The organism is Pseudonocardia tropica (genome assembly GCF_040105315.1).
Lineage (GTDB): Bacteria > Actinomycetota > Actinomycetes > Mycobacteriales > Pseudonocardiaceae > Pseudonocardia > Pseudonocardia alni.
The window spans coordinates 171,816-287,158 of the sequence record NZ_JBEDNP010000007.1 but is presented as its reverse complement, the minus strand read 5'-3'; the positions used below and the strand labels follow the sequence as shown (position 1 = coordinate 287,158).

The 115,343-nt window shown below is 75.3% G+C and carries 95 protein-coding genes, 2 pseudogenes and 3 riboswitches (1 of these 100 only partly in view); of the genes and pseudogenes, 45 read left to right on the top strand and 52 right to left on the bottom strand.

The genetic code is table 11. The features are described from left to right. Window positions 1–1,002, top strand: partial view of an alpha-amylase family protein gene (locus WHI96_RS14390; RefSeq protein ID WP_345653478.1) — the end only. It extends 1,002 nt beyond the left edge of the window; the window shows 1,002 of its 2,004 coding nt (coding positions 1,003–2,004); its start codon lies beyond the left edge, outside the window; its stop codon occupies window positions 1,000–1,002. A gap of 9 nt (window positions 1,003–1,011) precedes the next feature. Here WHI96_RS14390 and WHI96_RS14385 read toward each other — a convergent pair whose 3' ends face one another. From WHI96_RS14385 to WHI96_RS14370, 4 genes are all read right to left on the bottom strand, one after another. Further along, window positions 1,012–2,118 carry a hypothetical protein gene (locus tag WHI96_RS14385; protein WP_345653481.1) on the bottom strand — a complete coding sequence of 369 codons (1,107 nt, stop codon included), beginning with the start codon at window positions 2,116–2,118 and terminating at the stop codon, window positions 1,012–1,014. A gap of 120 nt (window positions 2,119–2,238) precedes the next feature. Further along, window positions 2,239–3,213: an NAD-dependent epimerase/dehydratase family protein gene (locus WHI96_RS14380; RefSeq protein WP_345653483.1), complete on the bottom strand. Its 975-nt coding sequence runs from the start codon at window positions 3,211–3,213 to the stop codon at window positions 2,239–2,241. Window positions 3,214–3,230: 17 nt separating this feature from the next. Next, window positions 3,231–5,024, bottom strand: coding sequence for a choline/carnitine O-acyltransferase (locus WHI96_RS14375; RefSeq protein WP_345653809.1), 1,794 nt, complete (start codon window positions 5,022–5,024; stop codon window positions 3,231–3,233). Continuing rightward, window positions 5,021–5,890 carry a HalD/BesD family halogenase gene (locus tag WHI96_RS14370; protein WP_345653486.1) on the bottom strand — a complete coding sequence of 290 codons (870 nt, stop codon included), beginning with the start codon at window positions 5,888–5,890 and terminating at the stop codon, window positions 5,021–5,023. Before WHI96_RS14370 ends, WHI96_RS14375 begins: the two co-directional genes overlap by 4 nt. A gap of 201 nt (window positions 5,891–6,091) precedes the next feature. Between WHI96_RS14370 and tatA the strand changes: the two genes are divergently transcribed. After that, the gene (gene tatA, locus WHI96_RS14365) at window positions 6,092–6,364 is read left to right on the top strand and encodes a Sec-independent protein translocase subunit TatA (protein WP_345653489.1); all 273 of its coding nucleotides are present in this window, start codon (window positions 6,092–6,094) and stop codon (window positions 6,362–6,364) included. Between the two features lie 20 nt (window positions 6,365–6,384). Then, window positions 6,385–7,125: an SDR family oxidoreductase gene (locus tag WHI96_RS14360; RefSeq protein ID WP_345653492.1), complete on the top strand. Its 741-nt coding sequence runs from the start codon at window positions 6,385–6,387 to the stop codon at window positions 7,123–7,125. A gap of 142 nt (window positions 7,126–7,267) precedes the next feature. On the opposite strand, the gene WHI96_RS14355 is transcribed toward WHI96_RS14360, so the two are convergent. Continuing rightward, on the bottom strand, window positions 7,268–7,576 hold the full coding sequence (locus WHI96_RS14355; RefSeq protein WP_226354063.1) for a hypothetical protein: 309 nt from the start codon (window positions 7,574–7,576) through the stop codon (window positions 7,268–7,270). A 325-nt stretch (window positions 7,577–7,901) separates the two neighbouring features. Between WHI96_RS14355 and ectA the strand changes: the two genes are divergently transcribed. The 4 genes from ectA to thpD all read left to right on the top strand — a co-directional run bounded on the left by ectA (window position 7,902) and on the right by thpD (window position 11,213). Next, window positions 7,902–8,504 carry a diaminobutyrate acetyltransferase gene (ectA, locus tag WHI96_RS14350; RefSeq protein WP_345653497.1) on the top strand — a complete coding sequence of 201 codons (603 nt, stop codon included), beginning with the start codon at window positions 7,902–7,904 and terminating at the stop codon, window positions 8,502–8,504. Further along, window positions 8,501–9,754: a diaminobutyrate--2-oxoglutarate transaminase gene (gene ectB / locus WHI96_RS14345; protein ID WP_345653500.1), complete on the top strand. Its 1,254-nt coding sequence runs from the start codon at window positions 8,501–8,503 to the stop codon at window positions 9,752–9,754. Before ectA ends, ectB begins: the two co-directional genes overlap by 4 nt. A gap of 9 nt (window positions 9,755–9,763) precedes the next feature. Then, a complete protein-coding gene (locus tag WHI96_RS14340) occupies window positions 9,764–10,159 on the top strand; it encodes an ectoine synthase (protein ID WP_345653503.1) in 396 nt (131 codons plus the stop codon). Between the two features lie 127 nt (window positions 10,160–10,286). After that, window positions 10,287–11,213 (top strand): ectoine hydroxylase, encoded by a 927-nt coding sequence (gene thpD, locus WHI96_RS14335; protein WP_345653506.1) that lies wholly within the window; start codon window positions 10,287–10,289, stop codon window positions 11,211–11,213. A gap of 9 nt (window positions 11,214–11,222) precedes the next feature. On the opposite strand, the gene WHI96_RS14330 is transcribed toward thpD, so the two are convergent. Then, on the bottom strand, window positions 11,223–12,011 hold the full coding sequence (locus WHI96_RS14330; protein ID WP_345653510.1) for an SGNH/GDSL hydrolase family protein: 789 nt from the start codon (window positions 12,009–12,011) through the stop codon (window positions 11,223–11,225). 154 nt (window positions 12,012–12,165) lie between these two features. Between WHI96_RS14330 and WHI96_RS14325 the strand changes: the two genes are divergently transcribed. Next, a complete protein-coding gene (locus WHI96_RS14325; RefSeq protein WP_345653513.1) occupies window positions 12,166–12,834 on the top strand; it encodes a DUF3159 domain-containing protein in 669 nt (222 codons plus the stop codon). Window positions 12,835–12,992: 158 nt separating this feature from the next. Continuing rightward, complete coding sequence (locus tag WHI96_RS14320) at window positions 12,993–14,312, top strand: hypothetical protein (protein ID WP_349302389.1); 1,320 nt, start codon at window positions 12,993–12,995, stop codon at window positions 14,310–14,312. A gap of 116 nt (window positions 14,313–14,428) precedes the next feature. On the opposite strand, the gene thiE is transcribed toward WHI96_RS14320, so the two are convergent. Further along, window positions 14,429–15,130, bottom strand: a complete 702-nt coding sequence (gene thiE / locus WHI96_RS14315) for a thiamine phosphate synthase (protein WP_425571726.1) — start codon at window positions 15,128–15,130, stop codon at window positions 14,429–14,431. A gap of 30 nt (window positions 15,131–15,160) precedes the next feature. Next, window positions 15,161–15,269, top strand: a riboswitch (TPP riboswitch). Here thiE and thiO point away from each other — a divergent pair. From thiO to WHI96_RS14300, 3 genes are all read left to right on the top strand, one after another. Beyond that, complete coding sequence (gene thiO / locus WHI96_RS14310) at window positions 15,267–16,439, top strand: glycine oxidase ThiO (protein ID WP_345653521.1); 1,173 nt, start codon at window positions 15,267–15,269, stop codon at window positions 16,437–16,439. It overlaps the preceding riboswitch by 3 nt. Continuing rightward, window positions 16,439–16,639 (top strand): sulfur carrier protein ThiS, encoded by a 201-nt coding sequence (gene thiS, locus WHI96_RS14305; protein WP_345653524.1) that lies wholly within the window; start codon window positions 16,439–16,441, stop codon window positions 16,637–16,639. The genes thiO and thiS overlap by 1 nt, the downstream gene beginning before the upstream one ends. A 2-nt stretch (window positions 16,640–16,641) precedes the next feature. Continuing rightward, the gene (locus tag WHI96_RS14300) at window positions 16,642–17,412 is read left to right on the top strand and encodes a thiazole synthase (RefSeq protein WP_345653527.1); all 771 of its coding nucleotides are present in this window, start codon (window positions 16,642–16,644) and stop codon (window positions 17,410–17,412) included. Between the two features lie 251 nt (window positions 17,413–17,663). Here the strand turns inward: WHI96_RS14300 and WHI96_RS14295 are convergent, their stop codons facing one another. The 7 genes from WHI96_RS14295 to WHI96_RS14265 form a co-directional block, all read right to left on the bottom strand. Next, window positions 17,664–18,269, bottom strand: coding sequence for a hypothetical protein (locus WHI96_RS14295; RefSeq protein ID WP_345653530.1), 606 nt, complete (start codon window positions 18,267–18,269; stop codon window positions 17,664–17,666). A gap of 33 nt (window positions 18,270–18,302) precedes the next feature. Next, window positions 18,303–19,232 carry a MadR family response regulator transcription factor gene (locus tag WHI96_RS14290; protein ID WP_345653533.1) on the bottom strand — a complete coding sequence of 310 codons (930 nt, stop codon included), beginning with the start codon at window positions 19,230–19,232 and terminating at the stop codon, window positions 18,303–18,305. Further along, entirely contained in the window at window positions 19,229–20,611 is a 1,383-nt protein-coding gene (locus tag WHI96_RS14285) for a MadS family sensor histidine kinase (RefSeq protein WP_345653536.1), read from the bottom strand. The genes WHI96_RS14290 and WHI96_RS14285 overlap by 4 nt, the downstream gene beginning before the upstream one ends. Before the next feature lie 22 nt (window positions 20,612–20,633). Beyond that, window positions 20,634–21,953: an iron-containing alcohol dehydrogenase gene (locus tag WHI96_RS14280; protein WP_345653539.1), complete on the bottom strand. Its 1,320-nt coding sequence runs from the start codon at window positions 21,951–21,953 to the stop codon at window positions 20,634–20,636. A gap of 192 nt (window positions 21,954–22,145) precedes the next feature. Beyond that, entirely contained in the window at window positions 22,146–23,276 is a 1,131-nt protein-coding gene (locus WHI96_RS14275; protein WP_345653542.1) for an XdhC family protein, read from the bottom strand. Next, window positions 23,269–24,447: a vWA domain-containing protein gene (locus WHI96_RS14270; protein WP_345653545.1), complete on the bottom strand. Its 1,179-nt coding sequence runs from the start codon at window positions 24,445–24,447 to the stop codon at window positions 23,269–23,271. Before WHI96_RS14270 ends, WHI96_RS14275 begins: the two co-directional genes overlap by 8 nt. Window positions 24,448–24,458: 11 nt before the next feature. Next, entirely contained in the window at window positions 24,459–25,352 is an 894-nt protein-coding gene (locus WHI96_RS14265) for an AAA family ATPase (protein ID WP_345653548.1), read from the bottom strand. Between the two features lie 542 nt (window positions 25,353–25,894). Between WHI96_RS14265 and WHI96_RS14260 the strand changes: the two genes are divergently transcribed. Then, window positions 25,895–26,461 carry a transglycosylase family protein gene (locus tag WHI96_RS14260; protein ID WP_345653551.1) on the top strand — a complete coding sequence of 189 codons (567 nt, stop codon included), beginning with the start codon at window positions 25,895–25,897 and terminating at the stop codon, window positions 26,459–26,461. Window positions 26,462–26,617: 156 nt separating this feature from the next. Here WHI96_RS14260 and WHI96_RS14255 read toward each other — a convergent pair whose 3' ends face one another. The 3 genes from WHI96_RS14255 to moaC are packed head-to-tail and all read right to left on the bottom strand — an operon-like array spanning window position 26,618 to window position 28,052. After that, complete coding sequence (locus tag WHI96_RS14255; RefSeq protein WP_345653554.1) at window positions 26,618–27,067, bottom strand: molybdenum cofactor biosynthesis protein MoaE; 450 nt, start codon at window positions 27,065–27,067, stop codon at window positions 26,618–26,620. Next, a complete protein-coding gene (locus tag WHI96_RS14250; protein WP_345653557.1) occupies window positions 27,064–27,546 on the bottom strand; it encodes a MogA/MoaB family molybdenum cofactor biosynthesis protein in 483 nt (160 codons plus the stop codon). Before WHI96_RS14250 ends, WHI96_RS14255 begins: the two co-directional genes overlap by 4 nt. Next, complete coding sequence (gene moaC / locus WHI96_RS14245; protein ID WP_083474373.1) at window positions 27,543–28,052, bottom strand: cyclic pyranopterin monophosphate synthase MoaC; 510 nt, start codon at window positions 28,050–28,052, stop codon at window positions 27,543–27,545. Before moaC ends, WHI96_RS14250 begins: the two co-directional genes overlap by 4 nt. Before the next feature lie 455 nt (window positions 28,053–28,507). Here moaC and WHI96_RS14240 point away from each other — a divergent pair, with 455 nt between their 5' ends. After that, window positions 28,508–29,113 (top strand): LysM peptidoglycan-binding domain-containing protein, encoded by a 606-nt coding sequence (locus tag WHI96_RS14240; RefSeq protein ID WP_345653562.1) that lies wholly within the window; start codon window positions 28,508–28,510, stop codon window positions 29,111–29,113. A 75-nt stretch (window positions 29,114–29,188) separates the two neighbouring features. Here the strand turns inward: WHI96_RS14240 and WHI96_RS14235 are convergent, their stop codons facing one another. Together WHI96_RS14235 and WHI96_RS14230 are read right to left on the bottom strand one after the other, a co-directional pair. Then, on the bottom strand, window positions 29,189–29,791 hold the full coding sequence (locus WHI96_RS14235; RefSeq protein ID WP_345653565.1) for a nucleotidyltransferase family protein: 603 nt from the start codon (window positions 29,789–29,791) through the stop codon (window positions 29,189–29,191). A 2-nt stretch (window positions 29,792–29,793) separates the two neighbouring features. Continuing rightward, complete coding sequence (locus tag WHI96_RS14230; protein WP_020623622.1) at window positions 29,794–29,976, bottom strand: hypothetical protein; 183 nt, start codon at window positions 29,974–29,976, stop codon at window positions 29,794–29,796. A gap of 126 nt (window positions 29,977–30,102) precedes the next feature. On the opposite strand from WHI96_RS14230, the gene WHI96_RS14225 reads away from it, so the two are divergent. Then, window positions 30,103–32,421 (top strand): helicase-associated domain-containing protein, encoded by a 2,319-nt coding sequence (locus WHI96_RS14225; RefSeq protein ID WP_345653570.1) that lies wholly within the window; start codon window positions 30,103–30,105, stop codon window positions 32,419–32,421. Window positions 32,422–32,456: 35 nt separating this feature from the next. Here WHI96_RS14225 and WHI96_RS14220 read toward each other — a convergent pair whose 3' ends face one another. The 4 genes from WHI96_RS14220 to WHI96_RS14205 form a co-directional block, all read right to left on the bottom strand. Further along, window positions 32,457–33,074, bottom strand: a complete 618-nt coding sequence (locus WHI96_RS14220; RefSeq protein WP_425571723.1) for a GTP-binding protein — start codon at window positions 33,072–33,074, stop codon at window positions 32,457–32,459. Then, window positions 33,055–33,759 (bottom strand): DUF742 domain-containing protein, encoded by a 705-nt coding sequence (locus WHI96_RS14215; RefSeq protein ID WP_345653573.1) that lies wholly within the window; start codon window positions 33,757–33,759, stop codon window positions 33,055–33,057. The genes WHI96_RS14220 and WHI96_RS14215 overlap by 20 nt, the downstream gene beginning before the upstream one ends. A gap of 77 nt (window positions 33,760–33,836) precedes the next feature. Beyond that, window positions 33,837–34,265 (bottom strand): roadblock/LC7 domain-containing protein, encoded by a 429-nt coding sequence (locus WHI96_RS14210; protein ID WP_020623626.1) that lies wholly within the window; start codon window positions 34,263–34,265, stop codon window positions 33,837–33,839. After that, window positions 34,262–38,719: a nitrate- and nitrite sensing domain-containing protein gene (locus WHI96_RS14205; protein WP_345653577.1), complete on the bottom strand. Its 4,458-nt coding sequence runs from the start codon at window positions 38,717–38,719 to the stop codon at window positions 34,262–34,264. The genes WHI96_RS14210 and WHI96_RS14205 overlap by 4 nt, the downstream gene beginning before the upstream one ends. 363 nt (window positions 38,720–39,082) lie before the next feature. Between WHI96_RS14205 and WHI96_RS14200 the strand changes: the two genes are divergently transcribed. From WHI96_RS14200 to WHI96_RS14190, 3 genes are all read left to right on the top strand, one after another. Then, a complete protein-coding gene (locus WHI96_RS14200) occupies window positions 39,083–40,744 on the top strand; it encodes a DNA repair helicase XPB (protein WP_345653579.1) in 1,662 nt (553 codons plus the stop codon). Window positions 40,745–40,826: 82 nt separating this feature from the next. Continuing rightward, window positions 40,827–41,030, top strand: coding sequence for a hypothetical protein (locus tag WHI96_RS14195; protein WP_345653582.1), 204 nt, complete (start codon window positions 40,827–40,829; stop codon window positions 41,028–41,030). 121 nt (window positions 41,031–41,151) lie between these two features. Beyond that, complete coding sequence (locus WHI96_RS14190) at window positions 41,152–41,595, top strand: PspC domain-containing protein (protein ID WP_345653585.1); 444 nt, start codon at window positions 41,152–41,154, stop codon at window positions 41,593–41,595. A gap of 65 nt (window positions 41,596–41,660) precedes the next feature. On the opposite strand, the gene WHI96_RS14185 is transcribed toward WHI96_RS14190, so the two are convergent. Then, a complete protein-coding gene (locus WHI96_RS14185) occupies window positions 41,661–42,269 on the bottom strand; it encodes a TIGR03086 family metal-binding protein (RefSeq protein WP_345653588.1) in 609 nt (202 codons plus the stop codon). A 63-nt stretch (window positions 42,270–42,332) separates the two neighbouring features. On the opposite strand from WHI96_RS14185, the gene WHI96_RS14180 reads away from it, so the two are divergent. Next, window positions 42,333–43,298: a helix-turn-helix transcriptional regulator gene (locus tag WHI96_RS14180; protein ID WP_345653591.1), complete on the top strand. Its 966-nt coding sequence runs from the start codon at window positions 42,333–42,335 to the stop codon at window positions 43,296–43,298. Window positions 43,299–43,389: 91 nt separating this feature from the next. On the opposite strand, the gene groL is transcribed toward WHI96_RS14180, so the two are convergent. Then, on the bottom strand, window positions 43,390–45,018 hold the full coding sequence (groL, locus tag WHI96_RS14175) for a chaperonin GroEL (RefSeq protein ID WP_020622657.1): 1,629 nt from the start codon (window positions 45,016–45,018) through the stop codon (window positions 43,390–43,392). A 218-nt stretch (window positions 45,019–45,236) separates the two neighbouring features. On the opposite strand from groL, the gene moeA reads away from it, so the two are divergent. From moeA to WHI96_RS14155, 4 genes are all read left to right on the top strand, one after another. Continuing rightward, entirely contained in the window at window positions 45,237–46,490 is a 1,254-nt protein-coding gene (moeA, locus tag WHI96_RS14170; RefSeq protein WP_345653596.1) for a molybdopterin molybdotransferase MoeA, read from the top strand. Window positions 46,491–47,093: 603 nt separating this feature from the next. Then, window positions 47,094–47,804: a phosphatidylserine decarboxylase gene (locus WHI96_RS14165; protein WP_345653599.1), complete on the top strand. Its 711-nt coding sequence runs from the start codon at window positions 47,094–47,096 to the stop codon at window positions 47,802–47,804. Between the two features lie 10 nt (window positions 47,805–47,814). Continuing rightward, complete coding sequence (pssA, locus tag WHI96_RS14160; protein ID WP_345653602.1) at window positions 47,815–48,822, top strand: CDP-diacylglycerol--serine O-phosphatidyltransferase; 1,008 nt, start codon at window positions 47,815–47,817, stop codon at window positions 48,820–48,822. Window positions 48,823–48,845: 23 nt separating this feature from the next. After that, window positions 48,846–51,206 carry an AAA family ATPase gene (locus WHI96_RS14155; protein WP_345653605.1) on the top strand — a complete coding sequence of 787 codons (2,361 nt, stop codon included), beginning with the start codon at window positions 48,846–48,848 and terminating at the stop codon, window positions 51,204–51,206. A gap of 107 nt (window positions 51,207–51,313) precedes the next feature. Here WHI96_RS14155 and WHI96_RS14150 read toward each other — a convergent pair whose 3' ends face one another. Next, window positions 51,314–52,048 carry a LytR C-terminal domain-containing protein gene (locus tag WHI96_RS14150; RefSeq protein ID WP_345653608.1) on the bottom strand — a complete coding sequence of 245 codons (735 nt, stop codon included), beginning with the start codon at window positions 52,046–52,048 and terminating at the stop codon, window positions 51,314–51,316. 16 nt (window positions 52,049–52,064) lie between these two features. Continuing rightward, complete coding sequence (locus tag WHI96_RS14145) at window positions 52,065–52,382, bottom strand: DUF3263 domain-containing protein (protein WP_100878847.1); 318 nt, start codon at window positions 52,380–52,382, stop codon at window positions 52,065–52,067. 205 nt (window positions 52,383–52,587) lie between these two features. Between WHI96_RS14145 and WHI96_RS14140 the strand changes: the two genes are divergently transcribed. Both WHI96_RS14140 and WHI96_RS14135 read left to right on the top strand, forming a co-directional pair. After that, window positions 52,588–53,169: a peptide deformylase gene (locus tag WHI96_RS14140; protein ID WP_345653612.1), complete on the top strand. Its 582-nt coding sequence runs from the start codon at window positions 52,588–52,590 to the stop codon at window positions 53,167–53,169. 106 nt (window positions 53,170–53,275) lie between these two features. Continuing rightward, entirely contained in the window at window positions 53,276–53,542 is a 267-nt protein-coding gene (locus WHI96_RS14135; RefSeq protein WP_345653615.1) for a hypothetical protein, read from the top strand. Between the two features lie 10 nt (window positions 53,543–53,552). Here WHI96_RS14135 and WHI96_RS14130 read toward each other — a convergent pair whose 3' ends face one another. Together WHI96_RS14130 and WHI96_RS14125 are read right to left on the bottom strand one after the other, a co-directional pair. After that, window positions 53,553–54,197: a response regulator gene (locus WHI96_RS14130; RefSeq protein ID WP_345653618.1), complete on the bottom strand. Its 645-nt coding sequence runs from the start codon at window positions 54,195–54,197 to the stop codon at window positions 53,553–53,555. Further along, window positions 54,194–55,348: a sensor histidine kinase gene (locus WHI96_RS14125; protein WP_345653621.1), complete on the bottom strand. Its 1,155-nt coding sequence runs from the start codon at window positions 55,346–55,348 to the stop codon at window positions 54,194–54,196. The genes WHI96_RS14130 and WHI96_RS14125 overlap by 4 nt, the downstream gene beginning before the upstream one ends. 121 nt (window positions 55,349–55,469) lie before the next feature. On the opposite strand from WHI96_RS14125, the gene WHI96_RS14120 reads away from it, so the two are divergent. Then, on the top strand, window positions 55,470–56,282 hold the full coding sequence (locus WHI96_RS14120; protein ID WP_345653624.1) for an ABC transporter ATP-binding protein: 813 nt from the start codon (window positions 55,470–55,472) through the stop codon (window positions 56,280–56,282). Beyond that, window positions 56,279–58,396 (top strand): FtsX-like permease family protein, encoded by a 2,118-nt coding sequence (locus WHI96_RS14115; protein ID WP_345653627.1) that lies wholly within the window; start codon window positions 56,279–56,281, stop codon window positions 58,394–58,396. The genes WHI96_RS14120 and WHI96_RS14115 overlap by 4 nt, the downstream gene beginning before the upstream one ends. A 46-nt stretch (window positions 58,397–58,442) precedes the next feature. Here the strand turns inward: WHI96_RS14115 and WHI96_RS14110 are convergent, their stop codons facing one another. After that, window positions 58,443–58,874 carry a nitroreductase family deazaflavin-dependent oxidoreductase gene (locus tag WHI96_RS14110; protein WP_345653630.1) on the bottom strand — a complete coding sequence of 144 codons (432 nt, stop codon included), beginning with the start codon at window positions 58,872–58,874 and terminating at the stop codon, window positions 58,443–58,445. A 199-nt stretch (window positions 58,875–59,073) separates the two neighbouring features. On the opposite strand from WHI96_RS14110, the gene thiC reads away from it, so the two are divergent. The 5 genes and pseudogenes from thiC (at window position 59,074) to WHI96_RS14085 (ending at window position 65,567) form a co-directional block, all read left to right on the top strand. Next, window positions 59,074–60,711, top strand: a complete 1,638-nt coding sequence (gene thiC / locus WHI96_RS14105; RefSeq protein WP_345653633.1) for a phosphomethylpyrimidine synthase ThiC — start codon at window positions 59,074–59,076, stop codon at window positions 60,709–60,711. A 195-nt stretch (window positions 60,712–60,906) separates the two neighbouring features. Then, complete coding sequence (gene thiD, locus WHI96_RS14100) at window positions 60,907–61,758, top strand: bifunctional hydroxymethylpyrimidine kinase/phosphomethylpyrimidine kinase (RefSeq protein WP_345653636.1); 852 nt, start codon at window positions 60,907–60,909, stop codon at window positions 61,756–61,758. A 177-nt stretch (window positions 61,759–61,935) separates the two neighbouring features. Further along, window positions 61,936–64,195: pseudogene (locus tag WHI96_RS14095) on the top strand (xanthine dehydrogenase family protein molybdopterin-binding subunit). Continuing rightward, complete coding sequence (locus tag WHI96_RS14090) at window positions 64,192–64,752, top strand: (2Fe-2S)-binding protein (RefSeq protein ID WP_345653639.1); 561 nt, start codon at window positions 64,192–64,194, stop codon at window positions 64,750–64,752. Before WHI96_RS14095 ends, WHI96_RS14090 begins: the two are co-directional and overlap by 4 nt. After that, complete coding sequence (locus tag WHI96_RS14085; protein WP_345653642.1) at window positions 64,749–65,567, top strand: FAD binding domain-containing protein; 819 nt, start codon at window positions 64,749–64,751, stop codon at window positions 65,565–65,567. The genes WHI96_RS14090 and WHI96_RS14085 overlap by 4 nt, the downstream gene beginning before the upstream one ends. Window positions 65,568–65,588: 21 nt before the next feature. Here WHI96_RS14085 and WHI96_RS14080 read toward each other — a convergent pair whose 3' ends face one another. Both WHI96_RS14080 and WHI96_RS14075 read right to left on the bottom strand, forming a co-directional pair. Continuing rightward, the gene (locus WHI96_RS14080; protein WP_345653645.1) at window positions 65,589–66,227 is read right to left on the bottom strand and encodes a response regulator transcription factor; all 639 of its coding nucleotides are present in this window, start codon (window positions 66,225–66,227) and stop codon (window positions 65,589–65,591) included. Further along, entirely contained in the window at window positions 66,224–67,450 is a 1,227-nt protein-coding gene (locus tag WHI96_RS14075) for a sensor histidine kinase (protein ID WP_345653648.1), read from the bottom strand. Before WHI96_RS14075 ends, WHI96_RS14080 begins: the two co-directional genes overlap by 4 nt. Window positions 67,451–67,560: 110 nt before the next feature. Between WHI96_RS14075 and WHI96_RS14070 the strand changes: the two genes are divergently transcribed. After that, a complete protein-coding gene (locus tag WHI96_RS14070) occupies window positions 67,561–68,160 on the top strand; it encodes a hypothetical protein (protein WP_345653651.1) in 600 nt (199 codons plus the stop codon). Beyond that, a complete protein-coding gene (locus WHI96_RS14065; RefSeq protein WP_345653654.1) occupies window positions 68,150–69,286 on the top strand; it encodes a DUF418 domain-containing protein in 1,137 nt (378 codons plus the stop codon). The genes WHI96_RS14070 and WHI96_RS14065 overlap by 11 nt, the downstream gene beginning before the upstream one ends. Here the strand turns inward: WHI96_RS14065 and mftM are convergent. From mftM to mdo, 5 genes are all read right to left on the bottom strand, one after another. Further along, a complete protein-coding gene (gene mftM, locus WHI96_RS14060; protein WP_345653814.1) occupies window positions 69,240–70,076 on the bottom strand; it encodes a mycofactocin oligosaccharide methyltransferase MftM in 837 nt (278 codons plus the stop codon). The two genes, WHI96_RS14065 and mftM, sit on opposite strands and share 47 nt — an antisense overlap. Then, entirely contained in the window at window positions 70,073–70,675 is a 603-nt protein-coding gene (locus WHI96_RS14055) for a hypothetical protein (RefSeq protein ID WP_345653657.1), read from the bottom strand. The genes mftM and WHI96_RS14055 overlap by 4 nt, the downstream gene beginning before the upstream one ends. Window positions 70,676–70,925: 250 nt before the next feature. Then, the gene (locus WHI96_RS14050) at window positions 70,926–72,467 is read right to left on the bottom strand and encodes a VWA domain-containing protein (RefSeq protein WP_345653660.1); all 1,542 of its coding nucleotides are present in this window, start codon (window positions 72,465–72,467) and stop codon (window positions 70,926–70,928) included. Window positions 72,468–72,480: 13 nt separating this feature from the next. Continuing rightward, window positions 72,481–73,737: an AAA family ATPase gene (locus WHI96_RS14045; RefSeq protein ID WP_345653663.1), complete on the bottom strand. Its 1,257-nt coding sequence runs from the start codon at window positions 73,735–73,737 to the stop codon at window positions 72,481–72,483. Window positions 73,738–73,874: 137 nt separating this feature from the next. Further along, complete coding sequence (gene mdo, locus WHI96_RS14040) at window positions 73,875–75,167, bottom strand: NDMA-dependent methanol dehydrogenase (RefSeq protein WP_345653666.1); 1,293 nt, start codon at window positions 75,165–75,167, stop codon at window positions 73,875–73,877. 244 nt (window positions 75,168–75,411) lie between these two features. Continuing rightward, window positions 75,412–75,621, top strand: a riboswitch (cobalamin riboswitch). Window positions 75,622–75,790: 169 nt separating this feature from the next. On the opposite strand from mdo, the gene metE reads away from it, so the two are divergent. Beyond that, entirely contained in the window at window positions 75,791–78,091 is a 2,301-nt protein-coding gene (gene metE, locus WHI96_RS14035) for a 5-methyltetrahydropteroyltriglutamate--homocysteine S-methyltransferase (RefSeq protein ID WP_345653670.1), read from the top strand. A 453-nt stretch (window positions 78,092–78,544) separates the two neighbouring features. Here the strand turns inward: metE and WHI96_RS14030 are convergent, their stop codons facing one another. Then, window positions 78,545–78,694, bottom strand: a complete 150-nt coding sequence (locus WHI96_RS14030) for a hypothetical protein (RefSeq protein ID WP_345653673.1) — start codon at window positions 78,692–78,694, stop codon at window positions 78,545–78,547. A gap of 84 nt (window positions 78,695–78,778) precedes the next feature. Between WHI96_RS14030 and WHI96_RS14025 the strand changes: the two genes are divergently transcribed. The 8 genes from WHI96_RS14025 to WHI96_RS13990 all read left to right on the top strand — a co-directional run bounded on the left by WHI96_RS14025 (window position 78,779) and on the right by WHI96_RS13990 (window position 86,659). Next, the gene (locus tag WHI96_RS14025; RefSeq protein ID WP_345653676.1) at window positions 78,779–79,801 is read left to right on the top strand and encodes a DUF6925 family protein; all 1,023 of its coding nucleotides are present in this window, start codon (window positions 78,779–78,781) and stop codon (window positions 79,799–79,801) included. A 311-nt stretch (window positions 79,802–80,112) separates the two neighbouring features. After that, a complete protein-coding gene (locus tag WHI96_RS14020; protein WP_345653679.1) occupies window positions 80,113–81,114 on the top strand; it encodes an ABC transporter substrate-binding protein in 1,002 nt (333 codons plus the stop codon). Further along, entirely contained in the window at window positions 81,111–81,878 is a 768-nt protein-coding gene (locus tag WHI96_RS14015; RefSeq protein ID WP_345653682.1) for an SDR family oxidoreductase, read from the top strand. The genes WHI96_RS14020 and WHI96_RS14015 overlap by 4 nt, the downstream gene beginning before the upstream one ends. A 76-nt stretch (window positions 81,879–81,954) precedes the next feature. Further along, window positions 81,955–83,160: an isochorismate synthase gene (locus tag WHI96_RS14010; RefSeq protein ID WP_345653685.1), complete on the top strand. Its 1,206-nt coding sequence runs from the start codon at window positions 81,955–81,957 to the stop codon at window positions 83,158–83,160. Beyond that, window positions 83,157–84,851: a (2,3-dihydroxybenzoyl)adenylate synthase gene (locus tag WHI96_RS14005; RefSeq protein WP_345653688.1), complete on the top strand. Its 1,695-nt coding sequence runs from the start codon at window positions 83,157–83,159 to the stop codon at window positions 84,849–84,851. Before WHI96_RS14010 ends, WHI96_RS14005 begins: the two co-directional genes overlap by 4 nt. Before the next feature lie 7 nt (window positions 84,852–84,858). Beyond that, on the top strand, window positions 84,859–85,524 hold the full coding sequence (locus tag WHI96_RS14000; protein ID WP_345653691.1) for an isochorismatase family protein: 666 nt from the start codon (window positions 84,859–84,861) through the stop codon (window positions 85,522–85,524). Next, window positions 85,521–85,754 (top strand): phosphopantetheine-binding protein, encoded by a 234-nt coding sequence (locus WHI96_RS13995; RefSeq protein WP_345653694.1) that lies wholly within the window; start codon window positions 85,521–85,523, stop codon window positions 85,752–85,754. Before WHI96_RS14000 ends, WHI96_RS13995 begins: the two co-directional genes overlap by 4 nt. After that, a complete protein-coding gene (locus tag WHI96_RS13990) occupies window positions 85,751–86,659 on the top strand; it encodes a siderophore-interacting protein (protein WP_345653697.1) in 909 nt (302 codons plus the stop codon). The genes WHI96_RS13995 and WHI96_RS13990 overlap by 4 nt, the downstream gene beginning before the upstream one ends. 54 nt (window positions 86,660–86,713) lie before the next feature. Here the strand turns inward: WHI96_RS13990 and WHI96_RS13985 are convergent, their stop codons facing one another. From WHI96_RS13985 to WHI96_RS13970, 5 genes and pseudogenes are all read right to left on the bottom strand, one after another. Next, window positions 86,714–86,875, bottom strand: a complete 162-nt coding sequence (locus tag WHI96_RS13985) for a hypothetical protein (protein WP_345653700.1) — start codon at window positions 86,873–86,875, stop codon at window positions 86,714–86,716. Between the two features lie 44 nt (window positions 86,876–86,919). Next, window positions 86,920–87,180: pseudogene (locus tag WHI96_RS27865) on the bottom strand (GNAT family N-acetyltransferase); the annotation flags it as partial. A gap of 180 nt (window positions 87,181–87,360) precedes the next feature. Further along, window positions 87,361–88,350 carry an ABC transporter substrate-binding protein gene (locus tag WHI96_RS13980; protein WP_345653703.1) on the bottom strand — a complete coding sequence of 330 codons (990 nt, stop codon included), beginning with the start codon at window positions 88,348–88,350 and terminating at the stop codon, window positions 87,361–87,363. Window positions 88,351–88,442: 92 nt separating this feature from the next. Then, a complete protein-coding gene (locus tag WHI96_RS13975; RefSeq protein WP_345653706.1) occupies window positions 88,443–89,873 on the bottom strand; it encodes an MDR family MFS transporter in 1,431 nt (476 codons plus the stop codon). Then, complete coding sequence (locus tag WHI96_RS13970; protein WP_345653709.1) at window positions 89,870–100,462, bottom strand: non-ribosomal peptide synthetase; 10,593 nt, start codon at window positions 100,460–100,462, stop codon at window positions 89,870–89,872. Before WHI96_RS13970 ends, WHI96_RS13975 begins: the two co-directional genes overlap by 4 nt. Window positions 100,463–100,597: 135 nt before the next feature. On the opposite strand from WHI96_RS13970, the gene WHI96_RS13965 reads away from it, so the two are divergent. Then, window positions 100,598–102,058 (top strand): amidohydrolase, encoded by a 1,461-nt coding sequence (locus tag WHI96_RS13965; protein ID WP_345653712.1) that lies wholly within the window; start codon window positions 100,598–100,600, stop codon window positions 102,056–102,058. Here the strand turns inward: WHI96_RS13965 and WHI96_RS13960 are convergent, their stop codons facing one another. The 3 genes from WHI96_RS13960 to WHI96_RS13950 form a co-directional block, all read right to left on the bottom strand. Next, window positions 102,059–103,045 carry an ABC transporter substrate-binding protein gene (locus tag WHI96_RS13960; RefSeq protein WP_345653715.1) on the bottom strand — a complete coding sequence of 329 codons (987 nt, stop codon included), beginning with the start codon at window positions 103,043–103,045 and terminating at the stop codon, window positions 102,059–102,061. Between the two features lie 388 nt (window positions 103,046–103,433). After that, complete coding sequence (locus WHI96_RS13955) at window positions 103,434–104,537, bottom strand: ribonucleotide-diphosphate reductase subunit beta (protein ID WP_345653717.1); 1,104 nt, start codon at window positions 104,535–104,537, stop codon at window positions 103,434–103,436. After that, entirely contained in the window at window positions 104,534–107,407 is a 2,874-nt protein-coding gene (locus WHI96_RS13950) for a ribonucleoside-diphosphate reductase subunit alpha (RefSeq protein WP_345653720.1), read from the bottom strand. Before WHI96_RS13950 ends, WHI96_RS13955 begins: the two co-directional genes overlap by 4 nt. 131 nt (window positions 107,408–107,538) lie before the next feature. Then, window positions 107,539–107,742, bottom strand: a riboswitch (cobalamin riboswitch). A 169-nt stretch (window positions 107,743–107,911) separates the two neighbouring features. Between WHI96_RS13950 and WHI96_RS13945 the strand changes: the two genes are divergently transcribed. After that, a complete protein-coding gene (locus WHI96_RS13945; RefSeq protein ID WP_345653723.1) occupies window positions 107,912–108,661 on the top strand; it encodes a class I SAM-dependent methyltransferase in 750 nt (249 codons plus the stop codon). Here WHI96_RS13945 and WHI96_RS13940 read toward each other — a convergent pair whose 3' ends face one another. From WHI96_RS13940 to WHI96_RS13915, 6 genes are read right to left on the bottom strand one after another with little or no spacing between them, the layout of a single operon-like run. Beyond that, window positions 108,662–110,182, bottom strand: a complete 1,521-nt coding sequence (locus WHI96_RS13940) for an ABC transporter substrate-binding protein (RefSeq protein ID WP_345653726.1) — start codon at window positions 110,180–110,182, stop codon at window positions 108,662–108,664. Beyond that, a complete protein-coding gene (locus WHI96_RS13935) occupies window positions 110,179–110,565 on the bottom strand; it encodes a hypothetical protein (RefSeq protein WP_345653729.1) in 387 nt (128 codons plus the stop codon). Before WHI96_RS13935 ends, WHI96_RS13940 begins: the two co-directional genes overlap by 4 nt. 52 nt (window positions 110,566–110,617) lie before the next feature. Continuing rightward, window positions 110,618–112,075, bottom strand: a complete 1,458-nt coding sequence (locus tag WHI96_RS13930) for an ABC transporter ATP-binding protein (protein WP_345653732.1) — start codon at window positions 112,073–112,075, stop codon at window positions 110,618–110,620. Beyond that, window positions 112,072–112,878, bottom strand: coding sequence for an ABC transporter permease subunit (locus tag WHI96_RS13925; RefSeq protein WP_345653735.1), 807 nt, complete (start codon window positions 112,876–112,878; stop codon window positions 112,072–112,074). The genes WHI96_RS13930 and WHI96_RS13925 overlap by 4 nt, the downstream gene beginning before the upstream one ends. After that, on the bottom strand, window positions 112,875–113,849 hold the full coding sequence (locus WHI96_RS13920) for an ABC transporter permease (RefSeq protein ID WP_345653738.1): 975 nt from the start codon (window positions 113,847–113,849) through the stop codon (window positions 112,875–112,877). The genes WHI96_RS13925 and WHI96_RS13920 overlap by 4 nt, the downstream gene beginning before the upstream one ends. Then, window positions 113,846–115,240, bottom strand: coding sequence for an ABC transporter substrate-binding protein (locus tag WHI96_RS13915; protein WP_345653741.1), 1,395 nt, complete (start codon window positions 115,238–115,240; stop codon window positions 113,846–113,848). The genes WHI96_RS13920 and WHI96_RS13915 overlap by 4 nt, the downstream gene beginning before the upstream one ends. Window positions 115,241–115,343 lie beyond the last annotated feature (103 nt).

Below are 115,343 nucleotides of genomic sequence, written 5' to 3'. Positions count from 1 at the left end.
CTGCACGCGCTCACCCGGATCGCGGCCCCGGCGGTGGTCTTCAAGGCGGAGGCGATCGTCGCGCCCGACGACCTCGTCGGCTACCTCGGCGCGCACGACCGCTACCGCCCCGAGTGCGAGCTCGCCTACCACAACCAGCTCATGGTGATGCTGTGGTCGAGCCTGGCCACCCGCGACGCCCGCCTCGCCGCGCACGCGCTGCGCCGGATGACCCCCGCCCCGTCGGCGACGGCGTGGGCGACCTACCTCCGCTGCCACGACGACATCGGCTGGGCCGTCTCCGACGTCGACGCCGCCGCCGTCGGCTGGGACGGGCCGTCGCACCGGCGGTTCCTCAACGACTTCTTCGCCGGGCGCTTCCCGGGCAGCTTCGCCCGCGGCGCGCTGTTCCAGGAGGACCCCGACACCGGCGACGCCCGCATCTCCGGCAGCGCCGCCGCGCTCTGCGGCATCGACGACGCCCGCGACCGCCACGACCCCGCCGCCCTCGACGCGGGTGTGCGACGCCTGCTGCTCGCGTACGCCGTCGTCTACGGCTGGGGCGGCATCCCGCTGCTCTACATGGGCGACGAGCTGGCCCTGGCCAACGACACCGGCTACCGCGCCGCCCCCGAGCGCGCCGCGGACAACCGCTGGATGCACCGCCCCCCGATGGACGAGGCCGCGTTCGCCCGGCGCTACGACCCGGACGCGGTGGAGGGCCGGGTGTTCGCCGCGCTGACCGGGTTCGCCGCGGTGCGGGCCGAGCTGCCCGCGCTGCACGCGTCGGCGCCGGTGGAGGTCCCCGACCTCGACGACCCCGCCGTGCTCGGGTGGACGCGGCGGCACCCGCGCGGCGGCCGATTCGTCGGGCTGGTCAACGTCGCCGACCGGCCCGCCTCGGTCGACGCGGCCCTGGTCACCGGGCTGGACACGGTGCTGTCCTCCGACGGGCCGGTCCGCACCGAGGGCGGACGGGCCCACCTCCCGCCGCTGTCCTGGGCGTGGCTCGCGGAGCCGTGAGCCACGCCCTCAGTAGCTCCCGAACGGCGTGCCGCCCCCGAACAGCGGTGACGTGCCCAGCGCCGAGCGGAGCTCCAGGAACATCACGAGCCCGTAGACCACTCCGGCCAGGAACACCAGGCAGGACAGCGACACCAGCACGTAGGTGACGACCCGCAGCACGGTGAGCGCGGTCGGGTCCTTCGCCACGGTCACCGGGGCCGGCGCGGCCGCCGGGCGGCGCGCCGTGGTGACCGGCCCGGTCGCCTCGCCGCCCGGTCCTGCCGGTGCGGTCGCCCGGTCCGGGGGACCGGTCCGCTCGGCGAGCTCGTCCCGCGCCGGGGCGGCGGTCCGGCCGGACGCGCCGAAGCGGGCCGCGGCGGCCTCGGCCACCGTCGCCGGACGACGCCCGCCGGACTCCGACGTGGGCCGCGGCGCCGGAACGGCCCCGGCCCCGGTCCCGCGGGCGGTGCGCTCGGCGACCGCGGTGCCGCCGGCCTCCCCGTGGACGGAGCGCTCCTCCCGGCCGTACGCGGCGGCGGGCGGCGCGGCGTCGTCCCTGCCCGCGACGTCGTGGTCCGCGGAGGCGCGGTGCGGCTCGCCGGTCCGGGACGGCTCGTCGGGTGCGGGCGGGCCGCCGTACCCGGGAGCGTCGTCCTGCTCGGAGGTGGCCGGGTAGGGCGGGCCGCCGTCGATCGCGGTCCCGCCACGGGACTCGGGGTCGCCGTACTCGCCGTAGGCGGCCCGGGTCGGGGTGAGCGGCTCCTCGGGCCTGCGGTGCGCGGCCCGGCCGTACTCGCCGTACCCGCCGTCCGCGGGGTCGTCGCCGCCCGGCTGCGACCCGCCCGCCGGCACGGGGGCGCCGTAGCCCTCGTAGCGCATCGGTGCGGCATACCCGCCCCGTCCGACGGCCGGCTGCGGCCCGGTCCCGCCGTACAGCTCGCCGAAGCCCTCCGGGTCGGTGGGCGTCGCCCGTTCCACCGGCCGCGACGACCGCAGGTCCGGGTAGCCGCCCTGGTAGGAGTCCTCGGGGAACCCGTGGTCGTCGAACCCGTGCCGGGGTCGCGGCGACGGCCGCGCGCGGTCGGCGTCGGCACCGCGCGGGCCGGGGCTGGGTCGGTGCTGCGGGCCGGTCATGGCAGGACCTCCGGGGTACGGCGTCACGGTCGGCGACAGGTGCTGTGTCACCTCTACCGCCGTTCGTACCCACGGCGTTAGCCCTGACGACCTACAGTCACCCGGTCCGGCGAGGTGAAATCACCGGGTGTACACCCCGGTCGGGGAATCGTGGTAGCCCTTCGCCCCGACGGCGTCGGCCAGCGGGCTGCGCGGCGGCCCGCCGTCGCGCACCCGCGCGACCACGGCGTCGACGTCCCAGACCGGGGTCCAGCCCAGCTCGGCCACCGCCCGGTCCGGGCAGTACACCCGGTCCACCGGCGGCACCGGGCTGCCGCGGTCGGCCAGCAGCGCGGCGAGCGCCGGGGCCCGCCGCTCCAGCACCGTGACCGGGTCGCGGCCCAGCTCGGCGAGGTCGGACCGGTGGAACGGCGGCGGTGCGCTGACCACGTAGCGGGCGAACCCGAGCGCGGGCGCCCGCCGGGCCGCGGCCAGGTGCGCGGACACGACGTCGGCGACGTCGACCCGCCGGTGGCAGAACTCCACCAGCTTGAGCGTGGCGTCGTCGTGGACGGCGCGGACCTCGTCGCGGTCGTCGGACTCGGGGAAGAACCGCGAGGTCCGCAACACCACCACCGGCAGCCCCGGGTCCAGCGCGGCCAGCTCGCACAGGTCCTCGGCGGCGGTCTTGGTGGCGCCGTAGACGTTGCGCACCCGCGGCACCACGGTTTCGTCGATCCAGGTCGCGGGCCCGCCCGGCGCCGGGGTCAGCGCGCGGCCGAACGCGCTGGTCGAGGACGTGAACACCACGCCCCGCACCCCCGCGGCGGCGGACTCCTCCAGCACCGCGAGGGTGCCCGACACGTTCGTGCCGACGAAGTCCTGCCTGCTGTGCGAGCCGACGTGCGGCTTGTGCAGCGTCGCGGTGTGCAGGACGTGGGTGACCCCGCGCAGCGCCGACCTCAGTGCGTCGCGGTCGGTCAGCGACGCGACGACCGCGGTCCACGGCGAGGGCCGCCGGTCCAGGCCGACGACGGGCACCCCGTCGCCGGTCAGCGTGCGGACCAGCGCCTCGCCGAGGTGGCCGGAACTGCCGGTGACGAGGACGCGCTCCATCCCACCAGTGAACCCGCTCAGGCAAGCAGGTTCCGCAGCTCGGTCACCGCCGTCCGCAGCTCCCGGGCGAACGCGTGCATCCCCTCGGCCTGGTCGGCCGGGGTGGACAGGTGCAGGTGGAGACGGTCGGGCAGCAGCACGTAGGCCACCCCGATGCAGCGCGAGCTCGTCGAGCCGAACCCGAAGTACCGGATGTTGTCCGACGGCGCGGAGCTGGTCGACAGCCAGTCGTCGCGCATGATCGTCCAGCCGGGGGAGTCGAACACCGCGAGCTGCTCGGTGACGCCCAGCTCCGCACCGCGACGGCGCCGGATCCAGTCCAGCTCCCACAGGTGCTGCTCGGGAGCGTCACCCTGCTGGCACTGCTTCGCGCGGGCGCCGTGCGCCGCGGCGGCGGCCCGGAAGGTGTCGACCTTGTCGGCGTCGGAGGCCTGCGGGTCCCCCATCGTGTCGACGAAGGTCACCATCTCGGGCGTGATCACCCGCAACGCCTCGGTGCGGCCGCGCCGGAACTGCCGGGTCGCGATCGACTCGTAGGTGGCCCCGGTGACGCCCTTGGCCCGCCGGTGCGCGACCTGGTAGCAGGCCTGTACGAAGGCGTCCGGGGAGCACTTCAGGGCCTTGGCGTCGCGTGCGCCGAAGTCGTCGAAGGCGACGAGCTCGGTGGCGGTGGCGTCGAGGAACGCGGCGAACTCGTCGTGCGCGCGGGTGACGGTGGTGCGCAGGTCGTCGTCGAGGACGAACCGCAGCTCGCCGTGCGGCGGGGCGCCCTGCGGGCGGGTCCCGATCCGCTCGGCGTGCACCTCGACCGGGTCGGCGAACATGGCGTCGACCAGGGTGAGCACGGTCGTGCCGTCGAGCTCGCAGTGCTCGACGTTGATCCCGGCGGTGCCGTCGGCGAGCACCACGATCGACAGCGCCTTGTCGAACCAGCGGTCGCCGGAGTCCCCGGCCAGCAGGGTCCGCGCGGCGGACTCCTCGTCGGCGGGGTCGGTCTCGTCGAGGCAGATCGCGAGCAGCGCCCGCTCCACGAGGTCGACGGCCTCGGCGTTGGCCGGGTCCAGCCCGGTCAGCCGGTCCCGCACCGCGGCCCACTCGGCGCGGGCCAGGGTTGTGAGCGCGCCGACCGCGTCGCCGGTGGCGGCCCGCTCGGGGTGGGCGTCGCGGATCTCCCGCAGCGCGCCGGCGATCTCCTCGGCGGTGTGCGCCGCCCCGTCCGGGCCGAACACGTCGAGGCGGTGGATCCGGCCGCGGTGCAGCACCACGACGTGCCGCTCGGTGGACGGGCCCGGCCAGTCGTCGCTGTAGGGGGTGCGGACGCTGTCCTGGGGGTCGCCCGGGATGCGGGTGGTGGAGAAGATGTGGCGGCTCTGGTCCATCGACTGTGCCACGTCGCGGTTGACCAGCGGCGGGAACGTCCCGGCGTCGAGGTCGGCCTTGTGCCCGAGGGCGGCCACGGTGAGCTGCGCGGCCCGCTCGCACGGGTCGGTGGTCGGGCCCGGCCCGAACAGGAAGAAGAAGTTCGCGTTGAGCGCGATCCGGTCGCGCCGGCCCAGGTAGCGCGACGGCCAGAACGCGTCCAGCCAGCTGTGGGCGCCGCCGTCGAAGCGCTCCAGGTCGGCCTGCAGCACCGACGCCGGGCCGCCCTCGGTGAGCAGCTCGCGGGCGGCGGACTCGGTGCGGGCGTACTCGTCGGGGGTGAGCAGCGGGGCGCACCACTCGAGGAAGCGCTCGACCGAGGCGGACAGGGTCGGGAGCGGTACCTTCGGCAGTTGGTCGTCGGCCGCGAACGTGGTGGTCACGTGTGTCAGTCCAGCAGCCCGTCGACTCGGACTGCGCGCGACCCCCCGTGATCGGACAGTGTTCGCCCGAAGAGCTGCCGGGTGCGGACCGCGCTGCCGACCACCCCGGGGCGGGTGCTGTAGGAGAAGATCGCCGTGTGCCGGGCGGTGTCGCCGCGGACCTCGGTCACCCGGTGCAGCGAGTACCGGCCGCGGAAAAGCTGCAGGTCACCGGGGCGCAGCACCAGTCGTCGGACGCGGTCGCCGCCCCTGCCGTGCAGGACCTCGGCGACGTCGGCGGTGTTCTCCGAGGAGGTGCTGCGGATGTCCGGGCAGTACTCGAAGACCCCGCCCGCCTCCGGCGCGCGGGTGAGCAGGCTGATCGCGATCTCGTTGGTGTCGAAGTGCCAGGGGTGCGACCGGCCGTCGCCGACGACGTTCAGGCACAGCCCGGCCAGCGGGTCGGCCAGCTCGTGCAGCTCGGGCACGCCGGTGCAGGCGGCGAGGAACGCGCGGAACCCGGGCTGGGTGTAGAGGCGGTGGACCACCGCGGTGGCCGGGATCCGGTCGCGGGCCACGAAGGCGTTGCCCCGCTCCATCGGCACCCGCGCCGGGTGGTCGGCGGGCAGCGAGGGGTCGGGGTCGGTGTTGTAGACGTTGACCACGGCGGTCTCGTAGTGCGCCAGCGGGGCGACCGCCTCGCCCTCGCTCCGCAGCCGGTCCCGCCACGACGCCCGGACGAATCCGGGCAGGACCGCGCAGCCGTCGGTGGCGAGCTGGGCGCGGGCCCGGCGGACCGCGTCCTCCCACCCGGACGAGCCCGGTTCGTGCACCGGGTAGCGGGTCAGATCGACCGGGTCCAGCTCTTGCGGGGCCGCGAGTGCGGTCGGCTGCACGGATCAGCTCCTTCGTGCCCGGGCAGCACCGGTGCCGCCCACGGTGTCACCGTCATCCAAACCCGGTCGACGTCGCCGGATCAACGGTGGGTGACCGAACGGTCAGCTTCCGTGCGCCGTGGGAGGCTGTTGCGGGAGGGAACCCCGGCGGAGGATGGTTCGTTGATCCCGTCGGCGAGCGAGGAGGCTGTCATGGGAGCTATGAGCCCCACCCACTGGTTGATCGTGCTGGTCGTGCTGGTCCTGCTGTTCGGCGCGAAGAAGCTGCCGGAGATGGCGCGGTCGGTCGGTCGGTCCAGCCGGATCCTCAGGAGCGAGATGCGCGGCCTCCGCGACGACGAGCCCCCCGGGGAGATCGGACCCGGCGGTGCGGCCCGTGCCGACGCCGAGATCCGTGAGCCCGGTACCGGGCAGCCGGGGACGCCGGAGGGCGCCGCCCGTCCGGAGCCCGGCCCCGAGACCCACCGGGCCTGACGCCGCAGGACGGACGACGCATGACGGTGCTCGTGACGGGGGCCAGCCGCGGGGTCGGCGCGGCCACGGCTCGGCTCCTGGCCGCCCGCGGCCAGGACGTCCTCGTCGGGCACCGGGCGTCCCCGGAGGACGCCGCGGCCGTCGTCGCGGAGTGCCGGGCGGTCGGGGTGCACGCCGACGCGGTCGCCGCGGACGTCACCCGCACCGAGGGCGTCGAGCGGTTGTTCGACGCGGCGTCGGCCATGCCGTCGCCGCTGACCGGTGTGGTCGCGAACGCCGGCGGTGCCCCCTCGCGGCAGCGTCTCGAGGACATGAGCGACGCCCGGATCGACGAGGTCGTCGCGCTCAACCTGCGCGCGGCGCTGCTGTGCTCGCGCGAGGCGGTGCACCGCATGTCCACCCGCTACGGCGGTGCGGGCGGTGTGCTCGTGCACGTCACCTCCCGCGCGGCGGTGCTCGGCTCGCCCGACGAGTGGAACGACTACGCGGCCGCGAAGGCCGGCGTCGAGGCGCTCGTCGTCGGGCTCGCGAAGGAGGTCGCCGCGGACGGGATCCGGGTGGCGGCCGTCCGGCCGGGCCTGCTCGACACCGACTTCCACTCCCGTGCCGGCGAGCCGGGGCGGATCGAACGGATGGCGCCGTCGATCCCGATGGGCCGCGCCGGTCGTCCCGACGAGGTGGCGACGGCGATCGCCTGGCTCCTGTCGGACGAGGCCAGCTACGTCACCGGGGCCGTGCTGGACGTGTCCGGCGGGCGCTGAGTCGACGGCGGGCTGAGTCGACGGCGGGCTGAGTCGGCGGCCGGCCTCGAGCGGCGGCGGGTCGGGAGCCACCGGCGCGGGTCGGGGCCCGGCCGGCGGTGGGGAACGGACCGGCTGTGTGGACGGCGGTCGGCGGCGGCGCTCAGGAGGCGGCGCGGGCCGAGCGTCCGAAACCGATCCGCCCGCGGCGGCGGGCACGGCGCCCGGCCCCGGAGGTCTCGGCACACAGCAGGCAGCCGTCCCCGGGCGGGGAGGCCAGCGACGCCGGCAGCACCACGTGCCCGCAGAGCGCGGTGCAGTGGCCGGTCCCGGCGGCGAGCGAGTCCGCCAGGACCGCCTGCGCAACGACGTGGCTGCGGCTGTCACGGGCACAGGTGACCGTGACGGTCTGCTCCTCGTCCGGCGCGGTCGCCACGGCCACGGGGCGCGTACTGGCGGGTGTCACCGACACGGCAGCTCCTCCGGGCGCGATTCGACGGAACAGTCATCGTCACCCCGCAGCGGTGCAGATGCAAGTGCATCCGCACGATTGGCCGAACGTGGGCCCGGGCGGTCGCGGAGCGTGGCGAGCGCCACGTCGGGCCCTCGGGCCGCTCCGGACGGGGGCCCGGGCGCCGTCCGGACGGACCGGTGATCACGGTGTCTTCCAGGGCGGACACCGGGTGCGACCGCGCCGGGGCCGGCTGTGGCGCCGGTCACGTGGATCGCGGCCCCGCGGGCCGCCGCCCGGCGTCAGCGGCTGCGACGTGCGCCCGACGGCACTAATCTCGCCAGTCATGACCGCTCCCGAACAGGCTCCTCCGCGGGCGTCCACGGCGCCGGACGGGGATGCCGCGACCGGCGCACCCGCCCCGGCGGCCGACGCCGACGGTGACCATTCGTACGAGATCGGCTCCCCGGTCCCGGCGGACGGGGTGGACATGTGGCGGCTGGCGGTGGAGGCGCGGACACTGGACGCGAACTCCCGCTACGCCTACGTCCTGTGGTGCCGCGACTTCGCGCGCACCTCGGTCATCGCCCGGCGCGACGACGGCCGTGCCGTCGGCTACGTGACCGGCTACCTGCGCCCGGAGAACGGCGCCCTGCTCGTCTGGCAGGTGTGCGTCGACCCGGTGGCACGCGGGGCGGGGCTCGCCGGCCGGATGCTGGACGCCGTCTGGGACCAGGCGGTCGCCGCGACGGGCGTCGAGCGGATGGAGACGACCATCACGCCGGACAACGCCTCCTCGATCCGCCTGTTCACGAAGTTCGCGGAGCGCCACGACACGACGATCGAGCAGGAGGACCTCTTCGGTCCCGACCTGCTCGGTGACGAGCACGAGCCGGAGAACCTGTATCTCATCGGCCCGATCGCAGCAGACAAGGGTGGGAACACATGACCGTTTTCGAGGATCTCGAGTCCCAGGTCCGGAGCTACTGCCGTAACTGGCCCGTCGTCTTCGACACGGCGAAGGGAAGCCGTCTGACCGACGTCGACGGCAACTCCTACCTGGACTTCTTCGGTGGTGCGGGCGCCCTGAACTACGGGCACAACCCCGAGGTGCTGAAGAAGCCCCTGATCGAGTACCTGACCCGTGACGGCATCACCCACGGGCTCGACATGTACACCTCGGCCAAGGGCGAGTTCCTCAGCACCTTCGAGGACGTCATCCTGAAACCGCGGAACCTGCAGTACAAGGTGCAGTTCCCCGGCCCGACGGGCGCGAACGCCGTCGAGTCGGCGCTGAAGCTGGCCCGCAAGATCAGCGGCCGCGAGGCACTGATCAACTTCACCAACGCCTTCCACGGCATGACGCTGGGCGCGCTGTCGGTGACCGGCAACTCCATGAAGCGCGGTGGCGCGGGTATCCCGCTGGTCCACTCGACGCCGATGCCGTTCGACAACTACTTCGACGGCAAGATGCCCGACTTCCTGTGGTTCGAGAAGGTCCTCGACGACACCGGGTCCAGTCTCAACGAGCCGGCCGCGGTCATCGTCGAGACCGTGCAGGGCGAGGGCGGGCTCAACCCGGCCCGCATCGAGTGGCTGCAGGGTCTGCGCGACCTGTGCACCCGCAAGGGCATCCTGATGATCGTCGACGACGTCCAGATGGGCTGCGGCCGGACCGGCCCGTTCTTCTCCTTCGAGATCGCGGGCATCGAGCCCGACATCGTCACCATCTCGAAGTCCATCTCCGGCTACGGCCTGCCGATGGCGCTCGTGCTGATCAAGCCGGAGTACGACCAGTGGGGCCCCGGCGAGCACAACGGCACCTTCCGCGGCAACAACCCCGCGTTCGTCACCGCCACGCACACGCTGCGCAACTGGTGGACCGACGACACGCTGGAGAAGGAGACGCTGCGCAAGGGCGAGAAGGTCGAGGAGGCCTTCAACAAGATCATCGGTGACAGCCGGGGTACCGAGATGTTCACCAAGGGCCGTGGGATGGCGCGGGGCATCCAGTTCGAGGGGGAGGGTCTCGCGGAGAAGGTGGCGGCCAAGGCCTTCGAGCACCGCCTGCTGCTGGAGACCGCCGGTCCGAACGACGAGGTCCTCAAGCTCCTGGCGCCGCTCACGACCACCGACGACGAACTCGACGAGGGTCTTGCGATCATCGGCGAGTCCGTCAAGACCGTCATCGGGAGCTGATCCACAACCATGATCGTCCGCACCATCGACGAGATCACCGACACCGAGCGCGACGTGATCTCCTCCGACCAGCAGTGGCGCAGCAAGCGCATCGTCCTGGCCAACGACAAGGTGGGGTTCTCGGTCCACGAGACCACGCTGAAGGCCGGCACGGTCAACGACTTCTGGTACGCGAACCACATCGAGGCCGTCTTCATCACCTCCGGTGAGGGGGAGCTGTACGACAAGGACAACGACGTCACGTACCAGCTCAAGCCGGGCTCGATCTACGTGCTGAACGGCAACGAGAAGCACCAGCTCCGCCCGACGACCGAGATCACCTGCGTGTGCGTGTTCAACCCGCCGGTGACCGGTCGCGAGGTGCACGACGAGAACGGCGTGTACCCGCTGGTCACGGAGGACTGAGCGCCGGACCGGGACCGACACCGCGAGGGGTGTTTCCGCTGCACGACAGCGGGAACGTCCCTCGCGGTCGTTCACACGACACCCATCTGAAGGGACACCGAACCCACAGCGACTCACTGGAGGGTCCATGACCGCACTGACCGGGAACGACGCACCGCGCCTCGCGCGCGCCGCCGGGGACCGCTACCCCACCCGCGTCTCGACCACCCCCGCCTTCGTCGACCGCGCCGAGCCCACCGTGTGGGGCGACCGCGCGAGCGCGGGCATGTTCGGCGCGCAGGAGCTGGAGGCGCACCAGCGCGACGGCTTCGTGCAGGTGCCGGGTCTGCTCACGCCCGGTGAGGTCGAGGAGTACCGGGCCGAACTCGACCGGCTCGCCCACGACCCCGGGGTCCGCGCGGACGAGCGCTGCGTCGTCGAGAGGTCCTCCGACGAGGTCCGCTCGATCTTCGAGGTGCACCGGATCTCCGAGCCGATCGGCCGGCTGGTGCGCGACGAGCGGGTGCTCTCCCGGGCTCGCCAGATCCTCGGCTCCGACGTCTACGTCCACCAGAGCCGCATCAACTACAAGCCCGGCCTCGGCGGTGGCGGCTTCTTCTGGCACTCCGACTTCGAGACCTGGCACGCAGAGGACGGCATGCCCGGCCCGCGCGCGGTGAGCTGCTCGATCTCGCTGACCGACAACCATCCGTTCAACGGCTGCCTGATGATCATGCCGGGCTCGCACCGGACCTTCGTGTCCTGCGTCGGCGAGACCCCGGAGGACTACCACCTGACGTCGCTGACGGAGCAGCGGATCGGGACCCCGGACCCGGCGTCGATCGCGAAGCTCGCCGATCGCCACGGCATCGCGATGATGACCGGCGAGGCGGGCGGCGCCACGTTCTTCGACTCCAACTGCATGCACGGGTCGGGGGACAACATCACCCCGTACCCGCGCTCGAACATCTTCCTGGTGTTCAACAGCGTCGAGAACGCCCCCGTGGCGCCGTTCTCCGCGCCGCGGCCGCGGCCGTCGCACCTCGCCGCCCGCGACCGGACCCCGGTGCGCTGAGGCCCGCGCTCAGGCGTCCTGGAGCGGGGAGAGCTCCGGGCGCTTGGGCCGGTAGGCGTCCCACGTGTGCGTGCCGCGCAGCCGCTTGCGCAGGTAGGGCATCACGTGGTGGGTGACCCACCGCAGGTCCTCGGCCTGGCGCGCGGTCCACGGGGCCGGTCCGGTCTCGGGCTCCGGCCACGGCCCGCGCCAGTCCGGGGCCTGCTCACCGAGGGTCTCCAGCACCCGCCAGGCGACCCGCTCGTGCGCGTGCGGGACCAGGTGCAGCCGGTCCGGCCCCCAGGCCCGCGGGTCGGCGAGGCAGTCCATCGCCCACAGGTCGACGACGCGGCAGCCGTGCCGTTCGGCGGCGGCCCGCATGTCCTCGTTGTAGCAGGCGATCCGGCCGCGCAGCCTGCGGATGAACGGGTGCATCCGGCGCAGGTCGAAGCCGGTGAAGATGAGCACCTCGGCGCCGGTCGCGACCAGCCTGCCGAGTGCGGCGTCGAAGCGGGCGGCGAGGTCGTCGACGTCGCAGGACCAGCCGATGATGTCGTTGCCGCCGGCGCAGAAGGTGACCAGGTCGGGGCGCATCCGTTCGGCGACCGGGATCTGCTCGTCGACGATCTGGTCCAGGACCTTCCCGCGCACGGCGAGGTTGGCGTAGCCGAAGCCGGGGCGGCGGTGGGCGAGGGTCTCGGCGACGCGGTCGGCCCAGCCGCGGGCCCGCCCGTCGGGGGTGAGGTCGTCGAGCCCCTCGGTGAAACTGTCGCCGATCGCGACGTAGCTCCGGTGCTGTGCGTGCGTCTGCTGGTGCATCGGCACGGCCCCCTCTCGTCCCCGGTCCTCCGCGTGCCTTGTCTGTTGTTCACCGCAACGATGTCCGGTGTTACCGCGATGATCACCCTGTTCCGGGCTGTCCGCCAATCGGATCCCGTCGACCCGGCGCGCGGGATAGGGCACCCTCAGCGGGGTGACGTCCGATCGTGCTCCGCACACCGCATCCCGGGAGGACCCGAGGCTCGCCGACCTGCTCGGTGGCCGGGCCGGTGCGGTCGACGCCTCGATACCGGTGGTCGCGTTCGTGCTCGCCTGGGTGGTCGCGGGGGCGGCGGGGTCGGGGTTCCCGATCAACTGGGGGGCCGGCGCGGCGATCGTCGCGGGGGCCGCGGTGGCCGGGTGGCGCCTGTACCGGGGCCGGCGGCCGCGGGCGGTGCTGTTCGGGCTGGCCGGGGTCGTCGTCGCGGCCGGGATCGCGCTGGTGACCGGGCGGGCGTCGGACTTCTTCCTGGTCCAGATCGTGTCCAACGTCGGCAGCGCGCTGGCCTGGGCGATCTCGATCGTCGTGCGGTGGCCGCTGCTGGGAGTCGTCGTCGGCGGGCTGCTGGGGCAGCGCACGAGGTGGCGGCGCGATCCGGACCTGCTCCGCGGGTACCAGCGGGCGTCGTGGGCGTGGGTGGCGCAGTACGTCGTACGGCTGTCGGTGTTCCTCCCGTTGTGGGCGGCCGACCAGGTCGTGCTGCTGGGTGTCGCGCGGACCGTGCTGAGCCCGGTGCTGGTCGGGCTGAGCGTGCTCGTGTCGTGGCCGTTGCTGCGTACGGCCCTGCCGGCCGATCACCCGGGCATCCGTCACCCCCGGTGACAGACCCTGACACCTGGTAGCGCTAGAATCGTGATCTTCCCGTGACCTTCCCTCGGTCGTGTGAAGGTCACCACTTCGGGTGATCGTCCGGCGCAATCGTGGCCTCCCGGACGTTCTCCCGGGGCGAGCCGCCGCACCGACGATCACTGCAAGGAGCCATGCCACACCAGCGCACTCCGGAGCCCGAGTTCGGCGACGCCCCCCGTGGTGTCCCCGGCCCGGCCCGTCCCCCCGCCCAGCCGTCCGCTCCCCGACCCGGCACCGGTCGCCCGGTGGCCGCCCCCGACGCCCCGCGGCTGCCCCGCCAGCGCACCGCGCACCCGCCCCGCACACACGGCGGCCGGGTCCCGCAGCCACCGTCGGGCATCGTCCGCGGCCGGACCACGCAGACCCCGCCCGGTGGCCGTCCGGTGAGCCCGGTCGTGCCCGGGCCGGGCGTGCCCGACGGGACCCCGCCCGGCGGGCGCCCGCGCACCCGGGTGCTGCCGCCCGCGTCGGACACGACCCGCGCGGCCGGTCCCGGCGGTCCGGTGGGACCGGTCGGTGGTGGACCGAACGGACCCGGTGGGTCCGGGGGCTCGGGCGGGTCCGGTGACGGATCCGGCGACGGTTCGTCGCACACCACGAAGGCGAGCGGTCTCAAGGCCGACCTCAGCCCGACGAAGATCGCGGCCGGCGCCGGTGCGGCGATCGTCACGGCGGTGCTCGGCTCGTTCCTCGGCGCGGTCGGCACGGTGATCGGCGCGGCGCTCGGCTCGATCATCTCGACGCTGGCCACCACGCTGTTCACCCGCTCGCTCGAGGTCAGCAAGGACAAGGCCCTCGAGCTGAAGGACAAGGCGACCCGGCGCGGCAAGGGCGTCGCCGAGGGCACCGCGGTCGCCGCGCAGAACGGTGCCGGCCGCGGTCTCGCCGGGCCCACCGGCGAGGAGACGGTGCTGCTGGACCCGTGGCAGACACCCGGCGGCACCACCCGCGCCGCCGGAGGGGGCCGCGGCCGGTTCCGCCGGGTCCGGGTCACCCGCAAGACGGTCATCGTGTCCGCGGTGCTCGGCGTCGTCACCTTCGCGGTGTCGATGTTCCTGATCTCCGGCATCGAGTTCGTGAAGGGCTCGTCGCTGTCCGGCTCGTCCGGGACCTCGGTGAGCAGCGTCGTCCGTGGCGGCGCTCCGCCCGCCCAGCAGGAGAACGACCGGGGCGAGGGCTCCGGGGGCGACTCGTCGACGTCGTCGTCGGGCTCGACCTCCACCGAGGAGTCGGGCACCAGCACGTCGGAGTCGACGACCGGCACCCGTGACCGGGACTCCGGTCAGGACGGCTCGGGCTCGTCGAACCCGCTGCAGGACGGGCTGAACCGGGTCCTGCCGACCCAGCAGCCGGGCTCCGGCCAGTCGGGTCAGGACTCGGGCGGGCAGAACTCCGGCGGCCAGGGCTCGGGCGACCAGGGCTCGGGCCAGGGTTCCGGCACGCAGAACTGACCCGCGTGCCCGCGGCGCCGGATCCGGCGCCGCGGGACCGGTTCGAGCGCGGCCGCCCCGACGAGGCGGGGCTCGGGTGGCCGGGCCCGGCGCAGGCGGGCCCGGCGCAGGCGGGCTCAGCGCAGGCGGGCCCGCAGCGCCGCCGCGGCCGCGCCCGGGTCCTCGGCCTCGGTGATCGCCCGGACGACGACGATCCGGTCCGCACCGGCGTCGAGGACCTCGTCGAGGCGGTCGCCGTCGATGCCCCCGATCGCGAACCACGGCCGCGCCGGGGCCCGTCCGGCGACCGTGCGCACCAGGTCCAGGCCGGGCGCCGGGCGTCCCGGCTTGGTCGGGGTGGGCCAGCACGGGCCGACGCAGAAGTAGTCCACACCGTCCTCGTCGGCGGCGGCCAGGGTCTCGGTGGTGCTGTGCGAGGACCGGCCGATGAGCACGTCGTCGCCGACGACCCGGCGCGCCCACGCCACCGGCAGGTCGTCCTGGCCGAGGTGGAGCACGTCGGCGCCCGCGGCGAGCGCGACGTCGGCGCGGTCGTTCACCGCGAGCAGCGCTCCGTGCCGGCGGCAGGCGTCGGCGAGCACCTCCAACGCGGCGAGCTCGGCGCTCGCCTCCAGCGGCCCGCCGGGCCCGCCCTTGTCCCGCAGCTGGACGATGTCGACCCCGCCGGCGAGCGCGGCGTCGGCGAACTCCGCCAGGTCACCACGCGCGGTGCGGGCGTCGGTGCACAGGTAGAGGCGGGCGTCGGAGAGGCCGTCGAGCCGGGCGCGACGGGTGTCGCCGGTGCCGGGACGGGTATCGGTGTCGGACACGGCTCGCAGGCTACGGCGTAGCCTGGGCCCCGGACGACGACGAACCACGGGAGCCCGGGCAGCGGGCTGAGAGGGGACCCGCGATGCGGTCCCGACCGTCGAACCTGATCCGGGTCATGCCGGCGCAGGGAGTGAGGTGGATCCCATGAGCGCGACTGCCGGACGGCTGGTCGTCGCGGGTGGCGGGGCCGTCGGCCTGTCCGTCGCCCGCGCGGCGGCCCGCGACGGCTGGGCGGTGACGCTGTTCGACCCGGCCCCCGGACGCGGCGCGTCCTGGGTGGCGGGCGGGATGCTCGCGCCGGTCACCGAGGCCTGGCCCGGCGAGGAGGACCTGCTCGCCCTCGGGCTGGACTCGGTCGCACGCTGGCCGGAGTTCGCCGCGGCCCTGTCCGCCGACGCCGGCACCGACGCCGGGCTGCACCCGGAGGGCACCGTCGTCGCCGCGACCGGGTCGGGGGACCGCGCCGAGCTGACCGCGCTCGCGGACTACCTGGAGTCCCTCGACCGCGACGTGCACCGGCTGACCGGTCGCGAGCTGCGGCGGCTCGAACCCGCGCTGGGCCCGGAGGTCCGCGGCGGCCTGTCGGTGCCCGACGACCCGTCGGTGGACAACCGGCGGCTGCTCGCCGCACTGGCGACCGCGGCCGGGCGGGCCGGGGTCGTCGTCTCCGACCGCGGGGTCGAGCGCGTGCTCGACGACGGAGACCGTGTCACCGGCGTGCGGCTCGCGGACGGGACCGAGGTCGCGGCGGACGCGGTCGTCGTCGCGGCGGGGGCGCACTCGTCGTCGCTGCACCCGGTGCTCGACGGGCTGGTCCGCCCGGTGAAGGGCGAGATCCTGCGGCTGACCCGGCGCGCCGGGGCGCTGCCGCCGCCGTCGCGGACGGTGCGGGCGCTCGTCGACGGACGGCCGGTCTACGCCGTGCCGCGGACGCTGCCCGGGTACGGCGACCTCGTCGTCGGCGCGACGACGGCGGAGAACGGCTTCGACACCGACGTCACCGTCGGCGGGGTGCGCGACCTGCTGCGCGACGCCGAGCGGATCCTGCCCGGGATCGCCGAGTACGCGCTGACCGAGACCGCGGCCGGGCTGCGGCCGGGCAGCCGGGACAACCTGCCGCTGATCGGGCGGACCGGGCCGGACGGGCTGATCGCGGCGACCGGGCACGGCCGCAACGGGATGCTGCTGGTACCGGTGACCGCGGCGGCCGTCGCGGCGCTGCTGCGCGGCGACGACGTGCCGGGACCGGTCCGCGCGGCGGACCCGCGACGGTTCGCCCCGGCCGCCGCCGGGGCACGCGAGGAGGGGAACCACTGATGCGGATCGTGCTGAACGGCGAGCACCGCGACGTCGACGACGGCGCCGACCTCGCCCGGATCCTGGCCGAGGCCGGGCTGCCGGAGCGGGGGATCGCCGTCGCCGTCGAGGGGGAGGTCGTGCCGCGCACGTCGTGGGCCGGGCACCGCCCCGCCGACGGCGCGCGGGTCGAGGTCCTGACCGCGGTACAGGGAGGATGAGCATGGTCGTGCAGACCGACAAGCTCGCGTTCGGTGACCACCTGTTCGACTCGCGGCTGGTCATGGGCACCGGCGGTGCCGCGAACCTGGAGATCCTGGAGCGGGCGCTGGTCGCGTCCGGCACCGAGCTGACGACGGTGGCGCTGCGCCGCGTCGACGTCGCGGGCGGGACCGGGCTGCTGGACCTGCTGCGCCGCCTCGGGATCGCCGTGCTGCCCAACACCGCGGGCTGCCGGACCGCCGCCGAGGCGGTGCTCACGGCGCGGATGGCGCGCGAGGCGATGGAGACCGAGCTGGTGAAGCTGGAGGTCGTCGCCGACGAGACGACGCTGCTGCCCGACCCGGTCGAGCTCCTCGACGCCGCCGAGCAGCTCGTCGACGACGGCTTCACCGTGCTGCCCTACACGAACGACGACCCGATCCTCGCCCGTCGCCTGGAGCAGGTCGGGTGCGCCGCGGTCATGCCGCTCGGCTCGCCGATCGGCACCGGGCTGGGTATCCGCAACCCGCACAACATCGAGATGATCGTGGCCGCCGCGGGGGTGCCGGTCGTGCTCGACGCCGGGATCGGCACCGCCTCGGAGGCGGCGCTGGCGATGGAGCTGGGGTGCGACGCCGTCCTGCTCGCCACCGCCGTCACCCGCGCCGCCGACCCGGAGCGGATGGCGCGCGCGATGCGCCGCGGGGTGGAGGCGGGGTGGGACGCCCGGCACGCCGGCCGGATCCCGCGCCGCTACCGGGCGCAGGCGAGCTCCCCGGAACGCGAGGACTGACGGTCCGGCGCGTTCCGCGGAGCTCCCGGAACGCATCGGGAGGCCTCCGTGCCGCCGGGCCAGGGCGCGGTAGAGGTCCGGGTCGGTCCGCGCCCGTCGGCGGGCCTGCTCGGTCAGCTCGCCGCGCGCCTTCGCCACGGAGCCGAGCACCAGCCGGTCGGCGGGCAGCTCGGAGTTCGGCGCGACCGTCGACCCGGCGGCGACCGTCGTGGTCGGGACGACGAAAGGCGTCCCGGTCGTCCCGGTCGTCCTCAGTCGTGCGGGTGTGCGTGCAGGCCCAGGTCGGACAGCTCCAGCGCGGCGAGCGCCGCCACGACGGCGGGGTCCCCGGACCGCCACGCCGCCGCCGGGTCCGGCGCGACCCGGACCAGCCGCGACACCGGCACCCGGGACAGCGCCCGCACGGCCAGCAGGTCCGGCGCGGTGGCCCGCGCGGCGACGGCGGCACCGGCCCGCCGGGCGTAGCGCAGCCGCAGCGGCAGCCAGCCGAGCAGCACCGGCAGCAGCATCACCAGCGGGACGACGACCAGCGCCCCCGTCGCGAGGGTGCCGACGGCGTCGCCGAACTCCCGCCCCGCCGCGACGAGCTGGGTGCCCGCCCCCGCGGCCGGATCCAGCGCGCGAGCGAGGTCGGACCCGACGAACGGGATCGACCCGACCGCCCCGGCGACCCCGGTGAAGGTGTCGGAGACCCGCCCGCCCGCGGCGACCAGCGAGTCGCCGGGCCCACGCAACGCGGACAGCCCGTCGTGCACGGCCACGCCGGCGGTGACGGCGAGGACCGTCCACAGCAGCGCGACGACGTCGGCGACGACCTGGCGGGCGATCCGGTCGGGGCGTTCGGCGTACCAGCGCATCGGTCCTGTCTACCGGGACCGGGTACGTCGGAGTCAGAGGAGGCCGAGCTTGGTGGCCGCGTAGACCGCTTCGGCGCGGCGCGACACCATCAGCTTGCGCATCAGGTTGCCGACGTGGAACTTGACCGTCGTCTCGGAGATGAACAGCTCGGCGCCGATCGCGCGGTTGGACAGCCCCCGGGCCAGCAGGCGGAGCACGTCCAGCTCGCGGTCGGTCAGCCGTTCCCGGTCGGGCATCCCGCCGGACAGCGATCGCACCATCGCCGACGCCGACCGGGCGTCGAACGCGCTCTCCCCGCGGGACACCGCGCGGATGGCACGGACGAGTTCGGTGGTGTCGACGTCCTTCACCACGTAGCCGCGGGCACCGGCCTGTACCGACTCGACGACGAGGCGGTCCTCGGCGAAGGTCGTCAGCACCAGCACCCCGATACCGGGGTGGTCGGCGCACAGCTTGCGGCAGACCTCGAGACCGTCGGTCTGCGGGCCGGACGCCAGCTTGAGGTCGAGCAGCACCACCTGCGGCCGACCGGCCGCGACGGCGGCGAACGCCTCCGGCGCGCTGCCCGCCTCGCCGACGATGCGCAGGTCGTCCTCGCGCTCCAGGACCGCGCGCAGTCCCTGGCGCATGATCGAGTGGTCGTCGACCAGCACGATCCGGATCGGCCGTGCCGCGACGCCCGCGGGACCGGGACCGGGGCCGGTGCGGGTCGCGGCGGTCCCGCCGGACCCGTGCATCCCGCCGCCCGGCGCGTTCCCCCCGCCCTGCCCTGGGCCCGCCTGACCGGGGATGCCGTGACCACCGCCGTGACCACCGCCGTGGCCGGGGCCGCGCGCGCCGACACCGGCTCCGCCGCGGGCATCCGGTCCGCTGCTGCGGGCGTCCGTGCCGGTGCCGCCCCGGGCGGTGCTGCCGGTGACGTGCCCGGGACCTCCCGGGGCGGTCCGTGTGCCGCTGCTCATCCGAGCTCCTTCCCCGGCGTCCCGATCGGGACGTCCACCTGCACCTGCAGTCCACCGATCCGCGAGCGGCGGAACCGCAGGGTCCCGCCCATCTCGCGGGCGCGAGCGTCCATGTTCACGAGACCGCGGTGCTCCCCGGAGGGGCCGCGGACCGACGCCGCACGCAACGTGCGGCGGATCTGCTCGGGGGAGGCGCCGCCGTCGTCGGAGATCGACAGGCGGACGCGGCCGTCGGCGTAGGCCAGCCGCACCACCGCCCGCGACGCCGACGCGTGCATCGCCGTGTTGAACAACGCCTCGCCGGCGATCCGGAACAACGACTGCTCGTGCTCGTGCGGCAGCGGCACCGGGGCCCCGCCGATCGTCACCTCGACCCGCAGCTCGTCGGGCATGTGCACGGTGGACAGCTGCCGCAGCATCGAGGGCAGGTCCTTGTCGGCGTGGTCGTCGTCGTTGAGCGCGTAGATCGCCGACCGCAGCTGCTCGACGGCGCGCCGGGTCAGGTCCTTGGCCGTGTCGAGGTGCTGGAGCAGGTCCGGCTCGGTGATCTCCGACCGGCACAGCTCGATGTGCATCCCGGCCGACAGGGCGTACTGGGTGACGCTGTCGTGCAGCTCGCGGGCGATGCGGTGCCGCTCGTTGTCGAGGACTTCCCGCTGTCGGGCCGCCCCGAGCGCCTGCTGGGTGAGCATCAGCTCGTCGTTGCGGACGCGCAGGTCCTCGGCCTGGGCCGCGGTGCGCGCGTGCAGCAGCTCGGCCCGCTCCAGCAGCGCGCAGTTCTGCAGCGCCGACGCCGTCTGACCGGCCAGGATGCGCAGCACCGAGTGGTCGGTGTCGTCGATGTGGCGTTCCGGCGGCGTCCACGCGACGAACCCCCCGACGGTGCGGCCGTCGAGCCGGATCGGGACGTGCAGGTGCCGGGGGCGCGGGTCGTCGTCGTCGTGGTGGTGGTGGCCGTCGCCGTCGTGCAGCCGTTCCACGTGCCGGCGTACGCGCTCGGGCACCGACCCCAGGTCGGCCCACTCGACGCCGTCCGGCCCGAGGACGACGTGCCGGGGCGCGGCGTCGGGCAGCTCGCCGTCGACGAGTCCGAGCACGACCCAGTCCGCCGACAGGTGGTCGGCGGCCGCGTCGGCGACGGCGCGGACCAGCGCCTCGGAGCCCTCCATCGTGCGGACCAGCGCGGCCGAGATCCGGTCCAGCGCGAGGATGACCCGGCGCAGCCGCTCGGCCCCCTCGCGGTACTCCGGGTAGAACGACGGCTTGCCCGTCCGCAGGCCGGTGAGCTGGTCGAGGTCGGGGCGGGCCCGGCCCCCGGCGGCCGGCGACGAGGGCGGTGCGGGTGTGCGGCGGCGCGGGAAGCGGGCGGCGGCGGTCACCGCGGGGGCCTCCGTGCCGGCGTCACAGCGCTTCCCGGAACAGATTCTCGATCTGCTCCACGCTCGCCGTGCGCGGGTTGGTGGTCAGGCAGGCGTCGCCGAGGGTGAGCCGGGACAGCCGCGGGACGTCGGCCTCGCGCACGCCGATCGCGGCGAGCCCGGTCGGGACGCCGACCTCGTCGGCCAGCTTGCGGACCTCGGTCGCGACCATGTCCACGGCCTCGTCGCCGGGCATCCCCGGACGCGCGGGCAGTCCCATCGCCTGGGCGATCGGGACGAAGCGCGCCGCGTCCGCGTCGGAGGCCGAGCCGTTGAACCGGATCACGTGCGGCAGCAGCACGCCGTTGATCAGGCCGTGCGGCAGGTCGAGCATGCCGCCGACCTGGTGGCTCATGGCGTGGGTGGCACCGAGGATCGCGTTCGTGAACGCCAGGCCCGCCTCGAGCGCGGCCTGCGCCATCGCGGTGCGCGGCCCGTCGTCGTGGCGGCGGATCATCGTGGTCGGCAGGTTGGCGTGGACGAGTGCGACCGCGTGCAGCGCGTGCGTGTCGGTCAGCGGGCCGTGGGCCAGCGACACGAACGCCTCGATGCCGTGGGTCAGCGCGTCCAGGCCGGTCGCGGCGTTGAGCCAGTCCGGCATGGTGACGAGCAGCCGCGGGTCGACCACCGAGACGTCCGGGACCAGTGCCCGGCCCATGATCGTGATCTTGGTGAGGCGTGTCGTGTCGGTGATGATGCAGAACTGGGAGACGTCGGCGCCGGTGCCCGAGGTCGACGGCACCATCACCAGCGGCGGGATCGGGTTGGCGATGCGGTCGATGCCCTCGTAGTCCAGGATCGTGCCGCCGTTGGCCGCGAGCAGGGCGACGCCCTTCGCGGCGTCGATCACCGAGCCGCCGCCGACGCCGATCACCACGTCGCAGCCGGAGCTCTCGTAGCGCTCGAACCCGGCCTGGATCTCGTGGTCCTTCGGGTTCGGGGTGATCTCGTTCCACAGCTGCGGGCGCAGGCCCGCGGCGCGCAGGTGGCGCAGCAGCTCGGCGGGCCACCCGGCCTCGGTCACCCCCGGGTCGGTGACGACGAACGGCCGCCGCGCACCGAGCCGCAACGCGGCGTGCGCGGTCTCCGGCAGCGAGTCCGGCCCGAAGACGATCTCGGGGGCGTGGAACTTGGACAGCCGCGGCCGCGGTTCCCGCGGGCTGTGCGCCGCACGGACGGTGTAGCCCTCGTCGGTGCCGGGCGTGCCGGTCCCCCCGTCGAGCACGAGAACGGTCTCCCGCCGCACGGTCCCGCGGTGCCCGTGGTCAGGGGTGACGGAGCCGGCCGAACCGGTGAGGACCACGTTGCCCTCCTCCTACTGCTGCACGTTTCGACTCGCCGCTCGACGACGGCGACGAGCGGGTTGGTCACGAGCGACTGCCCACGGTACAGGGGCGCCCCCTCCCCGGGCCCGCTCGATCGGTGGGCGGCAGGAAGGACCGCAGGTGGGGGCCGGTGTCCGGATCGGCCCCGTCCTGACCGAAAGCGGAGGGACTCAGGACGCGTGGATGGGGCCCTCGCGTTCGGCCAACCGGATGCCCTCTCCGCCCCAGTGCTGGGCGATCATCTCCGCGGCGATCGACACCGCGGTCTCCTCCGGGGTGCGGGCGCCCAGGTCCAGCCCGATCGGCGACGACATCCTCGCGATCTCGGCCTCGGCCACGCCCCGCTCGCGCAGGCGCTCGAGCCGGTCGTCGTGGGTGCGGCGCGAGCCCATCGCCCCGATGTAGCCGACCTCGGGCAGCCGCAGCGCGACCTCCAGCAGCGGCACGTCGAACTTCGGGTCATGGGTGAGCACGCACAGCGCGGTGCGCTGGTCGATCCGGCCCGCGTCGGCCTCGGCCTGCAGGTACCGGTGCGGCCACTCGACGACGACCTCGTTGGCCCCCGGGAAGCGGCTCGCGGTCGCGAACACCGGACGGGCGTCGCAGACGGTCACCCGGAAGCCGAGGAAGGTGCCCATCCGGGCCACCGCGGCGGCGAAGTCGATCGCCCCGAACACGATCATGCGGGGCGGCGGCGCGAACGACTCGACGAAGATCTGCAGCCCCTCCCCGCGACGCTCGCCGTGGACGCCGTAGGTCAGCGTCGCGTTGCGGCCGGAGTCCAGCAGGCCGCGGACGTCGTCGCGCACGGCGTCGTCGATCCGTTCGGACCCGGTGCCGCCCTCGGTACCCCGTCCGTCGACCCCGGCCGGCCAGACGATCAGGCGCCTGCCGAGCAGCTCCGAGGGCCCCGCGACGACCGTGGCCACCGCGACCGGGTCCTCGTCGCGGATCGCCTCGGCGATCCGGCCGAGCTGGGCGTAGGTCTCCGGGGTCACCTTCTCCACGAAGACGTCGAGGATGCCGCCACAGGTCAGGCCGACGGCGAACGCGTCGTCGTCGGAGACGCCGTAGCGCTGCAGCACCGGTCGTTCCTCGGACAGCACCTGCTGCCCGAGCTCGTAGACCGCGCCCTCGACGCAGCCGCCCGAGACCGACCCGACGGCCTCGCCCGCCGGGCCGACGAGCATCGAGGCCCCCGGCTGGCGCGGTGCGGACCGGAAGGTCCCGACCACGGTCGCCAGCGCGGCGGGCTCACCCTTGCGCCACCAGTCTTCGAGCTGGTCGATCACGTCACGCATTGCGCACCACCTCGAGCAGTTTCTCCAGCGTGTCCAGGCTGTGCCCGGCCAGCAGGTCGTCCAAGTGCGGAAGGGCCGCGACTATTCCCCCCTGGACCGGCGCGTAGCCGTCCTTGCCCGCGTGCGGGTTGACCCAGATCAGCCGGTGGGCCAGCCGGGACAGCTGCTCGGCCTGGGCGCCGAGCAGCTCGGTGCCGCCGCGCTCCCAGCCGTCGGAGAAGACGACCACGACCGCCCGCCGGGCCGCGCCGCGACGTCCCCAGCGGTCGACGAAGGCCTGCAGCACCTCGCCCAGCCGGGTGCCGCCCGACCAGTCGGGGATGGCCCTGCCCGCGGCGCGCAGTGCGTGCTCGGGGTCGCGCAGCCGCAGCTCACGGGTGATGCGGGTGAGCCGGGTGCCCAGGGTGAACGCCTCGACCGAGCGCGGCGAGCGGCGGACGACGACGTGGGCGAAGCGCATCAGCGCGTCCGCGTAGGGCTCCATCGACCCCGAGACGTCGATCAGCAGCACGACCTTGCGCGGCCGGCGCGAGGTGTCGCGCCGGGCCGGCCGGAAGATCTCGCCCTGGTTGCGTAGCGCCGCGCGCAACGTGCGCTGCGGGTCGGCCTCACCGTGCCTGTCGCGCCTGCGGCGCCGCGACGCCCGGGTCGGCGGCTCCGGCCTCAGCAGGGTCATCAGCCGGCGCAGGTGCTCGCGCTCGGCGGGGGAGAGCTCCCCGAGGTCGCGGTTGCGCAGGATCTCCGCGCCGGTCGCGGCGGCCTTGATCTGCGGACCGTCGGTGTCGTCGGAGTCGTCCTGCCCACCCTCGCCGGGCAGCAGCGCGGCCAGCTTCGGCGGTGCGGGCGGGCGGTCGTCGCGGTTGCTCGCCGGGCGGTTGCCGGTCGGCTCGAACCAGGACGGGAACGCCAGGTCGTACCGGACGATGTCGTCGGGGTCGGCGCACAGCGTCAGCCGGCCGGCCCAGTACGCCTGGTCCCGGTCGGTGACCTCCAGGGTGTCGAGCGCCTGCAGGTAGGCGGTCACCCGGTCCTGGGTGACCGGGACCCCCGCCGCGCGCAGGACCTCGGTGAACCCGACGAATCCGGTCAGCAGCTCGTCGGTGGTGCCGGTGGGCTCCGCCGCAGGCGGCCGTGGCGGGGCCGCCGGGGACGGGCTCGGGGGGACGGTCATCGCGGCCGGGGTCAGGACGCCAGCAGGGTGTCGAGCTGCTTGTGGACCCGGTCGGCGTCCTCCCGGTACTTCAGGACGGCCCCGAGGGTGCGCGCCGCCGACTCCGTGTCCAGGTGCCGGGCACCGATCAGCTGCAGCGCCCGGGCCCAGTCCAGGGTCTCCGCGACGCCCGGGGGCTTGATCAGGTCGGTGTGGCGCAGCTTCTGCACGGCCCGCGCGACCGACGCGGCGAGGCGCTCGGGCACCTCGGGCAGCCTGCTGTGCAGGATCTCGATCTCGCGCTCGATGCTCGGGTGCTCCAACCAGAGGTAGAGGCAGCGCCGCTTGAGCGCGTCGTGCACCTCCCGCGTCCGGTTCGAGGTGAGGACGACGACCGGAGGCGTCGTGGCGCGCACCTCCCCGAGCTCGGGGATGGTCACCGCGTGCTCGGTGAGGACCTCCAGCAGGAAGGCCTCGAACTCGTCGTCGGCGCGGTCGATCTCGTCGATGAGCAGCACCGACGGACTGGTGCGCAGCGCCTGCAGGATCGGGCGGTCGAGCAGGAAGCGCTCGTCGTAGAGGCCGGCCTCGACGGTGTCGGGGTCGAACCCGTCGCGCCCGCTCGCGGCCTCCAGCGTGCGCAGGTGCAGCAGCTGACGGGGGAAGTCCCAGTCGTAGAGGGCCTGGGCGGCGTCGATTCCGTCGTGGCACTGCAGGCGGATGAGCGGTGCGTCCAGCGTGGCGGCCAGTGCCTGGGCGAGCGCCGTCTTACCGGTCCCCGGCTCGCCCTCGCAGAAGAGCGGACGGTTCATGCGCATGGCGAGGAAGGCTGCCGTCGCGAGACCGTCGTCGGCGAGGTAGCCGGTCGCGCGCAGCGCGTCGGCGAGCTCGGCCGGGCTCCCGGGGCCGGGTGCGGGTTCGTTCACCGAACCAGCATGCAGGACGAGCAGTGAACGCGGCCACAGCAGGAGGGTCCCGCTCCGCCGCGCGGGCGGGTCCGGGACCTCCCCGTAGGGACGAACGAGGTCCCCGGAAGGTTCGAGTTGCTTCCGGATCAAAAATGTTCATGACCGCGTGATACGTCCGTGATGTGAAGCCGTTGACCAGTGCTTTTAGGGAGAATCTGATAATTACATCGTTGTTACAGTGATTCCGCTCACGGACTCCTTCATTGACGAATTCTTTCCGCGCATTCACCTTTCTCGTCGGCCGGTCCACCGGAGCGGCCGCTTGAACGAGCCACACATCCGGACCCGCCGCGCCGAACCACCCCCGTCCCGCGGCTGTCCGGTCCGTCGAGGAAACGGAACGGGACGGGGACGAGAGAGACCACCTCCGCGGGCGTCATGGACGTCGCTCCCCGGTCCCGATCGACGCACCCGCGACGACACGGTGGGCACCCCTGTGCCCTGGGGACCTCCTGCGCGGAGTGTGCGTGTCCTCGGGACGGCGCGGTGGGAGCGAAACAATGACCAAGGGACCCAAGGGCCGAAGTCTCCTGCGCATGGCTGCGGCGGGTGTCGTCGCGGTCGGCGCGACGGCTGCGATCGCCGGTACCGCCAACGCCGCCCCGGACGACGTCTGGGACCAGCTCGCCCAGTGTGAGAGCGGCGGCAACTGGTCGATCAACACGGGTAACGGGTTCTCGGGTGGGCTGCAGTTCACGCCGTCCACCTGGAAGGCCTTCGGCGGCTCCGGCTCGGCGCAGAACGCCAGCCGCGCCGAGCAGATCGCCGTCGCCGAGAAGGTGCTGGCCGCCCAGGGCTGGGGCGCCTGGCCGTCCTGCTCGAAGAAGCTGGGCATCACCGGCCACTCGGCCGACACCGGCAAGCGTGTGAAGGCGTCGGCCCCCGCCGCCTCCGCGCCGAAGAAGAAGGCGTCCGCCCCGGCCGCCGGTGGCTACACCGTCAAGTCGGGCGACACGCTGGGCCGGATCGCGGCCGCGCACGGCACCTCGACGGCGAAGCTGGCCGCCGCGAACGGCATCGGCAACGTGAACGTGATCAGCGTCGGCCAGGTCCTGAACCTCGGCTGATCCCGCCGACCGTCCCCGGACCGCCATCCGGGACGGACGGCACGGGGCGCGCGGTGTCCCCAGCACCCGCTCCGGCGGACGACGGCCCGGGTCCCCTTCCCCCCGTGGGGAGGCGGACCCGGGCCGTTCCGTCGTTCCGGGGTGCGCCCGCCGGTCTCAGGTCGAGTTGACCCACTCGTCGGAGCCGTCGGCGAACCGCTGGTGCTTCCAGACCGGCAGCAGCCGCTTCACCTCGTCGACGAGCTCGGCGCAGGCGGTGAACGCCTCCCGTCGGTGCTCGGCGGCGACGGCGCAGGCGAGGGCGACCTCACCGATGTCGAGCGGGCCGACCCGGTGGCTCACCGCGAGCGCCCGGACGCCGGGGGAGTGCGCGGCCACCTGCTCGGCGACCTCGGCGACGATCCGGGCGGCCGTCGGGTGCGCGCTGTACTCCAGCCCGTGCACCGACTTCCCGCCGTCGTGGTCGCGCACGACACCGGCGAAGGTGACCACCGCGCCGGCCGCGGCGTGCTCGACCAGTCGGGCGTGCTCCTCGACGTCGAGCGGCTCCTCGCCGACGGCCGCTCGCAGGACCGTCGCGGAACGCGTGGTCGCGGGATCGGTCATCGGTGGTCTCCTCCGTGCAGCTGGTCGACCGCGTGGTCGAGGACCCCGGCGAGCACGCCGAGGCCGTCCTTCACCCCGCCCGGGGAGCCGGGCAGGTTGACGATCAGGGTGCGGCCGGCGACCCCGGCCAGACCGCGGGAGAGCACCGCGGTGGGCACCTTCTCCTCCCCGGCGCGGCGGATCGCGTCGGCCAGGCCCGGGATCTCGTGGTCGAGCACGGCCCGGGTGACCTCGGGGGTGGCGTCGGTGGGGGAGATGCCGGTGCCGCCGGTTGTGACGACGACCGCGACCCCGTCGGCGACGGCCGCCCGCAGCGCCTGCCCGACCGGCTCGCCGTCCGGCACGACGACCGGGTCCGGGGTGTCGTAGCCGCGCTCGCGCAGCCAGGCGACGATCGGCGGCCCGCCGCGGTCGGTGTAGACGCCCGCCGCGGCGCGGTTGGACGCGGTGACCACCCGGGCGGTGCGCGTGGCGCTCACGCCCCGCGCTCCCACAGCCCGGTCTTGCCGCCCTCCTTGCGCTCGACGCGCACGGCGTCGAGCACGGCGGCCGGGTCCACCGCCTTGATCATGTCGTGCAGGGTGAGCCCGGCGACGGCGACCGCGGTCAGTGCCTCCATCTCCACCCCGGTGCGGTCGGTGGTGCGGACCTCGGCGCGGATGGCGACCCGGCCGGCGTCGCCGTCGGTGGCCGGGGTCAGGTCCAGCGTCACCCCGCTGATCGCGATCGGGTGGCAGAGCGGGACGAGGTCCGGGGTGCGCTTGGCGCCCATGATTCCCGCGATGCGGGCCGTGGCGAGCGCGTCGCCCTTGGGGAGGCCGTCGGTCTCCAGCAGGTGCACGACCTCGGCCGTGGTGTGCACGGTCCCGGTCGCGACGGCGGCGCGGCGGCCGGGCTGCTTGTCGGAGACGTCGACCATCCGGGCCGCCCCGGCGTCGTCGACGTGGCTGAGCGCGGGGCCGGGCCGGTTGTGCTCGGTGGTCACGAACCCGACAGTACGGGGCGTCGGTACGGTGGCCCCCGCCACTCCGTGTGCACGGACCGAGGCCACCGGATGGCCTAGTGCCTGTGATCTGTATCACGTTTGTGGAACCGATCGCACGGTTTGCACGAACGTTTCCGGTTCGTGATCGGGGCTCACCACCTGCGCAAACGCATGATCCGAACATCATGTGTCCGGTACGTCCGACGCCACGCCGGGTCGCCGCCGACTTTCGCGTCGTCCTGACGTGACCTACCTTCGGTCCCGGCTCGGCCGACTCCCCCATGCGGCCGGGCTCCGGTGCCGCAACGCTCCCTGTCCGGCGGTCCACCGGCCCCCGAGGTATCGGTGTGGGACAGGGCCGATCGTCAGACGGATCGGTGGCCGCTCCCCCGGCCGCCGGAACGGGCACCCACTCCCCGGGTGCGGTTCGGGTCGCGTCACGCGGGAGACCTGCCATGCCTCGTTACCGTGGGAAACACCGCAAACCGAGCACTGCCGGCCGCACGATCGTCCGGACCGCCGTCGCCGGTGCCGTCCTCGGCGCCCCGATGCTGGCCGTCGTGGGCACCGCGAACGCCGCCACCGACTCCACCTGGGACTCGCTCGCGCACTGCGAGAGCACCGGGAACTGGGCCGCGAACACCGGCAACGGCTACTACGGCGGCCTGCAGTTCAGCCCGAGCACCTGGAAGGCCTACGGCGGCGGCGAGTACGCCACGTCGGCGCACCAGGCCAGCCGGGCCCAGCAGATCGCCGTCGCCGAGAAGGTCCTGGCCGCCCAGGGCTGGAACGCCTGGCCGTCGTGCTCCTCGAAGACCGGCGCGTCCGGGTCCGCCACGCCGCGGACCCCGGAGACCGACTCCGGCACCCGGGCCCCGGAGCGCGTGAAGGCCAGCGCCCCCGCGGCGTCGTCCGGCGGCACCTACACGGTGAAGTCCGGCGACACCCTGGGGAAGATCGCCGCCGCGCACGGCATCGCGAACTGGAAGGACCTGCTGTCCAAGAACCCGGGCCTCGGCGCCGGACACCTGATCACCCCCGGTCAGGTCATCAACACCTGATCCCGGCACGACGATGCCCCGGTCCCTCCCGGAGGGACCGGGGCACGCGCGTGTGTCGAGGGCCGGTGCGGTGGCTCAGGTACCGGCGAGGCGGCGCAGCTGTCCCGGGGTGTCGACGTCGTCCGGGACGGCGACGTCGCCGCACTCCACCAGCTCCACGTCGGAGCGGTCGGCCAGGTAGTCACGGGCGCCGGAGTCCCCGGACGACAGCGCGACGACGCCGGACCAGTGGTCCCGGCCGAGCAGGACGGGGTGCCCGGGGACGCCGTCGAACGCGGCGCGCCGCAGCGACGACGGACCGGCGCCGTCGACGACCCGGCGGATCGCCTCCGGCCCGATGCCGGGCAGGTCCACCAGGTGCACCAGCGCCGCGCCGGTGCCGGGCAGGTGGGTCAGCGACCCCAGCCCGCGCCGCAACGACGCGCCCATGCCCTCGTCCCAGTCCTCGGCGACCACGACACCGACGTCACTGCCGTCGGTGCCGAGGCCGGCGCCGCGCAGTACGTCGGTGACGTCGTCGGCGCGGGCGCCGAGCACGACGGTGACCGGGCCGCACCCACCCGCCTGCAACGCCTTCACCGCCCGCACCGCGAGCGGCTCACCGTGCAGTCGGACCAGCGCCTTCGGGGTGCCCATGCGGCGCCCGGCGCCGCCCGCGAGCAACAGGCCGGCGACCACGGTCAGCGGTTGATCTCGGTGACCGGGTGCTCGTAGGGCACGCTGGCGACCGGGAACTCGATGTCACCGAACGGCGACATGTTTCCCTGGACGCTGCCCAGGAGCTCGGTGACCGGGTGGTCGCCGTCCTCGGAGTGCGGCCATTCCGGGTGGATCCGGTCCTGCTTCGCGGGCTTGGCGGCCATCGCGTCCTCCAGCGTCGTCGTCCGGTCCCGGGCGGGACCGCGGAGTCTCCCTGTGCCCAGTATCGCGGACGCGGGCGCGGCTGTCCGCCCCGGTGCGCCCGCGATCGTCCGACTACCCTGGCGACGATGCAGACGTCCCTGGTCGAGTGGTTGCGCGGGCAGGACGACGGGTTCCTCGCCGCGCTGCTGCGCGCGCGTCCGGACCTCGCCGTCCCACCCCCCGGTGACCTCACCGTGCTCGCGACCCGCGCCTCGATCCGGGCGTCGGTGCAGCGCGCCTGCGAGGACCTCGACACCGTGGCGCTGACCGTGCTGGACGCGCTGGTGCTGGCGACGGCCTGGCGGACCCCGGCCGACGCGACGACGTCCGGCGCGGGCCTGCGCGGCTGGCTCGGCGCCGACGTCGACGCGGCCACCGTCGCCCGGGGACTCGCCGCGCTGCGCGACCGCGCGCTGGCCTGGGGCCCGGACGACGCGGTGTCGCTGGTCCCCGCGGCCGCCGACGTCGTCGGGCCGTGGCCCGCCGGGCTCGGCGCCCCCGCCACCGGCGCGGCCGCGAGCTCCGAGCTCGACACGCTGCTCGCCGGGGTGGGCGACGACGAGCGCAAGGTCCTCGACGTGCTGGCCCAGGGCCCGCCGGTCGGGCGCTCCCGCAACGCGAACGGCTCGACCGGGCCGGTCGGGTCGCTCGTCGGGAAGGGACTGCTCGTGCGCCGCGACGCCGACACCGTCGAGCTGCCCCGCCAGGTCGCGCTCGCCCTGCGCGGCGACCGTCCGATGGGGCCGCTGGACCTGTCCCGGCCGGACGTCCCGCTGCGCGCGCGGGAGACCTCGCTGGTCGACGGCACCGGCGCGGGGGCCGCGCTGGAGTTCCTGCGCCGCACCGACCTGCTCCTGGAGTGGCTGGCGCGGGAGTCCGTGCCGGTGCTGCGCTCGGGCGGGTTCGGCGTCCGCGAGCTCAAGCGTGCCGCGAAGGCGGCCGACACCGACGAGCCGACCGCCGCGCTGGTCCTCGAGATCCTGCACGCCGCGGACCTGGTCGGGGCGACGGAGTCGGTGGCCCCGGAGTGGCTGCCGACCACCACGTGGGACGTCTGGGGGACCGGTCCGGAGGAGTCCCGCTGGGCGGTGCTGGCCCAGGCCTGGCTGGAGCTGCCGCGACTGCCCGGGCTGGTGGGGCACCGCGACGAGACCGGTAAGCCGATCACCGCCCTGTCCGACGGGCCGCGCCGGCCGCCGGCCGCCCGGGACCGCCGTCGGGTCCTGGACGCGCTCGCCGACCTCGCGCCCGGCACCGCGGTCGGATCGCCGGAGGACCTGGCGCGGCTGCTGGCCTGGCACGCCCCGCGGCGCGGCGGGCGGCTGCGCGACGAGACGGTCGGCTGGACCGTCGCCGAGGCCACCGCGATCGGCGTGGTCGCCCTCGACGCGCTCACCACGTCCGGCCGGGTGCTGCTCGACCCCGCGCTGCGCCCGGACCCTGCGCACCCCACCCGGCACCCCACCGAGCTGGCCGCGACGCTGCACGCGGCGCTGCCCGCCCCGGTGGAGGAGATCCTGCTGCAGGCCGACCTGACCGCCGTCGCACCCGGGCGGCTGTCGGCGGACCTCGCGCACGAACTCGCGATCCTCGCCGAGGTCGAGTCCGCGGGCGGCGCCACCGTGTACCGCTTCACCGAGCGCAGCCTGCGACGGGCGCTGGACACCGGCCGCACCGCCGACGACGTCCGCGCGATCCTCGAGGCCCGCTCCCGCACCCCGGTCCCGCAGACGTTGACCTACCTCGTGGACGACGTCGCCCGCCGGCACGGCAGGCTGCGCGGCGGCGCGGTCAGCTGCTTCCTGCGCTCCGACGACGAGGTGCTCCTGTCCGAGGTGCTCGCGCACGAGGCGGCCGAGGAGCTGGGGCTGCGCCGGATCGCCCCGACCGTCGTGGTCAGCTCGCTGCCGCTGGCCGAGGTGCTCGACGGGCTGCGGGCCGCCGGGTTCAGCCCGGCGGCGGAGGACGCGGGCGGTGCCGTCGTCGACCTCGGGCCGAAGGGGCGGCGCACCGAGCCGCGGTTGCGTCGCGGCACCCGCGACGCCGGCCGGGGCGTCGACCGGTCCCCGACGAACCGGGCCGAGGAGCTCGTCGAGCGGCTGCGGGCGGGGGACCGCCTGGCCGGGGTGCGCGACAGCGTCGCCGGGCGGCGTGAGCTCACCGGCGCGACCGGGAACCTGGCCTCGTTGCAGGAGGCGGTGCGCGAGGGCCGGACCGTGTGGATCGGCTACGTCGACGCGCACGGTGTCGCCGGGGACCGGGTGCTCGCGCCGGTCTCGGTCGGCGGCGGGTACGTCGAGGGTCGTGACGCGCTCGACGGCGAGCTGCGCCGCATCCAGCTGCACCGCATCACCTCGATCGCGCCGGTGGACGCCGGATCGGAGCAACCGGCCGGACGCGACTAGCCCCGGACGCGGTACCCGGGTCGGTCGGGTGCGGGTCAGCGGGCGCCGGCGGCCATCCGCTGGTGCATCGCGTGCTGCACCAGCGCGATCAGGGTCTCCTTGGTCGACTGCCGGTGCCGGGCGTCGCACACGACCATCGGGACGGCCGGGTCGATCGACATCGCCTCGCGCACGTCGTCGAGGGTGTGCTGCAGCTGCCCGTCGAACGCGTTGACCCCGACGACGTAGGGCAGGCCCCGGTCCTCGAAGAAGTCGATCGCGGCGAAGGAGTCGGCCAGGCGCCGGGTGTCGACGAGGACGACGGCGCCGATCGCGCCGCGGACCAGGTCGTCCCACATGAACCAGAACCGCTGCTGGCCCGGCGTGCCGAACAGGTAGAGCACCAGGTCGGCGTCCAGCGAGACGCGGCCGAAGTCCATCGCGACGGTCGTGGACCGCTTGTTGGGGGTGGCGGAGAGGTCGTCGTGCGACGCGCTCGCCTCGGTCATCACCGCCTCGGTGGTCAGCGGCATGATCTCCGAGACCGACCCGACGAAGGTGGTCTTCCCGACGCCGAACCCACCGGCCACCACGATCTTGGCCGACATCGTCGCGGCACGGGCCGTCCCGGCCGCGGGCTGGGGCGGCTGTGGCCTAGAGCCGACGGAGTCCACTCAACACCCTTTCCATCAGCGCGAGGTCCGGCGCGTTGCCGGGGGTGCTCGCGGTCTGGTGAACGGTCACCGTGCCGTTCGAGGCCATGTCCCCGAGCAGCACCCGGGCCACGCCCAGGGGGAGCGACAGCAGCGCCGCGACCTCGGCCACCGAGCGGGTCTGCTCGAGCAGCAGGTCGGCGACGGAGCGGTGCTCCATCGGCAGCCGTTCCAGCTGGCTGCGGGCCCGGTTGCTGACCGAGACCAGGGTCTCGACTGCCAGCTCGTAGCCCGACTTGGTCCGTCCCCGCGTCCAGGCGTAGGGCCGGACGAAGGCGGCGCCACCCGCGGACGGGGGCACCGGCGGCGGCGCTGCCACTGGGTCGTGCGCGGGGCTCGGCCCCGTGTCCTGTGCCGGGTACGGCGACGGCCGGTCCGGCCGGTCACCGGTCCGCTGGGCCTCCAGCTCGGCCGGGGTGGGCGGCAGCCCGTAGGCCGCCGACCCGCCGATGGGGCCGGTCACCTCCGCCGGGTCCGGCGGTGGGACCGGGCGCCCGGGGGCGGCGACCTCCGGCTCGACGTCGTCCTCCGGACGGTTGCGCCCCCATCGGCGCTTCTTCGGCTTGCGCTTGGAGTCCAGACTGAACCCGTTCATGACGTCGGCGAACGTCGGCTCGGGGCCGTGTCCGCCCGGGTCCTGGGTCATCGGATCTCACCCGCTCTGGTCGATCCTGGGATGGGGTGCATGACGGTAACGCGTCCTGGGGGTCCGGAGCCGCGGCCTCAGGGCCCGAACGAACCCTGCAGCTCCGCGCGCAGCTCCGGGGTGAGCAGCTGGCCGACCCGGTCGACCAGCAGCGTCATCTCGTAGCCGACGAGGCCGATGTCGCAGCTCGGCGAGGCGAGCACGGCCAGGCAGGAGCCGTCGCTGATCGACATCAGCAGCACGATCCCGCGGTCCATCTCGACGACGGTCTGCACGACGCCACCGGCGTCGAAGCAGCGCGCGGCGCCCTGGGTCAGGCTGACCAGACCGGATGCGACGGCGGCGAGCTGGTCGGCCCGGTCGCGCGGCAGCCGGTCGGACGCGGTCAGCAGCAGCCCGTCGGTCGACACCACGATGGCGTGCGCGACACCCGGGACGCGCTCCGCGAAGTTGGTGACCAGCCAGCCGAAACGGCTCTGGCTCGGCTGTGCCTGCGGTGCCCTCACTGGTTCTCCTCGGGGTCGGACGAGTTCGGTCGGTCCGCGGTGGGCTCGGGGGTGCCGGTCGCGGTGGTGTCCTGCGGGGCACGGGTGCCCTGCCGGTCGTGCTGGTCCTGCGGGTCGTGCTGCTCGGAGTCGCCGTCGACCGTGTCCGTCGTGCCGGGCGGTGCGTTGCGACGGACGCCGGAGGCACTCTCCCGGCCCTGACGCACGCCCTGCTGGTAGCTGGCGAGACGGCCACGGACGCTCTCGGCGTCCCTCGGCTCCGCCGGAGCGGGGCTGAGCACGGTCGATCCTGCCGCACTGCCCGGGAGCAGTCGCGCCCGCGGGCGTCGCTTGGGCAGTCCGGCGGTCGTCAGGTCGTCACCGGTGGTCTCCGACTCGTCGCCGTCGGTGGCCTCGCGGGCCTGCCGCCAGACGTCGTCGGCGGGGGAGGCGAAGCCCGACGGGGGCGCCGGGGCGTCGGGCACGGCGGGGGCCGGAGCACCGGCCGGGGCACCACCGTTCGGACCGGCACCGTCCTGCCAGCGGACCGGCACCGAGCGGTTCGAGCGGAACCAGGCCGAGGCGATGTCGTCGAAGATCGGGGTGGTCTGACCCATGTCGAACCCGGTCTGGGCCCGGGCCGACTCGACCGCCCCGGGACGCCGGAGCTGACCCCGGTCGCCCTCGACGGGCACCTTCGGTGCGAACAGCTCGTCCTGCGCGGAACCGGCGGCGTTCGCGGCGAGGCCCGCGGGGCCCGCGGCCCGGCCACCCTCGCGCTTCGGTAGCGGTGCGGGTGCCTGCCGACCCGGCGCCTGCTGCACCGGACGCTCCTGCGGCGCCTCCGGGTGCTGCGCCTGCTGGACCGGCTGCGCCTGCTGGACCGGCTGCGCCTGCTGGGGAGCGGGCTGCTGCGGGCCGCGGGCCGCAGCCGGGGGCGGGCCCTGGCGGCCGGGCCCGCGGGTGGGCAGCGCCGGTCCGGCGCCGCGGGCCGGCATGACCGGACGTCGCGACGGGGAGGGGCGGGACCCGTCGGTGCGGGCCGGGAGCGGCCCGCCCATCGGTGTGCGGCCGGACGGGCGGATCGTCGGGAGGGCCGCGGTCTCGGGGTCGGCGGAGCCGCCGTCCCCGGATCCGGTCTCCCCGGACCCGCCGTGCGCAGCGCCGTCCCCGGATGCGGTGTCCGCGGGGCGGGCGCCGTCCGCGCCGGTCCCGGGAGCGTCCGTGGACGCGGCCGCGCCGGTGGTGTCGTCCTCGGCGGGGCCGGACCCGGTGTGGCCCGCCCCGGTGGTGCCGACCCCGGTGGCGTCGGGGGTGGCGTCGGGGGTGTCGTCGACGTCGGTGTCGTCGGACGGGGCGTGGTCGGACGGGGCGCTCACGTCGGTGACTGCCGCGTCCGCGGCCCCGGTCCCGTCGTGGGCGTGACCGTCGGTCCCGCGGGCGTCGACGCGGTCCCCGGGGGCCGGGGGGAACGGGGCGATGCCGTTCGTGCGGGCCGCGACCGGGGTCTCCTCCGGGGCGGTCCCGTCGGCGTCCCGGACGGTGTCCCGGTCGGTGGCGTCCTCGGTGTCCCCGTCCCCGTCGGTGTCCCGGTCGGCGACCCGGGGGGCCGCGGAGCTGTCGGTGTCGGTCCCGTCCGGACCGGTCTCGGCAGCGGAACCGGTCCCCGCGGAGCCCTCGTCGTCGGCGGGGGTCCGCCGGTGGTCCTCGGGACCGTCGCCGATCGCCCGGTCCAGGACGACGGTGTCGTCCATCTCGCGGTCGGCACGGGCCCGGGCCGCGGCGGCCGCCGCGGCGGCACCCGCCAGCCCGAGCGCGGCGGCGGCCGACGGGGCCGCGGTGCCACCGGAGCGGTCCGCGTCGCCGTCGGTGTGGTCGGTGTCGGTGTCGGCCCTGTCGGCGCCGTCGGCAGGGACCGCGGTGTCGGTGTCGTCGGCGTCGGTGGGGGACCCGGGACCGGTGTCCGTGTCGCCGGACGGGCCGTCACCGTCGCCGGACGGGGCCGGCCCGGTGCTCCGGACCGCCTCGGCGCCGCGCGGGGCGTCGCCGTCGGCGGGGCCGGAGCCGGCCTCGTCGGCCGGGGTGAAGACGTCGGCCGGGGTACGCCCGTCGCGCGCGCCGTCCTGCGACGGCGCGAAGGCCGACAGACCCTGCGGGGCGGACCCGTTCAGGGTCGGGGCCGACCCGTCGGCGGTCTGCCCACCGGCGTCGCCGGGGGCCGCGTTCTTCGTCAGCGACGACCCCGGACGGCGCGTCGGCAGGCTCGAGCCCGAGCCGTTGCGCGCCGTCGTGGACGAGGACGTGCCGGTCTCGAAGGTCGGGGTCATCGGGCCGTCGGAGCCCGCGACCATCGACGGCAGCGACCCACCGCGGCCGTTGCCGTTCACCGCGACCGGGGAGTCGGGCCGGGGCCCGTCGGGCGCTCCGCCGCCGGTCAGCGCGGGGGCCGGCAGCTGCGGGGCCTGCTGCTCGCCGTCCTGGGGCGGCAGGCCGCCCCAGGTGCCCGGGTCGCCGTCGCGGCGCTGCTCGGGCAGCTGCGCGGAGGGCACCAGCTGCGGCGGGACGGTCACCGAGGCGCTCAGCCCGCCGGAGCCGCCGCCGACGGCGGCCGAGGCGAGCCGGACCCCGACGCGGTGGCGTGCGGCCAGCCGGCCGACCACGAACAGGCCCATCCGCCGGGAGGCCGACACGTCGACCTCGGCCGGGCCGGACAGGCGCTGGTTGGCGTCGACCAGCTCGGAGTCGGTCATCCCGACACCACGGTCGGAGATCTCGACCAGCAGCGACTCGTCGGCGGTGCGGGTCGTCGACATGACGACCTGCGAGTCCGGCGGCGAGAAGTTCGTCGCGTTGTCCAGCAGCTCGGCGAGCAGGTGGACGAGGTCGTTCGCGGCGCGACCGGCGATCGTCGCGTTCGGCGGGGTCTGCACGACGACCCGCTGGTACTGCTCGACCTCCGACACCGCGGCCCGCAGGACGTCGACGACCTGCACCGGCGCCACGTTCCGCTTCGCCAGGTCGGTGCCCGCGAGGACCAGCAGGTTCTCGCTGTTGCGGCGCATACGGGTCGCGAGGTGGTCCAGCTGGAACAGGTTCGACAGCTGGTCCGGGTCCTGCTCGTTGCTCTCCAGCTGCTCGATCAGCTGCAGCTGGCGCTCGACCAGCGCCTGCGAGCGGCGGGAGAGGTTGACGAACATCGAGTTGACGTTCTGCTGCAGCGCGGCCTGGTCGGCGGCGAGGCGGATCGCCTGGCCGTGCACGGCGTCGAAGGCCCGCGCCACCTGGCCGATCTCGTCGCGGCTGTCCAGCGGGACCGGCTCCACGAGCGCGTTCGGTGCCTGCCCGGAGCGCATGCTCTGCACCGCCGCGGGCAGCTTCTGCTCCGCGACCTCGAGCGCCGAGCTGCGCAGCAGACGCAGCGAACGGACCATCTGACGGCCCAGCAGCAGGATGATGCCCGCGGTCAGCAGGATCGTGAGCATCAGCAGCACGGAGTTGAGGCCCGCGGTGTTGCCCGCCTGCTCGGCGGCCGCGGCCCGGCCGTCGACGAACGCCTGCTCGGCGGCGGCGGTGGACCGGTCCACCGCGGCGACGGACCGGTCGACGGCGGCGTTCCACGCGTTCGGGTCGACCGGCGGCGCGACCCCCGGCGGGACGGAGAGCGCCTGGTCGCGCAGCGCGTTGCGCTCCCCGTTCGCCTGGCCCGCGCCGAAGTTCCCGAAGGACTCGGCCTGCTCCGGCGTCAGCGACGACTGGAAGTCACCGGCCGCGGCCTGGAACGCGGCCTCGGCCCCGGTGGCCTGCGCGCGCTGCTGCTCCTCCAGCGTCCCCGCGGCGAGCGCGCCACCGACCACGGCGCGCTCGAGCTGCAGGGCCTCGCGGGCGCTCGACCCGGCGGCGATCGCCGTGGTCAGGCCGGCGGTGTCGGCGGTCTGCAGCCGCCCCACCAGCGCCCGGTCCAGCCCCAGCGTGCGCTGGACGACCGCGGTGTAGCGGCCGGTGAGGTCGGCGGCCGCGGTCGGGCCCTCGGCGACCTGCGACCGGATGACCGGCAGCTGGCCCAGCGTGGTGTCCGCCTGCCGGCGGGCCGTGGCCAGGTCGGGGGCCTGCTGCTCGGCGGCGTCGAGCCCCGCCGTGGTGGCCTGCAGCGCCTGGTCGGTCGTGGCCTGCGCCCGGTCGACCGCGGCCCGGTCACCCCGCCGGTCGCCCGCCACGAAGCGGACGGCGGCGTCGCGCTCGGTCTGCAGCGCGCCGGTCAGCGTCTCGATCTGGCGGTGCACGTCGACCAGGCCGCTGCCGCGACCGAGCTCCTCGGCCACGTTGGCCTGGTCGACGACGCGGACGGCGCCGATGGACAGGGCGAGGACCGTGGGCACCAGACCGACGACCGCCAGCTTGGCGACCAGGCTCCAGTTCCGCGGGTCGAGTCGCTCCGACCACGTGCTCGGGCGTTCCGTGCTGGTCACGGTGGTCACGGCGAGATCTCCCTGTCGGTCTCCGGTCCGGGGACGGGCGGCGCGGCGGGCACGAGGTCGGGGAGCATCAGCTGGTCCGGTGCGCCTTTCGGGGTCACGACGGGAACCGCTCGACCGCACCACGACCGACACGGGGCGGCGGTTGCCGCGTCCCGGGGGAGTCGGACGGATATGATCGTGCCGGGTCCCGTCTGTGCGTGACGGACGGCTGCCGAGTCTAGCCCCCGGAACCCTCGTCTCCCGAGTGGCGTAGGGCCGGTTGCCTCGTGGTCACGTGACGTGACGCACGCCGACCGCTCGTCTCCGCTCGGCGTCCGGCGGACCCGTACCGCTCCGTTCCCCGGCCTCGAGAGGATTCGTTCCGTGACCGACGGCCCGCTGATCGTGCAGTCCGACAAGACGCTGCTGCTCGAGATCGACCACCCCGACTCCGCAGCGGCCCGCGCGGCCGTCGCGCCCTTCGCCGAGCTGGAGCGGGCACCCGAGCACGTCCACACCTACCGGGTCACCCCGCTGGCCCTGTGGAACGCGCGCGCCGCCGGGCACGACGCCGAGCAGGTCGTCGACGCGCTGGTCCGCTGGGCCCGCTACCCGGTCCCGCAGCCGCTCCTGGTCGACGTCGTCGACACGATGGGGCGCTACGGGCGGCTGCAGCTGTCCAACCACCCCGCGCACGGCCTCGTCCTCACCGCGCTGGACCGCGCCGTGCTGGAGGAGATCCTCCGGCAGAAGAAGATCAGCCCGATGCTGGGCACGCGGCTGGACGACGACACCGTCGTCGTCCACCCCTCCGAGCGGGGGCACCTCAAGCAGGCGCTGCTCAAGGTCGGTTGGCCCGCCGAGGACCTCGCCGGGTACGTCGACGGCGAGGCCCACCCGATCGCCCTGGAGCAGGACGACTGGACGCTGCGCGACTACCAGCAGCAGGCCGTCGACGGGTTCTGGGAGGGCGGCTCGGGTGTGGTCGTGCTGCCCTGCGGCGCGGGCAAGACCCTCGTCGGTGCGGCCGCGATGGCCAAGGCCGGCGCGACGACCCTGATCCTGGTCACCAACACCGTCTCCGGGCGGCAGTGGAAGCGCGAGCTGATCGCGCGGACGTCGCTGACCGAGGAGGAGATCGGCGAGTACTCGGGCGAGAAGAAGGAGATCCGTCCGGTCACCATCGCCACCTACCAGGTCGTCACCCGCAAGACCAAGGGCGAGTACAAGCACCTGGAGCTGTTCGACTCCCGCGACTGGGGCCTGGTCGTCTACGACGAGGTGCACCTCCTGCCGGCCCCGGTCTTCCGGATGACGGCGGACCTGCAGTCCCGGCGCCGGCTCGGCCTGACCGCGACCCTGGTCCGCGAGGACGGCCGCGAGGGCGACGTGTTCTCCCTGATCGGCCCGAAGCGCTACGACGCACCGTGGCGCGACATCGAGGCGCAGGGCTGGATCGCGCCCGCCGAGTGCGTCGAGGTGCGGGTGACGCTGACCGACGCCGAGCGCATGTCCTACGCGACGGCGGACGCCGAGGAGCGCTACCGGACGGCGTCGACGGCGAACACCAAGCTCAACGTCGTCCAGGCGATCCTCGACCGGCACGCCGGGGAGCAGACGCTCGTCATCGGGGCCTACCTGGAACAGCTCGACGCGCTGGGGGAGAAGCTCGGTGCCCCGGTCATCCAGGGCTCCACCCGCAACAAGGAGCGGGAGAAGCTGTTCGACGCGTTCCGCCGCGGCGAGATCGCGACGCTGGTCGTCTCCAAGGTCGCGAACTTCTCCGTCGACCTGCCCGAGGCGACGATCGCGGTGCAGGTCAGCGGCACGTTCGGGTCCCGGCAGGAGGAGGCCCAGCGGCTCGGACGCCTGCTGCGCCCGAAGAACGACGGCCGCCAGGCGCACTTCTACTCGGTGGTGTCCCGCGACACCGTGGACACCGACTACGCCGCGCACCGGCAGCGCTTCCTCGCCGAGCAGGGCTACGCCTACCGGATCGTCGACGCCGACGACCTCCTCGGCCCCGCCCTGCCCGACGCCGGTTGAGCCGCTCACCCGGACCGGGGGCCTCCGTACGGCGCCGATCACGGGCACACTGGTCGGAGTCCGCGACGGCCGGGGAGGGCACATGTCGACCGCCCTGTGGATCCTCGTCGGGATCGGGGCGTGGCTCGTCCTGTCGGTCGTCGTCGCGCTGGTGATCGGCCGGGTGGTGCGCATGCGGGACCGGCAGGTGCCCGACCCGCCGCCCCGGCAGGGCCCGTCGTCCGAGGTCCCGCCGGAGCAGCGCGGCCCGGTCGAGCCGCCGCCCGGCCACCGACCGCCCGGCTGAGCGGGCACCGCGACCCCGGTACGCGCGGGCACGCGCCCCTGATGCGGGGCGGTCCCGGCTCCGGGTCGGTCTCCGGGCTCGTCCCGAGTCCCGGTGCGCGCCGGGGCGACAGCCTGGAGCCATGGAGAACAACGCGAGCACGACCGGTACGGCAACGACCGGGACCGACGTCCACGACGCCGGCACCGCGGGACCCGAGGTCCCGCTCACCGGCACCGGCCCCTCCGACGCGGGCCCGGCCGCCGCTGCGGACCCCGGGGCCGTCCACCCCGGTCCGGGCGCCGGGGCGCCGTACACGACGGGGGCGCCGCACACCACGGGCGCGCCGTCCGGCGGCGCCGGGACCCGGACGGCGGCGCAGGGCATCGGCGACCGCGTCGCCGCGTTCCGGCTCCGGCGCAGCAGCACCGACCGGATGCTCGGCGGTGTCTGCGGCGGTCTCGCCACGGACCTGGGCGCGGACGCCGCGCTGCTGCGCATCGCGGTCCTCGTCCTGACCCTGTTCACCGGCGGCGCGGCGGCGCTGGTGTACCTCGCCGCCTGGCTGATCGCGCCGGCCGCCTGAGCCGGTGCGCGGGCGGGAGTGCCGGCGTCGCGGCTCACGAGGGGGAGCCGCGACGCCGGAGCCCCTCAGCCCACCCAGCCCGTCGAGACCCGGCCCGACCAGTTCGCCAGCCGCTCGGTCGGCCCCGCCTCCGGGCGGTGCTCCACGACCGGGCCGAACGGCACCGGGCCGCCACGCCGCTCGGCGGGCAGGTAGGCGTGGGCGGTGGCGAGCGCCGTCGTGGCCAGCTCCGGGTCCGCCTCCGGGTCCTGCCCGGTGGCGACGGCCAGGTCCCAGCCGTGCACCAGCGTCTCGTTCAGGTAGACGGCCAGCGCGGCCCGCGCCGGGACCTCGCCGAACGGCAGCCGCGCGACCCGGTCGAGCAGCGTCTCGCCCTCCGGGCCGGACCAGACGGCCTGCAGCGCCGCCGCCTCGTCGACGTAGGCGGACACCGGGTCGTCGAGGACGTCGTCGCTGACCGGCGGGGCGGCCATCGGGTCGGTCCCGGCGGCGAGTGCCGCCGGCCTGCGCAGCGTCGTGACCAGGTGTGCGAGCAGGGTGCGGACGTCGAAGTCGTCGCAGGGGGTGGGGTCGGCCATCCGGTCGGCGGGGACGGCCCGGGCGAGGCCGGCGACCCAGTCGAGGGCGGCCAGGTAGGCGGGGCGGGGGTCGGTGGTGAGCGTCGGGTTCGTCATGGGCGCCAGCGTGCCCGCGATACCTGACATCTCCTGTCGTGATTCCGTGGCATTCTCCGGGACGTGCGCGCCGACCGGCTCCTGTCCCTCGTTCTCCTGCTGCGCCACCGCGGCCGGACCACCGCCGCCGTGCTCGCGCGCGAGCTGGAGGTCTCCGAGCGCACCGTGCTGCGCGACGTCGAGGCGCTGTCCGCCGCGGGCATCCCGGTCTACGCCGAACGCGGCAGGCACGGCGGCTTCGCGCTGCTGCCGGGCTTCACCACCGACCTCACCGGCCTGACCCCGGGGGAGGCGGTCGCGCTGCTCGGCTCCGGCGCGACGTCGACGCCCGGCGCGCTCGGGCTGGGGCCGGAGTTCGCCTCGGCCATGCGCAAGATCGTCGCCGCACTGCCGGACGCCGCCCGGGAGCAGGCCACCGACGCCGCCGGACGGGTGCTGGTCCGGCGCGGTGGCTGGCTGCGCGACACCGACGACGGCGCGACCACCGACGTGCTCACCGCCGTCCAGCGCGCCGTGTTCGGCGGGGTCCGGCTCCGCATCCGCTACCGGACCGGGACCCGGCCGGGGGCGGAGCCCGGGCCCGCCGCCGAGCGGGTCGTCGACCCGGTCGGGCTGGTCCAGGCGTCGGGGCGCTGGTACCTGCTGGGGCTGCGCGACGGGGAGGACCGCACCTACCGGGTGTCGCGGATCGAGGAGGCCGAGCCGCTGGCCGAGCCCGCGCAACGGCCCGCCGGCGTCGACCTGGAGGAGCTGTGGCTGCGCCGTCGCGAGGACTTCCGGGCCCGCAGGCCCGGGCTCCGGGTCCACCTCGCCGTGCCCGCCGACCGCCGCGACGCGCTGTCCGCCGTCACCGTCGACGAGGAGCGGACCCGGGACGGGACGACCGAGGTCGTCGCCGCGTTCGGGGACCTGTTCCACGCCGGGCGGGTGCTGTGGCCGCTGCTGCCCGACGTGCGGGTGCTGGACCCCCCGGAGCTGGTGACGGCGCTGCGGGAGCGGGCCCGCGCGGCCGTCGTCGCCCTGGGGTGACGGCGGACCCCGGACGCGCCGCGGGGGCGGCACCGGCGAACCGGTACCGCCCCCGCGGGGTGGTGCTGTGTGCCTGGTGGGGCAGGACCGATCAGAAGTCCATGCCGCCCATGCCACCGGTCGGGTCGGCGGGGGCGCCGCCGCCCTTCTCCGGCTTGTCGGCGATGACCGCCTCGGTGGTGAGGAACAGGGCCGCGATGGAGGCCGCGTTCTGCAGCGCCGAGCGGGTCACCTTGGCCGGGTCGATGATCCCGGCCTTGATGAGGTCCTTGTACTCGCCGGTGGCGGCGTCGAGGCCCTCACCGGTGGGCAGGTTGCGGACCTTCTCCGCGACGACGCCGCCCTCGAGGCCGGCGTTGACCGCGATCTGCTTGAGCGGGGCCTCCAGCGCGACCTTGACGATGTTCGCGCCGGTGGCCTCGTCACCGTCCAGGCCGAGGCCCTCGAACAGGCCGGCACCGGCCTGGATCAGGGCGACGCCGCCGCCGGCGACGATGCCCTCCTCGACGGCCGCCTTGGCGTTGCGGACGGCGTCCTCGATGCGGTGCTTGCGCTCCTTGAGCTCGACCTCGGTCGCCGCGCCGGCCTTGATGACGGCGACGCCGCCGGCCAGCTTGGCGAGACGCTCCTGGAGCTTCTCGCGGTCGTAGTCGGAGTCGGTGCGGTCGATCTCGGCGCGGATCTGGTTGACCCGGCCGGCGATCTGGTCGGCGTCACCGGCGCCGTCGACGATGGTGGTCTCGTCCTTGGTCACGACGACCTTGCGGGCGGTGCCCAGCAGGGACAGGTCGGCGGTGTCGAGCTTGAGGCCGACCTTCTCCGAGATGACCTCGCCACCGGTCAGGATGGCCATGTCGGCCAGCATCGCCTCGCGGCGGTCACCGAAGCCCGGGGCCTTGACGGCGACGGACTTGAAGGTACCGCGGATCTTGTTGACGACCAGGGTGGCCAGGGCCTCGCCCTCGACGTCCTCGGCGATGATGGCGAGCGGCTTGCCCGACTGCATGACCTTCTCCAGCAGCGGGAGCAGGTCCTTGACGGTCGAGATCTTGGAGGAGACGAGGAGGACGTAGGGGTCCTCGAGCTCGACCTCCATGCGCTCGGCGTCGGTCACGAAGTAGGGCGAGATGTAGCCCTTGTCGAAGCGCATGCCCTCGGTGAGCTCGAGCTCGAGCCCGAAGGTCTGCGACTCCTCGACCGTGATGACGCCTTCCTTGCCGACCTTGTCCATCGCCTCGGCGATGAGCTCACCGATCTGCGGGTCGGCGGCCGAGATGGAGGCCGTGGCAGCGATCTGCTCCTTGGTCTCGATCTCCTTGGCCGACTTCAGCAGCGCCTGGGAGACGGCCTCGGTGGCCTTCTCGATGCCGCGCTTGAGCGACATCGGGTTCGCGCCGGCGGCCACGTTGCGCAGGCCCTCACGGACCAGCGCCTGGGCCAGCACGGTGGCGGTGGTGGTGCCGTCGCCCGCGATGTCGTCGGTCTTCTTGGCGACCTCCTTCACCAGCTCGGCGCCGATCTTCTCCCAGGAGTCCTCGAGCTCGATCTCCTTGGCGATCGACACGCCGTCGTTGGTGATGGTCGGCGCGCCCCACTTCTTCTCGAGCACGACGTTGCGGCCCTTCGGGCCCAGCGTCACCTTGACGGCGTCGGCGAGGGTGTTCATGCCCCGCTCGAGGCCCCGACGGGCCTCCTCGTCGAACGCGATCTGCTTCGCCATGGGGGTGTTGCCCTCCGATAGAGGTGAGTCGAGTGATCGGATGCGGTGCCCGCGACGGACGCCCGGCAACCCTGCGCCGGACTCACCGACCCGACCTTGGCACTCCACGGACACGAGTGCCAGTGGATGCTGAGCCCGTTTCTAGCACTCGCCCGTGGTGAGTGCAAGCGCGCCCCGCCCGGCTGGGCGCCCGCGGGCGCGACGGGCAGGATGGGTCCATGAGCACCTGGTCGCAGGCCGGTCCGCGCACCGTCTCCGAGCACGCCGCGGCGGTCGCGGCCCTGCTGCCGCCGACCGGGACCGAGCCGGTCGCGCTGGCCGCCGCGAGCGGCCGGGTACTGGCCGAGGACTTGACGGCGGGCGTCGCGCTGCCGCCCTTCGACAACTCCGCGATGGACGGCTACGCGGTCCGCGCCGCCGAGCTCGCCGGCGCGTCGGCGGCCGCGCCGGTGGAGCTCCCGGTCGCGGCCGACGTCCCGGCCGGGCGCACCGACGTCCCCGCGCTGGCGCCGGGCACGGTGGCAAGGATCATGACGGGCGCCCCCGTTCCGGAGGGTGCGGACGCGATCGTGCCGGTCGAGCAGACCGACGCCCGCCCCGGCGGTGGGCTCGACCGGGTCCGGATCCACGAGGCACCGCAGCCGGGCGCCTTCGTCCGCCGGGCCGGTGAGGACGCCGCGGCGGGCGCCGTCGTCCTGCGGGCCGGAACGGTGCTGGCCGCGCCCCAGATCGGGCTCGCCGCCGCCGTCGGCCGGGCCGAGCTGCCGGTCCGCCGCCGCCCGCACGTGCTCGTGCTGTCCACCGGCTCGGAGCTCGTCGCCCCGGGCGGCACGCTGGCGCCCGGGCAGATCTACGAGTCCAACGGCACGATGCTCGCCGTCGCGGTCCGGGAGGCCGGCGCGACGGCCGAGCAGCTCTCCTTCGTCCCCGACGACGTCGAGCGGTTCCGCGCGGTGCTCGCGGAGAGGGTCGGCGACGGCGTGGACCTCGTCCTGACCTCCGGCGGTGTGAGCGCCGGCGCCTACGAGGTCGTCAAGGACGCCATGACCGGCCACGGCGTGGAGTTCGGCAAGGTCGCGATGCAGCCCGGCGGTCCGCAGGGCTGCGGACGGCTCGAGCTGGGCGGGACCGGGGTCGCCACCGTCACCCTGCCCGGGAACCCGGTGAGCTCCCAGGTCTCGTTCGAGGTGTTCGTCCGGCCCGCGCTCCGGGCGGCGGCCGGGCACCCCGCACCGGCGCGGCCGGTGGTGACCGCCCGGCTGTCCGGGGCGCTGTCCTCGCCCGCCGGGCGCCGCCAGTTCCGCCGGGGTCTGCTCGACGCCGCCGCCGGGACCGTGTCCGAGGTGGGGTCCACCGGGTCGCACCTGATCGCGGCTCTCGCCCGGGCCGACTGTCTGATCGACCTGCCCGCCGACGCGACCTCCGTCGCCGACGGCGAGCAGGTCGCCGTCTGGCTGCTCGACGCCCCGTGACCCGGCGTCCGCTGGTCACGCCCGGGCGTGTCGGGCGGTGACGCGCGGAGCCGGGCCGACGGGGATGGCAAGCGGGTGTCGCGAGCAGGACTGCGCTCCGCCACGGGCCCACCACTCGCGCGGACGTGCGGCTGCGCCGAAAGTGTGAGCTGTTTCATAGGCAGTCGGGGCAACGATCTCACCGCGCGCGACGTCCTAGGGGGTGTCCGTTCGGCCGAACGAGGTAGATCACGGCTGACATCCGTCGTGATCTGGACTGCCGGTCGTCGGAGAGGAATACTTTCCGGCGTGGAGGGGTAGACCCTTTACAGCACAAAGCCCACCGCCCGTCGCTGGGGAGCGGACGAGCGGTTCCACGGCCGGGGTCGTCGTCTCGGGGGACGACGGCCCCGGCCCTTTTCTTGCCCCCGACCGGGCCCGCAGGGTCGCGCACCGCGTGCGGACGGAACCGGGCACGAACCACCGATCCTGCCACCGGATCCGGCCCGGCACGGGGACCCCCGGATCCTCGGCGTGTCCCGGTCGTCCCGCCGGACAGCCGTCCGCGGCGCCCGCGTAGCGTTGGTGATCCCCCACCGGAGCATCAGGAGCCGACGACCCACCATGGCCGAAGGAACCGGGACCTCCCCGACCCACATCGCCCGACTGGTCCGGGACGCGATCCCCCCGATGCACCCGGGTGGGCGTCCGATCGTCGCCGGTGTGGCGCTCGCCGCGGCGGGGGTGCGCGCCCTCACCGGCCGCGGCACCCTGCCGGGCCTGCTCGCCACCGCGGCCACCGCACTGTTCTTCCGCGACCCCGTCCGGACCCCGCCGCTGCGCACCGACGCGGTGCTGGCCCCCGCCGACGGCGCGGTCGCCACCGTGACCGAGACGGTCCCGCCCGCCGAGCTCGACCTCCCGCGCGTCCCGCACACCCGCGTCTCGATCTTCCTGACCGTGCTCGACGTGCACGTCCAGTGGGTCCCGGTGCACGGCCGCGTCGCGCGGGTCCGTTACACGCCCGGCACGTTCCTGTCCGCGGACCTGGACAAGGCCAGCGAGGACAACGAGCGCAACGCGATCACCGTGGTCCGCGCCGACGGCGTCGGGGTCGGGGTCGTGCAGATCGCCGGCCTGCTGGCCCGCCGGATCGTCTGCGCCCTGCGCGACGGCGACGAGGTCGCCGCGGGCGAGCGGTTCGGCCTCATCCGGTTCGGCTCGCGCGTGGACACCTACCTCCCGCCCGGGACGACCGCGCTGGTCCGCCCCGGCCAGCGAACCGTGGGCGGGGAGACCGTGCTCGGCCTGGTGGCCGGGCCGGCGGAGCGCTGAGGTCGTGGGGATGTCCCGCCCCGCCGGCGGTTATCCCGCCGGCGTGCGGCTGCTCCCGAACGCGGTCACCGTCCTCAACCTCTGCGCGGGCCTGACCGCGGTCTACTTCGCGCTCCAGTCGCGCTTCGACTTCGCGATCATCGCGGTGCTGGCGGCCGCGCTCTGCGACGCCCTCGACGGCGGCCTGGCCCGGCTGCTCGACGCCTCCAGCCGGATCGGCGCCGAGCTCGACTCACTGGCCGACCTGGTCTCCTTCGGTGTCGCCCCCGCGCTGGTCATCTACATCTGGGCGTTCGAGGGCACCCGGGCCGGCTGGATGGTGGCCCTGGTGTTCGCGGTGTGCATGGCGCTGCGCCTGGCACGCTTCAACACCCTGATCGACGACGACAGCGCCCCGCCGTTCGCCCGCGAGTTCTTCGTCGGCGTCCCGGCACCCGCGGCCGCGCTGACCGCGGGCATCCCGATCTACCTGTGGCTGCACTTCGGCCAGGGCTGGTGGTCGGAGCGGCCGCTGGTCGCGGTGTGGGCGCTGGTCACGGCCGGGCTCATGGTCAGCCGCATCCCGACGCTGTCGCTCAAGACGGTCCGGGTCTCCCCGCGCACCACCCGCTGGCTGCTCGTCGGGGTGGCCGCGGTCGTCGCGATCCTGATCACCATCCCGTTCCTCGGGATCGCCGTCGCCGGGGTCGTCTACCTGCTGCTCCTGCCCTGGACCGCCTACCGCTACCGCTGGCTGTCGCGCCACCCGGAGGCGTGGGACGTGCCGACCCGCCAGCGCCGCGCCGTCGCCCGCGCGGCCCGGTCCGCCCGTCGGCTCGGCCTGCGTCCGCCGCTGCGCCGCCGGGTCGCCGGCCGGGCCGGGGCGGTGGCCCGCGGTGTCCGGCGCAGGCTCGACCCGGAAGGCGAGGCCCGCCGCGACGGGATGCGCGACACCGGTGCCGTCCGCGACCCGCGCGGTCCGGGCGTCGCCGCCGCGCCCCGCGATTCCGGCCGCCGCCTCGGCCTGCGCCGTCGCTGACCCGATCCCCCGGAGGACCGCCCGTGCTGGAGCTCGTCGCCCGACTGGCCCCCGCGGCCGCCGACGCCCGCCGCGGCGTCGTCCGGCTGCACCCCGAGGTGCTCGCGGCGCTCGGCCTGCGCTCCTGGGACGCGGTGACCCTCACCGGGGCCCGGGTCACCGCGGCGCTCGCCGTCGCCGGTGAGCCGGGCGACCCGCACGGTCAGGCCCGCTTCGACGACGTCACCCTCTCCAACGCCGGGTTGACCGACGGCGCGACCGTCGTCGTCGCCCCGGCGCCGGTCACCGCGGCCCGCGAGGTGCGCCTGGTCGGGTCCGCGCTGACCACCGCGACGGTCGCCCCGGCGACGCTGCGGCTCGCCCTGATGGGCAAGGTCCTGGTCCGCGGCGACGCCGTGTCCCTGCTCCCGCAGGACATCGCCCCGGTGGCCGGGGCCGACGTCCGCTCGGTGCGGCGTGCGCTGGCCGCGGCCGTCGGCGGGACGTGGACCTCGGAGCTGCTGACCGTCGCGGTCGCCGACCCGGCCGGCCCGGTCGTGGTGACGCCGTCGACGGTCGTGGGCTGGCAGGGCGGCCGCGACACCGGTGACCCCGCCCCGACCGCCCCCGGCGCGCTCCGCGGCCCCGGTTCCGGCGTACCGGCCGTCACCGGTCCGGCAGCTCCCGGACCCGGTGTCCCCGTCCCGGGCGGGGCCGCCCCCTCCACACCTGCCGCGGTGACCCCGGGAGCAGCGGGGGCCGCGGTCGGACCCGACGCCCCCGCCGGGCCCGCTCCCGCCGGATCCGCCGAGCCCGTGTTGCCGCTGGAGGACCTCGCCGCGAACGAGGCCGTCGCCCGCCGCCTGCTGGACTGGTTCGAGCTCATGTTCCGGCGCCCGGAGCTGCTGACCCGGCTCGGCGGCGACGCCCGGCTCGGCGTGCTCGTCTCCGGGCCGGAGGGCGCGGGCAAGGCGACCCTGGTGCGCAGCGCGGCCGCGGCGGCGGGCGCCCGCTGTGTCGAGCTCGTCGCACCGGCCGTCGCCGCCGTCGAGCCGGCCGCCGCGGCCGAGCGGGTCCGGGCGGCGATCGCGCAGGCCCGCACCGGCGGGGCGCGCACCGACGCACCCGCGGTGCTGCTCGTGCACGACGCGCACGCTCTGCTCCCCGCCACCGACCCGCCGCCGCTGGCCACCCTGGTGCTGGACGAGCTGCGCGCGGCGACCGCGCCGGGTGGGCCCGCACTCGTCGTCACCAGCGCCGAGCCGGAGGCGCTGGACCCGCGGCTGCGGGCGCCCGACCTGGTCGACCGCGAGCTGTCGGTCGGCCTGCCCGACGCCGCGACCCGGCGCGCGCTGCTGGAGCGTCTGCTGGCCGACGTGCCCCGCGCCGACGACGTCGACCTGGGCGCGGTCGCCGCCCGCACGCCCGGCTTCGTCGTCGCCGACCTCGCGGCGGTCCGCCGGGAGGCCGCGGTGAGCGCGGCGTTGCGCGGCACGGGCCCCGAACCCACCGAGCTGGTCCGCCAGTCCGATCTGCTCGACGCCGTCGGCTCGGTCCGCCCGATCTCGCTGTCCGGTGGCGGCACGCTGGGCAGCGGCGGCCTCACCCTCGACGACGTCGGTGACATGACCGAGGTCAAGGCGGCCCTCACCGAGGCCGTGCTGTGGCCGCTGCGCCACCCGGACTCGTTCGCCCGGCTCGGGGTCGACGCCCCGCGCGGGGTGCTGCTCTACGGCCCGCCGGGTGGTGGCAAGACGTTCCTGCTGCGTGCGCTCGCCGGCTCCGGTGACCTCAACGTGTTCGCGGTGAAGGGCGCCGAGCTGCTCGACAAGTACGTCGGCGAGTCCGAACGCGCGGTCCGCGAGCTGTTCCGCCGGGCGGCCGAGGCCGCTCCCGCACTGATCTTCCTCGACGAGGTCGACGCGCTCGCCCCGCGCCGCGGCGGCTCCACCGACGCCGGGGTGGCCGACCGCGTCGTCGCCGCGCTGCTGACGGAGCTGGACGGCGCGACACCGCTGCGCGAGGTCGTCGTGGTCGGGGCGACGAACCGGCCCGAGCTGATCGACCCGGCGATGCTGCGCCCGGGCCGGCTGGAGCGGCTGGTGTTCGTCCCGCCGCCGGACGCCGACGCGCGGGCGGACGTCCTGCGCGCGGCGGGCCGCGACGTGCCGCTGGCCGACGACGTGGACCTCGACGCGCTCGCGTCCGAACTGGACGGCTACTCGGCCGCGGACTGCGCGGCGCTGCTGCGCGAGTCCGCGCTGACCGCGATGCGCGAGTCCCTCGACGCGGGCGAGGTGACCGCCGCGCATCTGGCGACGGCACGCCGCACGGTCCGGGCGTCGCTGGACCCGGCCCAGGTCGCCGAGCTGGAGGCCTACGCCCGCCGCCGCAGCGACGGCTGAGCCGCCGCAGGGGACGCGGCACCGGAACAGCGGCCCCGGCACAGCGTCACCGGAACGGCAGAACGGCCCCGGACGGATCGTCCGGGGCCGTTCTGCGGTCGTTCGGGTCAGGCGGCGGAGAAGTCCCGCGTCACGATGACGATGACGCCGGGCGTCGCGTCCTGGATGCCGTCGAAGCGGGGCTCGGAACGGATGCCGAACTTCTTCGCGATCTCCTCGGCCGCGGCCTTCTCGCCGGTGCCCTGCCGGTAGTAGACGGTCGTGCTCGGGATGACGCCCTGGGAGTAGTTCTGCACCTGGGACACGGTCCAGCCGTTGGAGCGGAACTCCCCGGCCGCCTTCTCGGCGAGACCGCGGATGGTCGAGTTGTTGTAGATCCGCACGACCGGGCGGGCCGCGACGGCGGACCCCTCGCCGGCGGCGGAGCCGGAGCCACCCTGGCCCGCGGCGCCGGAGCCCGCGGCGGGCGGTGGTGCGACGGCCGGGCCGGCGCCGTCGTAGCCCGGGGAGCCGGGGGTGCCGGGCGCACCGGGGGTGAACGGCGAGGGCTCGCCACCGGCGCCGGGGGTACCGGGGGCGCCGGGGGTACCGGGCGCACCCGGAGTGGTGCCCTCGCCGGGCGCGGGTGCCGGTGCGGTGCCGTCGCCGCCCGGAGCGGGCTCGGCGGATTCCGGCGGCGGCGCGGCGGACGCCGGCGGCGGCGCGGCGGCCTGGTTGCCGCCGTCCTCACCGCCGCCGGTGAGGCCGATCAGGCCGACGACAGCGGCGACCACACCGACGCCGATCAGCGCGATACCGGCGATCTTCAGCGGTGACTGTCCACCGGACGCGGGTGCGGTCATCGTGACCTCCTGGCTGTCAGGGCTCGAGGCCGAGGCGACGGGCGGCGCGGGTGCGCTGCCTGCTGGAACGCAGCCGGCGCAGACGCTTGACCAGCAACGGGTCCACCGCCAGCGCCTCGGGCTTGTCGACCAGGGCGTTCAGCACCTGGTAATAGCGGGTGGCCGACATGTCGAACAGCTCGCGGATCGCCTGTTCCTTGGCACCCGCGTACTTCCACCACTGAGCCTCGAACGCGAGGATCTCGCGTTCGCGACGGTCGAGCTCGCGGGGGGACGCGGCAGCGGTGCGCCGGTGCGCTCCGCGGCGTTCCGGCAAGGACCCGGCGGACTCCATCACGCTCCTCGAGCGGACGACGATCTCGTGCTGCGGCGGCCCCGCCCGGGCGCCGCGACGACGAACGACACGTCTGTCATTCGCGGTGCGGATTCAACCACAGGGGACCGACGGTCCCGGGCTGCGACGCGCCCTGGACGGCGGGTCGGACGAGACCGAAACCGCCCGGCCGGGTCACGTCCGACGGCGACCGTACGCTGCTCCGGTGACGGTTCTGCGCATCCGCATGGTCGGCGACCCCGTGCTCCACACCCCCACCCGCCCCGTCGGCACGGTCGACGACACGGTCCGGACGCTGGTCGAGGACATGTTCGAGACGATGGCCGCCGCGAACGGCGTCGGGCTCGCGGCCAACCAGGTGGGAGTGGACCTGCGGCTGTTCGTCTTCGACTGCCCCGACGAGGAGACGCGCACGATGCGGCGCGGCCTCGTGGTCGACCCGGTGCTGGAGACCGACGGGATCCCGGAGGTCATGCCCGACGCGGACGACGACCAGGAGGGCTGCCTGTCGGTGCCCGGCGAGAACTTCGCGACCGGCCGGGCGGAGTGGGCCCGGGTCACCGGCACCGACCTCGACGGCGAGCCGGTCTCCTACGAGGGGCGCGGCTTCTTCGCCCGGTGCCTGCAGCACGAGACCGACCACCTCGACGGTCACCTGTACCTGGACCGGCTGATGGGCCGCCACCAGCGCGCGGCGAAGAAGATGCTCAAGCGCAACGGCTGGGGCGCGCCGTCGGACTCGTGGGACCCGTCGGCCGTCGAGGCCGAGGACGTCCCCCGGGGATGACCCCGGGCCCGACCCCGGGAGTCATACCCCGGTACTAGGGGTCGACCCGCGAGACCGGCCCCGCGGCCGATGTGGCGGGGTGGCGCCGGCGGGCACCGTGGTCCCCATGCTGCTTCCGATCCTCGCCGTCGCCCCCGTCCTCGCGGTGCTGCTGGTCATGGCCGCGCAGCCGCTGTTCGAGCTGTGGGACGCCCGCGCCTCCGACCACGACCGCGCCCGCTCCGCCGGTGCCGTGCTCGACTCCGACGTCCCCGCGCTGCCGGTCGCGCCGGCCGCCTACCCGGAGGCGCTCGGCGACGTCGCCGCACCGCTGCGGATCCCCGCGCCGCTCGCCCCGCTCGCCCCGGTCGGCCGGAGCGCGGCCCGGGCCTGAGGGCCCGGCCCTACTCGACCAGCCGGTTCTCCCACGCCCACGCCGCGATCTCCACCCGGTTGCGGGCGTCCAGCTTGGACCCGATGTTCGCGATGTGGGTCTTCACCGTGGACAGCGACACGAACAGGTCCCCGGCGATCTCGGAGTTCGTCCGGCCCCGGGCCACCGCCTTCACCACCTCCAGCTCGCGCGGCGACAGCGTGGCGTGGACCTCGGCGCGGGCCGGCTCCGGCTCGGTCAGCCGCTCCAGCAGCCGCACGGTGACCGACGGCGACACCAGCGCGTCGCCCGCCGCGGCGGCCCGGACCGCCTCGACGAGCAGCCGCGGGCCCGCCGTCTTCAGCAGGAACCCGCAGGCCCCCGAGCGCAGCGCGCCGTAGACGTACTCGTCGAGGTCGAAGGTCGTCACCACCACGATCCGCGGGGGGAACGGGTCCGCGCTCAGCGCGCGGGTCGCGGCGATCCCGTCCGTCCCCGGCATCCGGACGTCCATGAGCACGACGTCCGGGCGCAGCTCGCGGGCCAGGGCGACGGCGTCGGTGCCGGTCGCGGCCTCGCCGACGACCTCGATGCCGTCCTCGGCGGAGAGGATCAGCCCGAAGCCGGTGCGCACCATCTCCTGGTCGTCGGCGAGCAGGACCCGGATCGCGGTCACCGACCCGCCCCGGCGGGGACCTCGGCGACGACGATCCACCGGCCGGGCCCGTCCGGCCCGGCGTGCAGCGAGCCGTCGAGGGCCTCCACCCGCTCACGCATCCCGGCCAGCCCGAACCCGCCCGGGTCGCGCAGCGGGTTCTCGGTCCCGGTCCCGTCGTTGTGCACCACGGTCACCAGTCTCCCGGCCTGCAGGTGGACACCGACCGACACCGTCGTCGCGCCGGGGGCGTGCCGGTGCACGTTGGTCAGGGCCTCGCGCACCACCCGGAACGCGGTCGCCGCGACCGCGGGCCCGAGCACGGCGGTCCGCACCTCGGGTGCGATCTCCAGCCGGGTGCGGCTGCGGTCGGGGTCGAACCGGGCGACGACGTCGTCGACGTCGGCGATGTCGTGCCCCGGGGCGCGGTCGGCGCCGCCGTCGGCACCGGCGCGCAGCACCCCGACCATGCGGCGCATCCCGTCGAGGGCCTCGGCGCCGGCCCGCTCGATCGACTCCAGCGCCCGGCCGGCCTCCTCCGGGCGGCTCCCCGCGACGACGACCCCGGCCTGCGCGGCCACCACGATCGCGGTCACGTGGTGGGCGACGGTGTCGTGCAGCTCGCGGGCCAGCTCCAGGCGCTCGTCGTTGCGCGCCTGGGCGAGCCGGGCGGAGCGGCGTTGCCACAGCTCGCGCGACGCCGTCGCGACGACCAGCGTCCCGGCCCACCCGACGACGGTCAGGCTCGCGAAGACCTCGCGGTCGATCCCCGGCACGCGCATCAGCGGCATGCCCACGATCACCACCAGCGACGCCACCGCCGTCCCGAGCACGACCCGGACCGGCGCGGTCCGCACCGTCGCCACCGTGATGACGGCCAGCGCGAACAGCTCGGTCAGCGACACGAACGGGACCCCGCCGGTGCCCAGGGCCAGGACGGACCCGCCCGCGGACAGTCCGAACGCGACGGTCGCGGTCCCGGTCCGCCGGGTACCCGTCCGGTGCCGGGTGAGCACGACGCCGGCCACGAGCAGGCCGTAGACCGCGCCGCTGGGCTGCCAGTGCGACCCGAAGCCCAGGCCCAGCACGGCGTCGCACCCGGCCCAGAACAGGTAGAGGAGCAGCTCCAGCCCGACCAGGACGGGCAGGCCGCGGCGGGTTCCGGAGCGCATGGAGCACACCGTAGGACGCGTCCCGGCCGCCGGGCCTCGGCCGGAAGTACGACGACCCGTTCGGGCACGCCCTACCACGGGCCGATGCCCCGGACCCCCGCCGAGCGGCACCGTGAGCGTCATGATCGAGGGGTTGAGGAATCCGGCCGCCGTGCCGTCGCAGGTCGCCGCGGCGACGGTGAACCTGGTCCGCACCTACGGGCGGGGCCGCGCCGCGGTGCGCGCGCTCGACGGGGTCACGTTGTGGCTCCCGGCGGGGCGGTTCACCGCGGTGATGGGGCCGAGCGGATCGGGCAAGTCGACGTTGCTGCACTGCCTGGCCGGGCTGGACCGGCCGACGTCCGGGCAGGTGCTGCTGGGTGAGACCGACCTCGGGAGCCTGGACGACACCGCCCTGACCCGGGTCCGGCGCGACCGGATGGGCTTCGTGTTCCAGGACGGCAACCTGCTCCCGCACCTCACCGCGGGCGAGAACATCGACCTCGCCGCCTCGCTCGCCGGGCGCAGACCGAACCACGCGTGGCGGGCCGAGCTCGTCGAGCGCCTCGGCATCGCCGACCGGCTGACCCACCTGCCCTCGGAGCTGTCCGGCGGGCAGCGCCAGCGCGTGGCCGTGGCCCGGGCCCTGCTCGGGCGCCCGGAGATCGTCGTCGCCGACGAGCCGACCGGTGCGCTCGACACCCGCTCGGGCCGCGAGCTGCTGGGCCTGCTGCGGGCCTGCGTCGACGACTACGGGCAGACCGTCGTCATGGTCACCCACGACCCGCTCGCCGCGTCCGCGTCGGACCAGGTCCTGCTGCTGCGCGACGGGCGCGCCGCCGGCCGCCTGGACCGGCCCACCCCGGACCGGGTGCTGTCCGCGATGGGCGCCCTGACCGGCGCCGACGACCCCGCCCTGTCCGACGTCACGGCCACCGGGCCGGTGGCCCGGTGAACCCGGCCACCCGCGCCGCCGTCGCCGGGGCGCGCCGCAGCCCGCGCCGGCTGCTGCTCACCGGGCTCGCCGTCCTGGTGGCGACGGTGTTCGCCGCCGGCGCGGTGCTGCTGACCGCGACCCTGCGCGCGGACCTCGTCGACGGGGCGTCCGCGCTGCCCGCCGGCGCGACGTTCGCCGTCGAGACCGACGGCGACGAGGGAGCCGGCACCGCCGCCGTCGCGGACCGGTTGCGGGAGGTGCCCGGGGTGAGCGCGGCGTCGGTGTCCCGCACGGGGATCGCCTCGGTCGTCGCGGGCGGTGCGAGCGGGAGCTGGATGCTGTCCACCGACCCGATGACCGGGCCGCTGCACGGGCTGGCCCCGGTGACGGCGGGCCGGCTGCCGGCCGGGCCGGGGGAGGCGCTGCTCGGGGCGGGCACCGCGGACCGCACCGGGCTCGTCCCCGGTGACACCGTCGGCGTCGGGGACCGCACGCTGACCGTCACCGGGGTGGTCCCCGTGGGCGCGGAGTACGGCGACGTGCTCGTCGTCGCCGACGACGACCCGGCCGCCGCCGGGCTGTACGGCTCCCGGATCGCCCTCGCCGGGGATCCGGATCCGGCCGCGCTGGCCGCGACCCCGGGCGTCGTGCAGGTCCGCACCGCGGACGAGCAGCGCGACGAGGACCTCGCGTCGGCGTCGACGTCGGCGAACGCGGTGCTGGCCGGCCTGTCGGTGTTCGTCGGGCTGGCGCTGGTCGCGGCCGCCGTGGTGGTCGCCTCGACGTTCCGGATCGTGCTGGCCCGCCGCTCCCGCGAGCTGGCGATGCTGCGGTGCGTCGGCGCCAGCCGCGGGCAGGTGACGCGCTCGGTGCTCGCCGAGGCCGCGCTCACCGGCCTGGTCGCCGGGGTCGGGGGCGCGCTCGTCGCCGTCGGCGGCGGGTGGGCCGCGCCGGCGGTGGCCGGGGCGTCCGGTGTGGACCTCCCGGCGCCGGCGGTGCCGTGGGGCAGGCTCGCGGGATGCGTGCTGCTCGCCGTCGTCGTGACGGTGCTGGCCGCGCTGGCGCCGGCGCTCGCCGCCGGGCGGACCCCGCCGGTGGTGGCGCTCGGCGCGGCGGACGCGAGCGGTGCCCGCGCACCGCGGGCCCGGGTGCGGCTGCCGCTCGCCGCGGTCGCGCTCGTCCTGGCCGTGGTCCTCGCCGTCGCCGGGGTGGGGATGGGGAGCCCGCTGGCGGGGACGGCGCTGGCTGCGCTGTCCGGGATGCTGGTGTTCGCGGCGCTCGTGGTGACCGGACCGTTCGTGGTGTCCGGGGCGGCGGCGCTGGTGGCGCCGGTCGTCGCGCGCTGGGCGCCGGGGCGGATCGCGGTCGGCAACGCGCGGCGGATGTCGCGGCGCACCGCGGCGATGGCGACGGTGCTGTCGCTGGGCGTGGGCCTGACCGCGGCGTTGCTGGTGGGCGTGGCCGGCGCCTCGGCCGACGCGCGGGAGTCGATCGAGCGGAACTACCCGGCCGACATGGTGGTGTTCGCCGACCCCGCCGAACAGGACCCCGCGGAGCTGGCGGCCCGGCTCGACGCGGCACCGGAGCTGACCGCCCGGTCAGACGACGGCATCGTGCTGGTCGACCCGGTGCCGGGCGCGGACCCGGTCGCGGTGCGCACCGCCGTGGTGCGCGGGGCGGGCGAGGCGTCGGTCGGCTTCACCGCCGACATACGGGAGCAGACCGAGTCCGCGGTCGGCGCCGTGCGGTGGATCGGGCTGGGGCTGGTCGGGATCACCCTGCTCGTCGCCGTCGTGGGGGTCGGGGTGACCCTCGCGCTGTCGGTCGGCGAGCGGACCCGGGAGATCGCGTTGCTGCGCACGCTGGGCCTGTCCCGGGCCGCGGCCCGGCGGGCGGTGGCGTTCGAGGCGGCCTTGGCCGGCGCGGTCGCGGCGGTGCTCGGCGTGGTGCTGGGGGGTGTCTACGGCGTGCTGGCGCTGAAGGCGACCGGCATCGGGGCGCTCACGGCGCTGCCGCTGGGCCAGCTCGCCGGGCTGGCCGCGGTGGTGGTCGGTGTCGCGGTGGTCGCCTCGGTGGGGCCGATGCGCCGCGCCGGACGGGTCGAGCCCGCGCACGGCGTCGCCGCCGCCTGAGGGCCGCCCGCGTGCCCGGTGCGGACCGGGCACGCGGGCGCCGGGCTCAGCTCGCGGGCTCCAGCACGAACACCGGGATGACCCGGGAGGTCTTCTGCTGGTACTCGGCGTAGGGCGGGTAGGCCTCGACGGAGCGGTCCCACCACTCCTGGCGCTCGTCGCCGGTGACCTCGCGGGCGACGAAGGTGCCGGTCCGTGTGCCGTCCTGCACCTGGACCTGCGGGTTCGCGACCACGTTGTGGTACCAGGCCGGGTGCTCCGGGGTGCCGCCCTTGGACGCGATCATCGCGTAGGAGCCGCCGTGCTCGACGCGCATCACCGGCACGTAGCGCTGCTTGCCGGACTTCGCGCCGGTCGTCGTGACCAGGATGATCGGACGGTCCATGACCGTGACGCCCTCGGTGGTGCCGTTCTCGAGGATCTTCTCGGTCTGCTCGCGGACCCAGTCGGTCGGGGAGAGCTCAGCGTTCTGCGTCATAACGGTGGGGAACCCGATACCACCGGTGATCATTCCTCGCAGCCGGGTGAGGGGCTGGTGCGCGTCGCCGGACGGTGCCTACGGTGCGGGTGCACGACCAACTGAACACGCGGGAGCTCCGTCGCGCGGGGCTGAGAGGGCGACTCGTCGGTCGCCGACCGCAGAACCGGCCGGGTAATGCCGGCCAGGGAGGACCGTCATGACAACGGCACCAGTGCGTCCGCAGCAGGTCACCACCGGCCCGATCCAGGGGTCGGCCAAGGCCTGGATCGAAGGACCCGACGGCATCACCGTCCCGGTCCGGCGGATCGCCCTCTCCACCGGTGAGCACCACGACGTCTACGACACCTCCGGCCCGTACACCGACTCCCACGCGACCGTCGACCTGCACGCCGGGCTGCCCCGGCTGCGGGAGCCGTGGGTCGGGTCACGGGAGCCGGGGACCCAGATGTCCTGGGCACGGGCCGGGATCGTCACCCCCGAGATGGCCTACATCGCCGTCCGCGAGCGGTGCGACGCGGAGCTCGTCCGCTCCGAGGTCGCCCGCGGCCGGGCCGTGATCCCGGCCAACGTGAACCACCCCGAGTGCGAGCCGATGATCATCGGCAAGCGGTTCCTCACCAAGGTCAACGCCAACATCGGCAACTCCGCGGTGACCTCCTCGATCGCCGAGGAGGTCGAGAAGATGGTGTGGGCGACGCGGTGGGGCGCGGACACGGTCATGGATCTGTCCACGGGGCGCGACATCCACGAGACCCGCGAGTGGATCCTGCGCAACTCGCCGGTCCCGATCGGCACCGTGCCGATCTACCAGGCGCTGGAGAAGGTGGACGGCGACCCGGCCCGGCTGAGCTGGGAGGTCTACCGCGACACCGTGCTCGAGCAGTGCGAGCAGGGCGTCGACTACATGACCGTGCACGCCGGGGTGCTGCTGCGGCACGTCCCGCTCACCGCGAAGCGGGTCACCGGGATCGTCTCCCGCGGCGGGTCGATCATGGCCGCGTGGTGCCTGGCCCACCACGCCGAGTCGTTCCTCTACACCCACTTCGACGAGCTCTGCGCGATCCTGCGCCGCTACGACGTCACCTTCTCCCTCGGCGACGGCCTGCGCCCCGGCTCCATCGCCGACGCGAACGACGAGGCGCAGCTGGCCGAGCTCGCCACGCTCGGCGAGCTGACCCGGACCGCCCGGGCGCACGACGTCCAAGTGATGATCGAGGGCCCCGGCCACGTCCCGATGGACAAGATCGTCGAGAACGTGCGGCTGGAGGAGGAGTGGTGCGACGAGGCGCCGTTCTACACCCTCGGCCCGCTGGCGACCGACATCGCACCCGGCTACGACCACATCACCTCGGCGATCGGCGCCGCCCGGATCGCCGAGGCAGGGACGGCGATGCTCTGCTACGTCACGCCGAAGGAGCACCTCGGGCTGCCGAACCGCGACGACGTCAAGGTCGGAGTGATCAGCTACAAGATCGCCGCGCACGCTGCGGACCTGGCCAAGGGTCACCCGCACGCCCAGGCCCGCGACGACGCCCTGTCGCAGGCCCGGTTCGAGTTCCGCTGGCGTGACCAGTTCGCGCTCTCGCTCGACCCGGACACCGCGACCGCCTACCACGACGAGACGTTGCCGGCCGAGCCCGCGAAGACGGCGCACTTCTGCTCGATGTGCGGGCCGAAGTTCTGCTCGATGAAGATCACCCAGGACGTCCGGGACTACGCCGAGGCGCACGGGCTGACCAGTGTGGAGGCGATCGAGGCCGGGATGGCGGAGAAGTCCGGGGAGTTCCGGGACGAGGGCGGCCGGGTGTACCTGCCGATCTCCGCCACGGACTGAGGCCCGGACCGGGACGTGCACCGCCGGGGCCGCGGGGATCCCACCCGCGGCCCCGGCACCGTCTACCGTCGTCGGCGACCACGCACGACGCGGGAGCTCGCGGAGCAGGCGGGCTGAGAGGGCGGCCGGGTCCCACCGGACCGGCGTCGCCGACCGCGTACCGGCCGGGTAATGCCGGCCAGGGAGGACACGTCCATGGAACCCACCGTCGGCACCACACCCCCGCGGGTCATGACCATCGCCGGGACCGACTCCGGCGGCGGCGCGGGCATCGCCGCGGACCTGCGCACCTTCGCCGCCTGCGGGGTGCACGGCTGCCTCGCCGTCTGCGCGGTGACCGTGCAGAACTCGGTGGGCGTCACCGGCGTGCACACGATCCCGGTCGACACGATCGCCGGGCAGATCTCCACGGTCGCCTCCGACATCGGGCTGCAGGCCGCGAAGACCGGGATGCTCGCGAACGCCGAGATCATCGAGGCCGTCGCGCGGGCCTGCGACGGATGCGGCATCGGCGCCGGTCTGGCCACGCCGTTCGTCGTCGACCCGGTCGCGGCCTCGATGCACGGGGACCCGCTGCTGGCCGCCGAGGCGCTGGACGCCTACCGGCACGTCCTGTTCCCGCGGGCCACGCTGGTCACCCCGAACCTCGACGAGATCCGGCTGCTCGTCGGGCACGACGTCCACGACCGGGACGGGCAGTACGCCGCCGCGACGGCGCTGCACGCGCTGGGGCCGGGCGCGGTCCTGGTGAAGGGCGGCCACCTCGCCGAGGACACCGACGGCTGCCTGGACCTGCTCTACGACGGCGACACCGCCGTCGAGCTCCCCGGCCCGCGCTTCGACACCGGCCACACCCACGGCGGCGGGGACTCCCTGGCCGCCGCGATCGCGTCCGGGCTCGCCCGCGGGCTGGACCTGGAGGCGGCCGTGCGGTTCGGCAAGCACTACATCGTCGAGGCGGTCCGCCACGCCTACCCGTTGGGCGCCGGGCACGGCCCGGTCTCGGCGCTCTGGGCCGGACGGCCGTGGTGGGACGACCCGAGCTGACCCCGGCCCGCGGGATGGATGCGATCTCAACAACCCGAGGTCGGGGACGGTCGGGCGCCGGGGCCCGCAGATGCGGCTCCGGGTCCGCGCGTCGTTCCGCGGAGGGTGCCCTGACCTGCGGATCGGCGGTGTGCTCTGCGTCGCACACGTGGGTGGGGATGTATACGCTCGCGTCCGATGAGCATCTTGGGCACCCGCGTCGTCCGCACCGAGGATCCGGTCTTCCTCACGCGCGGCGCGACCTACACCGACGACCTGACCGAGGAGCGGCTGACCGGGGCGTTGCACCTGACGCTCGTCCGCTCCCCGCTCGCCCACGCGACGATCACGTCGATCGACACCTCGGCGGCGTTCGCGGCGCCCGGCGTCGTCGCCGTCGTCACCGGTGCCGACCTCGACATCGCGCCGGCACTGCTGTTCCCGGGCGCGAACAAGGCCATGACCCGGCCGTTCCTCGCGACCGACCGCGTGCGGTTCGTCGGCGAGCCGGTCGCCGCGGTCCTCACCGAGGAGTTCTACCAGGGCGAGGACGCGGCCGAGCTGGTCGACGTCGAGTACGAGCCCCTGGGCGTGGTGATCGACCCGCTGGTCGCGGACCGCGACGAGACGCTGCTGTTCCCCGAGGCGGGGACCAACACCGCGGCGGCCTACGGGTACGACGAGGAGCAGGACGCGTCGTTCTTCGACGGCTGCGAGGTCGTCGTCACCCGGGACCTGGTCAACCAGCGCCTGGCCGCGGCCCCGCTGGAGACCCGCGCCGCGAGCGCCTTCTGGGAGGGCGACCGCGTCACCGTCTACATGTCCAACCAGAACGCCCAGGGCGGCCGTGACGAGATCGCCGGCTGGCTGGGCCTGGACAAGGAGAAGGTGCGGGTCGTCCTGCCGGACGTCGGCGGCGGCTTCGGCGCGAAGATCGGGTCCGACCCCGAGTTCGCCCTCGTCGCCTGGCTCGCGCGCCGGCAGGGCCGGCCGGTCCGCTGGAACGAGTCCCGCTCCGAGAACATGACCGGCATGGTGCAGGGCCGCGCCCAGCGCCAGACCGTCACCATCGGCGGCACCCGCGCGGGCAGGGTCACCCACTACCGGCTCGACGTCGTGCAGGACCTCGGCGCCTACCCGCGCCTGGGCACCTTCCTGCCGATGTTCACGCGGATGATGGCGCCCGGCACCTACGACATCGAGCACGTCGACTCCCGCGCGAAGGCCGTCGTCACCAACACCACCTCGGTCGCCGCCTACCGCGGCGCCGGCCGCCCCGAGGCGACCGCCGCGATCGAGCGCGATGGACCTGTTCGCGGCCGAGATCGGCACGGACCCGGCCGAGGTCCGCAAGCTCAACGTCGTCGCCCCGGACCGGTTCCCGTTCCAGACCAAGGGCGGGGTGGAGTACGACTCCGGCGAGTACGCCAAGGCGATCGACCTCGCCCTGGAGAACGCCGGCTACGACCGGCTGCGCGCCGAGCAGAAGGCCCGCCGCGAGTCCGGTGACGCCCGCCAGATCGGCATCGGCGTCTCCTCCTACGTCGAGATCACCGGTGGTGGCGCGTTCGCCGAGGACGCCTCGGTCGAGGTCCACCCCGACGGCTCGGTGACCGTGCTGACCGGCACGTCCCCGCACGGCCAGGGGCACGCGACGGCGTGGGCGATGCTCGCGTCCGACCAGCTCGGCGTCCCGATCGAGAAGATCACCGTCAAGCACGGCGACACCGACCTCGTCCCGCGCGGCGGCGGCACCATGGGGTCGCGGTCGCTGCAGACCGGCGGCGTCGCGGTGCACCAGGCCTCGGCCGAGCTCATCGACCTGGCCAAGCAGCGCGCCGCGGAGCTCCTCGAGGCGGGCGTCGACGACCTGGAGCTCGACCCGACGAACGCCGCGATCACGGTCAGGGGCGTCCCCGGCGCGACGTCGGTGACCCTGGCCGAGCTGGCGGCCGCCGAGCAGCTCAAGGTCGACACGACCTGGGACGGCAAGAAGCCGACCTTCCCGTTCGGCGCGCACGTCTGCGTCGTCGAGGTCGACACCGAGTCCGGCAAGGTCACGGTCGAGAAGATCGTCGCCGTCGACGACGCGGGTCCCATCCTGAACCCGCTGCTCTGCGACGGGCAGCGGCACGGCGGGATCGCCCAGGGCATCGCGCAGGCGCTGCTCGAGGAGGTGATCTACGACGAGGAGGGCCAGCCCCTCACCGGCACCTTCGCCGACTACGGCATCCCCTCGGCGGCCGAGCTGCCCAGCTTCGACCTGGTCGAGATGGCGACCCCCACCCCGGTCAACCCGATGGGCTACAAGGGCATCGGCGAGGCCGGGACGATCGGGTCCACCCCCGCCACCCAGAGCGCGGTCATCGACGCCCTTTCCCACCTGGGCGTCACGCACATCGACATGCCCCTGACCCCGATGCGGGTCTGGGAAGCCATCCAGGAGGCCTCCGAATGAAGGTCGAGATCACCGTCAACGGCGAGTCCACCAGCGCCGACGTGGAGCCCCGCCAGCTGCTCGCGCACTACCTGCGGGAGACCGTCGGGCTGAAGGCCACCAACATCGGCTGCGACACCACGTCGTGCGGTGCCTGCACCGTGCTGCTCGACGGCGACGCCGTGAAGTCGTGCACCGTGCTGTCGGTGCAGGCCGACCAGCAGTCGGTCACCACCATGGAGGGGCTCGAGGGCGCGTCGCAGGGCCGCCCGGAGCACCCGGTCACCGCGGCGTTCCGGTCCGAGCACGGGCTGCAGTGCGGCTTCTGCACCCCGGGCATGGTCATGTCCGCGGTCTCGCTCATCAGCCACGACGACGACCTGGACGAGCGGAAGGTCCGCGAGGGCCTGGAGGGCAACCTCTGCCGCTGTACCGGCTACCACAACATCGTGCGCGCGGTGCTCGTCGCCGCGGGCAAGGACCCGGACGCCGCGCAGAAGGCCGAGGCCGAGTCCGACGCGCTGCGGACGGCGCCCGCCTTCTCCCGCGGCGAGTCCGCCGAGGAGGCCCGCGCATGATCCCCCTCGCGTTCGACTACGCCCGTCCCGACACCCTCGACGACGCCATCGCGCTGCTCGCCGAGAAGGGTGAGGACGCCAGCGTCCTGGCCGGGGGGCACTCACTGATCCCGGTCATGAAGGTGCGTCTCGGCGCGCCCGAGTTCCTGATCGACATCGGCCGGCTGCCGGAGCTGAGCTACATCCGCGTCGAGGGCGACGACCTCGCGGTCGGTGCCGCCACCAAGCACCGCGACATCGTCGACTCGGCCGAGGTCGCGGCGGAGGTCCCGCTGCTCGGGGCCGTCGCCCGCACCGTCGGCGACCCGCAGATCCGGGCCCGGGGCACGCTGGGCGGCACCGTCGCCCACGCCGACCCGGCCGCGGACCTGCCCGCCGCGCTGCTCGCGCTGGACGCCGTCGTCGTCCTGCAGGGGCCGCGCGGGAAGCGGTCCGTGCCGATCGGTGAGTTCTACACCGGTGTGTTCACCACCGTCCGCGAGCCCGACGAGCTGATCGTCGAGATCCGGATCCCGCGCTGCGGCGACAGGGGCTGGGCCTACGAGAAGTTCACCCGCCGCAGCAACGACTGGGCGATCGTCGCCGTCGCGGTGTCCGACGACCGGATCGGCCTGGTCAACATGGGGTCGACCGCGCTGCGGGCGTCCGCGACCGAGCAGGCCCTCCGGGCCGGGAAGTCGGTCGCCGAGGCGGCCGCGCTGGCCGCCGAGGGCGCCGAGCCGCCGGCCGACACCCACGGGTCGGTCGCCTACCGCACCCACCTGGTGCAGGTGCTGACCCGGCGCGCGCTCGAGACGGCGCGCGGCACGGGCTGAGCCGCACCCCGGGGGCCGGGCTCACCCGAGCCCGGCCTCCTGGGCGGCGATCGCGGCCTGGGTGCGGGAGCGCAGGCCCAGCTTCGCCAGCACCCGGGAGACGTGCGTCTTCGTCGTCCCCTCCGAGATCACCAGCTCCGCGGACAGCTCCGCGTTCGAGAGCCCGCGGCCCAGCCCGGCGAGCACGTCGGTCTCGCGTGCGGTGAGCCTCTCCAGCCCCGGCACCGACGACGGCCGCGGCGCCCCCGCGTAGCGGCGGATCACCCGCCGGGTCACCTCCGGCGCCAGCACGCCCTCGCCGTGGGCGACCGCCCGGACCCCGTCGGTGAGTCGGGTCGCGTCGACCGACTTGAGCAGGAATCCGCCGGCACCCGCCGCGAGCGCGCCGTCGACGAGCTCGTCGAGGTCGAACGTGGTCAGCACCAGGACCTGCGCGGACCCCGCCGCGAGGATCCGCCGGGTGGCCTCGATGCCGTCGATGCCGGGCATCCGGATGTCCATCAGCACCACGTCGGGCCGGTGCTCGGCGGCGGCCCGCACCGCGGCGAGCCCGTCGGCGACCTCGGCGACGACGTCGATGTCCGGTGCCGAGCCGAGGATCAGCACCAGCCCGGTGCGGACGGCCTGCTGGTCGTCGGCGACGACCACCCGGATGCTCACCGCTCCACCTCCGTCGGGATCGTCGGGTCCAGGGGCAGGTCGGCCCGGACCTGCCAGCCGTCGTCGTGGGGGCCCGCGTGCAGGGTGCCGCCCACGGCCCGTGCCCGCTCGTGCAGCCCGTCGAGCCCGGTACCGCCGTGCAGCCCCGGGCCCGCCGCGGGACGGCGGCCGGGACCGTTGCGCACCTCGACGAGCAGCCGGCCCCCGGGATCGTCGGTGAGGGTCAGGCGCACGCTCACCTCCGAGCCGGGCGCGTGCTTCGCGGCGTTGGTCAGCGACTCCTGCACGATGCGGTAACCGGCGAGGTCGACCGGGGCGGGCAGCGAGGCCGCGCCGCGCCCGTCGCGCAGGACGGGGGACAGTCCGGCGGCGCGGGCCTCGTCGAGCAGGGCGTCGACCTCGGACAGCCGGGCGGGCGCCCCGGGCGGGTCGGCGGTGTCGCCGTCGCGCAGCAGACCGATCATCGTGCGCATCTCCCCGAGCGCGGCGACGCCGGAGGACCGCACCGTCCCCAGCACCCGCCGGACCAGCGCCGGGTCGGCGCCGGGCTGCAGCGCCGCCTCGGACTGCAGTGCGATCGCCGACAGCCGCCCGGCGACGACGTCGTGCAGGTCGCGGGCCATCCGGGCACGCTCCGCGGCGACGGCGGCGTCCCGCTCCCGGGCCGCCGTCCGCGCCACGGCGACGGCCCGCTCCCGCTCGACGGCCGCCAGGTCCCGGAACCGGCGCACCTCCAGCCCCCAGACCAGCGGGAGCCCGACGACCAGCGTCAGGTTGAGTACGGCGTAGGTGCCGGTGCGGGTTCCCGCGGCGAGCAGCGCCGCGACACCGAGGACGGTGGCGATCCCGCCGGCGGCGACGGCGACCGCCCGCGCGGTGCGCCGCGGCGGGAACACCACGGCGCAGTAGAGCAGGTCGGTGAACACGAGCACGGTCCCGATCTCGGTGCGGCCGCCGAGGACGGGGCCCGCGACGAGGGCCGCCGTGCCGACCAGCAGCCCGGCGGGCACCGCGATCCGGCGCACCGCCGACGCGGCGCAGCCCAGCCCCATGACCAGCAGCGACGCGCCCGTCGCCCCGGTGTCCGCGCCCCACCAGGTGATCCCCGCGTCGGGTAGCGCCCAGACCAGCAGCAGCCCGACCACGAACCACACCACGCCGGTTCCGGCGTCCCGCAGCACCGAGGGTGCGCCGCCGTCGCGGTTCACCAGGTACGTGATCACACCCCATCCCAGCACGTCCGGCGCCCGCGCGGCGTCCGTCGAAGGTGGTACGCGCGGATCGGTCGCCCGCCGGACGCGGCACCGCGGCCGGGTCGGCACGATCACCGGACATGGGGGAGTCGTTGTTCGCCGAGCCGTTGCTGTGGCTGATCGTCGGTGCCGAGATCGGGTTCTGGGTGTTCCTGCTGGCCGGGCTGGGGGCGCGCTACGGGCTGCGCCGCCGGGGCCTGGGGGCGGTGCTGCTGCTGGGGGTGCCGCTGATGGACCTCGTGCTGGTCACCGCCTCGACGGCGGACCTGGCGACCGGCGGCGCGCCGTCGCGTGTGCACGGGCTGGCCGCGCTCTACCTCGGGATCACCGTCGCGTTCGGGCACTCGCTGGTGCGGTGGGCCGACGTCCGGGTCGCCCACCGCGTCGCGGGCGGCCCGGCACCGGTGCGCCCGCCCCGGGGCGGGGTCGCCCGGACGCGGTACGAGTGGCGCGAGTACGGCAAGGTCGTCGCCGCCTGGGTGGTCACGGCGGCGGTGCTGGTCCTGCTGTCGGTGGCCGGCGGCCGCGCGTTCCCGGAGCCGGCTGCCTGGCCGGAGGACCCGATGTGGTCCTGGCTCGCGACGGCGTCGCTGGTCGCCGGGATCTGGTTCGTCGTGGGGCCGCTGTGGGCGACCGTCTTCCCCAGCACCGGCGACCGGGAGCGCACCGGTGTCCGGTGACCGCCTCGCCGCCCCGGACGTGCTGCGCGGCCTCGCGATCGCCGGGACCTTCGCGACGAACGTCTGGGTGTTCGCCGACCCGCGCGGGCCGGGCGCGGTGTTCGCCGGGTTCACCGGGGGCTGGTGGCTCGACACCGCGCTCCGCGCCGTCGCGAACGGGAAGTTCCTCGCGCTGCTCACGCTGCTGTTCGGGATCGGGATGGAGCTGCAGTACCGCTCCGCGGTCCGCCGCGGGCTGCGGTGGCCGGGCCGCTACCTCGCCCGCGTCGCGATCCTGTTCACCGAGGGGCTGCTGCACTACGTGCTGGTCTTCGAGTTCGACGTGCTGATGGGCTACGCGATCGCCTCGCTGCTCGTCGCGTGGCTGGTGGGGCGGTCCGCGCGGGTGCGGGTGTCGGCCGCCTGCGTCGCCGGGGCGGTCACGGTGCTGCTGGTGGGCGGTGCGACCGCCGCGACGGCCGGGAGCACCGGCGCCGACGTGCCGCTCCCGCCGTACCCGGCGACCTGGACCGGGCAGGTGGCCGCACGGCTGGCCGACCCGCTGCTGTACCGGATCGAGGTGGTGCTGATCGTCCCGTCGGCGGTGGTGCTGTTCCTGGCCGGATCCGCGCTGCTGCGCGCCGGCCTGTTCGACGACGGCGGCGCCGCACTGCGGCGCCGGCTGGTCGCCGCCGGGGTGGCCGGGGTGGTGCTGAACGTGGTCACCACGCTCGGTGGGGCGCCGTGGTTCCTCGTCGAGCGCTACCTGGTGGCGCCGCTGGTCGCGCTGGGGCTGCTCGGCCTGGTCCCGGAGGTCCTGGCCCGGCTGCGGGGCCCGGCCGGCCCGGTGCGGCGCGGGCTCGCCGCGCTCGGCCGGACCGCGATGACCTGCTACGTCGGCCAGAACGTGCTGGCCGCGGTGCTGTTCGGCGCCTGGGGGCTCGGCCTGGCCGGGGCGCTCGCCGGTGTCGCGGCGCCGCTGCGGACCGGGGCGGTGGTCGGGGTGTGGGTCCTCGTCGTCGCCGGGTCGGCGGTGGCGGCGGGGTGGTGGCTGCGCCGCCACGACCGCGGGCCGCTGGAGGCGCTCACCCACGCCCTGCTCAGAGGTCGATCACCAGCCAGCCGCCGTGGTGCTCGGACACCGTGAACGGGCGGCCGGTCCGCTCCCCGATCCGGGTCAGGACGCGCTCGTCGAAGACCCGGACGTGGCCCCAGGCGGGGTTCGGCTCGTCCTCGAACGGGACGGCGACGACCACTCGTCGCCGGGCCAGGCGCAGCATCTCGACGACGACCTCGTCGCCGTCGGACTCGGACAGGTGCTCGACGAGGTGCACGGCGAACACGGTGTCCGCGCAGCCGTCGGGCAGGGCGACGGCACGCGCGTCGGCGACGTGGGTCTCGACGTCGGCGCCGAGCTGCGCCGCCATCCGGGTCAGCAGCTCGACGGTGCCGCCGGTCAGGTCGGTGGCGGTGACGCGGTGACCGTCACGGGCCAGCTGCAGCGACAGGAAGCCGAAGCAGCAGCCGAGCTCCAGCACCTCCTCGCCCAGCACGAGGGAGCGCGCGCGGGCGTGCACCGGCGCCATCTCGGCGTTGGTGCCACCCGGCCCGGGCTCGCCGGCCAGCGCGTCGAGGGTGTTGCGGTAGAAGGCGAGCCACGCGTCGTCCGGGAGCTCGGGGTCCTTCGCGGCGCTCGCGACGCAGGCGACGAACGCCTCCTCGAAGCGCTCGGGCGGCAGGATCCCGGGCTGCACCAGGGTGCGGTCCAGCCAGCCGGCGAGGTCGTTGGAGAGCCGGTCGGTTCCGATCATGGATCGCTCCTGTGCGCGCGGGGACCGACTCCACGCTAGGTGGTCGTGGGCACGCCCACCACGTCCGACGGCCGGGTCCCTCCCCGTACGGACGGTGGGGCCGCGACCCGGTGTCCGGGTCCTCAGGCGCCCTGGGCGGCGAGCAGCCGGGCCTTCAGCCCGGCGTCCTTGTTGACCGGGTCGTGGGCGCCGTCCGGGACGGTCCCGGCGGCGACGGCGATCGCGTTCATGGTGCCGACCATCCGGCACAGGTGGGCGATGCGGCGCTCGTCGGCGTCGACGGGCGGGGCGCCGTCGAGCAGGGCCAGGGTGCGGTCCACCCAGATCACCTCGGCGTGCATCCCGGCCTCCTCGAGCACGCCGCGCAGCCGCAGCCCGATCTCGCGGCGGGACAGGCCGTTCCAGCTCTCCAGGGTGCGGGCGTCGAGCGGGAACAGGCGGTCCCGGTCACGCAGGTGGATCAGCTCCAGGGCGTGCGCGCGACCGTAGGCGCAGTACGTGCACCCGTTCACCAGGGAGATCGTGAGCCCGGCGAGGTGGGTGCGCACGGGGCCCAGCACGCGCAGGGTGACCAGGAAGCGCGGGAAGTTCGCGGCGAACCAGCGCAGCGCGGGTCCGCTGCCCATCGTGGCGACCATCGCGGGGATCACACCGGGGGTGTAGCCCCACAACGCCGTGCACGCGCGGCCGACGACACGGACGACCAGCCCACCGTCACCCATCACACCCGGCCCGCCTTCCAAGGGGAGGTCCGATGCTACGCCGGGAGGGCGTCCGAGCGGTGCGAGATCGGCCGAACGGCCCATCCCGGGCGCCCGGCGCGACGCGCGGGGTCGTCCCGATGGTTCTGCAGCCGGGCAGTCTCCCGGCCGCACGGACGGGCCGTTCGCACGAACCTCTCGTGCGAACGGCCCGCTCGTGCAGGAGGGAGCCCGGGGGCCGGTCGTGCCGTGCGGGGTCGGGCTCCGGTGCGGGTCAGCGGCCGATCAGCTCGCCGGCCATCTCGTTGGTGGTCGCCTCGAAACCGGACAGGTCCCGCACGACACGGACGCGGTCGCAGTACTCGGCGTAGGCGGGCAGGTCGCAGCGACCCAGCCCCCACGAGTACCGCGGCTCCGGGGTCAGCCAGATCGTCTCCCGCGCCCGCCGGGTGATCTCGACGAACGCCTCCATGTTCGGGTCGTTCCCGTTCCCGCGACCGTCGCCGAGCACCAGCACCGTCGTCCGGCGGGTGACCGCCGAGCCGTGGTCCTCCAGGAACTGGCCGAACGCCAGGCCGTAGTTGGAGTTGGCGTCGACGTCGAGCTGGTCGCCCCCGAAGATCAGCCCGAGGGCGTGCTCGACGGGGTGGTCGGCGAACAGGTCGGTGACCTCGATCAGGTCGGCCACGAACGCGAACGAGCGCACCTGGCCGAACAGGTCCTGCAGCCCGTGCACCAGGTGAAGGGTGAACCGCGCGGTGGCCCGCACCGACAGCGAGACGTCGGCCAGCACCACCAGGCGCGGCTTGTCCTCCTGGCGCTGCACGGTGACCGGGGAGAACGGGACGCCGTCGTAGCGCATGTTCTTGCGCATGGTGCGGGCCGAGTCGATCCGGCCCCGGGGTGAGACCCGTCTGCGGTGGGTGAGCGCGCCGTGCAGCGACTTGGCCAGCCGCCGCAGCGAGTCCTCCAGCTGCATCCGCTCGGCCTCGTTCGCCCGGTCGACCTCGGCGACGTGCTCGGGGTCGTCGTGGCCCTCGACGATCCGCTGCTCGATCGCGAGCAGCTTCTCCAGGTGGGCCTTGAGCAGCTCGGGGAGGTTGTCGAGCACCCCGGTGAGACGCCGGCGCAGCGCGGCGGCGTCGTCCTCGGTGCCCTGTTCCTCCTCCGACAGCCGGTCCTCCTCGGAGTTCAGCCAGCCCAGCAGCGCGTCCTGCTGGGCGACCGACAGGTCGGCGTCGACCTTGGTGCCCTGCTGCTGGGAGATGTCACCGGGTTGACCGCCGCCGGAGAACCGGTCGGTCTCGATCTGCACGCGCTGGCCGTCGGTGACGTCGTTGGCCTGCTCCTTGGAGAGCACGATCTCGTCCGTCATCGACGCCATGTCGATCTTGTTGGCCTCCTGGTGCAGGTTGTACTGCTCGGCCAGGTCCTCCGGGTCGAAGAACTCCTTGATGTCGGCCGGGGCGCCGTGGTCGTGCCCCTCCTGCGGGGTCTCCGACGGCTCCTCGGACAGCGTGAAGTTCTCCAGCGGGGTGTCGTCGCTCAGGTCCCCGTGCCCGTGCCCGTGACCGTGGCCGGTGTCCGCCTCGCCCACCCTGACCAGGGCGAAGAACAGGTCGAAGACCTCGTCGAAGGTCGCCTCGTCGCGGCGGTCCTTGACCAGCGCGATGCGCAGCGCCTCCTTCAGCACCGACCGGTCGGACAGCACCCCGGGCTGGGCGGCGCAGGCCATCGCGTCGAGCGCCTCGGAGACCGAGATGCGTACCGACCGGATCCGCAGGAGCCGGACGAAGCGGTGGATGCTCGCTTCCACGCCGACGCCCCGATCAGACCGGGCGCTTGCGGGAGCCGCCGAAGGACCGCGCGCCCTGGCCCGGCGTCACCGAGCGCACCTTCTGCTGCGCGTTCGGGTTCCCCGCGGCGGCCTTGTTGCCGTAGCCGTCGTGGTGGCGCCCCGCGTTGTCCTTGCCGGTCCGCTTGCCGCGGCCGTCGACGTCGCCGTCGTCCGGGTCGTCGTGCCGGACGGCGGCGCGGGGGGCCGGGGTGCCGTGGTCGTGGTCGCCGTCGTGGCCGTGTCCGTGGCCGTGCCCGTGTCCGTGGTCGTCGACCACGGCGTTCGGGTCGACCAGGCGCGGCAGCGCGTCCAGCGCCTTCCTGACGTCCTTGTCGTACTTGACGACGACCGAGACGGTGTCGGACAGGATCTGCGAGCTCAGCTCGTCGACGCCCAGCACGGCCAGCGTGCGTGCCCAGTCGATGGTCTCCGAGATCGATGGCGACTTGCGCAGCTCCAGCTCGCGCAGCCCGCGCACGACGTTGACGAGCTCCTCGGCCAGCTGGTCCGACAGCCCGGTCTTCTTCGACTTCACGATCTCCAGCTCGCGGGAGGCCGACGGGTAGTCGAGGAACAGGTGCAGGCAGCGACGCTTGAGCGCGGCGGCGAGGTCGCGGGTGTTGTTCGAGGTCAGCAGCACGTACGGGCGCTGCTCGGCGACGAAGGTGCCGATCTCGGGGACGGAGATCTGGAACTCGCCGAGGGTCTCCAGCAGCACGGCCTCGAGGGCCTCGTCGGCGCGGTCGACCTCGTCGATCAGCAGCACGACGGGCTGCTCGGAGCGGATGGCCTCCAGCAGCGGGCGCGGGGCGAGGAAGCGCTCGGAGAAGAACACGCTCTCCTGGGACCCGATGCGGTCGACCGCGGCGGCGAGGTCGGGGGCGTCCTCGACCAGCTGCCCGATCTTCTCGCGGAGGATCTGGGTGTACATGAGCTGCTTGCCGTAGTCCCACTCGTACAGGGCCTTGGTCTCGTCCTGGCCCTCGTAGCACTGCAGGCGCAGCAGCCGGCGTCCGGTGGCGACGGCGAGCATCTTCGCCAGCTCGGTCTTGCCGACCCCGGCGGGCCCCTCGAGCAGCAGCGGCTTGTCCAGCCGGGTCAGCAGGAACACCGTCGTGGCCAGGCGGGTGTCGGCGATGTAACCCTGCTCGCGCAGGGTCTCGATCACCTGGTCGACGGACTCGAACGGGCCGATCGAGGCGACGGCGTCCGCCGCCTCGGTCACAGTGGGGACGACAGCCTCGGACACGCGGGTATCTCCTTCAAGGGCCCGCACCGGCTCTGGTGCGGAGAAGAGCGGAGCCGCAGCCAGCGGGCCCACCCGCCCGAGTATGACCTCGGATGACTGGGCCCGCTGGAGCGATGGTGGACGTACCGACCTGCGGATCAGGTCAGCAGGTCGTCCAGGTCACCGTTGATGGAGTGGTCGACGACCGGGCGGACGGTCTCGAACGTGCACTCCTTCGGGTTGCCCGGGGTGCAGGCGTCGCCGAGGACGTGGTTGGTGATGCGGTCGACGTCGGCCGCGTCACCGATGATCGTCGGCGCGTTCTCGTAGAACTTGGTCGGGCCCTGGCCCAGCCGGTTCTTCGAGTACGAGTCCTGCGTGACGTCGGCGAACTTCTCCGGGATGCCCACGTCGCGCAGCAGCCGGATGGAGGCGGCCAGCGCGGCGTCGGCCGCCTGCGGCTTGGTCATGCCGCGGGTGTCGACGCCCATCGCCTCGGCGATGTCGGCGAAGCGCTCGTACATGACGGGCATGTTGAACGCCCACACGCGGGGCAGCGCGATGGCGTTGTTCAGGCCGTGGTGGGTGTCGTAGAACGCCGACACCGCGTGCGAGATCGAGTGGATGATGCCGAGACCACCCGAGTTGAACGCCTGGGCGGCGATGTACTGCGCGTACATCATGCCCTCGCGGCCGGCCAGGTCCTGGCCGTTCCACACGGCCGCACGCAGGTGCTGGCTGGTCAGCTTGATCGCGTGCAGCGCGTTGCCCAGCGACGGCTGGAAGTTCAGCCGGGAGACGTAGGGCTCGGAGGCGTGCGCGAGCACGTCGAAGCCGCACTGCGCGGTGTAGTCGACCGGGCAGTCGTAGTAGAGCACCGGGTCGTCGATCGCCAGCGTGGCGACCGAGGCGTCGTCGAACGCGACGTACTTGTGCGGGTTGTCGGGGTCGGTCGTGGTGTCGGTGATGACGTAGGCCCACGAGGTCTCCGAGCCGGTACCGGCCGTGGTGGAGACCGCGATGTGCGGCGGGTTCGCCGGGTTCTCGGACTTGTTGAAGCCCTCGAACTCGTTGACGTTGCGGCCGTCGTGCGCGACCGAGATCCGGGCGCCCTTACAGGCGTCGTGCGAGGAGCCGCCGCCGATGGAGACGAACGAGTCGCACTTGTTCTGCTGGTACAACGCGACGGCGTCCATCGAGTTGTAGTCCTTGGGGTTGGACTCGACCTTGTCGTACAGCACGACCTCGAGGCCGTGGTACTTCATCGACTCGACGATCTTGTTGACGATGTCGGTGCCGCGCAGGCCCGACGTCATGACCAGGGTCTTCTTGAAGCCCAGCTTCAGGGCCTCCGGGCCGATGAGCTCGTGCGACCCCGGACCCATGAGTGCACGGGGGAACGGGTGGAACTCCTTGATGGGGAACGGCTTGAGCAGCTCGTCTACCTGCATGTCAGCCCTTTCTGAGGCAGGTGGATGGGTCGAGACCGCACGCTAGGACCCCTGTGGCTGCGGGCACAGGGGTGATCGCCATTACCCCTCGGGAGACCGGGCAGGTTCCCCCTCCGAACGGGGGGGTGCGTGGTGGGGTCGCCCTCGGCCCGGGTGACGGGGAGGGCCTGGCAGTACTGCCAATGTATGGCAACAAGGAAGGAACGGCAACACTTGCCGTGGACCCGAGTTCCGGCCGTCGACTACTGTCGAGCCCGCCGACGGTTCGCGTCGTCCTGCGGGGCGGCGCGAGGCAAGAGGGAACCCGGTGCGAGTCCGGGACTGCCCCGCAGCGGTGAGTGGGAACGACCGCCGTCAACGAGCACTGGGAGCCACGGCCCCCGGGAAGCGACGGCCAGTAGGAGCGTGTCCGGCGCCCACGAGTCCGAAGACCTGCCGCCGGTGCGCGCGCCGACCGGCGCGCGCGGATCCGCGGCCTCGTGGGAGGGCCGACCGGACACCGGGCACCGCCCGCCCGCCGACGCCACGCGCGTCCGGCGTGCGAGAGGCGCCCGCGTCGTGCCGTCGGCTCCCGGCGGCGTCACGGATCCTCACCGCGCTCGCGAGGAGAGGGAGCCGTGTCGATGTCGTTCGAATCGGGCACCGCAAGCACCGTGCTGGGATACCCGCGGATCGGTCCGCGCCGGGAGCTCAAGCGCGCCGAGGAGACGTTCTGGGCGGGGCGCGCCGACGCCTCGGAGCTCCGGGAGGTCGCGGCCAGGCTGCGCAGTGACACCTGGACCGGGCTGCGCGACGCCGGGCTCGGCCAGGTCCCCGGCAACACGTTCTCGTACTACGACCACGTCCTGGACACCGCGCTCGCCGTCGGGGCGGTGCCGCAGCGTTTCGCCGGCATCACCGACCCGCTGGAGCGGCTGTTCGCGATGGCCCGCGGCCGGGACGGCGCGCCGGCCTGCGAGATGACCAAGTGGTTCGACACCAACTACCACTACCTGGTCCCCGAGCTCGGCCCGGACACCCGGCTCGCGCCTGCCGACCGCAAGGTCGTCGAGGAGTTCAGGGAGGCGCTGCGCGCGGACGTCGTCACCCGGCCGGTGCTCGTCGGGCCGGTGACGTTCCTGCTGCTGTCCAAGGCCGTCGACGGCGCGCCCGAGGGTTTCCGCCCGCTGGACCTGCTCGGGCCGCTGGTCGAGGTGTACCGCGACCTGCTCGCCGAGCTGGCCGACGCCGGCGCGGACTGGGTCCAGCTCGACGAGCCCGCGTTCGCCGCGGACCGCACCGACGACGAGATCGCGGCCCTGCGCAAGGCCTACGACCGGCTGGCCTCGGCCCCGCGCCGGCCGAAGATCCTGGTGGCGAGCTACTTCGGCGAGCTCGGCCGGGCGCTCCCGGTGCTCGCCTCGACCGGGGTCGAAGGGCTGGCGCTGGACCTGGTCGCGGGCCGCGCCGACCTGGACGGGATCGGCCGGGTCGAGGGGCTGGACCGCAAGGTGCTGCTGGCCGGCGTGGTGGACGGGCGCAACGTGTGGCGGACCGACCTGGACGCCGCTCTCGCCGACGTCCGGCGGCTCGGCGAGGTGGCCGGCTCGGTGCTGGTGTCGACGTCGTGCTCGCTGCTGCACGTGCCCTACGACCTGTCGGTGGAGACCACGCTGCCCGCCGACGTCGTCGACATGCTGGCCTTCGCCCGGCAGAAGGTGGACGAGGTGGTTCTGCTCGGCCGGGCCCTGCGCGAGGGCCGGGACGCCGTCGCGGCCGGATTCGACGCCGCGGCGGCGACCCGGGACCGGGTGGCGGCCGCCACCCGGCGCGACGAGCGGGTGCGGGCCCGGCTCGCCGAGCTCGGGCCGGACCACTACCGGCGCAGCGCGGGCGACGTGCGGGCGACCGTCCAGCGGGAGGCGCTCGGGCTTCCCGAGGTCCCCACGACGACGATCGGCTCGTTCCCGCAGACCGGCGCGATCCGCACCGACCGCGCGGCGCACCGCGCCGGGGAGATCTCGGCCGAGGAGTACACCGCGCGGATGCGCCGCGAGATCGAGCGGGTGGTGCGGCTGCAGGAGGAGATCGGGCTGGACGTGCTGGTGCACGGCGAGCCCGAGCGCAACGACATGGTCCAGTACTTCGCGGAGAACCTGGACGGGTTCGCGACCACCGAGCTGGGCTGGGTGCAGTCCTACGGCTCGCGTTGCGTGCGCCCGCCGATCCTGCACTCGGACGTGTCCCGCCCCCGGCCGATCACCGTCGAGTGGGCGCGCTTCGCCCAGTCGCTGTCGGACAAGCCGGTCAAGGGCATGCTCACCGGACCGGTGACGATCCTGGCCTGGTCCTTCGTCCGGGACGACCAGCCGCTCGGGGGCACCGCGCGCCAGGTCGGGCTGGCCCTGCGCGACGAGGTCGTGGACCTGGAGGCCGCCGGGATCCGGATCATCCAGGTGGACGAGCCCGCGCTGCGCGAGCTGCTGCCGCTGCACGAGCGGGACCGGGCGGCCTACCTGGACTGGGCGGTCGACTCGTTCCGGATGTCCACCGGCGGTGTCACCGACGGCACCCAGGTGCACACCCACCTCTGCTACTCCGAGTTCGGCGAGGTCGTCGGCGCGATCGACGGGCTGGACGCCGACGTGACCACGGTCGAGGCGGCCCGGTCCCGGATGGAGGTGCTGTCCGACCTCGGGCCCGGCGTCCCGCGCGGACTCGGCCCGGGCGTCTACGACGTGCACTCGCCCGAGGTGCCGGGGGAGGACGAGCTGGTCACCCAGCTGCGCGCCGCGCTCGGCCACATCGGGCCGGAGCGGCTGTGGGCCAACCCGGACTGCGGGCTGAAGACCCGCGGCGAGCCGGAGACCGTCGCCGCGCTGACACACCTGGTCGCCGCCGCGCGCCGGGTCCGGGCCGGAGCGGGCACCCCGACCACCGGCTGAGGCCGGTGCGCGTCCACGGCGTCGGCCGGACCGGCCGTCACGGCCGGCGCCGTGGAGCACCGCTCACGTTCGATTGGGTGAAGAGTCGTTCAGATGCACGTCGGCGTCGTCATCGCGAAGACGACGGGTGCCCGCGTGCCGGTCGCCCTCACGGCGGCCCTCCTGCTCGCGGGTCGCGGATCGGGGGGGTTTCCGGCGGGGGAAGCCGGACCCGGCCGGCGAGCTGACCGGTTCGGCGGGACCCTGCTGACGGTCTCCGGTCTGTCGTTCCTCGGGCCCGGCGTGCAGTCGTCGCCGACCGCGGAGTGGGGCGCGATGGTGGCCGGGGGCCGCGAGTACCCGTTCGCGGGCCCCGCAGGTGGTGCTGGTTCCCTCGGTCGCGGTCGTGCTGACGGCCGGGACGGTGCTGTGGTGGGGCCGCCGGTCGTACCGGGTCGGTGCCAGGTGACGCGGTCAGGCCGCCCGGCCGGGGAACCGTCCGGTGTTCGTGCCCGCCGGGTCCAGCGGGGCGCCGAGCTCGGGGAACCACCGGAAGGCCTGGGGCTGGTGCTCCCACTCGCACCCACGGCACTCGGGACCGTCATGGGGGTGGTTCTCGGCCATTTCGCCTCCTTCTGGTTGTTGCCATAACTATGCGAGAGGTCGTCGAGACTGTCGACCCACCGGACGGAGAGGCAGGGTGAGGAGATGGACGGCACCGACGGCACCGACGGCACCGGCGACCCGGCCGTGCGGGAGTTGGTCGACCGGCACCTGGCCGACCCGGAGTGCGGGTGGAGCGCCGGCCCGCCGGGGGCGATCGCCGAGTTCGTCCGGCTGCCCGGGGAGGAGGCGGACACCGGGCCCGGCGTCGTCGTGACCGGTCGGGGCGGGATCCGGCTCGACCCGCGGCCCGGCACCCGGCCGGTCGCCTACCGCACCCCGGTCGGCCCGGAGCTGCACTGGAACCACGCGGTGGCGTTGTGCCTGCCCGCCGCCGCGGCCCGCCGCGCGGTCCGGACCGTGGTCACGGTGCTGGGCCCGGACCGCGACGCCCTGCGTCCCGCGGACGCGGGGGCCGTGCTCGTCGACCTCGGCCTGGGCACGACCACCGTGGACGCCTGCGTGCGCACGGCGGACCCGGACCTGCTGGCGGCGTTGCGGGCGGCGCAGGGGGCCCCGCTGGACGGTGCGCTGGCCGCGACGCTGGTCGCCGCGGGCCCGCACCGGGTCTTCGTCACGGCGCTCGGGCGGATCGAGGTGTACGCCGCGATCCCGCCACCCGAGGGGCGCTCGCCGGACGGCCCGCACACCCACCTGCTGCCGCATCTGCTCCATGCCGGCCGGACGCACGCCGTCACCGTCCCGGTCCCGGCGGGACACCTGCCGTGCGCGCACCTGTACCCGGCGCACCCGCTGGCCGACCTGACCGGACGCCCGCGGCCGTTCGACCCGGGCCGGCTGGCCGCGTTCGACCGCCTGCTGGACCACTGGGGCGACCACGGTCAGCGGGCGGTCACGGCGGCCGTCACCGCCGCGGTCCGCGGTCACGACGGCCCGGAGACGGTCCGCCCCCGCCCGGCCGACCCGCGCGGCCGCGCCGCGCAGGCGGTCGCGTTGCGGGTGCTCGCGCACCTCGGCGCGGACCCCGCGGTGCTCGCCCGCTGGCGATCCCGGGCGGACCCGGAGCCGGACCTCCTCGACCCGCCCGGCGACCGCAACGCCGGTTGACGGCGGTTCGCCCGAGTCGCCGGTGAGGGGTCCGCGGTGCGCGCGGTGCGCAGGCACCTGGTGACCGAGCGTGGCCTGGACCGGCGGTCGGTTGTCGTTCGCCGGTTCCTGGCGGCGGGACACGACGTCCGACGACGCCCCGACCGAGCAGGACATCGCGGACAGGGAGGACCAGATGGCGGGACAGTAAACCGCCAGGAGCAGTACCGAGCGTGAGATCCCTCATCAACAAAGATAAAGCTCTCCCTTGTTAAGGCCAGGCTAACTTCATAAGTTCGTCGAGTCGGGCGACGCTTGTGAGGTGCAGAGGTATGTCCGGGAGATCGACGGTCCGGGGGCCGGCCGCGGTGGTGCTGGCCGTGGTGCTCGGGCTGCTGGCCGGGTGCGGTTCCGGTGACGGGGCGGCCCCGGCCGACGGGACCGGGGACACCCGCACGATCACCACCGACCGCGGACCGCTGGAGGTCCCGGCCGACCCGCAGCGGATCGTGGTGCTCTCCGGTGGCCTGGCCGGCTACCTCTACGCGCTGGACGAGCCGCCGGTCGCGGCCGACACCCGGGTGCTGGGGATCACCGGCTTCGGCGGCGGCTTCCCGCCGGCCTGGGCCGAGCCCGCCCGCGCCGCGGGCACCGAGGCGCTCCCCGCGGGTGAGCAGCTCAGCGTGGAGGCGGTCGCCGCCGCGCAGCCGGACCTGATCATCGGCGGTGGCCAGGGGATCACCGCGGTGCAGGCCGCGCAGGCCTACGACCGGCTCGCCGCGATCGCGCCGACCGTGCTGGTCCCGCGCACCCTCACCGGCTGGCAGGACCAGCTGGCCGCGGTCGCCGACGCGGCGAGCGCGGGGGACCGGGTGCCCGGGTTGCTCCAGCGCTACCGGGACCGGCTGCAGCAGGTGAAGGACTCGATCACGCCGCCGCAGGGGGAGACCGTGTTCATCGCCTCGTTCGCCTCCGGGAAGACCTACGTGGTCCCTTCGACCGCGGCGCTGCCCGCGCTGGCCCGTGACGCCGGGCTCACCCCGACCGACGTCGTCGCCCGCGCGCCGGGTGCCCGGCTGGCCAGCACCGGCGACGGTCTGGAGATCAGCCCCGAGCTGCTGGGGACCGTGGCCGACGCGCCGAACGCGATCGTGGTGATCGCCGGTGGCCGCTCGCTGGACGAGCTGCGCCGGGACCCGGCCTACGCGGCGCTGCCCGCATTCCGGGCCGGCCGGGTGTGGGAGCTGCCGGCCACCAGCTACCGGCCGGACCTGGACGGTGCGCTGGGCACCCTCGACGAGTTCGGGCGGATCTTCGGCCCGGCCGGCGGATGACCGCCCCGGTAGGTGCCGCCCTGGTCACCGGCGCCGCCCGCGGGATCGGTGCGGCGGTCGCGGCGGCGCTGGCCGCCCAGGGGCGGCCGGTCGCGCTGCTCGACCTCGACCCGGGCGTCCGGGGCACGGCGGCGGACACCCCCGGCGGGATCGGCCTGGTCGCCGACGTCGCCGACGCGGGCGCGGTGGAGGCCGCCGTCGCCACCGCGGAGGACGAGCTGGGCCCGCTGGAGGTGCTGGTCAACGCGGCCGGGGCTCTGCGGTCCGGGCCGGTCCTCGAGGCCGCCGACGACGATCTCGCGATCTGCCTGGCGGTGAACGCCACCGGCGTCTGGAACGCGGGGCGGGCCGTGGGCCGCCGGATGTACGGGCGGCGCACCGGGTCGATCGTGACGGTCGCCTCGGACGCATCGCGGACCCCGCGCTCCGGGATGGCGGCCTACGCCGCGTCCAAGGCGGCGAGCGTGTCTCTGACCCGCACCCTGGGCCTGGAGCTGGCGCCGTACGTGCGCTGCAACGCGGTCTGCCCGGGAGCGACCGACACCGCGATGCAGCGCGCGCTGTGGCCCGACCCGGCCGACGACGGTGGCGCGGCCGCGGTCGTCGCCGGGGCCCCGGATCGCTTCCGGCTCGGCATCCCGCTGGGCCGGATCGCCGACCCGGCCGACGTGGCCGCCGCGGTGCTGTTCCTGACCGGGGACGGCGCCCGGCACATGACCATGCAGGCACTGACCGTCGACGGCGGCGCGAGTCTCGGACTCTAGGGACGCACCGGATGCCGCACGGCGGAGGAGAAGCCCGGGCCGCCCTCGCCCGGGGTCAAGCGGAAGGGAACCACAGTTGTCCAGCCCCGCTCCAGTACGTCCGAGCCCGGAGCACGACCCGGGTGACCTGCTCGCCGCGTACCTGCCCGGGTCGTTCCTACACCGCTCGGCCCGCGGGACCCTGCTCGCCGACGGCGTGCACTGCACGGTGCCGTCCGGCCCGGACGGTCCCGGCGGGCCGGGGGACGCGGCCGCGGTCGCGCTCGCCGAGGCCGCCGCGGCCGGGCACCCGGACCCGATGGTGGTCGGGGCGATCGGGTTCGCCCCGGACGCGCCGCGCAGCCTGCACGTGCCGGCCCTGGTCCGCCGGGCCTCGCCGGACACCGCCGGTGCCCGGCCGGTCCGGGTGCCCGAACCACCCGGCCAGGACTGGGCGGTGCGCCACGTGCCCGCGCCGGAGGTCTACGCCGACGGGGTCCGCACGGCCCTGGGAATGATCGGGGAGGGTCGGCTGGAGAAGGTCGTGCTGGCCCGCGCGCTGGAGCTGACCTCGCCCACCCCGGTCCCGGTCCGGGACCTGCTGACCCGGCTGGCGCTGGCCGACCCGGCGGCGTACGCGTTCGCCGCGGACGTGACCGCGCCGGGGGACCCCGCGCCGCGCACCCTGCTCGGGGCGAGCCCGGAGCTGCTGGTGTCCCGGGAGGGCGACACGGTGGTGGCGAACCCGCTGGCCGGGTCGATCCCGCGCTCGGCGGACCCGGCGGAGAACCGGGCCCGGATCGCCGCCCTGCGCGCCTCGGCCAAGGACCAGGCCGAGCACGCCCTGGTCGCGGACCGCGTGGTGGAGGTGCTGCGCGGGTTGTGCGCCGAGGTCGACGCCCCGGTCGAGCCGGAGGTGATCGGGACCGCCACCATGTGGCACCTGTCCAGCCGGATCACCGGCCGGATCGCCGACCGCTCGGTGAGCGCGCTGCACCTGGCGCACGCGCTGCACCCGACGCCCGCCGTGTGCGGGGTGCCGGTGCCGGCGGCCCGGGCGGCGATCGGCGCGATCGAGCCCGCCGACCGCGGCTACTACAGCGGGATGACCGGTTGGGTGGACGCCGACGGCGACGGCGAGTGGGTGGTGGCCATCCGCAGCGCCGAGGTCTGCGACCGCACCGTGCGGGTCTTCGCCGGCGCCGGGATCGTGGCCGGCTCCGACCCGGACGCCGAGGTCGCCGAGACCCGGGCGAAGTTCCGCACCCTGCTGCGGGCGATCGGTGTCGAGGCCGTGGCATGACCGGCGCGGTGACCGCGCAGGCGCCGGGCGGTGACGAGCTGGTCGGGTGGCCGCCCGAGGTGGCCGCCCGCTACCGCGCGGCCGGGTACTGGCACGGACGCAGCTTCGGGACCTGGCTGTCGCTGCTGGCGGCCGCGCACCCGGGCCGGACGGCGGTCGTCGGGCGGACCGGCGACGTCGAGCACCGGTGGACCTTCGCCGAGCTGGACCGGCGCGCGCACCGGCTGGCCGCGGGCCTGCACGGGCTCGGGGTCCGTCCCGGCGAGAACGTGCTGCTGCAGCTGCCGAACGTCCCGGAGTTCGTGCCGGTGGTGCTCGCCCTGTTCCGGGTCGGTGCCCGGCCGGTCTTCGCGCTGCCCGCGCACCGCGACACCGAGCTGCGCCACGTCGCGCAGTGGTCGCAGGCCACCGCCGTGCTCACGGTGGACGCGCACGCCCGCTTCGACCACGGCGCGCTGGCCCGGCGGACCGCCGACGCGACCGGCTCGGTCCGCGAGGTGATCGTGCTGGACACCGGGGCGGGCGGCACGACCGCGGGCGCGGTGCCGCTGGCCGGGCTGGACGCCGACCCGGTCGAGCTGCCCGACCCGGACCCGGAGGGCGTGGCGTTCCTGCAGCTCTCCGGCGGGTCGACCGGCCTGCCGAAGCTGATCCCGCGGACCCACGACGACTACCTCTACAGCGTCCGGGAGAGCGCCCGGATCTGCGGGCTGCGCCCCGACGGCGTGTACCTCGCGGCGCTGCCCGCGGCGCACAACTTCCCGCTCAGCTCGCCGGGCGTGCTGGGCGCGCTGCACGCCGGCGCGGCGTCGGTGCTGGCCCCGTCGCCGGACCCGGCGACGGCGTTCGCGCTGATCGCCCGCGAGCGGGTCACCATCACCGGGCTGGTGCCGCCGCTGGCCGCGGCCTGGGCGGACGCCGCGGCCCGCACCCCGCACGACCTGTCCAGCCTGGAGGTCGTGCTGGTCGGCGGCGCGAAGTGCGGCCCGGAGCTGGCCGGGCGGATCGGGCCGGCGCTGGGCGTGCGGCTGCAGCAGGTGTTCGGGATGGCCGAGGGCCTGGTCAACTACACCCGCCTGGACGACCCGGACGAGCTGGTGTGCACCACCCAGGGCCGCCCGATCTCGCCGGACGACGAGGTCCGGGTGGTCGACCCGGACGACCCCGCCGCGCCGTCGGACTCCGAGGTGCAGCCGGGCCGGGCCGGCGCGCTGCTCACCCGCGGGCCGTACACGATCCGCGGCTACTACCGGGCCGCCGAGCACAACGCGACCGCGTTCACCGAGGACGGCTTCTACCGGACCGGCGACCTGGTCCGGCGCACCCCGACCGGCCACCTGGAGGTGGTCGGCCGGGTGAAGGAGCAGGTCAACCGGGGTGGCGAGAAGGTCGCCCCGACCGAGGTGGAGGACCACCTGATGGCCCACGCGGACGTGCTGGACGCCGCGGTGATCGGCGTTCCGGACAGCTACCTCGGCGAGCGGACCTGCGCCTACGTGGTGCCCCGCCCGGGCGCCGAGGCCCTCACCGGGTCGGTGCTGCGCCGCTTCGTGCGCGAGCGCGGGGTCGCCGCGTTCAAGGTGCCGGACCTGATCGAGATCGTGCCCGACTTCCCGGTGACCGGGGTCGGGAAGACCAGCAAACGCGAGCTGCGCGACGCGCTGCGTGCGCGTGCCACCGAGGAGAGGTGACCGGGAGATGTCCCTGCCCCGCATCGAGCCCTACCCGTTGCCGGAGGTGTCCGAGCGGCCGTCCGGGCGGGTGGACTGGCGGCCGGAGCCCGCACGGGCCGCGCTGCTGGTGCACGACATGCAGCGCTACTTCCTGGCGCCCTACGCGGGGTCGCCGATCCCGGAGGTCGTCGCGAACATCGGCCGGCTGCTGAGCGCCTGCCGCGAGCGCGGCGTGCCGGTGTACTACACCGCCCAGCCCGGGCGGCAGGACCCGGCCGATCGCGGCCTGCTCACCGACTTCTGGGGCGACGGGATCGGCGCGGTGATCGACGACGACCCGACCGCGGCCGACGTGGTCGACGCGCTGGCACCCCGCCCGGGCGACGCGGTGCTCACCAAGTGGCGTTACAGCGCGTTCCAGCGCAGCACGTTCGCCGAGCAGCTGGCCGCCGCGGGGCGGGACCAGCTGCTGGTCACCGGGATCTACGCGCACATCGGCTGCCAGGCCACCGCGGTCGAGGCGTTCATGCGGGACGTCGCCCCGTTCCTGGTGTCCGATGCGGTCGCCGACTTCTCCCGGTCCCACCACGACGCGGCCTGCGAGTACGTGGCGCAGCGCTGCGGCGTGGTGACCGGCACCGGCGAGGTGCTCGCCGAGTTCGCCGCGGCGCCCGCGGGGGTGGCCGGATGAGCGCGCTAACCCCGGAACGGATCCGCGCCGACGTCGCGGAGCTGCTCGACGTCGCCCCGGACGGCATCGACCCCGACGAGGACCTGCTCGACCGTGGCCTGGACTCGGTCCGGATCATGACCCTGATCGAGCGCTGGCGTGCCGCGGGCGCCCCCGAGCTGGAGTTCCCGGACCTGGCCGAGGAGCCGGTGCTGCGGCGCTGGGTCGAGCTGGTAGGTGAGGGGGCATGAGTGAGAGGCAACCGGTCCGGTCGTCGCGCTGGGACGTCGACGGCAACGTGGCGGCCGCGTTCGGCCGGGGCACCGGGCAGACGAAGGTCCCGTACCCGATCCTGCTGCGCGAGCTGGAGGTGCTGCGCACCCGGGAGCTGAACCCCTCGCTGCTGCGGCTCACCCTCGGCGGGGACGGGCTGGCCGGGTTCCAGAGCCACCCCGACGGGGCGGAGGAGCACGTCCGGCTGGTGTTCCCGGACGAGAACGGCGAGCTGCGGCTGCCCGAGCAGAACGAGGACACGCTGAACTGGGGGCGCCCGCGGCCGGTGTCGCGGGAGTACACCGTGCGCCACTTCGACGCCGACGCCGGCGAGCTGGACATCGACCTGGTGCTGCACCCGGGTGGGCTGGCCTCGGAGTGGGTGCGCACGGTGGTGCCGGGCACCCGGATCCACGTGGCCGGGCCGCCCGGTGGCCTGGTCGTCCCGCAGGGCTACGACTTCTGGTTGCTGGCCGGGGACCTCACCGCGCAGCCGGCGATCGCCCGGATCCTGGAGCGGCTGCCCGCCGACGCCCGCGGCGTCGCGCTGGTCGAGGTGGCCGACGCCGCCGAGGAGCTGCCGATGACCGCCCCGGACGGGGTCGAGGTGCGCTGGCTGCACCGCGACGGCGCACCCGCGGGCACCTCCGAGGTGTTGTGGCAGGCGGTGCGGGACGTCCGCCCGCCGGACGGCGCGAGCGTCTACGCCTGGGTGGCGGGGGAGACGACGTCGATCAAGCCGATCCGCCGGTTCGTGCGTGACGAGCTGGGTCTGGCGGCCGAGCACCGCGAGGTCAACGGGTACTGGAAGCGCGGCGTCGTCGACTTCGACGACGATGACGACGAGGCGGGCCACGGGCACGGGCACGGCCACGGGCACTGACCGGCCCGCCGCACCCCCGGCCGGGGGCCCGGACGGGCCCCCGGCGGGTGCGGCTCAGCGCGCGACGGGCAGGTCCGCGGCGGTCCGCGGGTAGACGTACAGCGCGGTCCGCTTGTGCGGCAGCTCGTACTCGCCGAGCAGCGACAGCCCGATCCGCTCGTCCATCCGCCGGGCCCCGACGTGGTCGGCCGACGGGTGGACACGATCCGGGTGCACTCCGGCTCGGCGTCGAACACGCCGCGGATGGTGGCCTCGAACAGCTGCCCGCCCAGCCCGCGGCCGGTCCGGTCGCGGTCCCCGATCGCCACGTGGTAGCCCACGTCGTGCGGCCGGGCGTCGTAGTGCAGCGCCACCACGTCCCGGGCGGCCCGGTACAGCTCGATGTAGGCGAACGGCTCGCCGTCCAGGGACACGATGTAGGGCCGGGAGTAGGTGCCCGCCCACTGGCCGGCCAGCGCCCGGGACCACACCTCCCGGCTCCACGCCTGCTCCCAGAACACCGCGACGTGCTCGCTGTGCATCCAGCGGTGCACCAGGTCCAGGTCGTCGCCGTCGGCGGCGCACGGGTGGAAGCCCCACCGCGCGCCCGTCACGGTCGGTACCGGAGGCGCCCCGACCGCCAGCACGTCGTCGTCGAGTCCGTCGTGCAGCTCCCGGCCGGAGGGCGTGGGGCCCTCGGTCGCCGTCTCCGTACTCATTCCTCACACCCCGCGGATGATCTCTTCGATCCGGTCCAGCATGGCCAGACCCTGGCGGTAGTGCAGCGTGTTGAAGTAGGGCAGCGGCTGGGCCCGGCCCGCGGCGACCGCGGGCAGCGAGTTCCACACCGGGCTGGCCAGCACGTCCGCCACGCCGTCGGAGGTGCTGCCGTCGTTGTCGCCCTGCACCACGATCACGTCGGAGTCGCGCAGCAGCCCCAGCTCCTCGGACGAGAAGTCCTTCACCGTGCCGGTGGCCTGGGAGATGTCGGAGAACCGGATGCCGGCCGCGGCCAGCACCACGCCACCCCAGGAGTCCGGCAGCGCGAGCGTCCACTGGCCGGGGTTCCGCCCGCCCATGACCATGCTCCACCGGGTCCGGCCCAGCACGTCGGCGTGCGTGGTGCGGATCTCCTGGGCGCGCCGGTCGAAGGTGTCGCGCAGCTCCTCGGCGGCGCTGCGGCGCCCGACGGCGTCGGCCGCCGCGATGGCCCGCTCGCGCCAGTCGCCCGCGGCGCGGGACGGCAGGTACAGCGTCGGGACGGCCGCCAGGAAACGGTCGTAGCTCGGGTCCGGGGCGTTCGGCAGCAGGGTGCCGAGCACCAGGTCCGGCTGGAAGGACAGCACCTTCTCCGGGTCGGCGCTGTTGGTCCGGCCGACCTTGGGCAGCCGCTGGTAGACCGGCACGTAGTCGGCCAGCAGGAAGTTCGGGGCGAAGTCGGCGACCGCGATCGGCTCGACGCCGACGTCGAGCAGCGCCGACGGCGTGTAGTGGTCGGTGCAGACGATCCGGGCCGGTGCGGCCGGGATCTCCACCGGCCCGCGGGCGCCCTCGAGGCTGCGGGTCCGGCCGCTCTGCGCGGCCCCCTCCCCGCCCCCGCCGCAGGCGGACAGCAGCGCGGTCGTCCCCAGCACCCCGGCGGCCTGCAGGAACGCCCGCCGGTCGAGCCGGGCGCGATCACGGGTGCGTGCCCGGGATCCGATGGTGGTCATGGTGTCCTCCTGTGTCGCACGCGTCCGGACGGACCGGTTCCCGCGTGTCGGGGTTCGGTGTTTCGGGATTCGGGGGGCGGGGACCGGCGCGGCTACCGGGCGGTCCCGGCGTCGGCGGGGTCCTGCTTCGGGCGGCGGGGCAGCCGGACCACGCCGGCCGCGGCGATCAGGCAGAAGCCGAGCACCCACCAGAACGTGTCGGCGAACGCGGCACCCTGGTCGGCACCGCGGGCGTCGAACCTGCTCTGCAGGATGACCGCGAGCACCGCGGTGCCGACCGAGCCGCCGATCGTGTTGAGCAGGTTGAGCGCGGTGGAGGCGCGGGGCACCTCGGCCCGGTCGATGCTGGAGTAGACGATCGTCATCACCGGGGCGCCGATCATCGCGATGCCCAGGCCGCGGACCAGCAGCGACACGGCGAGCAACGCGTCCGGCGGCGGGGTGTGGACCTGGGTCAGCACGATCGAGCCGAGCGCGATCAGCCCGACGCCGGTGATCACGATCGAGCGTGGGGCGACCCGGTCGATGATCCGGCTGACGGTCAGCGACCCGGCCACCGCGCCGATCCCCTGCGGGATCATCAGCAGCGCGGTGTCCCACGCGGTGAGCCCCCGCGCGGTCTGCAGGTAGAGCGGCAGCAGGAACAGCGTGCCGACCACCGAGGCGCCGAGGATGACCAGGGCCAGCGCCGCCGCACCGAGCGGGGGCCGGGTGAACAGCCGCGGGTCCACCAGCGGCGCCCGGTGCCGCAGTCCGTGCAGCACGAAGCCGACCAGCATCGCGGCCCCGACGACCGCGGCCGACACGGCCACCGCGGGGGTGGCCGCGGCGCCCTCGTGGCTCAGCCCGGTCAGCCCGAACACCAGCAGCGCCAGCCCGGGGGACAGCAGCAGCGCGCCGACCATGTCGAACGGCACGTCCGACCCGCCCGGGGTGTCCCGCTCGACGAACCGGGTGGCCAGCACGACCGCGACCAGCCCGATCGGCAGGTTCACGTAGAACAGCCACGGCCACGGCGCGGCGGCCAGGATCCCGCCCGCCGCGACCGGGCCGAGCAGCGGCGACAGCAGCGGCACCATGCCGACGATGCTGATGATGCGCCCGATCCGCTTCGGCCCCGCCGCCCGGGCGAGCAGGGTCTGCCCGGTGGGCGGCAGCAGGCCGCCGCCCAGTCCCTGCAGCACCCGGAAGACGATCATGCTCTCGATCGACCAGGACAGCGCGCACAGCAGTGATGCGGTCAGGAACAGCGCGATCGCGCCCATCCAGGTGCGGCGCCCGCCGATCCGGTCGACCAGCCAGCCGGACGCCGGGACCACGGCGACCACGGCGAGCAGGTACGCCGTGGTCACCCACTGGATCTGGGTGACCGAGGCGTCCAGGTCCCGGGCCATCGTGTCGATGCCGACCGTGACGATGGTGGCGTCCATCGACGACATGAAGGTGCCCAGGACCAGGATGAACGCGGTGCGCACCAGCGGCGCGTCGATCCGGTCGGTGTCCCGGGACTCTGCGGTACTCACGAACGCTCCAGCCTGTCGAGCACGTCGCCCGGCATGTCGGTCAGGGTTTCGGGCCGGGTCAGCCGGTCCAGGGCCCGCTCCAGGTCCCGGGCGAGCCCGGCCGCCGTGCCTGCGTCCAGCAGGCCGGCCCGCCGGGTCAGCACGACGATCCAGCCGCCGCCCTCCGGGATCACGGTCACCGTCATCGGGAAGTGGGTGGTGCCGGTGCCCCGCACGCCGACCACCCGCAGTCCCGGCGCGGGTTCGCGCAGCGCGTCCGGGTCGGACGGGTAGTTCTCGAAGACCACCAGCGTGTCCACCAGGGAGTCGCGCCCGGCGAGCCGCTCCAGCGCGGGCAGCCCGACGTGCTGGTGCGGGGACAGCCCGAACTGGCGGGACTGCAGGTCGACCAGCGCCTCGGCGAGCGAGCCCGCGCCGCCCAGCCGGACCCGGACCGGGACGGTGCCCGCGAGCAGGCCGAGGATCTCCTCCACCCCGTCGACCTCCGGCGGCCTGCCGGCGACCATCGCGCCGAAGCAGACGTCGCGCCGTGCCGACCGGGCGGCCAGCACCAGCGCCCAGGCCCCCTGCAACGCGGTGTTCGGGGTCAGGCCGTGCCCGGCCGCGCCCGCGGTGATCGCCGCGACCGTCTCCGCCGGGACGTGCAGCACCGTCGGCGGCGGGGCCGGCCCGTCCTCCTCCGGGTCGACCGGGGCGCCCAGGTGCAGGCCGATGTCGGTGCCGGCCATCCCGGCCAGCTCCGGCTCCCACGCCGCGAGGTCCGCGGCCGCGTCCCGGTCGGCCCGCCACCGCAGGTAGCGGTCGAACGGCACCGGCTCGGCCAGCCGCGGCGGACGCCCCGCCAGCCGGGCGGTGTAACCGGCGAAGACCTCGGCCAGCATCCGCGGTGCCGACCAGCCGTCGGAGATCACGTGGTGGCTGGTCAGCACGAGGGTCGCCTCGTCCGCGCCGCGCCGGACGACGGCGAGCCGCACCAGCGGCCCGGCCGCCAGGTCGAACGGCTCGGCCAGCTCGGCGGCGACCACCACGTCCACCTCCTCGGCCGTGCCGACCTCGACGTCGGTGCACCGCGGCCGGGCGCCCTCGCGCACGACCGCGACCTCGACGTCCGGCGGGAACACCGCCCCCAGGTTCGGGTGCCGGTCCAGCAGGTCACCGGCCGCGGCGTGGATCGCGGCCACGTCCAGGCGCCCCGCCAGGGTGAACGCGGCCTGCACCACGTACGGCGCCGCGGCACCGGAGTGCACCCGCGAGCGACGCAGCATCACCTCCTGCTGCGGGGTCAGCGGCGCCACGTCGGTCACCCGGTCCGGGGCGTAGCGCTCGGTCAGGCCGGCCAGGGTGGCCCGGTCCAGCCCGGCCAGCGGCACGTCCGACGGCGTCAGGCCGACGCCGGCGCGCACCGTCGGATCGGCGGCCAGCTCCACCAGCGCGTCGCGCAGCCGCTCGCCGAGCACCTCCGGCTCCCGCCCGGGGAACAGCGCGGCCGGCCAGGTGAGCCGGATCCCCAGCTCGTGGCCCGCGCCGGTCTCCAGGGCGATCGCGTCCACCGACAGCGCGGCGGGCAGCGGCATCCCGTCGGTCCCGCCGGAGCCCAGCGGGTCCGCGCCGGGCGGCGGCCGCCACGGCGTGGTCGCGGTGCCCGGCGCCGGCAGCCTGCCCAGGTAGTTGAGCGTGATGCTCGGCCCGTCGGCCCCGTCCGGGCCGTCGTCGGCACGGAGGATGCCGTGGCCGAGCCCGTCACCCGCCGCGTGCAGCGTCTCCTTCACCGCGGCCAGGGTGGCCGCGGGGCCCGCCGGGTCGAGCTCGACCCGCACCGGATGGGTGGCGGTGAACCAGCCCACCGTGCCGGACAGGTCCACCGGCGCGCCGTCGTCCGGCCGCTGCGGCGGGCGGCCGTGCACCTCGCGGGTCACCGTCACCGGCCCGCCGCCCGGAGTCCGGGCGGCCACCATCGCCAGCGCGGTGAGCAGCACCGCGTCCGGGGTGGTGCGGTAGGTCGCGGGGAGCTCGGTGACCACGGTCCCGGTGGTCGTGACGTCCAGCCGCAGCTCGTGCCGCACCGCGGTGGCCACGGTGTCCCGGGCCGGGTCCTGCGGCACCGCCTCCGGACGCCACCCCCCGGCCCCCTGGGCGCGCCAGTGCTCCCGCTCCCCGGCGCGGGCGGTCGCGGCCGCGCGCAGCGCCCGCGCCCAGCCCAGGAACGGCGTGCCGGCCCGCGGCAGGTCACCGCCGCGCCCGTAGAGCTCGGTCAGGTCGTCGGTGAGGATCCGCCAGGACGCCCCGTCGACGACCATGTGGTGGGCCAGCACGATCAGCCGGCCCGCGGTGTCCGGGCCCGCGTCCAGCCACACCACCCGGACCAGCGGCCCGCGGCGCAGGTCCAGCCCGGCCCGGGCCCGGTCGATCTCGTCGGCCGCGGCGGCGTCCAGCCGGTCCGCGGACGCCACCGGGACGTGCCGGAACACCTCCGCGGCGGTGACCGCGCCGACGGCCGGGACGTGCAGCACCGGCCCGTCCGGGGCCGCGCTCTCGCCACCGCCACCGCCGTCGCCGGGGGTGACCGGGCCGTCGGTGAGCCGGGCGCGCAGCGCGTCGTGCCGGGCCAGCAGCGACCCGACCACCGCGGCCCACCGGTCCGGGTCGCCGCCGGGCGGGACGACCAGCTGTGTCCACTGGCAGAACCCGTCCGGGGCCGCGCCGCTCGCCGCGCACCGCTCCAGGAACTCGCGCATCACCGGGGTGAGCGGCGCGTCGCCGACGGCCGGCTCGTCGGCGGCCGGGCCGTCGGCCGGGACGGCGCGGGCGGCGATCCCGGCGATCGTGGCGCCGTCGAGCACGTCGCGCGCGGTCAGCAGCAGCCCGCGGCGGCGGGCCCGCGACACCAGCTGCAGGGACACGATGCTGTCCCCGCCGACGTCGAGGAACTCGTCGTCGACCACGACGTCGTCGGACCCGAGGATCTCCCGGATCACCGCGAGCAGGGTCGCCTCCGTCCCGGTCGCGGGCTCCCGGTCCGCGACCGCCTGCCTGCGCCCCGACGCGGGCAGCGCCGAGCGGTCCAGCTTCCCGGTCGGGCCCAGCGGGAGCCGGTCGAGCACCACCACCGCGGTGGGCACCATGTGCGGCGGCAGGGCCGCGGCGGCGTGCGCCAGCAGCTCGTCGGGATCCGGCCGGGCCGCGTCGGACCCGTCGGCCCCGGCAGCGCCCACGACGTACCCGACCAGCCGCCGGTCCCCGGGCCGGTCCTCGCGCACCACCACGGTGCACCCGCGGACCGCCGGGTGCGCCGCCAGCACGTTCTCGATCTCGGCCGGCTCGATCCGGAACCCGCGGATCTTCACCTGCTGGTCGGCCCGGCCGAGGAAGACCAGCTGGCCGTCCGGCCGCCAGCGGGCGAGGTCCCCGGTGCGGTACATCCGTGACCCGGGCGGGCCGTACGGGTCGGCGACGAACGCCGCCGCGGTCAGGTCCGGCCGGCCCAGGTAGCCACGGGCCAGGCCGTCCCCGGCCAGGTGCAACTCGCCGACGGCGCCCACCGGCACCGGCAGCAGGCCGTCGTCGAGCACGTAGGCGCGGGTGCCCGGGTCCGGGCGGCCGATCGGCACCGGCCCGCCCTCCTCCGGGGCCGCGTCGTCCCGGGACCAGGTGACCGCGTTGATCGTCGCCTCGGTCGGGCCGTAGGCGTTGAACAGCGTCCGCTTCGCCCCCCACCGGCGGGCCAGCTCCGGGTCCAGGCGCTCGGCACCCGCGACCACGACCACGTCGTCGTCGAGCGGCCGGTCCTCGGGCAGCGCGGCCAGGAACGAGGGCACCAGGCCGAGGCCGGTGACCCGGTGCGCGTGCACGTAGTCGACCAGCGCCTCACCGGACTCGCGGACCTCCGCCGGCGCGATCACCGAGGTGCCGCCGGAGAGCAGCGGGATCAGCACCTGCCAGATCGCCGCGTCGAAGCTGGTGGAGGCGAACTGCAGGAAGCGCACGTCCGGGGTGACCCCCAGCACCTCCTCCTGGGTCGCGACCAGGTCCGGTATCCCGCGGTGGGTGACCGCCACGCCCTTGGGCCGCCCGGTGGTGCCGGAGGTGTAGATGACGTAGGCCAGCGCGTCCGCGGTCAGCGCGGCCCGGGCCTCGACCGGGTCGGTCGCGTCCGAGGGCAGGTCCGGCCCGTCCACCCGGACCACCCGCACCGGGTGGTCGCCGGGCAGCTCCCCGCCGAGTGCGGCCAGGGTGTCCGCGGTGGTGAGCGCGGCCACCGGGCGGGCGTCGTCGACCATCAGCGTGAGCCGCTCGCGCGGGTAGGCCGGGTCCAGCGGGACGTACGCGGCGCCCGCCTTGAACGCCGCGAGCATCGCGACGACCATCTCCACGTCCCGCCCGAGCAGCACCGCCACCGGGCTCTCCGGGCCGACGCCCGCGGCGAGCAGGGCCCGGGCCAGCCGGTTCGCCTCCCGGTCCAGCTCGGCGTAGCTCAGCGAGCGGTCCCGGCACACCACCGCCTCGGCATCCGGGCGGCTGCGCACCCACCTGCCGAACTCGGTCAGCAGCGGGCCGCGCGGCACGGCGGGCCGGTGCGTGGTGCCCAGGCGCAGCAGCGCGGCGTCCTCGGCGTCGGCGTGCAGCCGCAGCCGCCCCACCGGCAGGTCCGGGTCGGCCACGATCGAGTCCAGCACCCGGACCAGCCGGTCGGAGATCCCGCGCACCCGCTCCGGCGACAGCGCGTCGGGCTGGTAGCCGAGCCCGATCACGATCGGGTCGTGCGGCAGCACGACGACGGTCAGCGGGTAGTGCGTGGCGTCGACGATCTCCACCCCCGCCAGCTCCGGGCCGGACGCGGCGGAGACCTGCGACCGGTCCGAGCTGGGGAAGTTCTCCATCACCAGCATCGTGTCGAACAGCTCGCCCGCGCCGACCGACCGCACGATCTCGGGCAGCCCGACGTGGTGGTGCTCGGACACCGTCGCGGCCTGGGCCTGCACGTCGTCCAGCAGCTCGCCGGCGGTGCGGCCCGGCGGGCAGGCGACCCGTACGACGATCGTGTTGCCCAGCTGGCCGACCATCGTCTCCACCCCGGGGACCTCGGGCGGCCGCCCGGAGACCGGGCAGCCGAACAGCACGTCCCGGCGGCCGGTCAGCCTGCCCAACACGACGCCCCAGGCGGCCTGCATCAGCGTGGTCAGGGTGACACCGCGGTCCCGGGCGAACGCGCGCAGCCGGGCGCTGCGCTCCGCCCCGACCTCCACCGTCACCCGGTGCGGCCGCTCCGCGGGCCCGGCGCCCTCGGGCACCAGCCGGGTCCCGTCCTCCACCCCGTCCAGCACCTCGCGCCAGGCGGTCAGCGCCGCGTCGCGGTCCCGGCCGGCGAGCCAGCGGTGGTAGTCGGCCAGGTCAGGCGCCGGGGGCGGCACCGGGCCGCCCTCCCGCTCGGCGTAGAGGGCCAGCAGCGCGCGGCCGACGATCGGCATCGACCAGCCGTCGAGCAGCGCGTGGTGATTGGTGAGCACCAGCCGGTGCTCGTCCTCGGCGAGCCGGACCAGCAGGAACCGGATCAGCGGCGGCGACGCCGGGTCGAACGGACGGCGCATCCGCTCGTCCGCCGCGGCGACGAACGCGGCGTCCCGGTGGGTCCCGGCCCCGGTGAGGTCCAGGTACTCCCAGTCCAGCGCGGCGTCGGCCGGGATCACCGCGACGGCGTCGCCGTCCCCGGTGACGGTGAGGAACATCCGCAGTGCCGGGTACCGGGCCACCAGGTCCGCCGCGGCCGCCCGCATCCGCTCCGCGCCGACCGCGCCGGCCAGCCGGATCCGGGCCTGCACGACGTAGACGTCGGTGTCGGTGTCGCCGCGGGCCAGGGTGTGGAACGCGAGCCCGACCTGCAGCGCCGTCGCCGGCAGCACCTCGGCGATCCGGTGCTCGCGCTCGACGGCGTCGATGGTGGCCTGGTCGATCCGCACCAGCGGCAGGTCCGACGGGGTGAGCCCGGCCGCGCCCGGGGTGTCGCCGACCCTCCCGCCGTGGGCGTGCAGCGCCTCCAGCGCGCGCTCCCAGCAGTCCACGAGCCCGGCCAGGTCGTCCTCGCCCAGCACCTCGCCGGCCGCGGTCCAGTCCACCGCCAGTCGCGGCGTGCCGTCCTGCTCGTGCACGAAGCAGTTCAGCGCCAGCACCTGCTCCAGCGCCTTGCCCGGCGGCTCGACGACCGCGAAGGCGTCCTGCGTGGGCAGCGACCAGCCCGGCCCCACCTCGCCGGTGAACCGGCCGAGGTAGTTCAGCACCAGCTCCGGCGGACCGGCCGCGGCCAGCTCGGAGCCGGCGACCGGGTCCAGGTGGCGCAGCACGCCGTGCCCGATCCCGGCGTCGGGCACCGCGGCCACCGCCTCCTTCGCCGCGCGGACCAGCAGACCGGCGTCCGGGCCGCCGGCCAGGGCGTCGTCCAGGTCCGCGTCGGTGGGTACCCGGACCGGGAACTCGGTGGTGAACCACCCGACGGTGCGGCCCAGGTCGGTGCCCGGCGCCGGCTCCTCCCGGCCGTGCCCCTCCAGGGTCACCGGGACGCCGCCGGGCAGCGGGCGGCCGGTGCGCCCGGCCCACAGCCGCACGGCCAGCACCAGCCCGGCGAGCAGCACCTCCCCGACCCCGGTGCGGTACGCCGCGGGCAGCCCGCGCAGCAGCGCGTCGGTGACCCCGGGCGGGGTCAGCGTGCGCCGGTGGCGGGCCGTGCGCACGGTGTCCCGGGCCGGGTCGACCGCGCGGTCGCCGAGCCGCAGCGGCGGCGAGCCCGCGGCCCGCCAGCCGTCCAGCTCGCCGCGCCGGGCACCCGAGGCCCCCTGCCCGGCGAGCAGCGTGGCGTGCCGCCGCCAGGACGTCGTGACCGGGGCGAGCTCGGGGCGCACGCCCGCGGTGACGGCGCCGACCGCGCGGTGCAGGTCGGGCAGCAGGATCCGCCAGGACACGCCGTCCATCGCGAGGTGGTGCACCAGCACGAGCAGCCGTCCGGGCGTGCCCGCGGCGTCCTCGATCCGGACCACCCGCAGCAGGTCGCCCGCCGCCGGGTCGAGCTCGCCGGCCAGCCGCCCGGCGAGCGCCGCCACGTCCGGCGCGTCGCCGGGCACCGTGGCGGTGCGGACGACCCGGGCCGCGTCCACCGCGTCCCGCGGGCGGACCAGCAGCTCCGGGTCGCCCTCGACGGTGCGGCCGAGCAGCAGCCGCAGCGCGTCGTGCGTGTCCAGCACGGCGGCGACGGCCGGGACCAGCACGTCGGTCCCCGGCGCCGGGTCGACGGTCAGCACCGTCCACTGGGCGTAGCCGGCGACCGCGTCCGGGTCGGGGTGCGCGTCCAGCAGCGCCCGCACGATCGGCGGCGCGGGGACGACGCCGGTGGGCACGTCGGCGGTGTCCGCGGTGGTCGCGTCGACGGTGCGCACCCGGGCCGCGATCGCGGCGATGCTGCGCCGGTCGAACAGGTCCTTCGGGCGCAGGTCCAGCCCGGCGGCCCGGGCCCGGCTGCTCACCGCGATCGCGGTGATGCTGTCGCCGCCGAGGGCGAAGAAGTCGGTGTCCACCCCGATCGCGTCCGGGTCGTCGTGGCCGAGCGCCGCGGCGACGGCACCGACCAGGATCCGTTCGGCGTCGGTGCCGGCGGCCCGGCCGCCGCGGGCGATCTCCGGGGCGGGCAGCGCCGCCCGGTCCAGCTTGCCGCCGGTGCTCAGCGGCAGCGCGTCGAGCAGCACGAGTGCCGTGGGCACCATGTGCTCGGGCAGCACCAGGCCGAGGTCGTCGCGCAGGCCGGCCGGGTCGCCCAGGTCGGTCCCCGGCTCCGGCACCAGGTAGCCGACCAGCTGCGGGTGGCCGGTGTCGGTGCGCACCAGCGCCGCGGCCGCCCGCACCCCGGGCAGCGCGGCGAGCTGGGCCTCCACCTCGCCGGTCTCCACCCGGTGCCCGCGGATCGAGACCTGGTCGTCGTCGCGCCCGACGAACTCCAGCCCGCCGCCGGGCAGCCGCCGCACCACGTCCCCGGTGCGGTACATCCGCTCCCCGGGGGCGCCGAAAGGGTGCGCCGTGAACCGCTCCGCGGTCGCCCCCGGCCGGCCCAGGTAGCCGCGCGCGAGGTGCGGCCCGGCCAGGTACAGCTCGCCGAGCACCCCGTCGGGCACCGGCGCCAGCGCCGCGTCCAGCACCAGCGCGGTGGTCCCGGCGACGGCGCTGCCGATCGTCGGGCGCGGGCCCTGCACCGGGGCGACGGTGGCGTCCACCGTGGCCTCGGTCGGGCCGTACATGTTCCACGCGGTCACCCCGGGGTCGGCGGCCAGCCGGGTCCACAGGTCCGTGCCGAGCGCCTCGCCGCCCAGCAGCAGCACCGACGGGGTCCGGTCGCCGTCGAGCAGGCCCGCGGTGAACAGCGGACCGGCCATCGACGGGGTGGTGTCGACGACGTCGATCCGCTCCCGGCGGACCGTCCCGACCAGCGCGTCCGGGTCCCGGGCGGTGTCGGTGGAGCACAGGTGCAGCTCGTGCCCGCACCAGAGCCACACGAGCTGGTCCAGCGAGGCGTCGAAGGCGAACGAGTAGGTGTGCAGCGCGCGCAGCGCGGTCCCGGCCCGCTGCTGCGCGTCGGCGACGACGGTCGCGCGCTGGCGGGCGACCAGCTCGGCCAGCCCGCCCGCGCGGACCAGGACGCCCTTGGGCCGCCCGGTCGAGCCGGAGGTGTGGATCACGTAGGCGAGGTGGTCCGGGTGCCGCGGCGCGGCCAGCTCGGCCGGGTCCAGCGGGGTGTCCGGCCGGTCGGCCAGCTCCCGGCGGGCGGCCGCGGTGTCCAGGTCGAGCCGGGGGACCGCCGCGTCGCCGGTGTCCTGCACGCCCGGCGCCACGCCGGTCGCGCCGAGCAGCAGCGCCGGGGCGGTGTCGGCGAGCAGGGCCCGCAGCCGCGACGGCGGGTGCCCGAGGTCGAGCGCCTGGTAGGCGGCCCCGGCGTCGAGCACCGCCAGCAGCGCGACGACCAGGTCGGTCGAGCGGGGCAGCGCGAGCGCGACCACGTCGTCCGGGCCGATCCCGCGGGCACGCAGCACGCGGGCCAGCCGGTGCACCCGCCCGGCCAGCCCGGCGGCGGTCAGCCGCTCCGCGTCGTGCACCAGCAGCACCCGGTCGCCGTGCTCGGCGGCCAGCCGGTCCAGCACGTCCGGGACGGGTTCCGGGGCGGTCGCCACCGGTGGGGTGCTCGCGGCCGCGAGCAGCGCGCCGCGCTCCGGGCCGACCAGGTCGACCCGCCCGACGGTGGGCCGGTCCGTGGTGGCCAGGCCGTGCACGACCGCCCGCATCGCGGCCAGCTTGTGCTCGACCCCGGCCCGGTCGTTGGTGCGCGCGTCGACCTCGAAGCCGAGCAGCAGACCGCCCTCCCGGGTCGGCAGCACGGTCAGCCCCCAGTCCTCCGGCGGGCCGCCCGCGATGTTGCGCAGGGTGCCGGTGGCACCGGCGAAGTCGATCGCCACGTCGAACGCCTTGAGGTTGATGCCGCAGCCGTGCAGCAGCCCGCCCGCGCCGGGGACCGCGAGGTCGCGTGGCAGGTTCTCGCCCCGGTAGCGCTGGTGCGCCCGCATCTCGCGCACCGCCCCGGCGACCCGGGCGGTCAGGTCGGGCAGCCGGTCGCCGGGGTGCACCTCGGTGCGCAGCGGCAGCACGTTCACCGCCATCGCCGGGGTGCGCAGCGCGGCGGAGCCGAGCCGGCCCATCAGCGGCAGCGCGAACACCACGTCCCGCCCGCCCTGCAGCCGGTGCAGGAACGCCGCGTAGCAGGCGATCAGCGCCTCGCCCCAGGTGGCGCCCGCCTCGGTGGCCACCGCGCGCAGCGCGGCGACGTCCTCCGGCGGCACCACGCCCCGGGCCTGGAGCGTCCGGTCCGGTGGGCCCGCGGCGGTGGCGCCCCGGTCCCGCAGCTCGGGCATCGGGGTGAGCCGGTCGACCCAGTAGTCGCGGTCGGCGGCGTGGTCGGGGCCCTCGGTGTAGGCCCGGTCGGCGGCGAGCAGGTCGGTGAAACGGCCGAACCGGCACGCCGGGACCTCGGTGCCGGCGACCAGCGCGGTGTAGATCGCCGCGGCGCGCCGGGCCACCATGAACGCGGTGTACCCGTCGACGACGAGGTGGTGCTGCAGCTGCACCCACCACACCTCGGTGTCGCTGAGCCGGAGCACGGTGTAGGTGTGCAGGGCGCGGTCGGTCATCTCGCGCAGCGCCTCCCCGGCGCGGAACCGTTCGGCGTCGACCAGGGCCTCGGCGACCGCCCGCGGGTGGCGCTCGGCACGCAGGTCGACCACCCGGGGCCGGTCGACCGGGGCCGGGTGCACGACCTGGCGGGGCCCGTCCGGGGTGTCGCCGACCCGCAGCCGCAGCGACTCCGCCTCGCCGACCGCGGCGACGATCGCGTCCAGCAGCCGGTCGACGTCGACCGGCTCGGTCCCGGTGATCTCCAGGACGTCCCCGACGACGTAGTGCCGCATCTCCGGATCGAGGCGTTGTGCGTTCCAGATGCCGAGCTGGGCGGACGTCAGAGCGAACGGCTCCACGGCGGCGGCGGTCTCCTCCGGCTCAGTCGGGCACATTAGGTTAGGGTAACCTCATGTGACCGAACGACTCGATCGCTCTGGGGCGGTCGTCACATTCGCGCCCGGGGCTGCACCGCACCCCCCGTCGCCGCCCACGAGCAAGGTAAGGCTTGCCTGGGTTACGGTGCCCGGGTGGCGGTCGTTCTGCGCGCGGTCCGGTTCCCGGGCCCGGGTCCGGAGGTGGACCTCCGGCTGGCCGGGGGGATCGTCGAGGCGGTGGTCCCGGCCGGCTCGGCGGACCTGCGCCGGCGCGGTGACGAGGAGATCGGTGCGCCGGGTGCCCGCGTGCTGCCCGGCCTGGTCGACTCGCACGTCCACTGGACCCAGTGGGCCCAGGCCAGGAACCGGGTCGACGTCGGCGGCGCGCGGAGCCCGGAGCGCGCGGCCGCGCTGCTGGCCGGGGCCGCGGCCGGGCGCACCGGGCTGGTCACCGGGCAGGGGTTCCGGGCGGGGCTCTGGTCGCGCCGGCCGCACAAGGACGTGCTGGAGCGGGCACTGCCCGGGGTGGCGGTGGCACTGGTCAGCGACGACCTGCACGCGGCGTGGCTGAGCCCGGCGGCGCTGGCCGTGCTGGGCCGGGACCACCCCACCGGGCTGTTCGTGGAGGAGCAGGCCCGGATCGTGGTCGCCGAGCTGACCGCAGCGGTCGGCGACGACGAGTCGGATCGGGCCGCCCTGGACGCCGCGTCCGCTGCCGCCGCGTCCGGGCTGACCGGTATCGGCGACTTCGAGTTCGCCGACGCGCTCGCCGCATGGTCGCGGCGCGCGGCGGGCGGACGCCTGCCGCTGCGGGTGCGGGCCGCGGTCTGGGAACCGTGGCTGGACCGGACGGTCGCGGCCGGCCTGCGGACCGGCGACGTCGTCGAGGGCACCGCGGGCCTGCTGGAGGTCGGCCCGTTCAAGGTCCTCGCCGACGGCTCGCTGAACACCCGCACCGCCGCCTGCCACCACCCCTACCCGGACGCCGCCGACGGACACGGCGTGGTGACGATGTCCACCGAGGAGCTGGTCGCGCTGCTGGTCCGGGTGCGCGGGCACGGCCTGGAACCGGCCGTGCACGCGATCGGCGACCGGGCGAACGCGATGGTCCTGGACGCGTTCGACCGCTCGCCGGGCCCGGGCCGGATCGAGCACGCCCAACTGGTGCGGGTGCAGGACGTGGCCCGCTTCGTCCGGCCGGGACTGGTCGCCTCGGTCCAGCCGCAGCACGCCACGGCCGACCGGGACGTCGCCGAGCGGCACTGGCCGACGGTGACGGCGCGGGCGTTCCCGTTCGCCGACCTGGCCGCGGCCGGCGCCCGGCTGGAGTTCGGCTCGGACGCGCCGGTCTCGCCGCCCGACCCGTGGGCCGCGCTCGCCGACGCGATCACCCGCACCGACGACGACCGGCCGCCCTGGCACCCGGAGCAGGCGCTGGACCGGCGCACCGCACTGCGCGCGGCGTCCGCCGGCCGGGCGGCGGTGCGGGCGGGGGACCCGGCCGACCTGACCGTGGTCGGGACCGACCCGCTCGCCGTCGACCCCTCCGAGCTGCGCGAGACGCCGGTGCTGCTCACCCTGTGCGGCGGGGAGCCCACCCACCGCACCCTCTGATCAGCCGCCGAGGATCCGGTCCAGCTCGTCGAGCACGGCCAGGCCCTGGCCGTAGTGCGACACGTAGTAGTTCGGCAGCGGGTGCAGGTCGCCCGCGCGGACCGCGGGCAGTGCCCGGAACGCGGGCGAGTCCAGCATCGTCGCGGTGGTGGGGTCCACCCCGCCGCGGGTGTCGGCCAGGTGCAGGAGGATCTCGCAGTCGGCGAGCACCGCGAGCTCCTCGTAGGACACCCGAGCCGACGCCCCCGGCCTCCCCTCGGCGAACGCGGGCAGCCGGGCCCCGATCGCGGTGAGCACCACGCCGGCCCAGGACTGCGGCAGGTCGACCAGTGCGACGCCCTGCGGCCCGCCGCGGACCAGGCCGATCCGGATCCCGGCCAGCCGGTCGCGGTGCCGGTCACCGACCTCGCGGGCACGCTGCTCGTAGCGGGTGCGCAGTGCCTCGGCCTCGCCCCGGCGCCCGACGGCGTCGGCGGCCTTCACCGCGCGCTCCTGCCAGGTGCCCGGCGAGGAGCCGGCCGGGAACAGCAGGGTCGGGGCCACCGCACCGAGCCGCCCGGGCAGGTCCGCGGGCAGGTTCGGCACCAGCGTGCCGAGGATGAGGTCCGGCCGCTGGGCGAGGATCGCCTCGTACGACGGCTGCTGCGGGGTGCCGATCTTCGGGATCGCGTCGTAGGCGGCCTGCAGGCTCGGCAGCACCCCGCCGACGGTCGCCTGCGCGGTGGCGACCACCGTGAACCCGACGTCGAGCAGGGCGTAGGTGGTGTAGAAGTCGGTCGCCGCGACCCGGCGCGGGTCGACCGGGATCTCGACCGGCCCGAACGCGCCCTCGACGGTGCGGGTGGGCCCGGCCGGCGCGTCCCCGGTGCCGGTCCCGCCGGCGCAGCCGGACAGCGCCAGCACCGCCGCCGCCCCGGCGCCCAGTCCGAGCAGGTCACGGCGGCTGATCGATCCGGTCACGACCTCGGGAGTGATCCAGTACGGCATCGCTGGAGTAAAGCCAGGCTAACCTGTGTCCGCAACCGGGGCGGCCGCCCGGCGGGGCCGCCGACGAGTTCCGGGGCCCGGGACCGCCATCACCGCGACCATCACCGCGACGCCGCACGAACGCGGTCCCGCCCCGGAGGAGCACACCATGTCGAAGATCATCTCCGACCGGGTCGAGCGGCTGCGGTCGCCGACCGCGCAGGGAGCCGGGGACGGGTGGTGGGCCCCGGACGCGGCCCGCGACCGGGTGCTCGGCCCACCGGACGCGCCCCGGGAACCCCCGGCCGAGCCGTTCCGGCTCGGCCTCGGGGTTCACCCCGGTCCGCGGGGTCCGGCAGCTGATCGTCGCCGACCGGTGAGCGCACGGTCCCACCCGGGGAGGGACGGGTCAGTCCCAGTCGAGCGAGCCGCCGGTGCGGTACTCGGTCACCCGGGTCTCGAAGAAGTTCTTCTCCTTGCGCAGGTCCATCGCCTCGCTCATCCACGGGAACGGGTTGTCCGTCTCCCCGAACAGCGGTGCGATGCCGATCTGCTCGGCGCGGCGGTCGGTGATGAACCGGAGGTACTGCTCGCAGGACCCGGCGGTCAGCCCGAGCATCCCGCGCGGCATCGTGTCCCGGGCGTAGGCGACCTCCAGCTCGCACGCCTGGTGCAGCATCCCGCGGATCTCGGCGACGAACTCCGCGGTCCACAGGTGCGGGTTCTCGATCTTGATCTGGTTGATGCAGTCGATGCCGAAGTTCAGGTGGATCGACTCGTCGCGCAGGATGTACTGGTACTGCTCGGCGATCCCGACCATCTTGTTGCGGCGTCCGAGAGCGAGGATCTGCGCGAACCCGGTGTAGAACCACATTCCCTCGAAGACCACGTAGAACGCGATCAGGTCGCGCAGGAACGCCCGGTCCGCCTCCGGCGTGCCGGTACGGAAGTCCGGGTCGGACAGCGCCTGGGTGTAGCGCAGTGCCCACGCGTCCTTCTCGGTGATCGACGGAACCGTCCGGTACTTGTTGAACAGCTCGCCCTCGTCGAGGCCCAGCGACTCGCAGACGTACTGGAAGGTGTGCGTGTGCACGGCCTCCTCGAACGACTGCCGCAGCAGGTACTGCCGGCATTCCGGGTTGGTGAGGTGCCGGTAGACGGCGAGCACGATGTTGTTCGCGACCAGCGACTCCGCGGTGGCGAAGAAGCCCAGGTTGCGGGTGAGCATCAGGCGCTCGTCGTCGGTGAGCCCGCCGGGGGTGCGCCACAGGGCGATGTCGGCCTGCATGGCGACCTCGGTGGGCATCCAGTGGTTCGCGCAGCCGGCCAGGTACTTCTCCCACGCCCAGTGGTACTTCAGCGGCAGCAGCTGGTTGACGTCGGCCCGGGCGTTGATCATGCGCTTGTGGTCGGCGTCGACCGGGGCCGCGCCGCGCTCGATCTCGCCGAGACCGGAGGTGTCGGCTCCGGTGCCGGCCGCGGTCGGTGCGGCCCGGTTCTCGCTGGTCGTCACTGGCAGGCCTCGCAGTCCGGGTCGTCGATCGAGCAGGCGTTCGCGGGGTTCAGGTCGAGTTCCGTGCCCTCGGCGGCGCCGCCGTCCACCGGCGACGCGTCGGCCGCCCCGGCGTTCACTCCGGTCAGCCGGCCGTCGGTGCCGGTGAGGGTGGACTTCTCCACCGACGTCGCCGCGCGGGTGCGCAGGTAGTAGGTGGTCTTGAGCCCGGAGCGCCAGGCGAGGCGGTAGAGCTCGTCGAGCGCCCGGCCGCTGGGGGCGGCGAGGTAGAGGTTCAGCGACTGCGCCTGGTCCAGCCACTTCTGCCGGCGCGACGCGGCGGCCACGAGCCAGCGCGGCTCGATCTCGAACGCGGTCGCGTAGAGCTCCTTCAGGTCGGCGGGGACCCGGTCGATCTCGGCCAGCGACCCGTCGAAGTACTTGAGGTCGGCGACCATCACCTCGTCCCACAGCCCGCGGTCCTTGAGGTCGCGGACCAGGTGCGGGTTGATCACCGTGAAGTCGCCGGACATGTTGGACTTCACGTAGAGGTTGAGGTGGATCGGCTCGATCGACTGCCCGACCCCGCAGATGTTCGAGATCGTCGCGGTGGGCGCGATCGCGAGGACGTTGGAGTTGCGCATCCCCTGGGCGACGACCTTCTCCCGCAGCCCGTCCCAGTCCAGCGTGGACGACCGGTCGACGTGGAGCTCGCCGTCGCCCCGGGCCGCGGCCAGTAGCTCGAGCGAGTCCAGCGGCAGGATCCCGCGGCTCCACAGCGACCCGTCGAAGCTGGGGTAGCGGCCGCGCTCGACCGCCAGGTCCGACGACGCGGTGATCGCGTGGAACGACAGCGCCTCCGCGCTGCGGTCGGCGAACCGCACCGCCGCGTCGGAGCCGGGCGCGATGCGCTGGGTGAACAGCGCGTCGGAGAAGCCCATGAGGCCCAGGCCGACCGGTCGGTGCCGCAGGTTGGACCGGCGGGCCTCGGGGATCGTGTAGAAGTTGATGTCCACGACGTTGTCGAGCATCCGCACCGCGGTGGTCACCGTGCGGCGCAGCTTGTCGGTGTCGAGCGCGATGCCGTCGCCCACCGGCCCCACGTGCGCGGCGAGGTTCACCGAGCCCAGGTTGCAGACCGCGACCTCGCCCTCGTCGCCGGCACGGGTGTTGAGGGTGATCTCGGTGCACAGGTTCGACGAGTGCACCACGCCCGCGTGCTGCTGCGGGCTGCGCAGGTTGCACGGGTCCTTGAACGTGATCCACGGGTGCCCGGTCTCGAACAGCATGGTCAGCATCCGCCGCCACAGCTCGACCGCACGCACCGTGCGGTGCACCCGCACCTCACCGCGCGCGGCGGCCGCCTCGTAGGCGCGGTAGCGCTCGGCGAACGCGGTGCCGTAGAGGTCGTGCAGGTCGGGGACCTCGTCCGGGGAGAACAGGGTCCACTCGCCGTCGGCCTGCACGCGGCGCAGGAACTCGTCGGGCACCCAGTTCGCGGTGTTCATGTCGTGCGTACGGCGGCGGTCGTCGCCGGTGTTCTTGCGCAGGTCGAGGAACTCCTCGATGTCGACGTGCCACGTCTCCAGGTAGGCGCACGCGGCGCCCTTGCGCTTGCCGCCCTGGTTCACCGCGACGGCGGTGTCCCCGGCGATCTTGAGGAACGGCACCACGCCCTGGGAGACGCCGTTGGTGCCCCGGATGTGCGCGCCGAGCCCCCGGACCGGGGTCCAGTCGTTGCCCAGCCCGCCGGAGTACTTCGCCAGCAGCGCGTTGTTGCGATACCCGCCGAAGATCGACTCCAGGTCGTCGTCGACGGTGGTGAGGAAGCACGACGACAGCTGCGGGCGGGTGGTGCCGGAGTTGAACAGGGTCGGGGTCGAGGCCATGAAGTCGAAGCTCGACAGCAGCTCGTAGAACTCGACCGCCCGCGCCTCGCGGTCGACCTCGCGGACCGCCAGCCCCATCGCGACCCGCAGGAAGAACGCCTGCGGCAGCTCGAAGCGCACGCCGCGCTCGTGGAGGAAGTAGCGGTCGTAGAGGGTCTGCAGGCCGAGGAAGCCGATCTGCAGGTCGCGCTCGGGACGGATCGCTGCGGTGACCCGCTCCAGGTCGAAGGTCGCCAGCTCCGGGTCGACCAGGCCGACCGCGATCGCGTGCCGCAGGTAGTCGCGGAAGTAGGAGGCGTAGGCCGCGCCCATCCCCGCGTGGTCCGGGGTGGACGGTGTGCCGGCCAGGTGCGACACGGCCTCGGCGCGCAGCCGGTCCAGCAGCAGCCGCGAGGCCACCAGGGAGTACGCGGGCTCGCGCTCGACCAGGGTGCGGGCGGCCAGGACGAGGGCCTGGGCGAGCTCGTCGGCGGTGATGCCGTCGTAGACGGTGCGGTCCAGCTCGGCGAGCACCGGCTCCGGGGTCACGTCCTCGACACCGGCGCAGGCCTCGTCGAGCACCGCGGCGACGCGGGCGCGGTCCAGCGGGGCCCGGCTGCCGTCGGGGTGGGTGACGTGCACGACCGGGGCGTCCGCGGCGGCGGTGTCCCCGCCGTCGTGCGCGCGGGCCCGGGCCTGCTGCTCGCGGTAGAGCACGTAGGAGCGGGCGACCCGGTGGTGCCCGCCGCGCATGAGGGCGAGCTCGACCTGGTCCTGGATCTGCTCGACGTGCACCGCGTGCGCGGGGTGGCGGGCCAGCGCCGCGACGACCTGGTCGGTCAGCCCGGCGACCAGGTGGTGCAGCCGCGACGACGACGCGCCGGCGTCCCCCTCGACGGCGAGGAATGCCTTGGTCATCGCCACCGAGATCGTGGTGGCGTCGAAACCGGTCTCCGACCCGTCGCGCCGGATGACGCGCGGGGCCGGGGGTGCTGATGCCGGTGCAGCGGTGGAAGTCGTCACGGGCTCTCTCCTCGCGAGTCGCCGTCGTCCCCGGGGGCGGAGCGGTGCGAGGAGGCGGTGGGACCGCACGGCAGCGCAGGCCCACCACACCCTGGCGCCGTCCCACGAGGCCCCGGAGCAGCGCGCACCGGTCGGCACGCGCACCGGTGGCAGGTCTTCGGACTCACGGGCGCACTGCTCGGACCTATTGGCCGTCGCTTCCCGGGAGGAGCTCCCAGTGCTGTTGACGGCGGTCGTTCCCGCTCACCGCTGCGGGGCAGTCCCGGATTCCCACCGGGTTCCCTCTTGCCTCACCGGCCCGTGCGGACCGGTGAACCACCAGCGCCCCGGACACTACATCTGGGGTCCGGACACGATCGACCCCCCTATCGGTTCCGGTTTCGCGGACCGTTGAGTCACGCACGGTGAACGTCGCCGGTCACGGGCCCGGCGGTCCCTTCCGTTCGACGGGCCCGCCCGGTTACCGTCGGACGCGCTGTTGCCACCGATGTGCAGGAGAGTGCGATGACCACCGGAACGGACCTCGACGCCGAGCACTGGCTGCGCCGGTGGGACGCCCAGCAGGAGCGCTACATCCCCGACCGCGAGGAGCTGTTCGCCCTGGCGCTCGACGTCGTCGACCGGCTCGCGGGTACGCCTGCGCGGCTGCTCGACCTCGCCTGCGGGCCCGGGTCGTTCGCGTCCCGCGCGGCGGCGCGCTGGACCGGTGCCGAGGTGGTCGGCGTCGACGTCGACCCGGTCATGCTGGAGCTGGCCCGGCGGACCACCGGTGAGCGCGTGCGCTGGGTCGACGCCGACCTCTCGCGTCCCGGGTGGACCGACGCCGTCGGCGGCGGGCCGTTCGACGCGGCCGTCTCGGCCACCGCGCTGCACTGGCTGCCCGAGCCCGCGCTGCCCGAGCTCGCGCAGCGCCTCGCGTCCGTGCTGCGCCCCGGCGGTGTGTTCGTGAACGTCGACACCGTGCTCGCCGACCCCGGCCGGCCGCGCCTGGCCGAGCTGACCCGGGCCCTGCGGGTCGAGCGCACCGACCGCGGGCTGGCCACCGGCGAGGACTTCCGGACCTGGTGGGACGCGCTGGCCGACGAGCCCGCCCTGGCCGACGGGTTCGCCGAGCGGGAGCGCCGCTTCGCCGACCGGGTCACCGGCGGGTCGTCGCTGCCGGCCTGGGAGCGGGCGCTGTCCGGCGCCGGGTTCGCCGAGGTCGGGACGCTCACCCAGACCTTCGACCGGCGCACCCTGGTCGCGATCCGCTGATCACCCGAGCCGGGCGCGCGCGAAGTTCGCCCAGGCGAACGTGTTCGGCCGGGCCGCCTCCAGTCCGGTGAGCCCGGCCGCCACGCCGACGTTCCAGTCCCGCACGCCCCACACCAGGGCGCCCGAGTCGGCGCGCAGCAGACCCAGGATCCGGGCGAACGCGTCGGTGCGGGCGGCGTCGTCGGTGGTGGCGACGGCGGCGTAGTAGAGGCGGTCGATCTCGGGGTTGCGGTAGCCGGTGAAGTCGTAGGTCGGGGTGCTGGTGAGCATCCGGCGTCCGATGTAGTCCGGGATCGGCAGCGAGCCGGTGCTGTTCTGGGAGAACACGCCCTGCTGCCGGATGGCGCGGAAGTACCCCGACGACGGCAGCGGCCGCGCCGTGACCCGCAGCCCGACCTCGCCGAGCCGGCGCGCCACCAGCGCGGTGGCGGCGTCGAAGGTCGGGTCGGCGCCGCTGGTCTGCAGCTCGACCGCCGCCCCCTGCGCCCCGGCCTCGGTGACGAGCGCGCGGGCCCGCGCGACGTCCCGCGCCACCGGGCCCACCCCCGCCGGGTGGTAGCGCAGCCCCTGGCCGAACATGTCGTCGCCGACCCGGCCGCGCCCGAGCAGCGCGACCCGCACGAGCTCCTCGCGGTCGATGCCCAGCCGCACCGCCTCGCGCAGCCGCGGGTCGGAGAACGGCGCCCGGTCCACCCGCATCACCAGGAACTGGCTCGCCGAGGCCGGTGCGGACAGCGCCGCGGCGCGCTGCTCGCCGTCGAGCCGGGCGGCGCCGGTGGGGGTGAGGTCGTGGGCGTAGTGCACCTGGCCGGACAGCAGGGCGCCGATCCGGGCGGCCTCGTCGTCGACGGGCAGGAACTCCAGCTCGCGCACGCCGGGCGCGCCGTCCCAGTGGTCCTCGGACGCGGTGTAGACGGTGGACCCGCCCGGGGTGAACGACGCGAGCCGGAACGGCCCCGTCCCGTTCGGACGGTCGAACGACGTCGTCCCGGCCTTGACGATCTCGGTTCCCGGCGCGCCCCAGGCCAGCGGGAACAGCGTGTTCGGCCGGGTCAGCACCAGCTCGACCTCGGTCGGCGACACCGCCCGCGAGGCGGCCGCGTCGAGGTCGCGGAACAGGGTCGCGGCGATCGCGGTGGTCGCCGGGTCGGTGATGCGGGCCAGGGTGGCGAGCACGTCGTCGGCGGTGAGCGGGGAGCCGTCGTGGAAGCGGGCCGCGCGCAGCCGGATCCGCCACCGCCGCCCGGTCGCGTCGCTCTCCCAGGACTCGGCCAGCCGCGGCTCGGGGGTCATGTCCTGCGACCACCCGGTGAGGGTGTCGAAGCACGCCTTGGCCCGGGCCTGGTCGACGTAGAGCGGCAGGACGTGCGGGTCCAGCGACTCGCGCGAGCCGCCGGTCGCGAAGGCGACCCGCAGCCGCTGGTCGCCCGCCCCGCCGCCGGAGCAGCCGGTGAGGGCGAGCGCGGCGACGCCCAGTGCGCCGGTCAGCACCCGGCGCCGGGACAGCTCGGGCGGGGTCATCCGGCGGCCCGCCCGGTGTCCGAGGCCCGCGGGCCGGGGGCGAACACGTGCCCGTCGAGGACGGCCGGGCGTGGCGCCGTGCCCGGGCCGCCCGCGCGGACCCAGTCGGCGACGGCGTCGGTCGTCGCCGCGTCCAGGACCGCACGCAGCCACACGGGCCGCGCCCCCGCCCGTCGCGCGGCCGGGGTGGGTCCGACCACGACGACGTCGGAGTCGGCACACGGGCCGAGGCACTCGCTGGTCCGCAGCCGCGCGTGGCCCTCGGTGCCCCGGGTGAGCCGGTCGAGCAGCCTGTCGTGGTGGGGCCGGTCCAGGCCCGGGTGCTTGCGACCGGAGCCGCAGCAGCACCCCCGGCAGACGGTGACGGCGGACAGCGCGGACATGATCCGACCGTACGTGACGTATGACGAGTTGTTCAGACGTGAGTGACGACCGTCAAGTGGCACCGCGGCCGGCCGGGACCGGCCGCGCTGCCACGGCCACCCGGCCGTCGACGAGCGTCACGACCCGGTCCGCCGACGCGACGGTGACCGGGTCGTGGCTGATCAGCAGCACCGCGGTGCGGTCCTCGCGGCAGGAGCGCCGCAGCTCGGCGAGCAGCAGCGCGCGGTGCCCGCCGTCCAGCGCCGAGGTGGCCTCGTCGGCCACCAGCACCGCGGGCCCGGCGAGCAGGGCCCGTGCCACCGACGCCCGCTGGAGCTGACCTCCGGACAGCCCGCCCGGGCGGCGCGCGGCCGTCGCGGCGGGGACGCCGAGCCGCTCCAGGAGCGCGACGGCGGCGGCCCGGGCGTCGGCCGGGGACCGCCCGCGCAGCAGCACGGCCGGCCGGGCGACCTGGTCGAGGACCGGGCGGTGGTCGAGGAACGCGGACCGGCAGTCCTGGTGGACGTACTGCACGGCGCGCCGGTCGCCCGCCGGGTCCCGGCCGTCGACCCGGACGCTCCCCGAGCAGGGGGTCAGCCCGGCCAGGGCCCGGCCGAGCGTCGTCTTGCCCGCCCCCGACGGCCCGGTCAGCGCGACGAACCCGCCCCGTCCGACGGCGAGGTCCACCCCGGACAGCAGCTGTGCCCCGCCCGCGGCCCGGACCCCCAGGCCCGTCACCTCGAGCAGCGCCCCGCCGGCCGCCGGTCGTGGCGGGGGCGCGGGCGGGACGGGCGCACCGAGCAGCGCGGCGGCCGGGCCGGTGCGCACGACCCGGCCCGCGGCCAGCTCCAGCACCGTCACCGGGACGGCGGTGGCGAGCACGCGGACGGCGTCGAGGTCGTGGGTGAGCAGCACGAGCGCCGTGGAGCCCGCGGCCAGCGCGGCGAGCCGGTCCAGCACCGCGTCGGTGGTGACCGGGTCCAGCCCGGTGGTCGGCTCGTCGAGCACGACGACGTCCGGCCCGGTCACCAGCGTCTGGGCCAGCGCGACCCGCTGCTGCTGCCCGCCGGAGAGCCGGTGCGGGTGGCGGCGGAGCAGGTGCGGCTCGGCGCCGAGCCCGGCCCGCTCGCACGCCTCGGTGACCGCCCGGGCGCGGGCCGCCCGGTGCCGTCGCCCGCGGCCGTGCACGGTGGCGGCGAGCTCGTCGAGGACCGGCCCGACCCGGCGCACCGGGTCCAGGACCACGCCCGGGTGCTGCGGCAGGTGCCCGACCCGCCCGGCGCGGCGCGCCCGCAGCTCCCGCGGGGCGACGCCGAGCAGCTCGGCAGGCCCGATCCGGACGGACCCGTCGAGCGCCACCCCGGTGGCGGCCTCGCCGAGCACCGCCAGCCCGAGCGTCGACTTCCCCGCCCCGGACGGCCCGACGACGGCCAGCACCGCACCCGGGGCGAGGTCGAGGTCCACGCCGTCGAGGAGCACCGTCCCGTCGGCGGTGCGCGCGGTCAGCCCGCGGACCGACAGTGCGCTCACACGACCGCCCCCGTCCGGTCCGCGAGCCGGTCGACCAGCAGGTTCGTCCCCGCGGCGAGCGCGACGAGCAGCCCCGCCGGCACCAGCAGCGCGTACGGGGCGAGGAACAGCGACGACGAGTTCTGCTCGATCACCACCGCCCAGTCGACGGTGTCCGGTGGCAGCCCGACCCCGAGGAAGCTCGCGCTGGTCAGCACGGTCAGCACGAGCACGCCGCGGGTCCCGGCGTCGACGAGCACCGGCCCGGCGACGAATCGCCCGGTCTCGGCGAGGTGGATCCGCCACCAGGGTTCGCCGTTCTGGGTCATCGTCTCCAGCGCCACCCGCCGCGCCGGGGTCCCGGCGGCCCCGCGGACCACCCGGACGACCGCGGGCAGCTGCAGCAGCGCGGTGGCGACCAGCAGCCAGCCGACCCCGCGCCGTCCGGTGCCGGCCAGGACCAGCAGCACCAGCAGCGACGGCAGGACCAGCAGCACGTCCAGCGTCCGCTGGGTGAGCAGCACCGCCCACCGGCGCCCGGACGCGGCGAGCACCAGCCCCAACGGGACCCCGGCCGCGTAGGCCAGCACCAGCGTGCCGACGACGAGCGCGACGACGGTCGTACCACCGGTGAGCGCGAGCTCCAGCACGTCGCGGCCCAGCGCGTCGGTGCCCAGCGGGTGCCCCGGCCCGGGCGGCAGCAGCGCGCCGGAGCCGTCCGGGGCCGGGAGCAGCGGCGCGAGGGCGGGCCCGGCGACGGCGCACAGCAGCGGCACCCCGGCGAGCAGCGCGGCGACCGCGGTCGTCACCGGCACCCGGCTCACGGCCCGTCCTCCCGCACCGGGCTCAGCCGCGCGGTCGCCGCGTCGGCCACCAGGTTGACCGTGATGGTGACGACGGCGGCGAGCAGCGCGTAGCCCTGGATCAGCGGGATGTCGCGGTTCTGCACCGCGTCGACCACCCCGGCCCCGACCCCGGGCAACGCGAACAGCGCCTCGACGACGACGACCCCGCCGAGCGTGCCCTCGACGATCCGGGCGAGCTGCTGCACCGACGGCGCGAGCCCACCGGGCAGCACGTGGCGCAGCAGCACGTCGCGCTCGGGCAGGCCGAGCCGGCGCAGGTGCGTCACGTGCGGGGCCCGGTCGGTCTGCAGCACGCCCTGGCGGATCTGGCGCGACAGCCACCCCAGCTGCGCCGCGACCAGGACGACGACCGGCAGCACCAGCACCGCCGGGCTGAGCAGGGAGCCGCCGCCCGCGGTCGCGGGCAGCCAGCCGAGCTGCAGCGAGAACAGCCCGACCAGCAGCAGCCCGGTCGCGAACTGCGGGGCGGCCTGCAGTGCCGCCACCGTCGCCGTCGAGACCCGGTCCACGGCGCTGCCCGGCCTGCGTCCCGCCGCGGTGCCGACGGCGACGGCCGGCGGGACCGTGACCGCGAGCCCCAGCGCGGCGAGCAGCACGGTGGTCCCGAGCCGGTCCGCCACCTCGTCGACGACGGCCCGCCCGGTCACCAGCGAGGTACCCAGGTCGCCGGTGACGAGCCCGCCGAGCCAGTCGCCGAGCCGCTCGGCGGCCGGGAGGCCGGTCCCCAGCTCGGTGCGCAGCCGTTCCACCTGCTCGTCGGTCGCGTCGGGCCCCAGGACGACGTCGGCCGCGTCGCCGGGCAGCAGCGTCGTCAGCGCGAAGATCGCCACGACGGCGGCGAGCAGCTGGGCGGCCGCGATCGCCACCTGCCCGGCCGGGGAACGTCGGCGGCGGGCGACGGCGGCGGGCAGGGCAGCGTCGGTGCTCATCCGGCGGCGGCCTTGTCGAAGCGGCCCCACAGGTGGCTGTTGGGCTTGGCGGCCTCGATCCCGGTGACCCCCGCGGCGAGACCGACGTTCCAGTTCGACAGCGCCCACACCAGCGCCCCCGACGCGTCGCGCAGCAGCTCCTGGATCCGGGTGAGGTTCGACCCGCGGGCGCGCTCGTCGGGGTTCGCGACGGCCTCGGCGTAGAGCCGGTCGATCTCGGTGCTGCGGTACCCGGTGTAGTTCGAGTTGCCGGCGGTCGAGAGCCGTCGGCGCCCGATGAAGTCGGGGATCGGCAGCGCCCCGGTACGGGTGAACGACGCGACCCCGGACTCGCGGACGGTGCTGAAGTAGGTCGGGGCGTCGAGCACCCGCGGGGTCGGGGCCAGGCCGATCTCGCGCAGCTGCTCGGCGACGAGTGTGGCCGCGGGCTGGAAGTTCGGGTCGCTGCCCGAGGTCTGCAGCTCGAACGCCAGCCCCTCGGCCCCGGCCTCGCGCAGCAGCGCCCTGGCGCGACCGACGTCGCGCGGGGCCGCCGTCGCGCCGGCCGGGTAGTACTCCAGGTCCGGGCCGCCGAACAGGTCGGCCCCGACCTGCCCCGTGTCGAGCAGGACCACCCGGACCAGCGCCGCGCGGTCGATGCCGAGCCGCACGGCCTCCCGCACCCGCGGGTCGGCGAACGGCGGCCGGTCGACACGCAGGTTGAGGAACTGGGTGGTCGACTGCGGCGCGGTGAGCAGGGTGGCCCGCCCGCCCTGGGCCTCCACCTGGCGGGCGCTCGCCGGACGCAGGTCGTGGGCGTAGGCGACCTGGCCGGACAGCAGCGCCCCGAGCCGGGCCTGCTCCTCGTCGATGGGGGTGAGCTCCAGCTCCGGGGCCGGCGGGGCGCCGTCCCAGTAGGCGTCGTTGCGGGCGTAGACGGTGGTGCCGCCCGGGGTGAAGGAGACGAAACGGAACGGCCCGGTCCCGACCGGTGGTTCGAACCCGGTGGTGCCAGCCGGGACGATCTCGCTGCCGGGCGCGCCCAGCCACAGCGGGAAGGTGAAGTCCGGCGCGGTGAGCACGACCTCGACCTCGCGTTGTCCAGCGGCCCGGCTCGCGGTGAGGTCGACCCCGGCGAACAGCGCCGCGGCCGACGCGGTCGTGGCGGGGTCGGCGATGCGCCGGAAGGTGAACAGGACGTCGTCACCGGTCAGCGGGCGGCCGTCGTGCCAGCGGGTGTCACGCAGCCGGATCCGCCAGCGGGTGCCGGTGGCGTCCGGCTCGACGGACTCGGCCAGCCGCGGCTCGGCGGTCATGTCCTGCGACCAGCCGGTGAGCGTGTCGAAGGTGGCCTTGGCCCGTACCTGGTCGACGAACTGCGGGACGACGTGCGAGCGACTCGCGCGAGCCACCGCCGGGGAAGGCGGCGCGCAGCCGTTCGGAACCCCCGCCGCTGCCACCGCCGCAGGCGGCGAGGGCGGGGACTGCGGCGAGCGCGGCGGCGGCGCCCAGGAA

Bases quoted from the DNA above. Each gene is read 5' to 3' on its own strand.
- WHI96_RS14385 (WP_345653481.1), bottom strand. From the start codon at position 2,118: ATGACCGGCCCGCAGCACCGACCCAGCCCCGGCCCGCGCGGTGCCGAC.
- WHI96_RS14380 (WP_345653483.1), bottom strand. From the start codon at position 3,213: ATGGAGCGCGTCCTCGTCACCGGCAGTTCCGGCCACCTCGGCGAGGCG.
- tatA (WP_345653489.1), top strand. From the start codon at position 6,092: ATGAGCCCCACCCACTGGTTGATCGTGCTGGTCGTGCTGGTCCTGCTG.
- WHI96_RS14360 (WP_345653492.1), top strand. From the start codon at position 6,385: ATGACGGTGCTCGTGACGGGGGCCAGCCGCGGGGTCGGCGCGGCCACG.
- ectA (WP_345653497.1), top strand. From the start codon at position 7,902: ATGACCGCTCCCGAACAGGCTCCTCCGCGGGCGTCCACGGCGCCGGAC.
- ectB (WP_345653500.1), top strand. From the start codon at position 8,501: ATGACCGTTTTCGAGGATCTCGAGTCCCAGGTCCGGAGCTACTGCCGT.
- WHI96_RS14340 (WP_345653503.1), top strand. From the start codon at position 9,764: ATGATCGTCCGCACCATCGACGAGATCACCGACACCGAGCGCGACGTG.
- thpD (WP_345653506.1), top strand. From the start codon at position 10,287: ATGACCGCACTGACCGGGAACGACGCACCGCGCCTCGCGCGCGCCGCC.
- WHI96_RS14330 (WP_345653510.1), bottom strand. From the start codon at position 12,011: ATGCACCAGCAGACGCACGCACAGCACCGGAGCTACGTCGCGATCGGC.
- WHI96_RS14320 (WP_349302389.1), top strand. From the start codon at position 12,993: ATGCCACACCAGCGCACTCCGGAGCCCGAGTTCGGCGACGCCCCCCGT.
- thiO (WP_345653521.1), top strand. From the start codon at position 15,267: ATGAGCGCGACTGCCGGACGGCTGGTCGTCGCGGGTGGCGGGGCCGTC.
- thiS (WP_345653524.1), top strand. From the start codon at position 16,439: ATGCGGATCGTGCTGAACGGCGAGCACCGCGACGTCGACGACGGCGCC.
- WHI96_RS14300 (WP_345653527.1), top strand. From the start codon at position 16,642: ATGGTCGTGCAGACCGACAAGCTCGCGTTCGGTGACCACCTGTTCGAC.
- WHI96_RS14295 (WP_345653530.1), bottom strand. From the start codon at position 18,269: ATGCGCTGGTACGCCGAACGCCCCGACCGGATCGCCCGCCAGGTCGTC.
- WHI96_RS14290 (WP_345653533.1), bottom strand. From the start codon at position 19,232: ATGAGCAGCGGCACACGGACCGCCCCGGGAGGTCCCGGGCACGTCACC.
- WHI96_RS14275 (WP_345653542.1), bottom strand. From the start codon at position 23,276: ATGCGTGACGTGATCGACCAGCTCGAAGACTGGTGGCGCAAGGGTGAG.
- WHI96_RS14270 (WP_345653545.1), bottom strand. From the start codon at position 24,447: ATGACCGTCCCCCCGAGCCCGTCCCCGGCGGCCCCGCCACGGCCGCCT.
- WHI96_RS14260 (WP_345653551.1), top strand. From the start codon at position 25,895: ATGACCAAGGGACCCAAGGGCCGAAGTCTCCTGCGCATGGCTGCGGCG.
- WHI96_RS14255 (WP_345653554.1), bottom strand. From the start codon at position 27,067: ATGACCGATCCCGCGACCACGCGTTCCGCGACGGTCCTGCGAGCGGCC.
- WHI96_RS14240 (WP_345653562.1), top strand. From the start codon at position 28,508: ATGCCTCGTTACCGTGGGAAACACCGCAAACCGAGCACTGCCGGCCGC.
- WHI96_RS14230 (WP_020623622.1), bottom strand. From the start codon at position 29,976: ATGGCCGCCAAGCCCGCGAAGCAGGACCGGATCCACCCGGAATGGCCG.
- WHI96_RS14225 (WP_345653570.1), top strand. From the start codon at position 30,103: ATGCAGACGTCCCTGGTCGAGTGGTTGCGCGGGCAGGACGACGGGTTC.
- WHI96_RS14215 (WP_345653573.1), bottom strand. From the start codon at position 33,759: ATGACCCAGGACCCGGGCGGACACGGCCCCGAGCCGACGTTCGCCGAC.
- WHI96_RS14195 (WP_345653582.1), top strand. From the start codon at position 40,827: ATGTCGACCGCCCTGTGGATCCTCGTCGGGATCGGGGCGTGGCTCGTC.
- WHI96_RS14190 (WP_345653585.1), top strand. From the start codon at position 41,152: ATGGAGAACAACGCGAGCACGACCGGTACGGCAACGACCGGGACCGAC.
- WHI96_RS14185 (WP_345653588.1), bottom strand. From the start codon at position 42,269: ATGACGAACCCGACGCTCACCACCGACCCCCGCCCCGCCTACCTGGCC.
- groL (WP_020622657.1), bottom strand. From the start codon at position 45,018: ATGGCGAAGCAGATCGCGTTCGACGAGGAGGCCCGTCGGGGCCTCGAG.
- moeA (WP_345653596.1), top strand. From the start codon at position 45,237: ATGAGCACCTGGTCGCAGGCCGGTCCGCGCACCGTCTCCGAGCACGCC.
- WHI96_RS14165 (WP_345653599.1), top strand. From the start codon at position 47,094: ATGGCCGAAGGAACCGGGACCTCCCCGACCCACATCGCCCGACTGGTC.
- pssA (WP_345653602.1), top strand. From the start codon at position 47,815: ATGTCCCGCCCCGCCGGCGGTTATCCCGCCGGCGTGCGGCTGCTCCCG.
- WHI96_RS14150 (WP_345653608.1), bottom strand. From the start codon at position 52,048: ATGACCGCACCCGCGTCCGGTGGACAGTCACCGCTGAAGATCGCCGGT.
- WHI96_RS14145 (WP_100878847.1), bottom strand. From the start codon at position 52,382: ATGGAGTCCGCCGGGTCCTTGCCGGAACGCCGCGGAGCGCACCGGCGC.
- WHI96_RS14135 (WP_345653615.1), top strand. From the start codon at position 53,276: ATGCTGCTTCCGATCCTCGCCGTCGCCCCCGTCCTCGCGGTGCTGCTG.
- WHI96_RS14125 (WP_345653621.1), bottom strand. From the start codon at position 55,348: ATGCGCTCCGGAACCCGCCGCGGCCTGCCCGTCCTGGTCGGGCTGGAG.
- WHI96_RS14120 (WP_345653624.1), top strand. From the start codon at position 55,470: ATGATCGAGGGGTTGAGGAATCCGGCCGCCGTGCCGTCGCAGGTCGCC.
- WHI96_RS14110 (WP_345653630.1), bottom strand. From the start codon at position 58,874: ATGACGCAGAACGCTGAGCTCTCCCCGACCGACTGGGTCCGCGAGCAG.
- thiC (WP_345653633.1), top strand. From the start codon at position 59,074: ATGACAACGGCACCAGTGCGTCCGCAGCAGGTCACCACCGGCCCGATC.
- thiD (WP_345653636.1), top strand. From the start codon at position 60,907: ATGGAACCCACCGTCGGCACCACACCCCCGCGGGTCATGACCATCGCC.
- WHI96_RS14090 (WP_345653639.1), top strand. From the start codon at position 64,192: ATGAAGGTCGAGATCACCGTCAACGGCGAGTCCACCAGCGCCGACGTG.
- WHI96_RS14085 (WP_345653642.1), top strand. From the start codon at position 64,749: ATGATCCCCCTCGCGTTCGACTACGCCCGTCCCGACACCCTCGACGAC.
- WHI96_RS14070 (WP_345653651.1), top strand. From the start codon at position 67,561: ATGGGGGAGTCGTTGTTCGCCGAGCCGTTGCTGTGGCTGATCGTCGGT.
- mdo (WP_345653666.1), bottom strand. From the start codon at position 75,167: ATGCAGGTAGACGAGCTGCTCAAGCCGTTCCCCATCAAGGAGTTCCAC.
- metE (WP_345653670.1), top strand. From the start codon at position 75,791: ATGTCGTTCGAATCGGGCACCGCAAGCACCGTGCTGGGATACCCGCGG.
- WHI96_RS14030 (WP_345653673.1), bottom strand. From the start codon at position 78,694: ATGGCCGAGAACCACCCCCATGACGGTCCCGAGTGCCGTGGGTGCGAG.
- WHI96_RS14025 (WP_345653676.1), top strand. From the start codon at position 78,779: ATGGACGGCACCGACGGCACCGACGGCACCGGCGACCCGGCCGTGCGG.
- WHI96_RS14020 (WP_345653679.1), top strand. From the start codon at position 80,113: ATGTCCGGGAGATCGACGGTCCGGGGGCCGGCCGCGGTGGTGCTGGCC.
- WHI96_RS14015 (WP_345653682.1), top strand. From the start codon at position 81,111: ATGACCGCCCCGGTAGGTGCCGCCCTGGTCACCGGCGCCGCCCGCGGG.
- WHI96_RS14005 (WP_345653688.1), top strand. From the start codon at position 83,157: ATGACCGGCGCGGTGACCGCGCAGGCGCCGGGCGGTGACGAGCTGGTC.
- WHI96_RS14000 (WP_345653691.1), top strand. From the start codon at position 84,859: ATGTCCCTGCCCCGCATCGAGCCCTACCCGTTGCCGGAGGTGTCCGAG.
- WHI96_RS13995 (WP_345653694.1), top strand. From the start codon at position 85,521: ATGAGCGCGCTAACCCCGGAACGGATCCGCGCCGACGTCGCGGAGCTG.
- WHI96_RS13990 (WP_345653697.1), top strand. From the start codon at position 85,751: ATGAGTGAGAGGCAACCGGTCCGGTCGTCGCGCTGGGACGTCGACGGC.
- WHI96_RS13980 (WP_345653703.1), bottom strand. From the start codon at position 88,350: ATGACCACCATCGGATCCCGGGCACGCACCCGTGATCGCGCCCGGCTC.
- WHI96_RS13970 (WP_345653709.1), bottom strand. From the start codon at position 100,462: ATGTGCCCGACTGAGCCGGAGGAGACCGCCGCCGCCGTGGAGCCGTTC.
- WHI96_RS13960 (WP_345653715.1), bottom strand. From the start codon at position 103,045: ATGCCGTACTGGATCACTCCCGAGGTCGTGACCGGATCGATCAGCCGC.
- WHI96_RS13945 (WP_345653723.1), top strand. From the start codon at position 107,912: ATGACCACCGGAACGGACCTCGACGCCGAGCACTGGCTGCGCCGGTGG.
- WHI96_RS13940 (WP_345653726.1), bottom strand. From the start codon at position 110,182: ATGACCCCGCCCGAGCTGTCCCGGCGCCGGGTGCTGACCGGCGCACTG.
- WHI96_RS13935 (WP_345653729.1), bottom strand. From the start codon at position 110,565: ATGTCCGCGCTGTCCGCCGTCACCGTCTGCCGGGGGTGCTGCTGCGGC.
- WHI96_RS13920 (WP_345653738.1), bottom strand. From the start codon at position 113,849: ATGAGCACCGACGCTGCCCTGCCCGCCGCCGTCGCCCGCCGCCGACGT.